104 protein-coding genes and 2 tRNA genes (2 of these 106 running past the window's edge) are annotated in these 113,099 nt (G+C 70.1%); 55 read left to right on the top strand and 51 right to left on the bottom strand.

The window, feature by feature from the left end:
- Window positions 1–168, bottom strand: partial view of a YihY/virulence factor BrkB family protein gene (locus tag KHC19_RS11460; protein ID WP_213352561.1) — the start only. Its footprint begins 666 nt before the window's first position; the window shows 168 of its 834 coding nt (coding positions 1–168); the start codon lies at window positions 166–168; its stop codon lies beyond the left edge, outside the window.
- 205 nt (window positions 169–373) lie between these two features.
- Between KHC19_RS11460 and KHC19_RS11455 the strand changes: the two genes are divergently transcribed.
- The 7 genes from KHC19_RS11455 (at window position 374) to KHC19_RS11425 (ending at window position 7,084) form a co-directional block, all read left to right on the top strand.
- A complete protein-coding gene (locus tag KHC19_RS11455) occupies window positions 374–1,702 on the top strand; it encodes a glutamate-5-semialdehyde dehydrogenase (protein ID WP_213352479.1) in 1,329 nt (442 codons plus the stop codon).
- A 62-nt stretch (window positions 1,703–1,764) separates the two neighbouring features.
- Window positions 1,765–2,364 carry a nicotinate-nucleotide adenylyltransferase gene (locus tag KHC19_RS11450; protein ID WP_246548753.1) on the top strand — a complete coding sequence of 200 codons (600 nt, stop codon included), beginning with the start codon at window positions 1,765–1,767 and terminating at the stop codon, window positions 2,362–2,364.
- 180 nt (window positions 2,365–2,544) lie between these two features.
- Window positions 2,545–2,958, top strand: a complete 414-nt coding sequence (gene rsfS / locus KHC19_RS11445) for a ribosome silencing factor (RefSeq protein ID WP_213352560.1) — start codon at window positions 2,545–2,547, stop codon at window positions 2,956–2,958.
- A gap of 4 nt (window positions 2,959–2,962) precedes the next feature.
- Entirely contained in the window at window positions 2,963–3,445 is a 483-nt protein-coding gene (gene rlmH / locus KHC19_RS11440; RefSeq protein WP_213352477.1) for a 23S rRNA (pseudouridine(1915)-N(3))-methyltransferase RlmH, read from the top strand.
- 70 nt (window positions 3,446–3,515) lie between these two features.
- The gene (locus KHC19_RS11435; protein WP_246548706.1) at window positions 3,516–5,075 is read left to right on the top strand and encodes a murein hydrolase activator EnvC family protein; all 1,560 of its coding nucleotides are present in this window, start codon (window positions 3,516–3,518) and stop codon (window positions 5,073–5,075) included.
- On the top strand, window positions 5,072–6,421 hold the full coding sequence (locus KHC19_RS11430) for a S41 family peptidase (RefSeq protein ID WP_213352476.1): 1,350 nt from the start codon (window positions 5,072–5,074) through the stop codon (window positions 6,419–6,421). Before KHC19_RS11435 ends, KHC19_RS11430 begins: the two co-directional genes overlap by 4 nt.
- 261 nt (window positions 6,422–6,682) lie before the next feature.
- Complete coding sequence (locus KHC19_RS11425) at window positions 6,683–7,084, top strand: hypothetical protein (protein WP_213352475.1); 402 nt, start codon at window positions 6,683–6,685, stop codon at window positions 7,082–7,084.
- An 18-nt stretch (window positions 7,085–7,102) separates the two neighbouring features.
- Here the strand turns inward: KHC19_RS11425 and KHC19_RS11420 are convergent, their stop codons facing one another.
- Window positions 7,103–8,107: an alpha/beta hydrolase family protein gene (locus KHC19_RS11420; RefSeq protein ID WP_343207696.1), complete on the bottom strand. Its 1,005-nt coding sequence runs from the start codon at window positions 8,105–8,107 to the stop codon at window positions 7,103–7,105.
- Window positions 8,108–8,363: 256 nt separating this feature from the next.
- Between KHC19_RS11420 and KHC19_RS11415 the strand changes: the two genes are divergently transcribed.
- The 4 genes from KHC19_RS11415 to KHC19_RS11400 all read left to right on the top strand — a co-directional run bounded on the left by KHC19_RS11415 (window position 8,364) and on the right by KHC19_RS11400 (window position 14,133).
- A complete protein-coding gene (locus KHC19_RS11415; protein ID WP_213352473.1) occupies window positions 8,364–8,879 on the top strand; it encodes an RNA pyrophosphohydrolase in 516 nt (171 codons plus the stop codon).
- A gap of 156 nt (window positions 8,880–9,035) precedes the next feature.
- Entirely contained in the window at window positions 9,036–9,710 is a 675-nt protein-coding gene (locus tag KHC19_RS11410) for a TetR/AcrR family transcriptional regulator (RefSeq protein ID WP_213352472.1), read from the top strand.
- On the top strand, window positions 9,707–10,978 hold the full coding sequence (locus KHC19_RS11405; RefSeq protein WP_213352471.1) for an efflux RND transporter periplasmic adaptor subunit: 1,272 nt from the start codon (window positions 9,707–9,709) through the stop codon (window positions 10,976–10,978). Before KHC19_RS11410 ends, KHC19_RS11405 begins: the two co-directional genes overlap by 4 nt.
- Window positions 10,978–14,133 (top strand): efflux RND transporter permease subunit, encoded by a 3,156-nt coding sequence (locus KHC19_RS11400; RefSeq protein WP_213352470.1) that lies wholly within the window; start codon window positions 10,978–10,980, stop codon window positions 14,131–14,133. Before KHC19_RS11405 ends, KHC19_RS11400 begins: the two co-directional genes overlap by 1 nt.
- A gap of 423 nt (window positions 14,134–14,556) precedes the next feature.
- Here KHC19_RS11400 and KHC19_RS11395 read toward each other — a convergent pair whose 3' ends face one another.
- The 3 genes from KHC19_RS11395 to KHC19_RS11385 all read right to left on the bottom strand — a co-directional run bounded on the left by KHC19_RS11395 (window position 14,557) and on the right by KHC19_RS11385 (window position 16,834).
- Window positions 14,557–15,228, bottom strand: a complete 672-nt coding sequence (locus KHC19_RS11395; RefSeq protein ID WP_213352469.1) for an LON peptidase substrate-binding domain-containing protein — start codon at window positions 15,226–15,228, stop codon at window positions 14,557–14,559.
- A 65-nt stretch (window positions 15,229–15,293) separates the two neighbouring features.
- Entirely contained in the window at window positions 15,294–16,217 is a 924-nt protein-coding gene (trxA, locus tag KHC19_RS11390) for a thioredoxin (RefSeq protein ID WP_213352468.1), read from the bottom strand.
- 71 nt (window positions 16,218–16,288) lie between these two features.
- Window positions 16,289–16,834 carry a prolyl-tRNA synthetase associated domain-containing protein gene (locus KHC19_RS11385; protein ID WP_213352467.1) on the bottom strand — a complete coding sequence of 182 codons (546 nt, stop codon included), beginning with the start codon at window positions 16,832–16,834 and terminating at the stop codon, window positions 16,289–16,291.
- A gap of 105 nt (window positions 16,835–16,939) precedes the next feature.
- Between KHC19_RS11385 and KHC19_RS11380 the strand changes: the two genes are divergently transcribed.
- Both KHC19_RS11380 and KHC19_RS11375 read left to right on the top strand, forming a co-directional pair.
- Window positions 16,940–17,407: a DUF1801 domain-containing protein gene (locus tag KHC19_RS11380; protein WP_213352466.1), complete on the top strand. Its 468-nt coding sequence runs from the start codon at window positions 16,940–16,942 to the stop codon at window positions 17,405–17,407.
- 114 nt (window positions 17,408–17,521) lie between these two features.
- A complete protein-coding gene (locus KHC19_RS11375) occupies window positions 17,522–18,322 on the top strand; it encodes a gamma-glutamyl-gamma-aminobutyrate hydrolase family protein (protein ID WP_213352465.1) in 801 nt (266 codons plus the stop codon).
- Window positions 18,323–18,331: 9 nt separating this feature from the next.
- Here the strand turns inward: KHC19_RS11375 and KHC19_RS11370 are convergent, their stop codons facing one another.
- Entirely contained in the window at window positions 18,332–19,006 is a 675-nt protein-coding gene (locus tag KHC19_RS11370; protein WP_213352464.1) for a GntR family transcriptional regulator, read from the bottom strand.
- Between the two features lie 192 nt (window positions 19,007–19,198).
- Here KHC19_RS11370 and KHC19_RS11365 point away from each other — a divergent pair, with 192 nt between their 5' ends.
- Complete coding sequence (locus tag KHC19_RS11365) at window positions 19,199–19,417, top strand: Trm112 family protein (RefSeq protein WP_213352463.1); 219 nt, start codon at window positions 19,199–19,201, stop codon at window positions 19,415–19,417.
- 42 nt (window positions 19,418–19,459) lie between these two features.
- On the opposite strand, the gene KHC19_RS11360 is transcribed toward KHC19_RS11365, so the two are convergent.
- Window positions 19,460–20,704 (bottom strand): ubiquinone biosynthesis hydroxylase, encoded by a 1,245-nt coding sequence (locus KHC19_RS11360; protein ID WP_213352462.1) that lies wholly within the window; start codon window positions 20,702–20,704, stop codon window positions 19,460–19,462.
- Between the two features lie 83 nt (window positions 20,705–20,787).
- On the opposite strand from KHC19_RS11360, the gene KHC19_RS11355 reads away from it, so the two are divergent.
- From KHC19_RS11355 to KHC19_RS11310, 10 genes are all read left to right on the top strand, one after another.
- On the top strand, window positions 20,788–21,681 hold the full coding sequence (locus KHC19_RS11355; RefSeq protein WP_213352461.1) for an acyl-CoA thioesterase: 894 nt from the start codon (window positions 20,788–20,790) through the stop codon (window positions 21,679–21,681).
- 305 nt (window positions 21,682–21,986) lie between these two features.
- Window positions 21,987–22,325, top strand: a complete 339-nt coding sequence (locus KHC19_RS11350) for a P-II family nitrogen regulator (protein WP_213352460.1) — start codon at window positions 21,987–21,989, stop codon at window positions 22,323–22,325.
- Between the two features lie 52 nt (window positions 22,326–22,377).
- Window positions 22,378–23,730: an ammonium transporter gene (locus KHC19_RS11345; RefSeq protein WP_213352459.1), complete on the top strand. Its 1,353-nt coding sequence runs from the start codon at window positions 22,378–22,380 to the stop codon at window positions 23,728–23,730.
- 327 nt (window positions 23,731–24,057) lie between these two features.
- Window positions 24,058–25,329, top strand: coding sequence for an aminotransferase class I/II-fold pyridoxal phosphate-dependent enzyme (locus tag KHC19_RS11340; protein ID WP_343207695.1), 1,272 nt, complete (start codon window positions 24,058–24,060; stop codon window positions 25,327–25,329).
- Window positions 25,330–25,368: 39 nt separating this feature from the next.
- Entirely contained in the window at window positions 25,369–27,996 is a 2,628-nt protein-coding gene (locus KHC19_RS11335; protein WP_213352458.1) for an FtsK/SpoIIIE family DNA translocase, read from the top strand.
- A 107-nt stretch (window positions 27,997–28,103) separates the two neighbouring features.
- Complete coding sequence (locus KHC19_RS11330; RefSeq protein WP_213352457.1) at window positions 28,104–28,802, top strand: LolA family protein; 699 nt, start codon at window positions 28,104–28,106, stop codon at window positions 28,800–28,802.
- A gap of 78 nt (window positions 28,803–28,880) precedes the next feature.
- Window positions 28,881–29,699: an exodeoxyribonuclease III gene (locus KHC19_RS11325; protein ID WP_213352456.1), complete on the top strand. Its 819-nt coding sequence runs from the start codon at window positions 28,881–28,883 to the stop codon at window positions 29,697–29,699.
- Between the two features lie 95 nt (window positions 29,700–29,794).
- A complete protein-coding gene (lptM, locus tag KHC19_RS11320) occupies window positions 29,795–30,013 on the top strand; it encodes an LPS translocon maturation chaperone LptM (protein ID WP_343207694.1) in 219 nt (72 codons plus the stop codon).
- Window positions 30,014–30,060: 47 nt separating this feature from the next.
- A complete protein-coding gene (lysA, locus tag KHC19_RS11315) occupies window positions 30,061–31,329 on the top strand; it encodes a diaminopimelate decarboxylase (RefSeq protein ID WP_213352455.1) in 1,269 nt (422 codons plus the stop codon).
- A gap of 278 nt (window positions 31,330–31,607) precedes the next feature.
- Complete coding sequence (locus tag KHC19_RS11310) at window positions 31,608–34,367, top strand: TIGR02302 family protein (protein ID WP_213352556.1); 2,760 nt, start codon at window positions 31,608–31,610, stop codon at window positions 34,365–34,367.
- Window positions 34,368–34,444: 77 nt separating this feature from the next.
- Here the strand turns inward: KHC19_RS11310 and KHC19_RS11305 are convergent, their stop codons facing one another.
- The 4 genes from KHC19_RS11305 to KHC19_RS11290 form a co-directional block, all read right to left on the bottom strand.
- Window positions 34,445–35,482, bottom strand: coding sequence for a trans-3-hydroxy-L-proline dehydratase (locus KHC19_RS11305; RefSeq protein ID WP_213352454.1), 1,038 nt, complete (start codon window positions 35,480–35,482; stop codon window positions 34,445–34,447).
- 19 nt (window positions 35,483–35,501) lie between these two features.
- A complete protein-coding gene (locus KHC19_RS11300; RefSeq protein WP_213352453.1) occupies window positions 35,502–36,503 on the bottom strand; it encodes a 4-hydroxyproline epimerase in 1,002 nt (333 codons plus the stop codon).
- A 19-nt stretch (window positions 36,504–36,522) separates the two neighbouring features.
- Complete coding sequence (locus KHC19_RS11295; protein ID WP_246548705.1) at window positions 36,523–37,779, bottom strand: NAD(P)/FAD-dependent oxidoreductase; 1,257 nt, start codon at window positions 37,777–37,779, stop codon at window positions 36,523–36,525.
- Between the two features lie 271 nt (window positions 37,780–38,050).
- Window positions 38,051–38,947, bottom strand: coding sequence for a dihydrodipicolinate synthase family protein (locus KHC19_RS11290; RefSeq protein WP_213352452.1), 897 nt, complete (start codon window positions 38,945–38,947; stop codon window positions 38,051–38,053).
- Window positions 38,948–39,126: 179 nt separating this feature from the next.
- Here KHC19_RS11290 and KHC19_RS11285 point away from each other — a divergent pair, with 179 nt between their 5' ends.
- A complete protein-coding gene (locus tag KHC19_RS11285) occupies window positions 39,127–39,804 on the top strand; it encodes a GntR family transcriptional regulator (protein ID WP_213352451.1) in 678 nt (225 codons plus the stop codon).
- 14 nt (window positions 39,805–39,818) lie between these two features.
- Window positions 39,819–40,832: an aldose epimerase family protein gene (locus KHC19_RS11280; protein ID WP_213352450.1), complete on the top strand. Its 1,014-nt coding sequence runs from the start codon at window positions 39,819–39,821 to the stop codon at window positions 40,830–40,832.
- Here KHC19_RS11280 and KHC19_RS11275 read toward each other — a convergent pair.
- Window positions 40,825–41,763: a LysR family transcriptional regulator gene (locus KHC19_RS11275; protein WP_213352449.1), complete on the bottom strand. Its 939-nt coding sequence runs from the start codon at window positions 41,761–41,763 to the stop codon at window positions 40,825–40,827. The two genes, KHC19_RS11280 and KHC19_RS11275, sit on opposite strands and share 8 nt — an antisense overlap.
- 280 nt (window positions 41,764–42,043) lie before the next feature.
- On the opposite strand from KHC19_RS11275, the gene KHC19_RS11270 reads away from it, so the two are divergent.
- Window positions 42,044–43,537 carry a CoA-acylating methylmalonate-semialdehyde dehydrogenase gene (locus KHC19_RS11270; protein ID WP_213352448.1) on the top strand — a complete coding sequence of 498 codons (1,494 nt, stop codon included), beginning with the start codon at window positions 42,044–42,046 and terminating at the stop codon, window positions 43,535–43,537.
- A 345-nt stretch (window positions 43,538–43,882) separates the two neighbouring features.
- Here KHC19_RS11270 and KHC19_RS11265 read toward each other — a convergent pair whose 3' ends face one another.
- Window positions 43,883–44,026 carry a hypothetical protein gene (locus KHC19_RS11265; protein WP_213352447.1) on the bottom strand — a complete coding sequence of 48 codons (144 nt, stop codon included), beginning with the start codon at window positions 44,024–44,026 and terminating at the stop codon, window positions 43,883–43,885.
- A gap of 113 nt (window positions 44,027–44,139) precedes the next feature.
- On the bottom strand, window positions 44,140–44,538 hold the full coding sequence (locus KHC19_RS11260; RefSeq protein WP_213352446.1) for a hypothetical protein: 399 nt from the start codon (window positions 44,536–44,538) through the stop codon (window positions 44,140–44,142).
- A 92-nt stretch (window positions 44,539–44,630) separates the two neighbouring features.
- On the opposite strand from KHC19_RS11260, the gene KHC19_RS11255 reads away from it, so the two are divergent.
- Window positions 44,631–45,383, top strand: coding sequence for a helix-turn-helix transcriptional regulator (locus tag KHC19_RS11255; RefSeq protein WP_213352445.1), 753 nt, complete (start codon window positions 44,631–44,633; stop codon window positions 45,381–45,383).
- A gap of 74 nt (window positions 45,384–45,457) precedes the next feature.
- Entirely contained in the window at window positions 45,458–45,880 is a 423-nt protein-coding gene (locus KHC19_RS11250) for a VOC family protein (RefSeq protein ID WP_213352444.1), read from the top strand.
- A 192-nt stretch (window positions 45,881–46,072) separates the two neighbouring features.
- Here the strand turns inward: KHC19_RS11250 and KHC19_RS11245 are convergent, their stop codons facing one another.
- From KHC19_RS11245 to KHC19_RS11235, 3 genes are all read right to left on the bottom strand, one after another.
- Complete coding sequence (locus tag KHC19_RS11245) at window positions 46,073–47,008, bottom strand: prephenate/arogenate dehydrogenase family protein (RefSeq protein ID WP_213352443.1); 936 nt, start codon at window positions 47,006–47,008, stop codon at window positions 46,073–46,075.
- The gene (hisC, locus tag KHC19_RS11240) at window positions 46,998–48,134 is read right to left on the bottom strand and encodes a histidinol-phosphate transaminase (RefSeq protein ID WP_213352442.1); all 1,137 of its coding nucleotides are present in this window, start codon (window positions 48,132–48,134) and stop codon (window positions 46,998–47,000) included. The genes KHC19_RS11245 and hisC overlap by 11 nt, the downstream gene beginning before the upstream one ends.
- Window positions 48,135–48,371: 237 nt before the next feature.
- The gene (locus tag KHC19_RS11235) at window positions 48,372–49,286 is read right to left on the bottom strand and encodes a chorismate mutase (protein ID WP_213352441.1); all 915 of its coding nucleotides are present in this window, start codon (window positions 49,284–49,286) and stop codon (window positions 48,372–48,374) included.
- Window positions 49,287–49,624: 338 nt separating this feature from the next.
- Between KHC19_RS11235 and metX the strand changes: the two genes are divergently transcribed.
- Window positions 49,625–50,773 carry a homoserine O-acetyltransferase MetX gene (metX, locus tag KHC19_RS11230; protein WP_246548741.1) on the top strand — a complete coding sequence of 383 codons (1,149 nt, stop codon included), beginning with the start codon at window positions 49,625–49,627 and terminating at the stop codon, window positions 50,771–50,773.
- 32 nt (window positions 50,774–50,805) lie between these two features.
- A complete protein-coding gene (gene metW / locus KHC19_RS11225) occupies window positions 50,806–51,438 on the top strand; it encodes a methionine biosynthesis protein MetW (RefSeq protein ID WP_246548740.1) in 633 nt (210 codons plus the stop codon).
- 44 nt (window positions 51,439–51,482) lie between these two features.
- On the opposite strand, the gene KHC19_RS11220 is transcribed toward metW, so the two are convergent.
- Window positions 51,483–52,328, bottom strand: a complete 846-nt coding sequence (locus KHC19_RS11220; protein WP_246548703.1) for a nucleotidyltransferase domain-containing protein — start codon at window positions 52,326–52,328, stop codon at window positions 51,483–51,485.
- Window positions 52,329–52,344: 16 nt separating this feature from the next.
- Window positions 52,345–53,073 carry a class I SAM-dependent methyltransferase gene (locus KHC19_RS11215; RefSeq protein WP_213352438.1) on the bottom strand — a complete coding sequence of 243 codons (729 nt, stop codon included), beginning with the start codon at window positions 53,071–53,073 and terminating at the stop codon, window positions 52,345–52,347.
- 325 nt (window positions 53,074–53,398) lie between these two features.
- On the opposite strand from KHC19_RS11215, the gene KHC19_RS11210 reads away from it, so the two are divergent.
- Window positions 53,399–54,982, top strand: coding sequence for a DEAD/DEAH box helicase (locus KHC19_RS11210; protein WP_213352437.1), 1,584 nt, complete (start codon window positions 53,399–53,401; stop codon window positions 54,980–54,982).
- 179 nt (window positions 54,983–55,161) lie between these two features.
- A complete protein-coding gene (infA, locus tag KHC19_RS11205) occupies window positions 55,162–55,443 on the top strand; it encodes a translation initiation factor IF-1 (protein ID WP_144341050.1) in 282 nt (93 codons plus the stop codon).
- Window positions 55,444–55,615: 172 nt separating this feature from the next.
- On the opposite strand, the gene KHC19_RS11200 is transcribed toward infA, so the two are convergent.
- The 9 genes from KHC19_RS11200 to ccmA form a co-directional block, all read right to left on the bottom strand.
- Window positions 55,616–56,371 (bottom strand): GntR family transcriptional regulator, encoded by a 756-nt coding sequence (locus KHC19_RS11200; RefSeq protein WP_213352436.1) that lies wholly within the window; start codon window positions 56,369–56,371, stop codon window positions 55,616–55,618.
- A 105-nt stretch (window positions 56,372–56,476) separates the two neighbouring features.
- Entirely contained in the window at window positions 56,477–57,163 is a 687-nt protein-coding gene (gene tenA / locus KHC19_RS11195; RefSeq protein ID WP_213352435.1) for a thiaminase II, read from the bottom strand.
- 84 nt (window positions 57,164–57,247) lie between these two features.
- A complete protein-coding gene (locus KHC19_RS11190) occupies window positions 57,248–57,664 on the bottom strand; it encodes a F0F1 ATP synthase subunit epsilon (protein WP_213352434.1) in 417 nt (138 codons plus the stop codon).
- 124 nt (window positions 57,665–57,788) lie between these two features.
- Window positions 57,789–59,222, bottom strand: coding sequence for a F0F1 ATP synthase subunit beta (atpD, locus tag KHC19_RS11185; protein ID WP_213352433.1), 1,434 nt, complete (start codon window positions 59,220–59,222; stop codon window positions 57,789–57,791).
- A 26-nt stretch (window positions 59,223–59,248) separates the two neighbouring features.
- Window positions 59,249–60,127 carry a F0F1 ATP synthase subunit gamma gene (locus tag KHC19_RS11180; RefSeq protein ID WP_213352432.1) on the bottom strand — a complete coding sequence of 293 codons (879 nt, stop codon included), beginning with the start codon at window positions 60,125–60,127 and terminating at the stop codon, window positions 59,249–59,251.
- A gap of 39 nt (window positions 60,128–60,166) precedes the next feature.
- Window positions 60,167–61,696: a F0F1 ATP synthase subunit alpha gene (gene atpA, locus KHC19_RS11175; protein WP_213352431.1), complete on the bottom strand. Its 1,530-nt coding sequence runs from the start codon at window positions 61,694–61,696 to the stop codon at window positions 60,167–60,169.
- A gap of 1 nt (window position 61,697) precedes the next feature.
- Window positions 61,698–62,252, bottom strand: a complete 555-nt coding sequence (locus tag KHC19_RS11170; protein WP_213352430.1) for a F0F1 ATP synthase subunit delta — start codon at window positions 62,250–62,252, stop codon at window positions 61,698–61,700.
- Window positions 62,253–62,580: 328 nt separating this feature from the next.
- Window positions 62,581–63,252, bottom strand: a complete 672-nt coding sequence (ccmB, locus tag KHC19_RS11165) for a heme exporter protein CcmB (RefSeq protein WP_246548701.1) — start codon at window positions 63,250–63,252, stop codon at window positions 62,581–62,583.
- Window positions 63,249–63,902: a heme ABC exporter ATP-binding protein CcmA gene (gene ccmA / locus KHC19_RS11160; protein ID WP_213352429.1), complete on the bottom strand. Its 654-nt coding sequence runs from the start codon at window positions 63,900–63,902 to the stop codon at window positions 63,249–63,251. Before ccmA ends, ccmB begins: the two co-directional genes overlap by 4 nt.
- 221 nt (window positions 63,903–64,123) lie before the next feature.
- Here ccmA and acnA point away from each other — a divergent pair, with 221 nt between their 5' ends.
- The 6 genes from acnA to KHC19_RS11130 all read left to right on the top strand — a co-directional run bounded on the left by acnA (window position 64,124) and on the right by KHC19_RS11130 (window position 71,541).
- Window positions 64,124–66,808 carry an aconitate hydratase AcnA gene (acnA, locus tag KHC19_RS11155; protein ID WP_213352428.1) on the top strand — a complete coding sequence of 895 codons (2,685 nt, stop codon included), beginning with the start codon at window positions 64,124–64,126 and terminating at the stop codon, window positions 66,806–66,808.
- A 263-nt stretch (window positions 66,809–67,071) separates the two neighbouring features.
- Window positions 67,072–67,917 carry a DUF1223 domain-containing protein gene (locus tag KHC19_RS11150; protein WP_246548698.1) on the top strand — a complete coding sequence of 282 codons (846 nt, stop codon included), beginning with the start codon at window positions 67,072–67,074 and terminating at the stop codon, window positions 67,915–67,917.
- Between the two features lie 462 nt (window positions 67,918–68,379).
- The gene (locus KHC19_RS11145; protein WP_378295760.1) at window positions 68,380–68,745 is read left to right on the top strand and encodes a DUF2794 domain-containing protein; all 366 of its coding nucleotides are present in this window, start codon (window positions 68,380–68,382) and stop codon (window positions 68,743–68,745) included.
- A 37-nt stretch (window positions 68,746–68,782) separates the two neighbouring features.
- Window positions 68,783–69,673, top strand: coding sequence for an N-carbamoylputrescine amidase (aguB, locus tag KHC19_RS11140; protein ID WP_213352426.1), 891 nt, complete (start codon window positions 68,783–68,785; stop codon window positions 69,671–69,673).
- A 61-nt stretch (window positions 69,674–69,734) separates the two neighbouring features.
- Complete coding sequence (gene aguA / locus KHC19_RS11135; protein ID WP_213352425.1) at window positions 69,735–70,823, top strand: agmatine deiminase; 1,089 nt, start codon at window positions 69,735–69,737, stop codon at window positions 70,821–70,823.
- A 64-nt stretch (window positions 70,824–70,887) separates the two neighbouring features.
- Window positions 70,888–71,541, top strand: coding sequence for a hypothetical protein (locus tag KHC19_RS11130; RefSeq protein WP_213352424.1), 654 nt, complete (start codon window positions 70,888–70,890; stop codon window positions 71,539–71,541).
- A 53-nt stretch (window positions 71,542–71,594) separates the two neighbouring features.
- Here the strand turns inward: KHC19_RS11130 and KHC19_RS11125 are convergent, their stop codons facing one another.
- From KHC19_RS11125 to KHC19_RS11105, 5 genes are all read right to left on the bottom strand, one after another.
- Window positions 71,595–72,623 carry an ABC transporter substrate-binding protein gene (locus tag KHC19_RS11125; protein ID WP_213352423.1) on the bottom strand — a complete coding sequence of 343 codons (1,029 nt, stop codon included), beginning with the start codon at window positions 72,621–72,623 and terminating at the stop codon, window positions 71,595–71,597.
- Window positions 72,624–72,681: 58 nt separating this feature from the next.
- Complete coding sequence (locus KHC19_RS11120; protein ID WP_213352422.1) at window positions 72,682–73,608, bottom strand: alpha/beta hydrolase; 927 nt, start codon at window positions 73,606–73,608, stop codon at window positions 72,682–72,684.
- Window positions 73,609–73,632: 24 nt separating this feature from the next.
- On the bottom strand, window positions 73,633–74,724 hold the full coding sequence (locus KHC19_RS11115; protein WP_213352421.1) for an ABC transporter ATP-binding protein: 1,092 nt from the start codon (window positions 74,722–74,724) through the stop codon (window positions 73,633–73,635).
- 14 nt (window positions 74,725–74,738) lie between these two features.
- Window positions 74,739–76,448 carry an ABC transporter permease gene (locus tag KHC19_RS11110; protein ID WP_213352420.1) on the bottom strand — a complete coding sequence of 570 codons (1,710 nt, stop codon included), beginning with the start codon at window positions 76,446–76,448 and terminating at the stop codon, window positions 74,739–74,741.
- Window positions 76,449–76,547: 99 nt separating this feature from the next.
- The gene (locus tag KHC19_RS11105; protein ID WP_213352419.1) at window positions 76,548–77,408 is read right to left on the bottom strand and encodes a fumarylacetoacetate hydrolase family protein; all 861 of its coding nucleotides are present in this window, start codon (window positions 77,406–77,408) and stop codon (window positions 76,548–76,550) included.
- 171 nt (window positions 77,409–77,579) lie between these two features.
- Between KHC19_RS11105 and KHC19_RS11100 the strand changes: the two genes are divergently transcribed.
- A complete protein-coding gene (locus tag KHC19_RS11100) occupies window positions 77,580–78,257 on the top strand; it encodes a FadR/GntR family transcriptional regulator (RefSeq protein WP_213352418.1) in 678 nt (225 codons plus the stop codon).
- Between the two features lie 15 nt (window positions 78,258–78,272).
- On the opposite strand, the gene KHC19_RS11095 is transcribed toward KHC19_RS11100, so the two are convergent.
- The gene (locus tag KHC19_RS11095) at window positions 78,273–79,469 is read right to left on the bottom strand and encodes a CaiB/BaiF CoA transferase family protein (protein ID WP_213352417.1); all 1,197 of its coding nucleotides are present in this window, start codon (window positions 79,467–79,469) and stop codon (window positions 78,273–78,275) included.
- 183 nt (window positions 79,470–79,652) lie between these two features.
- On the opposite strand from KHC19_RS11095, the gene KHC19_RS11090 reads away from it, so the two are divergent.
- On the top strand, window positions 79,653–80,435 hold the full coding sequence (locus tag KHC19_RS11090) for a glutamine amidotransferase-related protein (RefSeq protein WP_213352416.1): 783 nt from the start codon (window positions 79,653–79,655) through the stop codon (window positions 80,433–80,435).
- Between the two features lie 112 nt (window positions 80,436–80,547).
- Window positions 80,548–80,634: transfer RNA gene (locus tag KHC19_RS11085), tRNA-Leu, on the top strand.
- A 2-nt stretch (window positions 80,635–80,636) separates the two neighbouring features.
- On the opposite strand, the gene KHC19_RS11080 is transcribed toward KHC19_RS11085, so the two are convergent.
- Complete coding sequence (locus KHC19_RS11080; protein ID WP_343207692.1) at window positions 80,637–81,470, bottom strand: IclR family transcriptional regulator; 834 nt, start codon at window positions 81,468–81,470, stop codon at window positions 80,637–80,639.
- A 360-nt stretch (window positions 81,471–81,830) separates the two neighbouring features.
- Between KHC19_RS11080 and KHC19_RS11075 the strand changes: the two genes are divergently transcribed.
- The 4 genes from KHC19_RS11075 (at window position 81,831) to KHC19_RS11060 (ending at window position 85,856) form a co-directional block, all read left to right on the top strand.
- Entirely contained in the window at window positions 81,831–82,685 is an 855-nt protein-coding gene (locus KHC19_RS11075) for a 2,4-didehydro-3-deoxy-L-rhamnonate hydrolase (RefSeq protein WP_213352414.1), read from the top strand.
- An 11-nt stretch (window positions 82,686–82,696) separates the two neighbouring features.
- On the top strand, window positions 82,697–83,443 hold the full coding sequence (locus KHC19_RS11070; RefSeq protein ID WP_213352413.1) for an SDR family oxidoreductase: 747 nt from the start codon (window positions 82,697–82,699) through the stop codon (window positions 83,441–83,443).
- Window positions 83,444–83,541: 98 nt separating this feature from the next.
- On the top strand, window positions 83,542–84,867 hold the full coding sequence (locus KHC19_RS11065; protein WP_213352412.1) for an MFS transporter: 1,326 nt from the start codon (window positions 83,542–83,544) through the stop codon (window positions 84,865–84,867).
- A gap of 149 nt (window positions 84,868–85,016) precedes the next feature.
- On the top strand, window positions 85,017–85,856 hold the full coding sequence (locus KHC19_RS11060; RefSeq protein WP_213352411.1) for a PfkB family carbohydrate kinase: 840 nt from the start codon (window positions 85,017–85,019) through the stop codon (window positions 85,854–85,856).
- 19 nt (window positions 85,857–85,875) lie between these two features.
- On the opposite strand, the gene KHC19_RS11055 is transcribed toward KHC19_RS11060, so the two are convergent.
- Window positions 85,876–86,538 (bottom strand): phosphoribosyltransferase, encoded by a 663-nt coding sequence (locus KHC19_RS11055; RefSeq protein ID WP_213352410.1) that lies wholly within the window; start codon window positions 86,536–86,538, stop codon window positions 85,876–85,878.
- A 223-nt stretch (window positions 86,539–86,761) separates the two neighbouring features.
- On the opposite strand from KHC19_RS11055, the gene KHC19_RS11050 reads away from it, so the two are divergent.
- Complete coding sequence (locus KHC19_RS11050) at window positions 86,762–88,954, top strand: transglycosylase SLT domain-containing protein (RefSeq protein WP_213352409.1); 2,193 nt, start codon at window positions 86,762–86,764, stop codon at window positions 88,952–88,954.
- 298 nt (window positions 88,955–89,252) lie between these two features.
- Window positions 89,253–89,591, top strand: a complete 339-nt coding sequence (locus KHC19_RS11045) for a hypothetical protein (RefSeq protein WP_213352408.1) — start codon at window positions 89,253–89,255, stop codon at window positions 89,589–89,591.
- Between the two features lie 197 nt (window positions 89,592–89,788).
- Here the strand turns inward: KHC19_RS11045 and KHC19_RS11040 are convergent.
- Both KHC19_RS11040 and htpX read right to left on the bottom strand, forming a co-directional pair.
- Window positions 89,789–89,864, bottom strand: a tRNA-Thr gene (locus tag KHC19_RS11040).
- Between the two features lie 175 nt (window positions 89,865–90,039).
- Window positions 90,040–91,029: a zinc metalloprotease HtpX gene (gene htpX, locus KHC19_RS11035; RefSeq protein WP_213352407.1), complete on the bottom strand. Its 990-nt coding sequence runs from the start codon at window positions 91,027–91,029 to the stop codon at window positions 90,040–90,042.
- Window positions 91,030–91,195: 166 nt separating this feature from the next.
- Here htpX and KHC19_RS11030 point away from each other — a divergent pair, with 166 nt between their 5' ends.
- On the top strand, window positions 91,196–91,408 hold the full coding sequence (locus KHC19_RS11030; RefSeq protein WP_213352406.1) for a DUF1674 domain-containing protein: 213 nt from the start codon (window positions 91,196–91,198) through the stop codon (window positions 91,406–91,408).
- A 226-nt stretch (window positions 91,409–91,634) separates the two neighbouring features.
- On the opposite strand, the gene arfB is transcribed toward KHC19_RS11030, so the two are convergent.
- The 3 genes from arfB to KHC19_RS11015 all read right to left on the bottom strand — a co-directional run bounded on the left by arfB (window position 91,635) and on the right by KHC19_RS11015 (window position 93,352).
- Window positions 91,635–92,066: an alternative ribosome rescue aminoacyl-tRNA hydrolase ArfB gene (arfB, locus tag KHC19_RS11025; RefSeq protein ID WP_213352405.1), complete on the bottom strand. Its 432-nt coding sequence runs from the start codon at window positions 92,064–92,066 to the stop codon at window positions 91,635–91,637.
- A gap of 28 nt (window positions 92,067–92,094) precedes the next feature.
- Window positions 92,095–92,583: a cyclic nucleotide-binding domain-containing protein gene (locus KHC19_RS11020; RefSeq protein ID WP_213352404.1), complete on the bottom strand. Its 489-nt coding sequence runs from the start codon at window positions 92,581–92,583 to the stop codon at window positions 92,095–92,097.
- A gap of 82 nt (window positions 92,584–92,665) precedes the next feature.
- Window positions 92,666–93,352, bottom strand: a complete 687-nt coding sequence (locus KHC19_RS11015; protein ID WP_213352403.1) for a response regulator transcription factor — start codon at window positions 93,350–93,352, stop codon at window positions 92,666–92,668.
- 182 nt (window positions 93,353–93,534) lie between these two features.
- On the opposite strand from KHC19_RS11015, the gene KHC19_RS11010 reads away from it, so the two are divergent.
- Window positions 93,535–94,089, top strand: a complete 555-nt coding sequence (locus KHC19_RS11010; protein ID WP_343207691.1) for a L,D-transpeptidase family protein — start codon at window positions 93,535–93,537, stop codon at window positions 94,087–94,089.
- On the opposite strand, the gene KHC19_RS11005 is transcribed toward KHC19_RS11010, so the two are convergent.
- Window positions 94,086–94,802 carry a YggS family pyridoxal phosphate-dependent enzyme gene (locus KHC19_RS11005; RefSeq protein WP_213352401.1) on the bottom strand — a complete coding sequence of 239 codons (717 nt, stop codon included), beginning with the start codon at window positions 94,800–94,802 and terminating at the stop codon, window positions 94,086–94,088. The two genes, KHC19_RS11010 and KHC19_RS11005, sit on opposite strands and share 4 nt — an antisense overlap.
- A gap of 158 nt (window positions 94,803–94,960) precedes the next feature.
- On the opposite strand from KHC19_RS11005, the gene KHC19_RS26345 reads away from it, so the two are divergent.
- The 4 genes from KHC19_RS26345 to holA all read left to right on the top strand — a co-directional run bounded on the left by KHC19_RS26345 (window position 94,961) and on the right by holA (window position 101,131).
- Window positions 94,961–96,697, top strand: a complete 1,737-nt coding sequence (locus KHC19_RS26345) for a sensor domain-containing diguanylate cyclase (protein WP_213352400.1) — start codon at window positions 94,961–94,963, stop codon at window positions 96,695–96,697.
- A 126-nt stretch (window positions 96,698–96,823) separates the two neighbouring features.
- A complete protein-coding gene (gene leuS / locus KHC19_RS10995) occupies window positions 96,824–99,463 on the top strand; it encodes a leucine--tRNA ligase (protein ID WP_213352399.1) in 2,640 nt (879 codons plus the stop codon).
- Window positions 99,450–100,100 (top strand): hypothetical protein, encoded by a 651-nt coding sequence (locus KHC19_RS10990; protein WP_213352398.1) that lies wholly within the window; start codon window positions 99,450–99,452, stop codon window positions 100,098–100,100. Before leuS ends, KHC19_RS10990 begins: the two co-directional genes overlap by 14 nt.
- A 5-nt stretch (window positions 100,101–100,105) precedes the next feature.
- Window positions 100,106–101,131 (top strand): DNA polymerase III subunit delta, encoded by a 1,026-nt coding sequence (gene holA / locus KHC19_RS10985; RefSeq protein WP_213352397.1) that lies wholly within the window; start codon window positions 100,106–100,108, stop codon window positions 101,129–101,131.
- A 61-nt stretch (window positions 101,132–101,192) separates the two neighbouring features.
- On the opposite strand, the gene KHC19_RS10980 is transcribed toward holA, so the two are convergent.
- The 5 genes from KHC19_RS10980 to mnmE form a co-directional block, all read right to left on the bottom strand.
- Window positions 101,193–102,104 (bottom strand): ParB/RepB/Spo0J family partition protein, encoded by a 912-nt coding sequence (locus KHC19_RS10980; protein WP_213352396.1) that lies wholly within the window; start codon window positions 102,102–102,104, stop codon window positions 101,193–101,195.
- A gap of 10 nt (window positions 102,105–102,114) precedes the next feature.
- Window positions 102,115–103,002, bottom strand: coding sequence for a ParA family protein (locus tag KHC19_RS10975; protein WP_213352395.1), 888 nt, complete (start codon window positions 103,000–103,002; stop codon window positions 102,115–102,117).
- A gap of 67 nt (window positions 103,003–103,069) precedes the next feature.
- Window positions 103,070–103,744: a 16S rRNA (guanine(527)-N(7))-methyltransferase RsmG gene (rsmG, locus tag KHC19_RS10970; protein ID WP_213352394.1), complete on the bottom strand. Its 675-nt coding sequence runs from the start codon at window positions 103,742–103,744 to the stop codon at window positions 103,070–103,072.
- Window positions 103,745–103,838: 94 nt separating this feature from the next.
- Window positions 103,839–105,689: a tRNA uridine-5-carboxymethylaminomethyl(34) synthesis enzyme MnmG gene (mnmG, locus tag KHC19_RS10965; RefSeq protein WP_213352393.1), complete on the bottom strand. Its 1,851-nt coding sequence runs from the start codon at window positions 105,687–105,689 to the stop codon at window positions 103,839–103,841.
- 226 nt (window positions 105,690–105,915) lie between these two features.
- Window positions 105,916–107,283: a tRNA uridine-5-carboxymethylaminomethyl(34) synthesis GTPase MnmE gene (gene mnmE, locus KHC19_RS10960; RefSeq protein ID WP_213352551.1), complete on the bottom strand. Its 1,368-nt coding sequence runs from the start codon at window positions 107,281–107,283 to the stop codon at window positions 105,916–105,918.
- A gap of 102 nt (window positions 107,284–107,385) precedes the next feature.
- Here mnmE and KHC19_RS10955 point away from each other — a divergent pair, with 102 nt between their 5' ends.
- Window positions 107,386–109,416 carry a thioredoxin domain-containing protein gene (locus KHC19_RS10955; protein ID WP_213352392.1) on the top strand — a complete coding sequence of 677 codons (2,031 nt, stop codon included), beginning with the start codon at window positions 107,386–107,388 and terminating at the stop codon, window positions 109,414–109,416.
- A 312-nt stretch (window positions 109,417–109,728) separates the two neighbouring features.
- Here the strand turns inward: KHC19_RS10955 and KHC19_RS10950 are convergent, their stop codons facing one another.
- The 4 genes from KHC19_RS10950 to hemE all read right to left on the bottom strand — a co-directional run.
- Window positions 109,729–110,121, bottom strand: coding sequence for a hypothetical protein (locus KHC19_RS10950; RefSeq protein WP_246548692.1), 393 nt, complete (start codon window positions 110,119–110,121; stop codon window positions 109,729–109,731).
- A 39-nt stretch (window positions 110,122–110,160) separates the two neighbouring features.
- Window positions 110,161–111,426 (bottom strand): transcription termination factor Rho, encoded by a 1,266-nt coding sequence (rho, locus tag KHC19_RS10945; protein WP_213352391.1) that lies wholly within the window; start codon window positions 111,424–111,426, stop codon window positions 110,161–110,163.
- A 236-nt stretch (window positions 111,427–111,662) separates the two neighbouring features.
- Complete coding sequence (hemJ, locus tag KHC19_RS10940) at window positions 111,663–112,088, bottom strand: protoporphyrinogen oxidase HemJ (RefSeq protein ID WP_213352390.1); 426 nt, start codon at window positions 112,086–112,088, stop codon at window positions 111,663–111,665.
- Between the two features lies 1 nt (window position 112,089).
- Window positions 112,090–113,099: the 3' portion of a uroporphyrinogen decarboxylase gene (gene hemE, locus KHC19_RS10935; RefSeq protein WP_213352389.1), read on the bottom strand. 46 nt of this gene lie beyond the right edge of the window; 1,010 of the gene's 1,056 nt are visible here — the last part of the coding sequence; its start codon lies off the right edge, out of view; the stop codon is at window positions 112,090–112,092.

The raw sequence follows: 113,099 nt of genomic DNA, 5'->3' as shown, positions 1-113,099 counted from the left end.
GCTGGCGAGGTCCTTGAAATCGAAGAAGGCGGCCAGCGCGGTGACGAAGATGAGGAAGGGGAACAGCGACATCAGCGCCGACAGCGCGATGTGGCTGGCGATCGCCCAGCCGTCATCCTCGACGAAGCGCCAGAACGCATCCCAGGCGATATCGTAGGCACGCAGGATAATGCTCGTGTCTCCCGGTATGGCGCGGCGGGTGGCAACGACATCGGATGCCCGGACGCAAATGGCAAGCCTCGGCGCGCCGATTCGCCGCCACAGGGTTAAGCGACGCCAGAATGCGGGAGAGATTTGGCATGCCGGCGACGGAATGTGATAGAAGAGCCGCCCTGTTTCCCCCGCCACCCCTTCGGCTCCGACGAGTAACGCCATGTCCGCCGCCCTCTCCCCTCTTCCCGCCGCCACCGCCGACGACACGTCCCGCGGCGCGCCGGCCCCGGCGGAGGTGGCGGCGCTGATGCGCGAGATCGGCCAGCGCGCCCGCGCCGGCGCCCGCAGGCTCGCCCTCGCCCCGGCGGCGACCAAGGAAGCGGCGCTGAAGGCGGCGGCCGAGACGATCCGCGCCGATGCGGCGGCCATTCTCGCCGCCAACGCCGAGGATGTCGCGCGCGCCCGCACCGCCGGGCTCACGGAAGCGCTGATCGACCGGCTGACCCTGACCCCGGCGCGGCTGGAGGCCACCGCCGCCGGCGTTGCCGAGATCGCCACCCTGCCCGATCCGGTCGGCAAGGTGACGGAAAGCTGGGAGCGGCCGAACGGGCTGCGCCTCGAGCGCGTGCGCACGCCGCTCGGCGTGGTCGGCGTCATCTATGAGAGCCGGCCCAACGTCACCGCCGATGCCGGCAGCCTGTGCCTGAAGGCCGGCAATGCGGTGATCCTGCGCGGCGGCTCCGACAGCTTCCATTCCAGCCGCGCCATCCATGCGGCGATGGTGAAGGGCCTCGTCTCGGCCGGCCTGCCCGCCGACGCCATCCAGCTGGTGCCCACCCGCGACCGCGCGGCGGTGGGCGAGATGCTGGCCGGGCTCGACGGCAATATCGACGTCATCGTGCCGCGCGGCGGCAAGAGCCTGGTCGCCCGCGTGCAGAGCGAGGCGCGGGTGCCGGTGTTCGCGCATCTGGAAGGCATCGTGCACGTCTATGTCGACAAGGCCGCCGATCTCGACAAGGCGCTCACCGTGGTGCGGAACGCCAAGCTGCGGCGCACCAGCGTCTGCGGCGCCGCCGAGACGCTGCTGGTGGACCGCGCCGGAGCCGAGCGTTTCCTGGCCCCGCTCGTCACCATGCTGCTGGATGCCGGCTGCGAGGTGCGCGGCGACGAGGCCACCCGGAAGGTGGATACGCGGGTGAAGCCGGCCGCCGAGGCGGACTGGGACACCGAGTATCTCGACGCGGTGATCTCGGTCAGGGTGGTGGACGGGCTCGACGCCGCCATCGACCATATCGAGACGCATGGCTCGCACCACACCGACGCCATCCTTACCGAGGACGCGGCGGCGGCCGAGCGCTTCCTCGCCGAGGTGGATTCGGCGATCGTGGTGCACAATGCCTCCACCCAGTTCGCCGATGGCGGCGAATTCGGCTTCGGCGGCGAGATCGGCATCGCCACCGGGCGCATGCATGCACGGGGCCCCGTGGGGGCGGAGCAGCTGACCTCCTTCAAGTACCGGGTGCGCGGCACCGGCCAGACCAGGCCGTGACGCCGGCCGTGACGCCGGGCCTTCCACCCGCCGAGCTCCGCATCCCGCCCTCGGCGCCGGGCATGCGGATCGGCCTCTATGGCGGCTCGTTCAACCCGCCGCATGCCGCCCATCGCGCCGCCAGCCTGCTGGCACTGAAGAAGCTCGGCCTCGACCGGGTCTGGTGGCTGGTGACGCCCGGCAACCCGCTGAAGGACAATAACGGCCTGCCGCCGCTCGCCGAGCGGCTGGCCCTCGCCCGCCGGGTCGCCGACCATCCGGCGCTGGTGCCGACCGGGCTGGAGGCCGGGCTCGGCACCCGCTACAGCCACGACACCGTGGCCGAGCTGGTCCGCCGCCGCCCCGGCGTGCGCTTCGTCTGGCTGATGGGCGCCGACAACCTCGCCAGCTTCCACCGCTGGCAGCGCTGGCGCGACATCGCCGCCCTCGTGCCCATCGCGGTGATCGACCGGCCGGGCCTGAGCCTCAACGCCACCGCCGCCCCGGCGGCGCGGGCGCTGGAGCGCTGGCGGCTCGACGAGCGGTGGGCGGGCCGGCTGGCCGGGCTGCCGCCGCCGGCCTGGGTGTTCCTGCACGGGCTGAAATCGCCGCTGTCCTCCACCGCCCTGCGCTCGCGCGCCGCGCCGCCGGAAACCCGCCCGGGCGCCGCGGCGGAGGCCTGACCCACCCCCTCGGGCGGCGCGGCGTGAGGCTCCGGCTGCGCAGCTTTGCGGCGCCGCGTGGCGAAAAGAGCGGCAAAGCTTGAAAAGACGGGTGGTTTCACGATATCCTAGGCACGCATTGACGGTGGGAAAATTCCCCCCGCGACGTGCAACATGAGAGGATCCGGCCCCCTGTCCAGCATGGCGCTTTCCGCAGCCGCCCCCACCAGCCCGGCCGCTGCTCCGGTCTCCGAAGCGCGTTACGACGCCGACGAGATCCTGGCCCTCGTTCTCGCCCGTCTCGACGACGACAAGGCGGAGGACGTCACCTCCATCGACCTGCGCGGCAAGACCACCATCGCCGACCACATGGTGGTGGCGTCCGGCCGTTCGCAGCGCCACGTCGGCGCGATCGCCGAGCACCTCGTCGAGGCGCTCAAGGCGTTCGGCGTGAAAGGCATCCGCATCGAAGGCCTGCCGGCCGCCGACTGGGTGCTGATCGATGCGAGCGACGTGATCGTCCACCTCTTCCAACCCGAGGTGAGGTCCTTCTACAACATCGAGAAGATGTGGTCGGGCGGACGCCCGGACGCCACCAAAGCCCCGCGCGGCTGAGCGGGTGCGCCTTCTGATCGTCGCGGTGGGCCGGCTGAAGACCGGGCCCGAGCGGGAACTTTGCGCCCGCTACGTCGACCGCACCCTCAAGGGCGCGCGGGCGCTGGGCCTCTCCGGCCCCGACATCGTCGAGATCGGCGAGAGCGCCGCGCGCCGGCCGGACGACCGCATGGCGGAGGAGGGCGCCGCCCTGCTCGCCGCCTTGCCCGAGGGGGCGCAGATGATCGCCCTCGACCCGCGCGGCACGCAGCTTTCCAGCGAGGAACTGGCGGACGACATGGCCGCCCGCCGCGACCGCGGCACCCGCACGCTCGCCCTGCTGATCGGCGGGGCCGACGGGCTGAGCCCGCCGGTGCGGGCCCGCGCCGAGAAGCTGATCGCCTATGGCCGTGCCACCTTTCCGCATCAGCTGGTTCGTGTGATGCTGGCCGAACAGCTCTACCGGGCGACCACCATCCTCGCCGGCCATCCCTATCACAAGGGATGAACGGGGATTGGGGGGAGAGGGTCGCCCCCGGTTAAGCGCGCGTTAACCAGCTTGCCGCTCTGCTCGTCCGATGCCTGCACCCGTCCACGCCCGCTCCCCGCGCCTGCGCGCCCGTCCCTCCGTGGCGGCGGCGCTGGCGCTTGCGCTCGCCGCCGGCACACCGCCCGGGCCGGCATGGGCGGAGGGACAGGGCCTCGACGGCCAGATGCGCTCCTTCGCTCCCGTCGAGACGGCGCAGGATGCCGAGACTTCGCAGGAAGCGCCGACGCCGACCGGCGCCGGCCAGCCGGACCGGGACTCCCCGCCGGCGCCCGCCGCCTCGGAGCCCGCCGCCTCCGAGCCTGCCCCGGCCGCCGGCCCGCCCGCCCGGACACCGGCGGCAGCCGCACCGCCCGCGGCCTCTCCGCCCGCCGGCGATCCTGCCGCCCGGGCGCAGGCGCAGAAGCAGCGCATGCAGCAGATCGAGACCGACATGAAGGGCAGCGCCGCCGAGCAGGCGCGGCTCGCCGACGAGATCGAGGCGATCAAGGGCGACCGCGCCAAGCTGAACGCCGCGCTGATCGACACCGCCACAAGGGTGCGCGCGGTGGAGGACAAGCTCGACGCCAGCGAGCAGCGGCTGGTTTCGCTGGAGCGCGAGGAGGCGGACATCCGCGAATCGCTCGATTCGCGCCGGGACGAGATGGCCGAGGTGCTGGGCGGCCTCGCCCGGCTCGGCAGCCACCCGCCGCCGGCGCTGCTGGTGCGCCCGGACGACGCGCTGCAATCGGTGCGCTCGGCGATGCTGCTCGGCGCGGTGCTGCCGGAGCTCAAGGCGGAGACCGAGCTGCTCGCCAGCGAGCTCGCCGCCCAGGAGCGGGTGCGCAAGGATGTGGCCGCCGAACGCGACGCTCTCGCAGAATTGAAAGCGACGCTGGGCGAGCAGCGCCGCCGCACGAGCGCGCTGATCGAGGAGCGCCAGCGCTCGCAGGAGGCCGGCGAGACCGCGCTGGCCGCCGAGCGCGAGCGCGCCGCCGCCTTCGCCGCCGAGGCGAGCAATGTGCGCGATCTCCTCAAGCGCATGGAGACCGAGATCGCCGCCGCCCGCAAGGCGGCGGAAGCGGCCAAGGCCTTGGCGAACAAGCCGGATCAGACATCGGCGCAGCGGCTGGCGGCGCTCTCCAACCCCGGGCGGATGACGCCGGGCGTGGCGTTTTCCGAGGCGAAGGGCCTGCTGCCGCTGCCGGTGAGCGGCAGCGTGCTGAAGAATTTCGGGACCGAGGACGGCTATGGCGGCGCCGAGAAGGGCATGTCCTTCGGCACCCGCCGGCAGGCGCAGGTGGCGGCGCCGAGCGACGGCTGGGTGGTCTATGCCGGCCCGTTCCGCTCCTATGGACAACTATTGATCATCAATGCCGGCGGCGGATACCATATTCTTCTGGCCGGTATGGATAAGATAACGGTCGAGTTGGGACAGTTCGTATTGTCCGGCGAACCGGTCGGGGTGATGGGCGACGGCCCCCAGCTGGTCTCTTCGGTCGGCCTTGGAACCGCCCAACCCATTCTCTATGTCGAGTTCCGCAAGGACGGAACGTCGATTGACCCGACCCCCTGGTGGGTGACGAGCGAGAGCGAGAAGGCACGCGGATGATGCGTAGGACGTCTGTATTTCTGATGGGCGCGGCGGTCGGCGCCATCGTCGCCGTGGGCGCTTCGCAGCCGCGCCTGCTGCTCGAACCGGCCGCGGCGATGGCGGCGGCCTCCGACACCTACCGCCAGCTGAACCTGTTCGGCGACGTGTTCGAGCGCGTGCGCGCCGATTATGTCGAGAAGCCCGACGACGCCAAGCTGGTCGAGGCGGCGATCAACGGCATGCTCGCCTCGCTCGACCCGCACTCGACCTACATGGACGCCAAGGACTTCCGCGACATGCAGGTGCAGACCCGCGGCCAGTTCGGCGGGCTCGGCATCGAGGTAACGATGGAAGACGGCCTGGTGAAGGTGGTCGCGCCCATCGACGACACCCCCGCCGCCAAGGCCGGCGTGCAGGCCGGCGATCTGATCGCCAAGCTGGACGACGAAGACGTCAAGGGCATGACGCTCAGCCAGGCGGTCGAGAAGATGCGCGGCGCGGTCGCCACCCCGATCAAGCTGACCATCATCCGCAAGGGCCAGGACAAGCCGCTCGAGCTGACGCTGACCCGCGACATCATCAACATCAAGTCGGTGCGGTCGCGCGTCGAGGGCGACGACATCGCCTATATCCGCGTCACCTCCTTCAGCGAGAACACCGCCGAGGGCCTGAAGAAGGCGATGGAGGATCTGACCAAGCAGATCGGCGAGGACAAGCTCAAGGGCTTCATCATCGACCTGCGCAACAACCCGGGCGGTCTGCTCGACCAGGCGATCGAGGTGTCCGACACCTTCCTCGACCGCGGCGAGATCGTCTCCACCCGCGGCCGCAACGCCGACGAGATCGAGCGCCGCAACGCGCGGCCCGGCGACCTCGCCAAGAACAAGCCGGTGATCGTGCTGGTGAACGGCGGCTCGGCCTCGGCCTCGGAGATCGTCGCCGGCGCGCTGCAGGACCACAAGCGCGCCACCATCCTCGGCTCGCTGTCCTTCGGCAAGGGCTCGGTGCAGACGGTGATCCCGGTCTCCGGCAACGCCGCGATCAAGCTGACCACCGCGCGCTACTACACGCCGTCCGGCCGCTCGATCCAGGCCAAGGGCATCTCGCCCGACATCGAGCTCGTCCAGGACGTGCCGCAGGAAGTGAAGGAAAAGGCCGAAGCGGCCGGGGTGGAGACCACCCGCGGCGAAGCTTCGCTGAAGGGCCACCTGAAGAACGGCGACGATGAGAAGACCGGCTCGCCGGCCTATGTGCCGCCGGATCCGAAGGACGACACCCAGCTGAAGCTGGCGGTCGACCTGATGCACGGCGTGCAGAAGAACGCCGCCTATCCGGCCGATCCCAAGGCGGCGGTGCCGAACTGAGCCTTCTACCGCAGGAGGTCCTGCGAGCCTCTGGTCCTGCGACAGGACTGAACGTCACGACCGGACCCCGCCGCGAGGCGGGGTTCCGATTCGGGGTACCCGGTTTCGCAGGGCCGCCGCGTCCACGCCGGGAAAGGCCGGCGGGGGACAGCGCGACTTCTGTGCAACAGGTGTGAAACATCGCATCGGGCAGCGTTTTTTCCGCTTGGCGGCGATCGGGCTGCCGCGATGCTGCCTTGGTCCGGTTCGACAAGAATCCGCATGACGACGCTTCGCCAGCCGCCGGCCGCCGCGCCGGCCTTTTCCCCGAAGACCCTGACCGAGGTCGAGGAGCCGCTCGGCCGCGACCTCGGCCGCGACAGCGACCTCAATCGTGCCGCGGTGACGATCTTCGGCCTGGCGGGGCTGGGCATCCTCGCCGTCACCTCCGCCTGGCTGATGCTGCGCGGCGAGGCGCCAGCGACGGTGCGGGTCGATGGGCCGCTGCTGAGCGGCGGCATCGAGCCGGGCAATGCCGCCGGCGACATGCCGACGCTCCGCCAGAGCTGGCCGGCCGATGACGGCCCCGGCCCCGGCGCCTTCACCCTGATGGACGCGGCGACCGGCCTGCGCGAGGTGGTGGAAGTGCTGCCGCCCGGCGGCGCGCCGACCGTGGCGCGCTGAACGGCCCGGCCCTCTCCGTCAATCGCCTGCCTCTGCGAACAGATCGAGCGCCAGCGCCGCCATGGCGGCATGGACGCCCGCGCGGTCGACGCCGGGCGCATCGCGACAAATGTCCGGCTCGGCGCGACGGGCCTGCGGCGTGCATTCGCCGAGAAACACGTAATGGCCGGCATCGGCGCCGAGCGACACCAGCCGGCTCGCCGGCAGCACCTCGTGCAGCCAGCCGGCGCACTCCGCGGCCGGCGCCTCCCGATCCGCGCCGCCGACGGCGAGGACCACCGGGAGGCGGATGGCGGCGAGGCTTTCCGGCGTGAAGGCGCGCACGGTCGGCGCCGGCGCCATCAGCAGCGCCGTGCGCAGGCGCGCATCGCGATAGTCCCGCGACTGGCGCTCCCAGGACTCCCGAAAGACCGCACTTTCCGCCAGAAGCGGCGCGATGCGACCGCCGAGATCGGGAAATTCGCGCGGGCCGCGTTCGAAAGGCCCGCCCGCCGCCCAGGCGAGGAAGCGCGGCACCTCGGTGATCGCTCCGAGCAACGCCAGCACGGCATGGCCGCCGAGCGAGAAGCCGGCGGCGTGAAGCCGGGCCGGGTCGATGCGGCCCGCAAAGCGCGGGGCGGCCAGAAGATGGTCGGCCAGCCGCGAGAGGTCGCCGGCACGCTCCCACCAGCACAGGAAACCTTCCGGCCGATAGGCCTCGCGGGCGGTGTTGCCGTGATGATCGACCCCGGCGACGAGGAAGCCCCGCGCCGCCAGCCGATGCGCCAGCCATTCGAGACCGGCGACCGTGCCGCCGGTGCCGTGGGAGAGCAGCACCAGCGGAAGCGGGGCCGCGCCCGCCGCCAGCGGGGCATCGCGATAGCGCGGCGACCGGCGAAAGCCGGAGGACGCCGGGCCGTCATCGGCGGCCGCCACCCGGCCGGCGTCGGCCGGATACCAGGCGGACCAGCGGACCGGCCGGGAACCCTCGCCGGACCAGTGAGGGCGGGAAGGATCGGTGAACATCCCCTCCGCGAATCCCACGGGAAAATCCCCACTGAGCGCCGCAGCCATTGCCCGTCTCCGCTCCTGCCCACCCGGCAGGGAAGGCGGACGACCGGCGGCTGTCAATGCCGGCGGCGCGATGCCCGGCGCGGGCGGCACGGAGGCCGGCGGGGGCGGCGGGGCGTTCCGGCCCGGTAAGCATAAATCCATCCGCTCCTACGTTCCGTCATCGCCCCGGCCTATGATGGGCGGGCGGCGAGGGTGCCGCGCCCGTTTCTCCGACCCGGCTTCAGCGATGACCCCGTTCGAACAGCTTCCCTACCGCCCCTGCGTCGGCGTCGTGCTCGTCAATCGCGACGGGCTGGTGTTCATCGGCCGCCGCGCCGAGGACCGCAACGAACCGGTCGACGCCACCCATGCCTGGCAGATGCCGCAGGGCGGCATCGACGAGGGCGAGAGCCCGGAAGAGGCGGCGCTGCGCGAGCTCTACGAGGAGACCAATGTCCGCTCGGTGGAGCCGCTGGCCGTCGCGCCCGACTGGTTCGCCTATGACCTGCCGGAGCCGATCGCCCGCAAGGCCTGGAAGGGGCGCTATCGCGGCCAGATGCAGAAATGGGTGGCGCTGCGCTTCACCGGGCCGGACAGCGAGATCGACGTGCACCGCCCCGGCGGCGGCAAGCACAAGCCGGAATTCGGCGACTGGCGCTGGGAACGCCTCGGCCGCACGCCCGGGCTGATCATCCCCTTCAAGCGCCCGGTCTACGAGAAGGTGGTCGCGGCCTTCGAGCCGGTGCTGGCGGCGACGCGCTAGACGGCGGCGGACACGTTTCCGCCACGAATTTACGCAAGGTAATAAATGCGAACGAACGTTCGTTCTTGACTCTCTCCCGTCCTTGGGCAAGCGTGAGAACGAACGTTCGCTCTTACATCGAGGCCGACTCGTCGCCGGCCCTCCAACGGATCGCCCATGGTCGCCGTCACCGAAGCCGAACATCGCCCAGCGGCACCCAAGCCGGTCGGCCGCGCCCGCAAGCCGGATCCGCGCCGGCGGGTGCTCGACGCCGCCATCGCCTGCTTCACCCGCACCGGCTTCCATGCCGCCTCGATGCAGGAGATCTGCGCCGAGGCGGGGATGAGCCCCGGCGGGCTCTATCGCTACTTTCCCTCCAAGGAGGCGATCATCATCGCCATCGTCGAGGAGGAGCGCAGCGCCCGCATGAAGATGCTGGAAATGCTGCACGGCGCGCCGAGCTTCGCCGCCGGCCTCACCGCCATGGGGCGGGCGCTGTTCTCCGGCGAGATGCCGATGGTCTGCGCCGATCTCGGGCCGGAAATCGCCGCCGAGGCCGCGCGCAACCCCAAGCTCAAGGTCAAGTTCGACGAGGTGGACGAGGAGATGAGCCTCGCCATCCGCGACGCCTTCCTCGCCGGGCAGGCCCGTGGCGAGATCGACCCCGGCATCGATCCCGACGTCGCCATGACGCTGATCGACGCCATAGGCGACGGGCTGCTGCTGCGCCGGCGCCTGCAGCCGGAGCTGCCGCTCGCCGCCATGATGCCCGGCTTCGGCGATCTCATCGCCCGCATGCTGGCCCCCGCCCGATCCGCCCCCTTCGTTTCCGCCACGGTCGACCCGACATGACGCTCCCTCCCTCCCCCTTCCGCCGGCGCATCCTGCTTGCCGTCGCGATGACCGTCCTCGTGGTGGGGGTCGGCGGCTATGCGCTGCGCGACCGCATTCCCTTCGGCCTCCGGCTCGGCGTCGCCGAGCCGGCGCAGGCGACCACCGTTCCCGAGCCGGAAAAGGCCCGCGGCGTCACGGTGAGCGTGGTGGCGGCGGCCCCGCGCGAGGTGGTGGAGCGCCTGCCGGTGACCGGCACGCTGGCCGCCCGCGAGGAGATCATGGTCGGGCCGGAGATCGACGGCTACCGCATCACCGAGATCCTGGTCGAGGAAGGCGACCGCGTGGCCAAGGGCGCGGTGCTCGCCCGGCTGTCGCGCGACACGCTGGAGGCGCTGCTCGCCCAGAACACCGCCAACGCCGCCAAGGCGCAGGCCGCCATCGCCCAGCAGAAGGCGGCGCTGGAACAGGCCAACGCCCAGCATATCGAAGCGCAGGCCGCGGTGGAGCGCGCCCGCACCCTGATCAAGACCGGCGCCACCTCGCAGGAGGTGCTCGACCAGCGCGAGCGCGCGGTGCGGGTCGCCTCGGCGCAGGTCACCGCCGCCGAGGAGACCGTCACCGCCGCCGAGGCCGACGCCGCCCAGATCAAGGCCAATCGCGACGAGCTCGAGGTGCGGCTGGCCCGCACCGAGATCAAGGCGCCGGAAGCCGGCATCGTCTCGGCGCGCGCCGCGCGCATCGGCGCCATCGTGCTCTCCGCCAATACCGAGCCGCTGTTCCGCATCGTCAAGGACGGCGCCATCGACCTCGACGCCGAGGTGCCGGAATCCGCCCTGCCGCGCATGAAGCCCGGCCTGCCCGTCGCGGTGACGCCGGCCGGCTTCACCGCGCCGCTCGCCGCGACGGTGCGGCTCGTCGGCGCCAATGTCGACCCGGCCACCCGCCTCGCCCGCGTCGCCGTGGCGCTGCCGGACGACCCGCGGCTGCGCCCCGGCGCCTATGCGCGCGGCGACATCGAGCTCGCCCGCCACACCGGCCTCGCCTTGCCGCTCTCCGCGGTGCAGTTCGACAAGGACGGCGCCTTCGTGCTGGCGGTCGACGGCGACACGGTGCGCCGGCGCGAGGTGAAGACCGGGCTGATGGGCGAGGGCTACGTCGAGATCGCCGAGGGCGTGAAGGAGGGCGACAGCGTGGTCGCCCGCGCCGCCGGCTTCCTGCGCGACGGCGACCGGGTGAGCCCGGTGCCGCTGCAAGGGAACCCCAACGCCGCCAAGGGTGGTGTCTGATGGCGCTCAACGTCTCCGCCTGGTCGATCCGCACGCCGATCCCCTCGATCGTGCTGTTCGTGGTGCTGACCGCGCTCGGCCTCTACACCTTCGACCGGCTGCCGGTGACGCGCATGCCGAACATCGACGTGCCGATCGTCACCGTCACCGTCACCCAGCCGGGCGCCGCGCCGAGCGAGCTCGAAACCCAGGTGACCAAGCGCGTCGAGACCGCCATCGCCGGCACCCAGGGGGTGAAGCACATCACCTCCTCCATCACCGAGGGCACCTCGGTGACGACGGTGGAGTTCCAGCTGGAGACCCAGGTCGACCGCGCGGTGAACGACGTGCGCGACGCGGTGACCGGCATCCGCTCCGAGCTGCCGCAGGACATCGAGGAGCCGCTGATCCGCCGGGTCGACGTCGAGGGCATGGCGATCGTCACCTATGCCGCCTCGGCGCCGCAGATGACGCCGGACGAGCTGTCCTGGTTCGTCGACGACACGGTGATCCGCGCCTTGCAGGGCGTGCGCGGCGTGGCTCAGGTGAAGCGCGAGGGTGGCGTCGACCGCGAGATCCGCATCTCGATGAATCCCGACCGGCTGGCCGCGCTCGGCGTGACCGCCGCCGACGTCAACCGCCAGCTGGTCGCCACCAATGTCGACCTCGCCGGCGGCCGCGGCGAGATCGGCACGCAGGAGCAGTCCGTCCGCACGCTGGGCGGCGCGCTGACCGTCGCCGACCTCGCCGAGACCCGCATTGCGCTTCCGGGCGGCCGGCAGGTCCGGCTCGCCGACCTCGCCACCGTCACCGACGGCGCCGCCGAGCCGCGCATCTTCGCCCAGCTCGACGGCAAGCCGGTGGTCGCCTTCGGCATCTACCGCGCCAAGGGCTTCTCGGATGTCGACGTCGCCGACCGGGTGGAGGAGGCGCTGCGCCAGCTGGAGGCGGCACATCCCGAGGCGCGGATCACCCTCATCGATTCGATGGTGCGCTACACCCAGGCCGACTACGAATCGGCGATGCACACGCTGATCGAGGGTGCGGTGCTCGCCATCATCGTGGTGCTGCTGTTCCTGCGCGACTGGCGGGCAACCATCATCTCCGCCACCGCCATCCCGCTCTCCATCCTGCCCACCTTCTGGGTGATGGACATGCTGGGCTTCTCGCTCAACGGCGTGAGCCTGCTGGCGGTGACGCTGGTGACCGGCATCCTGGTCGACGACGCCATCGTCGAGATCGAGAACATCGTGCGCCACATGCGCATGGGCAAATCCGCCTACCGCGCCGCCATCGACGCCGCCGACGAGATCGGCCTCGCCGTGGTGGCGACCACGCTGACCATCGTCGCGGTGTTCGCGCCGGTGAGCTTCATGGGCGGCATCGCCGGGCAGTATTTCCGCCAGTTCGGCATCACCGTCGCGGTGGCGGTGCTGTTCTCGCTGCTGGTGGCCCGCCTGCTCACCCCGATGCTGGCCGCCTATTTCCTGAAGGACCACGGCCATCGCGAGACGCCCGACAGCGCGCTGATGCGGGGCTATGTGCACCTGCTGCGCGCCAGCGTGCGCCACCGCTTCGTCACCGTGGCGGCCGGCATCCTCCTGTTCATCGGCTCGATGTGGCTCTCGACGCTGCTGCCCTCCGGCTTCATTCCCAATGCCGACGTCTCGCGCTCGGTGCTGGCGCTGGAGCTGCCGCCGGGATCGACGCTGGATTCCACCCGCCGGGTGGTGAACGAGGTGACCGCGCTGCTCGAGAAGCAGCCGGAAGTGGCGAGCGTGTTCGCCACCGGCGGCGGCGGCGTGGCGGTCGGCCCGGTGAGCGCCGCCGGCGAGGTGCGCAAGGCGACGATGATCGTCAACCTCAAGCCCCGCGCCGAGCGGAGCGACACCCAGAAGCAGTTCGAGGCGCGGATGCAGCGGGAGATCGCCCGCATTCCCGACCTGCGCTTCAATTTCGGTGCCTCCGGCGGCGCCGGCCCCGGCGGGCGCGAATTCACCATCATCCTCTCCGGCTCCGACGGGGCGGTGGTGGAGAAGGCGGCGCTGGAGCTGGAGCGCGAGATCCGCGCCGACGTGAAGGGCCTGACCAACGTCGTCACCTCGGCGGCGCTGGAGCGGCCGGAGCTGCGGGTGATGCCGCGCCTCGCGGAGGCGGCGCAGCTCGGCGTCTCCGTCGCCGACATCGCCCAGACGGTGCGCATCGCCACCATCGGCGACATCTCGCAGAACCTCGCCAAGTTCTCCGCCGGCGACCGGCAGGTGCCGATCCGCGTGCAGCTCGACCAGAACGCCCGCGCCGACCTTGCCACCTTCCGCACGCTGAAGGTGCGGACCGCCGCCGGCGCCGCGGTGCCGCTCGACGCGGTGGCCGACATCTCCTTCGCCACCGGCCCCACCAGCCTCGACCGCTACGACCGCGCCCGGCGCGTCGCCATCGAGGCCGACCTCTCCACCGGCACCGAGCTGGGCGAGGCGCTGGCCGAGGTCTACGCCCTGCCCGGCGCCAGGAACCTGCCGGCTGGCGTGACGCTGAAGGAAAGCGGCGACGCCGAGATCATGGCCGAGGTGTTCGGCGGCTTCGCCACCGCCATGTCCGCCGGCGTCATGATGGTGCTGGCGGTGCTGGTGCTGCTGTTCGCCAACCTCCTGCAGCCCATCACCATCCTGGTGGCGCTGCCGCTGTCGGTGGGCGGCGCCTTCGTGGCGCTCCTGCTCACCAACAACGCCATGACGCTGCCGGTGGTGATCGGCTTCCTGATGCTGATGGGCATCGTCACCAAGAACGCCATCCTGCTGGTCGACTTCGCCATCGATTCCGTCAAGGCCGGGCATGACCGCACCACCGCGCTGGTGGAGGCCGGGCGCAAGCGCGCGCAGCCGATCATCATGACCACCATCGCCATGGCGGCGGGCATGGTGCCCTCGGCCATGGGCCTCGGCGAGGGCTCGGATTTCCGCGCGCCGATGGCGATCGCGGTGATCGGCGGGCTGCTGGCCTCGACGCTGCTGTCGCTGGTCTTCGTGCCGGCGGTGTTCACGGTGATGGACGATCTCGGGCGCCTGCTCGCCCGCATCTTCGGCCGCTTTGTCGGCGAGCGCGACGAGCCGGAGGAACCGGGCGCCCCGGCCGCGACGCTGCACACCATGCCGAAACCGCCTCTGGCGGCGGAGTGACGGCGGGTGCGGGAACGCCCGCTCCCGGACGGCTCTCCGCTCCCCGAGAACGACGTCATGGCCGGGTTTGTCCCGGCCATCCACGCCGTCTCACAAATGCACCGGGCCGAAGACGTGGATGCCCGGGACGAGCCCGGGCAAGACGATGTGGGGGTTGGCGGCGTCCGCTCGGCCGTAGCTCTATCGGTCGTGCATAGACGCAGGAACGGTTGACGCAGGAACACCCGGCTTCCCTTTCGGGGAGAAGGCTCTTCTTCGCTTCCCGATGCCGTCTCCCTCACCGACCCGCTGCGCGGGCCGCCGCCTCTCCGTCGAAACCGGATGTTTCCGGTTTCGACCTTGCCGGAACCAAACTCGGCCGCAGCCGAGTTCGGGCGGGGAGAGGGAAAGAAGCCGATTGCAGGGGAGACCGGGGAGCCCCGCCTATTGCAGCGGCGTCTCGTTGTCGCCGTCCGGCCCGCGGACCAGCGCCATCTCGGTGACGGCGATCAGCATCTCCGCCCGGGTGGCGAGATCCGAGGCCTCAAGCAGCGCCTGCTTCTCCCGCGCGCCGAAGGGCGACATCATGGCGAGCGCATTGACCAGCGCCTCGTTCGGCGCGTCCTTGATGCTTTCCCAATCGGCTTCCAGCCGGTTGGCATCGAGATAGGCGGCCAGCGTCTTCAGCAGCCGCCCGCGATCCACCGCCTCGGCGCCGATATTGGGGGTGAAATCGTCCTCGAAGCCGGCAAAGCCGATCCGCGCCTGCCGATAGGGCGTGGTCGCCGCGACTTCCTCGACCAGCCGGAAACGGGCGACCCCGGTCAGGGTGACGAGATAGCGCCCGTCGCCGCTCTCGGCGAATTCGGTGATGCGCCCGAGGCAGCCCACGCCCTGCAGGGCGGGATTGGCGGTGGTGACCAGCGCCGGCACCGGCTGGACGATGCCGATGATCCGCTCGTCCCGCAGCACCTCGTCGACCATGGTGAGGTAGCGCGGCTCGAACACGTTGAGCGGCAGCTGGCAGCGCGGCAGCAGCAGCGCGCCTTCCAGCGGGAACAGCGGCACCGTGGAGGGAAGCTCCGCGGGCCCGGCATAGGGGCGGTTGATCGCCATTCACCCTCCGAAAGGCCGATCCGGCGGATCGGCCGTCACTCGCACCGGCAGGCAGGGCCGCGCGATCACGCGAACAGGATCGAGGACAGGCGGCGGCGGCCGAGCACCGTCATCTCGTCGGTCGGGCCCCAGGCCTCGAAGAACTGCACCAGCTGCTTGCGGGCGCCGTCGTCGTTCCAGTTGCGGTCCTTGCGCACGATGGCGAGCAGCTCGTCGATCGCCTCCTCGCGCTTGCCGCGGGCGTTGAGCGCCAGGGCGAGGTCGAACCGGGCCTGGTGGTCCGACGGGTTGGCCTCGACCTTCGCCGCCAGCTCCTTCACGTCGCCCAGCGCGCTGGCGGCCTCTTCCAGCTCGATGGCCGCGCGGACCGCCGCGACGGCGGCGTCGCCGGCGCCGGCCTCCGGCACCAGGTCGAGCGTCGCCTTGGCCTGGGCGAGGTCGCCGGCCGCGAGATGCGCGCGGGCGATGCCGGCGAGCGCCTTCGCGTTCTGCGGCTCCTCGGCCAATACATGCGCATAGAGTTCGGTGGCGCCGGCGGCGTCGCCCTCGGCGAGGGCGGCATCGGCGCTGGCGAGGATCTCGGCGAGGTCCGGCCCGCCGCCGCCGGCGGCGACGAGGCGGTCGACCAGCGCCTGCACCTGCGATTCCGGCTGCGCGCCCATGAAGCCGTCGACCGGCTGGCCGTTGACGAAGGCGTAGACGGTGGGCAGCGACTGGATGCCGAGCTGCTGGGCGACGGCGGGATGCTCGTCGGTGTTCATCTTGGCGAGCCGCACCTTGCCCTTGGCGCCGCGCACCACCTTCTCGATCACCGGGGTGAGCTGCTTGCAGGGGCCGCACCAGGGCGCCCAGAAATCGACCAGCACCGGCCGGCGCTTCGATTCCTCCACCACATCCTTCATGAAGCTGCGGGTGGTGGTGTCGATGACGACGTCGTCGCCGGCCTGAGCGCCGTTATCGGCCGGGGCGGCAGACTGGTTGAGCAGCATGGGGTGTCCTCGAGCGGGATCGGTAGTCGGTCGGTGTGTAAGATGGTCCGTCGGGCGGCGATTGCAACCGCTCAGGCGACGCCGGACGCCGCATCGGCATCGGCCGGCGCCTCCCGGCGGCGCGGCACCGCGAGGACCTGCGGCTCGTGGCCGGTCGCCCGCAGGAAGCGGACGAGATCGTCGCGGGCGATGCTGGTGGTCGCGGTGTTGACCAGCGGGTGGCAGTTGATGAGCGCGTGATCCATCAGCTCGGCATCGATGATCACCCTAACCCGGCCGGCGGTGTCGTTCACCGGCGCGAAGGCGGTGACCGAGCCGGGCTTCACGCCCAGCACCTCTTCCAGGAGCTCGGCGCTGCCGAAGGACAGGCGGCTGGCGGCACCCAGCGGGCCGTGCAGGCTCTTGAGATCGACCGGCGCGTCCTGCCCGATGACGACCAGGAAGAGGTTGCCCTTCTTGTCCTTCAGGAACAGGTTCTTGGTGTGGCCGCCGGGCAGCGCCTCGATCACCGCCTGCGATTCCGCGACGGTGAATACCGGCGGGTGCTCGACGGTGCGGGTCTCGATGCCGAGATCGGCGAGGCGGGCGAACAGTTCGGCGGGGGTCAGAGCGGGCATGGGCACATCCTGGGCAGCCCGCCGGGCCAGCGCGGCGGGGAAGGAGCGGGCAGCGTGTCGTATCAAAAGCCGACCACGACCGGCAAGCGACCGGCGAAAACGCGCATGAAGGCCACCCCCGCGACGGGCACCGGCCAAGAGGCGGAAGCGCAAGACAAGGCGAAGGCGCCCGTCCTGCTCTCCGGCGGCAATCCGCAGATCGCCAAGGCCGAGGGCGACGCCCCGGTGCAGCACTACATCGCCGCGATGCCGGGCTGGAAACGCGCCATCGGCGAGCGCCTCGACGCACTCATCGTCGCCACCGTTCCCGGCGTCGCCAAGGCGGTGAAATGGAACTCGCCGCTCTACGGCGTCACGGGGCAGGGCTGGTTCCTGTCGGTCCACGTCTTCACCCGCGCGGTCAAGGTGACGTTCTTCCGCGGCACGGAGCTGAAGCCGCTTCCCCCCGGCGGCACGCCGCGCAGCGGGGAGACGCGCTGGATCGACATCGGCGAGGGGGGCTTCGACGAGGCGCAGATGGCGGACTGGGTGAGGCAGGCCGCCGCCCGGCCCGGCTGGGTTCCCGGCAAGTGAGCCGAGCGTGGCGAGGCGCGAGCGTGTCGAGACAAGAACGTGTCGAAGCCTGCCCGTTGACAGGAGCGGGGCGGCGATCCCACATCTGGGCAACCAACCGGGAAAGTGATCACAATGCGTCCTGTCATCGGCGTCATCTGCGACGTGAAGGCTTCCGGCGGGCATGTCGTGCACGGCGTGACCGAGAAATACATCTATGCGGTGGCGAACGGCGCGGAGGCGCTGCCGGTGCTGCTGCCCGGCACCGTCTCGGCGGTGGATGCCGCGATGAAGCCGGAACGGCTGGTGCTCGACGAGATCTTCGAGCTGGTCGACGGCATCTTCCTGCCGGGCAGCCCCTCCAACGTGGCGCCGCATCTCTATGGCGACGCGCCCTATGAGCCGCCGCTGCCCTCCGACCCGCATCGCGACGACCTGTCGATCCCGCTGATCCGCGGCGCCATCGAGCGCGGCGTGCCGCTGTTCGGCGTCTGCCGCGGCTTCCAGGAGATGAACGTCGCGCTGGGCGGCTCGCTGTTCCAGAAAGTGTACGAGCAGCCCGGCCATTTCGATCATCGCGAGGATGCGAGCCTCGACATCGCCGGGCAATACGCGCCGGTGCACGACGTGGCGCTGGAGCCGGGCGGGCTGCTCGAGGGCCTCGCCGGCGCGCCGCGCTGGAAGGTGAACTCGCTGCACGGCCAGGGCATCAACCAGCTGGCGCCGGGACTCACCGTGGAAGCCCGCGCGGAGGACGGCCTCGTCGAGGCGTTCCGGGTGACGGAGGCGCCGGGCTTCACCCTCGCCATCCAGTGGCACCCGGAATGGCGCTTCTGGGACGACAGGCTGTCGAGCGCGGTGTTCGCCGCCTTCGGCGCCGCGGCCCGCCTCAGGGCCGAGCGGCGTGGCGGCCGGGCGCTGAAGGCGGCGCAATAGCCGTATTCCTCAGCCGAGTTGCGCCCTCAAATGGCCGATGCCGTCATGGATATCGGCCTCGATCGCCCGGCGCAGCGCCGCCTCGTCGCCGGCGGCCAGCGCGTCGAGCGCCTCGCGGTGGCGGTCGACCCGGTAATGCTCCTCGAGATCGGTCAGGGCGAGCCGCATGAACGGCCCGATCTGCAGCCACACCGATTCGATCAGCGGCATCAGCACCGAATCGGCGCGGGTGGAATAGAGCGCGGTATGGAAGGCGAGATTGGTCTCGATCATCGCCTCGATGTCGCCCTGCCGCCACGCCGCGTCCGACAGCCGGTCGAGCGCGGCGAGCCGCTCGCAAAAAGCCGGATCGGCGAAGGGCAGGGCCCGCGCCGCCGCCTCGACTTCCAGCAGCGTGCGGGCGGCGAACAGCTCGTCGAAGCGCTGCGCCGTCATCTCCGGCACCCGGACGCGGCGATTGTCGAGCAGCACCAATGCCCGCTCGGCGACCAGGCGGCGCAGCGCCTCGCGCACCGGCATGGCGGAGACGCCGAGCGCCTCGGCGAGGCCGCGTATCGTCACGGCCTGGCCGGGCGGGAAGCGTCCGCTCATCACCGCGCGCCGCAACCGGCGGAACACCCATTGCTGCACGGTCTCCCCGGTCAGGCGGGGCTCATCGGCAAGGGAAAGCGGGGCGGTATCCATAGGCGCGGGGCAGATCCCGAAGTCGGAGAGGGGAGCAGACGAGGCATCGGGACAACGCCTGGTCGACGCATGGGGCGGCCACATTCTTCTGACATGCTGACGCGCGATTGTCAGGATCGCCTTCTATGGTATCGCGTTGCATCGGTTATAAGCAGGCGACGCATACGCCTCCACCCGACATGGAATCGACACATGCCCGAGACCGCCCACCGCACCGGCTATGAGCTCGACCCCAAGCTCCTGGAGATCCTGGTCTGCCCCGTCACCAAGGGGCCGCTGGACTATGACCGGCAGGCGCATGAGCTGGTCTCGCGCGCGGCGCGCCTCGCCTATCCGATCCGCGACGGCATCCCGATCATGCTGGCCGACGAAGCGCGCCCGCTGACCGAGGAAGAGGTCGCCAAAGGCTGACCGCGCCACCCCGGCATTTCCGGGACAGCGCGACGGGCGCCGTCAGAGCGCCTCGCCCCGCAGCAGCCGCGGCGGCTGACCGCCCAGGCCGGCGGCGCCGCGGATGAGGTGGCCTTTCAGTCCCGGCAGGCGGTCGACGAGGCCCATGCCGATGTCGCGCATCAGCCGCAAGGCGTCCGAGCGCTGGCCGAACAGCCGGTTCAGCCCGTCGGTCGCCACCCCCATCGACACGGTGTCGAAGCGACGCCAGCGCTGGTAGCGCTCCAGCACGTCCGGCCCGCCGATGTCGAGGCCGAGGCGGGCGGCGTCGGTGACGGCCTCCGCCAGCGCCGCAACATCGCGCAGGCCCATATTTATGCCCTGGCCGGCGATGGGGTGGATGGTGTGGGCGGCGTCCCCGACCAGGGCCAACCGGTCGGCGACGAAACGCCGCGCCATCTGGAAGCCCAGCGGGAAGGCCTTCGGCGTGTCGAGAACCTCCAGCGCCCCCAGCTCGAGGCCGAATCGCTGCTCCAGCTCGTCGAGCAGCAGCACCCGCGGCAGCGCGAGCAGCCGCTCCGCCGCACCGCTCTCCTCGGTCCAGACGATGGAGGAGCGGTTGCCGGCGAGCGGCAGCCGCGCGAAGGGGCCGGCCGGCAGGAAATGCTCCACCGCCTTGCCCTCGTGCGGGCGCTCATGGCCGACCGTCATCACGATCGCCGACTGCCGGTAGGACCAGCCGACGGTGGCGATGCCGGCAAGGCTGCGCAGCCGCGAACGCCCGCCGTCGCAGGCGGCGAGCAGCGCCGCGCGCAGGCGCGTGCCGTCCTTCAGCCGCGCCGAGACCCCGGCCGCGTCGACCGAATACGCATCGACGCCCGCCGGCAGCAGGACGAGGCCGGCCTCCCCGGCCGCCGCGAGCAGCGCGTCCTGCATGAGCGCGTTGGGCACCATATCGGCGAAGGGCTCGCCCGGCTCCACCTCGCCGTCGAACTGCAGGAACACCGGCCGGGCGGCGTCGCCGAGCCGGCTGTCGGTGATCTCCATCGCCAGCATCGGCTGGGCCTCGCCGGCGACGCGCGCCCACACGCCCACGGTATCGAGCAGCCGGCGGGCGCCGGCGGCGAAGGCGGAGGCACGCAGGTCGTCGTTTCGCCGCGCCGGCGCGGCGAAGGCCGGATCGGCGATGGCGAGCCGCGCGCCATCCCCCAGCCCGTGGCGCAGCGCCAGCGCGAGCGAGAGGCCGGCAAGACCGCCGCCGGCGATGACCACGTCGAAGACGGCGGCGTCTTCGGCTTGCTGCGGCATGACGACCCTTCCCTGATGGCACTGTACCGGGGGCATCTTATGCCTTAGCTACCGATCAAAGAACACCGTGCGGGAATGCGGACATGTCGACCATCGCCGAACTCGTCCAGCTGCTCGACCTCGACATTCTCGAGGTCAACCTGTTCCGCGGCCACAACCCGCCGGAATCCTGGCCGTTCCGCACCCGGGTTTTCGGCGGGCAGGTGCTGGCGCAGGCGCTGGTGGCCGCGCAGCGCACGGTGGAGACCGCCACCGCGCATTCCATGCACGCCTATTTCATCCTCGCCGGCGATCCGCAGATCCCCATCGTCTACCAGGTGGAGCGGGTGCGCGACGGGCGCAGCTTCGCCACCCGCCGGGTGGTGGCGGTGCAGCACGGCCGGCCGATCTTCATCATGTCGGTGTCCTTCCACATCGCCGAGGAGGGGCTCGATCACCAGATGGCGATGCCCGACGGCGTGCCGCCGCCGGAGGAGGTGCCCTCCGCGCGCGACCTGCCGGCCGAGCTGCTCGACGCGCTCGCCCCCTCGGTGCGCAATTACTGGACCCGGCCGCGGCCGGTGGAGCTCCGCCCGGTGGGCCTCATGCAGCGGCTGGTCGCCGGCAATGACGCGCCCCCCGCCGAGCCGGTGCAGCGCGTGTGGTTCCGCGCCGACGGCGCCCTGCCGGACGACCCCGCCATCCACCGGGCGGTGCTGGCCTACGCCTCCGACATGACGCTTCTGGAGACCACCACGGTGGTGCACGGCACCAGCGTGCTCGGCGACCGCATCCAGGCCGCCAGCCTCGACCACGCGCTGTGGCTGCATCGCCCGCTCAAGGCCGACGACTGGCTGCTCTACGTGCAGGACAGCCCCAGCGCCCATGGCGCGCGCGGCCTCGCCCGCGGGCTGATCTACGACCGGGCCGGGCGGCTCGTCGCCTCGGTGGCGCAGGAAGGGCTCATCCGCCCGGTTTCGCCTACTGCGGCATCGTAGAGATCATTTTTTAGGCAATATTTGCCCAGGATTCGACGGCGCCGAAACTGCTTCGGCACCGAAGATCAAGAATTAAGCAGCACAACCCTGTCACGCGCCCGGCGTTTTTCGCGCGGGTGGCGATCATGTGCGCCTTTCCGCGCCGCCCGAGGCGCCGCAAACCCCCATCGTTGCACGGTTGGCACGCGACTTGATTCTGTGTGCGCCGGCTTGTCCGTGGGGTTGGGAAACCCGTTTGGCCGAGTCCGACATGAAACGCCCGGGATTCGCCTGTTGCGATCCGGGGCCAAGCGGGGACAGGAACCATGAAGATCGTCATGGCTATCATCAAGCCTTTCAAGCTTGAGGAAGTCCGGGATGCGCTCACCGGCATCGGGGTGCACGGACTGACCGTTACGGAAGTCAAGGGATACGGCCGGCAGAAGGGCCACACCGAGATTTACCGCGGCGCCGAATATGCGGTGAGCTTCCTGCCGAAGCTCAAGATCGAGGTCGCGGTGGCCAGCGACCAGGTCACGAAGGTGATCGACGCCATCTCCACCTCGGCAAAGACCGGCCAGATCGGCGACGGCAAGATCTTCGTCTACGCGATCGACCAGGCCGTGCGCATCCGCACCGGCGAGACCGACGCCGACGCCCTCTGAAGCCCGCGCCATTGATCCCGACATCTCACGTTTCCGACGGAGCACTCAACCCATGACGATCAAGACTTGGATGCGCGCGGGACTTCCCGCGCTGGCGACGACGGCGCTGTTCGCCGTTGCCGCCCTGGCGCAGGAGGCCGCAGCCCCGGCGACCGACGCGGTGGCCGACGCCGTGACTGTGGACAAGGGCGACATCACCTGGATGATGATCTCCTCCATCCTCGTGCTGTTCATGACCGTGCCCGGCCTGGCGCTGTTCTATGGCGGCCTGGTGCGCGCCAAGAACATGCTGTCCGTGCTCATGCAGGTCACGGTCATCGCCGCGGTGATGATGCTGCTGTGGGTGTTCTACGGCTACTCGCTCGCCTTCACCTCGGGCAACGCCTTCATCGGCGGCTTCGAGAAGGCGTTCCTGGCCGGCGTCACCACCGAAAGCCTCGCCGACACCTTCTCCAAGGGCGTGAAGATTCCCGAATACGTCTTCATGGCGTTCCAGATGACCTTCTCGGCCATCACCCCGGCCCTCATCATCGGCGCCTTCGCCGAGCGCATGAAGTTCTCGGCCATCCTGCTGTTCTGCATCCTCTGGGTGACGCTGGTCTACTACCCGATCGCCCACATGGTGTGGTTCTCGGAAGGCTACCTGTTCGGCATGGGCGCGCTCGACTTCGCCGGCGGCACCGTGGTGCACATCAATGCCGGCATCGCCGGCCTGGTCGGCTGCCTGCTGGTCGGCAAGCGCACCGGCTTCGGCAAGGAGCTGATGCCTCCCCACTCGCTGCCCTACGCCATGGTCGGCGCCAGCGTCCTGTGGGTCGGCTGGTTCGGCTTCAACGCCGGCTCCAACCTCGAAGCCAATGCCGGCACCACGCTGGCGCTGGTGAACACCTTCGTCGCCACCGCCGGCGCCATCGTCGGCTGGACGCTGATCGAGTGGCTGGCCAAGGGCAAGCCCTCCATGCTCGGCGCCATCTCCGGCATGGTCGCCGGCCTCGTCGCCATCACCCCGGCCGCCGGCCTCTCCGGCCCGATCGGCGCCATCGTGCTCGGCTTCGTCGCCGCCATCATCTGCTTCTTCTTCTGCACCACGGTGAAGAACGCGCTCGGCTATGACGACAGCCTCGACGTGTTCGGCGTCCACGGCATCGGCGGCATCGTCGGCGCCATCGGCACCGGCGTGGTCGTCGCCCCCGCCCTCGGCGGCCCCGGCATCGCCGACTACGCGATGGGCCACCAGGTGTGGGTGCAGATCACCGCGGTCGCCGTCACCATCGTGTGGGGCGGCGTGATCTCGGCGATCCTCTACAAGATCGTCGACGTCATCGTCGGCCTGCGTCCGTCGGTGGAGAAGGAGCGCGAGGGTCTCGACATCGTCGAGCACGGCGAGCGCGCCTATCACAGCTGACCGGCCTTTCCGGTCCGGCGCGGGCTCGCCTGCCCGCGCCGCGTCCCCAGCCCCCGCGCTGCCCAAACCCCGGCTTCGGCCGGGGTTTTCCATTTCCGGGCCGGCTCCTCCGCGCCGGTGTCCGCCCGGCGGCTCCCGGCGTGATTCCGTGGCATTCGGCGTGGAGCCGGCCTTGCCGCCCGTGCGGATCCGCTGCGCCGCAAAGGCAAAATCGTGCGCCGGAGACGGGCCGGCCCGATCTGCCGGAGCTTGCCCTCCTGTCGTCATGGTTAAGGGCGCCTTTACCGCCCGGCGCTATTTTGAATCGCTAACCACGATGGACGAGACGTGACCTCCGTGCCCGCAACGTCGCCAGAAGCCTCCGCCAACCGCCCGCCGGCCACGCCGGATCCGGGCCCGGCGGCGCGTTCGCCCTTCATCCGCCTCGGCGAGCTGCTCGCCGGCATCGAGCCGGGCAAGCCGCCGCTGAGCCTCGCCGTCGGCGAACCGCGCCATGCCATCCCTGCCTTCGTCGGCGCGGTGCTGGCGGCCCATCTCGACGGCTTCGGCCGCTACCCCGCCGGCAAGGGGCTGCCGGAATTCCGCGCCGCCGCCGCCGATTGGTGCGGGCGCCGCTACCGCCTGCCGCGTCCGCTCGACGCCGAGCGCGAGGTGCTGGTGCTGAACGGCTCACGCGAAGGGCTGTTCCTCGCCGCCCTCCTCGCCCGCCGGCTGGTCTCGCCGGCCAAGGCGAAGGCGATCGCCGAAAGCCGGCAATCTTCTTCCGGGCCGGCCATCCTGCTGCCCAATCCGTTCTATGCCGCCTATGGCGCCGGCGCCGACGCGGCGGGCTGCGAGAGCGTGCCGTTGCCGCTTCCCGCGTCCGGCGGCTGGCTGCCCGACCTCGACGCGCTCGATCCGGCGCTGCTCGCCCGCACGGTGGCCCTTTATTTCGCCTCGCCGGCCAACCCGCAGGGCACCATCGCGCCATCAGCCTATCTCGAGAAGCTGGTGGCCATCGCCCGCGCGCACGAGATCCTGGTGTTCGCCGACGAGTGCTATTCGGAGATCTGGCTCGGCGCGGCACCGCCGACCGGCATATTGGAAGTCGCCGGCCCCGACTATGCCGGGGTGGTGACGTTCAATTCGCTGTCGAAGCGCTCCAGCCTGCCGGGCCTGCGCTGCGGCTTCTGCGCCGGCGATGCCGGCTTCATGACCGCCTTCGCCGAATTGCGCAACGTGGCGGCGCCGCAGGTGCCCGAGCCGTTGCAGCAGGTCGGCATCGCCGCGCTGGCCGACGAGGCGCATGTCGAGGAAAGCCGCGCGCTCTATCGCGCCAAGTTCGACATCGCCGACCGGCTGTTCGCCGGCCGCTTCGGCTATGAGCGGCCGGATGGCGGCTTCTTCCTGTGGCTCGACGTCTCCGGCATCGGCGGCGGCGAGGAGGCAGCGAAACGACTCTGGCAGCGCGAGGGCCTGCGGACCGTGCCGGGCGGCTATCTGTGCCGCACGGAGGCGGACGGGCGCAATCCGGGTGCGGATTACCTCCGCCTCGCGCTGGTGCAGGACCTCGCCACCACGCAAGCGGCGCTGCCGCGCGTGGTGGCCGGATTGAGCTGAGCCGAACCGTTGGGTGGCAAGCGGAATCGAGGCGGGATGATGGGCGGGCAGACACAGTCGACGGGCCGGACGCCGCGAACGCGGCAGGCACAGCCTCGCATCGCCGACGCCGCGCCACCGCGCCAGGCCCAGCGGGCGAAGGCCGGCGTCTCCGCGCGCGGCCGCGGTGCCCGGCGGCGCCTGCTGCCGGAAGAAGTGCGCAACGTGCTGCACCGGCGCGTCGCCGAGATCGCCGGCCTCGCGCTGCTCGGCCTCTGCGCCCTGATCCTGGTGGCGCTGGCCACCTGGTCCGCCAACGATCCCAGCCTGTCGCGCTCCAGCGCCGCCGCGCCGCACAACCTGCTCGGCCTGCCCGGCGCCGTGGTCGCCGACCTGCTGATGCAGCTGTTCGGCGTCGCCTGCCTCGCGGTGGTGCTGACGGTCGGCGTGTGGGGGTGGCGGCTGATGACGCATCGCCCGCCGCACCGCATGCGGGCGCGCATGGTCGCCCTCGCCGCCGGCACCGCCTTCGCGGCCGGCTTCGCCGCCTGCCTGCCGCGCTTCGGCACCTGGCCGCTGCCGAGCGGGCTGGGCGGGGTGCTCGGCGAGGCGATGCTGATCCTGCCCTCGCTGATCCGCTCCGGCTGGCTGACCACCTTCGACTACACGGTCGCCGGCGCCCTGTGCCTGTTCGGCACGGTGATGACGCTGCCGCTGGCCGTCGGCGTGGGCCTGAAGCGCCGCGACGAACCGCAGGAGGAGGAGGACGCCGGCACTTTCGAGGACGACGAGCCGGCGCGCTTCGGCCTGCTGTCGATCGGCGCGCTCGTCCACTGGTGGCTGACGCTGAAAGCCTGGCTGATGCCGGGCCGCAATCCCTATCCGCGCCGCCGCCGCGGCCTGATGGCCCGCCTCGGCGCGCTGTTCGGCAGCGAGGACGAGGACGCGCTGCTGCCGCGCGGCTCGCGCCGCGAGCCCAATTTCCGTGGCGAGGAGCCGGATGCCGGCGACTGGGACGACGACGAGCGCGACGAAGCGGGCTTTCTCGACGAGCCGGACGACCTGCCGCCGCCGCACCCGGTGCCGGAGACGACCCGCACCGGCCGCCGGCCGCCCTTGCGCTCGATCCGCGGCGGACGCACGGCGCGCGAGGAAGAGCGGCTGCGCTATGCCAATCCCGGCCTCGACCTGCTGACCCCGCCGCCGGCGCGCACCGGCCCGGCGCTCGACGACGAGGCGCTGGAGCAGAACGCCCGCGACCTCGAAAGCGTGCTCGACGATTTCGGCGTGCGCGGCGCCATCGTCAATGCCCGACCCGGCCCGGTGGTGACGCTCTACGAGCTGGAGCCGGCGCCCGGCATCAAATCGAGCCGCGTCATCGGCCTCGCCGACGACATCGCCCGATCGATGAGCGCGGTGTCGGCCCGCGTGGCGGTGATCCCCGGCAAGAACGCCATCGGCATCGAGCTGCCCAACCCCAAGCGCGAGAAGGTGCTGCTGCGCGAGATCATCGCCGCCAAGGATTTCGGCGAGGCGGCGCACAAGCTGGCCCTGGCGCTCGGCAAGACCATCGGCGGCGAGCCGGTGATCGTCGACCTCGCCCGCATGCCGCATCTGCTGGTCGCCGGCACCACCGGCTCCGGCAAGTCGGTCGCCATCAACACCATGATCATGTCGCTGCTCTACCGGCACCGGCCCGATCAGTGCCGCCTCATCCTCATCGACCCGAAGATGCTGGAACTCTCCGTCTATGACGGCATCCCGCACCTGCTCTCCCCTGTCGTCACCGACCCGAAGAAGGCGGTGGTGGCGCTGAAATGGGCGGTGCGCGAGATGGAGGAACGCTACCGCAAGATGTCGAAGGTCGGCGTGCGCAACATCGACGGCTTCAACGCCCGCATCGCCGAGGCGATGGCCAAGGGCGAGCAGATCGTGCGCACCGTGCAGACCGGCTTCGACCGCGAGACCGGCGAGGCGATCTACGAGCGCGAGGAGATGGACCTCACGCCGCTGCCCTATATCGTGATCGTGGTCGACGAGATGGCCGACCTGATGATGGTCGCCGGCAAGGACATCGAGGGCGCCATCCAGCGCCTCGCCCAGATGGCCCGCGCCGCCGGCATCCACCTGATCATGGCGACCCAGCGCCCGAGCGTCGACGTCATCACCGGCACCATCAAGGCCAATTTCCCCACCCGCATCTCCTTCCAGGTGACGAGCAAGATCGACAGTCGGACCATCCTCGGCGAGATGGGCGCCGAGCAGCTGCTCGGCCAGGGCGACATGCTCTACATGGCCGGCGGCGGGCGCATCTCGCGCGTGCACGGCCCGTTCGTCTCCGACCAGGAGGTCGAGCGCGTCGTCGAGCATCTGAAGACGCAGGGCCAGCCCGACTATCTCGACGCCGTCACCACCGACGAGGACGAGGAGGAAGGCGGCGAGGACGGCGCGGTGTTCGACAAGGGCGGCTTCGGCGGCGAAGGCGGCGGCCTCTACGAGCAGGCCGTCGCCGTGGTGATGCGCGACCGCAAGGCCTCCACCAGCTACATCCAGCGCCGGCTGCAGATCGGCTACAACCGCGCCGCCTCGCTGATGGAGCGTATGGAGAACGAGGGCCTCGTCTCGCCCGCCAACCATGCCGGCAAGCGCGAGATCCTGGTGGAACCGCGCGACGCGGAAGCGGGTTGACGCAGCGCCGCCCGGCCCGTGCCAGCCTTATCCTCGCCACAGCGACCGCTTACCGCCTACAGGACGATCCGACGCCCCCGCGCCGCCCGCGCCGACGAGAGTGCCCAATGCGCCCGATCCTGCCGACGACCCTTTGCGCCGCCTTCGCCCTGCTGGCGGCCCCGGCCTTCATCTCGGCGCCGGCGCTCGCCCAGCCCGCGAACGGCGTGCCGCTGCCGCCCTCGGTGCAGGCGGCGGTCGACGGCAAGCCGGTGGTGCAGATGGCCGCCGCCACCGGCCAGAAAGCGGCGCAGCAGACCATCCAGCGCATCAATACCTATTTCAACAGCTTCAAGAACATGACCGGCAACTTCGTGCAGGTCGACCCCGACGGCACCCGCCGGCAGGGGCAGTTCTACCTCCTGAAGCCCGGCCGCGTGCTGTTCGAATACGACCCGCCGAGCCGGGTCGAGCTGGTGGCCGATGGCCGCTCGGTGGCGGTGCGCGACAAGAAGCTGAAGACGCAGGACATCACCCCGCTCTCGGCGACGCCGCTGCGCTTCCTGCTGTCGGAGAATTTCGACCTCGCCCGCAACGCCAACGTCACCGGCGTCTACCAGGACGACGTCTTCGCCACCGTGGTGCTGGAGGAGAAGCAGCCCATGGTCGGCACCTACCGGCTGATGATCATGTTCGACGCCAAGACCATGCAGCTGAAGCAGTGGACGGTGACGGACCCGCAGGGCTTCGACACCACGGTGGCGGTGTCCAACCTCGACACCTCCGAGCGGCCGGACCCGATGCTGTTCGTGATCAACCGGAATTGAGTGCCGCCCAAGGCATTCAAATCCCGGCAGGATTGCTCTAGGGTCCCGCACCTTACCGATCCCGAGGTGCCCTTTCCCGTGCCGCTTTCCATCGCCACCTGGAACATCAATTCGGTGCGGCTGCGCATCGAACTCGTCGCCCGCCTCGCCGCCGAACTGCAGCCGGACGTCATCTGCCTGCAGGAGACCAAGACGCCGGATGACCGCTTCCCGCTGAAGGACGCGGCGAAGTTCGGCTATCCGCACGCGGCGATCCACGGCCAGAAGGGCTATCACGGCGTCGCCATCCTCTCGAAGCGCCCCTTCGAGAGCGTCAGCCGGCAGGGCTTCTGCGACATGGGCGATGCCCGCCACATCTCGGTGGTGCTGGGCAAGGAAGCCGGGCTCGACGCGCCGGTGACGGTGCACAATTTCTACATTCCGGCCGGCGGCGACATTCCCGACCCCGAGCTCAACCCGAAATTCAAGCACAAGCTCGCCTTCCTCGACGAGGCGACCCAATGGGAGACGCTGCACCCCACCGCGCCCGACGCCCGCTCGGTGCTGGTCGGCGACCTCAACATCGCCCCGCTGGAGGCCGATGTGTGGAGCCACAAGCAGCTGCTCGACGTGGTCAGCCACACGCCCGTCGAGGTGGAACGGCTTGGCAAATTGCAGGCGGCCGGCAATTGGGTCGACGTGATGCGCAACTTCGTGCCGCCGCAGGAAAAGCTCTACACATGGTGGAGCTACCGCGCCGCCGACTGGGCCGCCTCCAATCGCGGCCGGCGGCTCGACCATGTGTGGGCGAGTCCGGCCCTGGCGCCGACCGCGCAGGCCATGACCGTGCTGCGCGACGCACGCAGCTGGGAGCGCCCGTCCGACCACATACCGGTGATGGTAACGTTCGACGTGTGAGGTGGAGCGGGCCTGCGCGCTGCGAGGTCCGGCTCGCCTTTCGCCGATTCGCCGCTATAGTGCCCTCGCCTGTCCTGCCCGCCCGAGGATTATCCGTGTCCCGCCCGAACCGTATGCCCGCCGCCGCGCTTCGCCTTCTCCCCGCCATGCTCGCGCTCGGCGGCGCGCTCGCCCTTGCCGGCTGCGGCGTGAAGGGCCCGCTGGAGCCGCCGCCGGGCACCGCACTCGGCACGCCCGGGCCGGACGGCAAGATGCCGAAGGACACCGGCCCGGTGAAACCGGACAAGCCCTTCATCCTCGACGGGCTGCTCTGACGTCCCGCCTTCCCTGACCTTCGGCTTCACCAACCTCCGGGCTCGCCATGCACCATTTCACCTACCGCGACGGCGTCCTCCATGCCGAGGACGTCAGCCTCGCCGATATCGCCCGCGAGGTCGGAACCCCGGCCTATGTCTATTCGACCGCGACGCTGGAGCGGCACTACAACGTCTTCGCCCAGGCCTTCGCCGATACGAAGGCGACGGTGTGCTACGCGCTGAAGGCCAATTCCAACCAGGCGGTGATCGCCACCCTCGCCCGGCTCGGCGCCGGCGCCGACATCGTCTCCGGCGGCGAACTGAAGCGGGCGCTGGCGGCCGGTATCGCCACGCACAAGATCGTGTTCTCCGGCGTCGGCAAGACCCGCGAGGAGATGGCCGCCGCGCTCGACGCCGACATCATGTGCTTCAATGTGGAGAGCGAGCCGGAGCTGCTCACCCTCTCCGAGGTGGCGGTGAGCCACGGCGTGGCCGCCCCGGTGTCGATCCGCGTCAACCCGGACGTCGACGCCAAGACCCACGCCAAGATCTCCACCGGCAAGTCGGAGAACAAGTTCGGCATCCCGGTGTCGCGCGCCCGCGACGTCTACCGCCACGCCGCCGCGCTGCCGGGAATCCGCGTCACCGGCGTCGACATGCATATCGGCAGCCAGATCACCGATCTCGAGCCCTTCGACAATGCCGCCGCCGTGCTGGCCGAGCTGGCGCGCGACCTGCTGGCCGAAGGCTTCCCGCTGACCCATCTCGACCTCGGCGGCGGGCTCGGCGTGCCCTATGTCGCCGGCGAGCCGGATCCGCCGCTGCCGTCCGCCTATGCGGCGCTGATCAAGCGGCACACCCACAATCTCGGCCTCGGCCTCGTCTTCGAGGTGGGGCGGCTGATCGTCGCCAATGCCGGGGTGCTGCTGGCGCGCGTGCTCTATGTGAAGGAAGGCGAGGGCAAGACCTTCGTCATCGTCGATGCGGCGATGAACGACCTGATCCGCCCGACGCTCTACGACGCGCATCACGAAATCCTGCCCGTGCGGGACGCGGCCGCCGGTGCCGCCGGCATGACCGCCGACGTGGTGGGGCCGGTGTGCGAATCCGGCGATTTCCTGGCCTTGGGACGACATCTGCCGGGGCTGAAGGCCGGCGATCTCATCGCGGTGATGACCGCCGGCGCCTATGGCGCGGTGCAGGCCAACACCTACAATACCCGCCCGCTGGTGCCCGAGGTGCTGGTGCGCGGGGCCGATCATGCGGTGGTGCGGCCGCGCCTCGACGCCGAGGCGATCATCGCGCTCGACAAGGTGCCCGGCTGGCTCGGCTGAGCGGCCGCCGCCTCCTTCCGCCACATTCCCCCGGCCGTATTCCCCGGCCACATGGCCCGATCGCGCCGATCACGCAGCGATGAACGCATGGGCATGCCCGTTTTTGCAGCGGGGGTAGCGCCCGGGCTCATAGCTGCTAAGGTGACCTTGGGGATTGGCGGGACGACGACGACGACCGAGATATTTCGCCGACGGGGCTGGTGTGTCGGAGGCTTGAGCGCGTGACGGCGACACCGGAAGATCATTCGCAACCCACCGGCCGGACCGGCCGTGCCGCGATGGTGGAACGCGCGGAAACGCGTCTGGCGACCGCCTTGCGTCGTGCCGGCGCGGCGCTGATGTGGGAACGCATCTGGCCGGCGCTCGCCACCGTGCTCGGCGTCCTCGGTCTCTTCCTCGTCGCGTCCTGGCTCGGCCTGTGGCTGGTGCTGCCCGGCTGGGGCCGCATTGCCGGGCTGCTGCTGTTCGCGCTGCTCCTCGCCGCGGCGCTGCTGCCCGCCCTGCGGATCCGCCGGCCCTCGGAGGACGAGGCGCTGGCACGGCTCGACCGCACCAGCGGCATGGCGCACCGGCCGGCAACCGCCCTGGCGGACCATCTCGCCACCCGTCCCGACGACCCGGTGGCGGCGGCGCTGTGGCGCGCGCATCTCGGCCGCGTCGCCGGCCAGCTCGGCGCCCTGAAGGCCGGCCTGCCGTCGCCCCGCCTCGCCGCCCGCGACCCGCGCGCCTTCCGCGCGCTGGTGCTGCTCGGCGTCATCGCCAGCTTCTTCATCGCCACCGGCGACCATATGCGGCGCCTCGGCGCCGCCTTCGACTGGGCGGCGGCGATCCAGCCCAGCCCCTATCGCATCGATGCCTGGGTGAACCCGCCGGCCTATACCGGCCGGCCGCCGGTGATCCTGCCCGGCCTGCGCTCGGAGGAGGCCCGCGACAGCGCCGCCGCCGCGACGGTCGACACCCCGGCCCATGCCGCCGCCGCGATGAGCGTGCCGGCCGGCAGCGAACTGGTGGTGCGGGTGACCGGCCTTTCCGGCTCCCCTCTCTCCCTCGCCGGCGGCATCGCCCCGCCGCCGCCGAAGGAAGGGGAAGCGGACGCCGCGGCCGGAAAGGACAATGCCGGCCACCGGCAGGAAGCCGGCGCCGGGGATGCCCAAGCCAAGCGCCCTGAGGCCAAGCTCCCTGAGGCCAAGCTCCCCGAGGCCAAGCGCCCCGAGGCCGGCGAGCAGCGCTTCGTCATCGCCGGGGACGGGTCCGCCCGCATCGCCGGGCCGGACGGGCGCAGCCTGACCTGGCAATTCACCGTGGTGCCGGACAAGCCGCCCACCATCGCCTTCGCCAAGGAGCCGGGCGCCTCCGGCCGCACCGGCCTCGTGCTCGCCTACAAGGTGGAGGACGACTACGGCGTCACCGGCGCCGAGGCCCGCTTTGCCGCCGTGCCGCCGCCGGCGCCGCTCTTCGCGCTGAAGAACGCGCCCGCGAAGCCGGCCCCGCACCCGCTGGTGGAGGCGCCGAACTTCCCGCTGCCGCTGCCCGGCGGCCGGCCGAAATCCGGCACCGGCCAGACCACCAAGGACCTGACCGAAAGCCCGTGGGCCGGCACACGGGTGACGCTCACGCTCGTCGCCAAGGACGATGCCGGCAATCTCGGCTCCACCGCGCCCAAGACCCTCACCCTTCCGGCGCGCGCCTTCAACAATCCGCTGGCCCGGGCGCTGGTGGAGGAGCGGCGGGTGCTCGCCTTCGACGCCAATCAGCGCCCGCGCGTCGCCGCGGCGCTGGAGGCGCTGGCGATCGCCCCGGAGCGCTTCACCCCCGATCCCGCGCATTATCTCGGCCTGCGCACCGCCTATTGGCGGCTGGAGGCCGCGCGCAACGACGACGAGCTGCGCGGCGTGGTCGATTATCTCTGGGAAGTCGCGGTCCGCATCGAGGACGGCGACATGTCGGACGTCGAGAAGAAGCTGCGTGACGCCCAGCAGGCGCTGCAGGACGCGCTGGAGAACGGCGCCAGCGACCAGGAGATCCAGAAGCTGGCGCAGGAACTGCGCAAGGCGATGGAGGACTTCATGAAGGCGCTCGCCCAGGAGGCGCAGCGCAATGGCGACATGGCGGACGCTCCGCCCGATCCCAATGTCCGCACGGTCCGCCCGCAGGACCTGCAGAAGATGCTCGACGACATCGAGAACATGGCGCGCAACGGCGCCCGCGATGCCGCGCGGCAGATGCTGAGCGAATTGCAGAACATGCTCAATGGCCTGCAGGCCGGCCGCCAGCAGCAGCGCCGGCCGGGCCAGAACCAGATGTCGCAGGCCATGGACCAGCTCGGCGACATGATCCGCCGCCAGCAGCGCCTGCGCGACCAGACCTTCCGCCAGGGCCAGAACGGGCAGCAAGGCCAGCAGGGGCAACAGGGACAGCAGGGACAGCAGGGACAGCAGGGCGAAGGCGGCGAGGATTTCAGCCAGCTGCAGCAGAACCAGCAGCAGCTGCGCGACCAGCTTCGGCAGCTGCGCGAGAAGATGCAGCAGGCGATGCGCAATCGCGGGCAGCAGGGTCAGCAAGGCCAACAGGGCCAGCAGGGCGAGGGCGAGCAGGGTCAGCAACAAGGCCAGCAGGGGCAGGGCCAGCAAGGGCAGGGCATGCCCGGCGAAGGCGGCCTCGCCGAGGCCGAGCAGGCGATGCGCGAGGCCGAGCAGGCCCTCGGCAATGGCGACGGCACCGGCGCGGTGGACGCCCAGAACGAGGCGCTGCAATCGCTGCGCCGCGGCGCCCAGCAGATGGCCGAGGCCATGCAGCAGCAACAGGGACCCGATGGCGGCCCCGGTTCGCCCTCCGGCCAGCAGGCGGAACGCACCGACCCGCTCGGCCGGCCGCTGCGCTCGCGCGACTATGGCGACGACACCACCGTGAAGGTGCCGGACCAGATGGATGTGCAGCGGGCTCGCCGGGTGCTCGAGGAGCTGCGCCGCCGCTTCGGCGATCCGCAGCGCCCGCAGCTGGAGCTCGACTATCTCGAAAGGCTGCTCAGGGACTTCTGAACCGGCGCGCAGCTTGGGCGAGGGTCGCCGCACGCACCCGCCCGCATGCAATCCCCGGAGGCGGCGCCGATGCGCCGCTATTCCTGCCGCCAGAGCGGCCAGGTGTCGGTGAGGCGATAGCCGGTCGGCCAGGGATCGTCCGGGTCCAGCATCAGCTGGGCGGTATGGGTGACGAAGCCACGCCCCATGATCGAGGGCCGGATCGCCGGGCGGCCTCCCACCCTCGTCTCCTCCTCGATGCGGCAGTCGAAGCGGGAATTGATGATGGAGCGGCCGATGAACGGGTCGCCGAGCTTCAGCACGCCCCTCGCGTGCAGCACCGCAAGCCGGGCCGAGCAGCCGGTACCGGTCGGCGAGCGGTCGATCTTGCCGGGCCGGATCGCCACCGCGCTGGCACCGCAGGCGACGCCGTTCTCATAGGTCAGCGGCGCGGCGAACTGGCAGAAGGAAATATGGTCCCACCCGGTATTTTCCGGGTGGCGGAAGCCGAGCTGCGCATTGGCCGCCTTCACGATCCTCATGCCGGTCTCGGCAAGCTCCCGGGCTTCGTCCGGGCGGATCGAGAAGCCCAGCGCATGGGCGTCGACGATCACGAAGCTGTCGCCGCCATAGGCGGTGTCGACCGTGAGGGTGCCGAGGCCTTCCACCTCGAGGCTCGCGCCGAGCCGGTCGGCGAAGGAAGGGTGGTTCACCACCTTGATCTTCCGCGCCTTGCCGTCCCGGCAAAAAGCGGTGGCCTCGATCAGCCCGCCCGGCGCCTCCAGCACCATGCGGGTCTCGTCGCCGGTGATCGGCACGATGCCGGTATCGACCAGCACCGTCGCGACGCAGATCGCATTGGAACCGGACATTGGCGGGGTGTCTTCCGGCTCCATGATGATGAAGCCGGCCACGGCGCGCGGATCCTTGGGCGGCACCAGCAGGTTCACATGGCGGAACACCCCTCCTCGGGGCTCCTGCAGCACGAAGTTGCGCAGGGCGTTGTCGGACGCGATGAAGCGCGATTGCGCCCACAGCGTCTCGCCGGGCGGCGGGGCGACGCCGCCGACGATGACGTCGCCAACCTCCCCCTCGGCATGGCAGCCGACGATGTGCACGATCCGGCTCGAACGCATCGGAAGCTCCCCGGAGCGATCAGGTGACGACGAAGCCGTGCGCGAAGGGGTCGCGGTCGTCGATGAAGATCGTGTTGTAACCGGTCATCCGCGCCCAGCCGCCGATGGAGGGCACGATGCCGTCATAATTGCCGACCTGGGCCCGCGCCTCGACCCGGCCCTTGAACAGCGAGCCGATGATGCTCTCATGCACGAAATCGTCGCCGACCTTTAGTTGCCCCTTGCCGGCGAGCTGGGCCATGCGCGCCGAGGTGCCGGTGCCGCAGGGCGAGCGGTCGATGGCCTTGTCGCCATAGAACACCGCGTTGCGGGCATGCGCTTCGGGATCCCGCGCGGCGCCGGTCCACAAGATGTGGGAGAGGCCGCGGATCTCCGGCTTTTCCGGGTGCACGAACTCGTATTTGGCGTTGAGCGCGGCGCGCAGGCCGGGGCTCATGCGCACGAGGTCGCCGGCGGTGAAGTCCGCCATGTCGCGATAGCCCGCCTGCGGCTCGACGATGGCGTAGAAATTGCCGCCATAAGCGACGTCGACGGTGATCTCGCCGAGGCCGGGGCATTCGGCGGTGAGGCCCGTCGAATGCAGGAAGCCGGGCACGTTGGTGAGGCGGACCTCCTCGACATATTGCCCCTCCTGCCGGTATTCGGCGACGACGAGGCCGGCCGGGGTGTCGAGGCGCAGCACGCCGGGCGTCTTCGGGGTGACGAGGCCGTGCTCGATCGCCATGGTCACCGTGCCGATGGTGCCGTGGCCGCACATGGCGAGGCAGCCGGAGGTCTCGATGAACAGGATGGCGACGTCGCAATCCGGCCGCGTCGGCGGATAGAGGATCGAGCCGGACATCATGTCGTGGCCGCGCGGCTCGAACATCAGGCCCTTGCGGATCCAGTCATATTCGGCGAGGAAATGCGCCCGCTTCTCGATCATGCTGGCGCCGACGAGGTTCGGCCCGCCGCCGGCCACCAGTCGTACCGGGTTGCCGCAGGTGTGGCCGTCTATGCAGAAGAAGCTGTGTCGCGCCATGATCGTGCACTCGTGAGGGTTAGAAGCGGTCCGCCCGAAGCGGGGCGAGGTCGAGCGGCGGCCGGCGCCCCATGATGAGATCGGCAACGATCCGCCCGGTGCCGGCGCTCTGGGTCAGGCCGAGATGGCCGTGGCCGAAGGCGTAGACGATGCGCTCGCTCGCCTTCGAGGCGCCGATCACCGGCAGCGAATCCGGTAGCGAGGGGCGGAAACCCATCCATTGCGTGCCGCCGCCGGTCCGAAGACCGGGCAGGAAGGCCGCCGCCTTCGCCAGCATCGCCTCGGAGCGCTTGAAATTGGGCGGCCGCTTCAGCCCGCCGAGCTCGACCGCGCCGCCGACGCGAATGCCGGTCACCAGCGGCGTCACCACGAAGCCATGACCGCCGAAAGTGAGCTGGCGCCTGAGGTCGAAGGCGCCGGGGGGCAAAGTGGTGTTGTAGCCACGCTCGGTCTCCAAAGGGATGGCGTCGCCGAGCCCGGCGGCCAGCGGGCGCGACCAGGCGCCGCCGGCGATGACCGCCTGCCCGGCATCGAGCCGGGTGCCGTCGCGAAGGCTCACCCGCACCCCGGTCTCGGTCGGCACGAGCGCGGCAACCTCGCCATGGGTGATCGCGCCGCCGCGGGCCATCACCGCCTCGAACAGGGCGAGCGCGAAATGATAGGGATCGTCGACCGTCTTCCAGTGCGGGGTGAAGGTGCCGGCGACGAAGCGCGGCGCGAGGCCGGGCTGGAGCTCGGCGAGCCGGGCGCCGCGCACATGCTCGAAGACGATGCCGGCGCGGGCGCGCTGATCCCAGCCGTGCTGCGCGGCGGCCAGCTCGGCCTCGCTCTCATAGAGCTGGAGATTGCCGTCGGCGCGGACCCGATGCGACAGCCCCGCCCCCCGCACCATCGCTTCCATCGCGGCGGCGGCGACGCGCATCAATTCGCCCTGCACCACGAGGCTGCCGCGGTAGCGGTCCGGCCGGCTCGCCCGCCAGAAACGGAGGAGCCACGGCACGATGCTGGGCAGATAGGCGGGCGGGATGGCGAGCGGTCCCAGGGGATCGAGCAGCCATTTCGGTGCCTTGCGCAGGATGCCCGGCGAGGCGAGCGGCAGGATGTCGGTGAAGGCGAAGGCGCCGGCATTGCCGCGGCTGGCCCCCTCCGCCACCCCGCCGCGCTCGATCAGGCGCACCCGGCGCCCCTCGCCCTGCAGATGGAAGGCGATGGCGAGGCCGACGATGCCGGCCCCGACGATCACCACCTCGTCGCTCATGATGCCCTGTGTTCTCATGGTTTCGCGCGTCCGGCGTCGGATTTGCCGACATCGGCAGGAGATGGCCTTGCCTCTTTCTTATCCTCTCCCCGTTGGGGAGAGGTGGCCCGCGCAGCGGGTCGGTGAGGGGCTCTGGCGATCGGGGAGCGAAGAAGACCCCTCACCCCATCCCTCTCCGTCAAAATCGGATGTCTCCGATTTTGACCTTATGGAATGCCGAACCCGGCAGCAGCCGAGTTCGGTGCGGGGAGAGGGAGCTTTGTCGCTCGGCTTCAGTAGCCGCCAGCCCTCACGCCGCCTTGGCGAGCAGCGGGCGCCGGGCGAGCGCCTCGGCGACCAGCTTCTCCACATGGGCGCGCTGCGCGCCTTCCAGCGGCTGCCGCGGCGCGCGCACCCGCTCGGTGGTGCCGGTGACCAGCGCCTCGACCAGCTTCAGATTCTGCACCAGATAGGTCGAGACATCGAGATCGAGCAGCGGGCGGAACCAGCGGTAGATGGCGAGCGCCTCCTCGTAGCGCTTGGCCTTCATCAGCTGGTAGATGGCGACCGTCTCCTCCGGGAAGGCGACCACGAGACCGGCGACCCAGCCCACCGCGCCGGCGGCCAGCGCCTCGAAGGCGAGGTTGTCGACGCCGGTGAACACGTCGTAGCGATCCCCGAAGCGATTGATGATCTCGGTGGTGCGGCGGATGTCGTCGGAGGATTCCTTGATCGCCACGAAGCGCTTGTCGGCGGCGAGCGCCTCCATGATCTCCAGCGTCACGTCGACCCGGTAGGCGACGCGGTTGGAATAGATCATCACCGGCAGGTCGGCGGCGGCGGCGACGGTGGAGAGGGTGGCCACCGTTTCCTTCGGATTGGTGTGGTAGACGAGGCTCGGCACCACCATCACGCCGGTGGCGCCCGCCTTGGCGGCGCGCTCGGCGAGGCTGGCGCAGTCGCGGGTGGCGGCATCGGCGATGGTCATCAGCACCGGGCGGCCGCCGGCGACGCTCTTGGCCACATGCAGCACGTCGAGCCGCTCGTCATGGGAGAGCATCGGGCCCTCGCCGAGCGAGCCGTTGACGATGAGTCCGTCGACGCCGGACGCGATCTGCCAGGCGAAGCTCTTCTCCATCTCCTTGATGTCGAGCGTGTCGTCGGCGGTGAACTTGGCAGTGACGGCGGGCAGGATGCCAGACCACATGGGCGGAACTCCGGTCGGAAATAGGGTGACGGCGAGCTTCCAATTTTTGGATCCAATATGCAATATGCTTTTTGTGACCACTCTGCGGGGATATTGGGCAGGCCGGCCAGAAGTCACCGGATTGCCGGCCGGCCGGCGGACGGGTAGAGCGGTGACAGGAGCGCGGGAGGCGGCGACAGGTGAAAGTGAAGGCTACCGACATCGCCCAGATGCCGTCGCCCGCCGACGTGATCTTCGACGCCCTGCGCGAGGCGATCGCCAAGGGCGACATCTCCGAAGGCCAGGTGCTGCGCCAGGATCATATCGCCCGCATGTTCAACGTCAGCCGCATCCCGGTGCGGGAAGCCCTCACGCGCCTGGAAGAACAGGGCCTCGTCTCCACCCAGCGCTACCGGGGCGCGGTGGTGACGACGCTGTCCATCGAGGAAATCCGCGAGGTGTTCGAATTCCGGGCCCTCCTGGAATCGGAGATCCTGCGTCATTCCATTGCGCGCATGTCCCCGGAAGCCCTTGATCGCGCCAAGCAATTCGCCCACGGCTTCGCTACCGAGCCGGATTCCTCGCGCTGGGGCGATCTCAACCGGCGTTTCCATTACAGCCTCTACGAGCCGGCCGGCCGGCCCTATTACCTGCAGACCATCTCGACCGCGCTCGACCGCGTCGACCGCTATTTGCGGGCGCAGCTGGTGCTCACCGACGGCATGGCGCGGGCGCGGCGCGAGCATCAGGCCATTCTCGACGCCTGCATCGCCGGCGATGCCGAGGCGGCGGCACAGCTCACCTGCGAGCACATTCTGGGCGCCGCCGATTCGCTGGTCGCCTTTCTCAACCGCACCCGCGCACCGGAAAACGTCTAGAGGAATCCCGAGCCATGCATTTTCCCGACAATGTCGCCGGCATCGGCCAGTTCGAGGGCGAGGAACTCCATGAAGTCACGCTCGCCGCGGCCTCCGGCGCGCGCGCCCGCGTGCTGAGCTGGGGCGCGACGCTGCGCGACCTGATCGTGCCGGGGCCGGATGGCGGCCTGCATCGCGGGGCGCTCGGCTTCACCGATCTCGACAGTTACCTCGCCAACCCTTCCTATCTCGGCGCCACCTGCGGGCGGGTGGCGAACCGCATCGGCGGCGGGCGCTTCACGTTGGAGGGGAAGACCTACGAACTGGCGCGCAACGAGCGCGGCGTCACCCATCTGCACGGCGGCGCGCGCGGCTTCTCGCACCGGCCGTGGAAGATCGCGGCGGTGGAAGCGGACAGCGTCACCTTCACGCGCACCGCGGCGGACGGCGAGGAAGGCTATCCGGGAAAGCTCGATCTTTCATCGACTTACCGGCTGCTGTCCCCCGGCGTGCTGCGGGTGGAGATGGAGGCACGCACCGATGCGACGACACCGGTGAACCTCGCGCACCATTCCTATTTCACCCTCGATCCCGGCCACTCCTCGCATGAATGGACGGCGGAGATCGCCGCCAGCGGCTACACGCCGCTCGACGCGCTGAAGGTGCCGACCGGGGAAATCGCCGCGGTCGAGGGGACGGGATATGATCTGCGCCGCCCCCGCCGCCTTGGCGACAGCGGCATCACCTACGACATTAATTTCGTTCTGGATCAACCACTTGGCGAGTTGCGCTTCGCCGCGCGCGTGGCCTGCCCCCGCAACGGGCGGACGCTCGAGGTCTGGACCACCGAGCCGGGGCTGCAGCTCTACGACGCCTCGATGCTGGCGGAGACCGACAAGGGGCTGGATGGGCTAACCCACGGCAAGCACGCGGGAATTTGCCTCGAAGCACAGAATTTCCCCGATGCGGTGAACCACCCCGGCTTCCCCTCGCCCTGGCTGCGGCCGGGCGAGCTGTACCGGCAGGTGACGGAATATCGCTTCAGCTAGAAGGGCTTGAGCCGGAAGAACTCGAACTGGAAGAGCTTGCCGCCGTCTCGGCGACGAAGCCGGCCCGGGCGCCGCGTACCGCCTCGACGATGAAGCTCTCCACCTCGCGGATGCGGCGCAACTCATGCACATCGGCATGGGTCACCAGCCAGTAGGAACGGCGAAAGCTGTGCTCCGGCAATAGCTTGACCAGATCCGGGTGCCGCTGCGCCGCATAATCGTGGAGGATGCCGACCCCGGCGCCGGCGCGCACCGCCTCCAGCTGGCCGACCACGCTGGCGCATTCGATGCGCCGCGCCTCGATGCCGCGGAAGGTCTCGAAATAATCGAGCGCCGGCGAGTAGACGAGGTCCTCGACATAGGTGACGAGAGCGCGGCCGGCGAGACCGGTGAGGTGGACGATGGGGCCAGTGCGGGCGAGATAGTCCGACGAGGCGTAGATGCCGAGGCTGTAATCGGTGAGCTTGCGCGCGACCAGCCGCCCCTCATGCGGTCTCTGGAGCGTCACCGCGATGTCGACCTCGCGCTTGGGCAGCGAGAAGCTCCTCGGCAGCGGGGCGAGCTGGATGGTGAGCCCGGGATAGCGCTCGGCGAGCTCACCCAGCCGGGGGGCGAGGAAATAGACGCCGAACCCGTCCGGCGCGCCGATGCGGACCGTGCCGGAGAGCGCCAGATTGGCGTTGCCGAGCGCCGACTGCGCCTGCAGCAGCTCCGTCTCGATCCGCTCGGCATGTTCAAGCAGCCGCTCGCCGGCGGGGGTGAGGGCGCTGCCGGTGGTGCGCCGCTCGATCAGCTTCGCCCCCAGCCCGGCCTCCAGCGCGCCGATGCGCCGGCCGACGGTGGCGTGGTCGAGCCCGAGCTGGCGCGCCGCCGCCAGCATCTGCCCGGCGCGCGCCACGGCGAGGAAGACCCGCAGATGATCCCAATCCATGGTTCCCGCCCGGCTTATGGAAATTTCGCACAACGGATGCGGAAGCATGGTCGTTGAGTTGATCTGATTTCGCAAGCACAACAGGCGGCGACACGATATCTGGGCGGCTATCCCGCGAAGGCCTTCTTCCCTCATCCCCCCGGGCTTGACCCGGGGATCCACCCGCCAGCGAGCACCCGGCCGAAGGCGTGGATGGCCGGGTCGGGCCCGGCCGTGACGGCAGGCAGGCGGGATTCGCCCAGCAACTGAATTTTCGCGGCAAGCTCCCAAGGAGGACCCCATGGCGGTGATCGGGCATTATATCGGCGGCAAGCAGGTGAACACGGCGGGGCGCACCGCCTCGGTATTCAACCCGGCGACCGGCGCGCAGTCGGGCGAGGTGCTGCTGGCCTCCGCCGCCACGGTGGGCGAGGCGGTGGCCGCCGCCAAGGCCGCCTTCCCGGCCTGGGCCGACACGCCGACGCTGACCCGCGCCCGCATCATGTTCAAGTTCAAGAACCTGCTGGACCGCGACATCGACAAGCTGGCCGAGGCGATCACCCTCGAGCACGGCAAGACCTTCGAGGACGCCAAGGGCGAAGTGACCCGCGGCATCGAGGTGGTGGAATTCGCCTGCGGCATCCCGCATCTGCTGCGCGGCGACTTCACCGAGCAGGTGGCGCGCGGCGTCGACGTGTTCTCGGCCCGCCACCCGCTCGGCGTGGTCGCCGGCATCACCCCGTTCAACTTCCCGGTCATGGTGCCGATGTGGATGTTCCCGGTGGCGCTGGCCTGCGGCAACAGCTTCGTGCTGAAGCCCTCCGAGAAGGACCCGACCCCCTCGCTGATGCTGGCCGAGCTGCTGGCCGAGGCCGGCCTGCCCAAGGGCGTGTTCAACGTGGTGCAGGGCGACAAGGAAGCCGTCGACACGCTGCTGACGCACCCGGATGTCGCGGCGGTGAGCTTCGTCGGCTCCACCGCCATCGGCGAATATGTCTACAAGACCGCCTGCGCCCACGGTAAGCGCGCCCAGGCGCTGTGCGGCGCCAAGAACCACCTCGTCGTCATGCCCGACGCCGATCTCGACAAGACCGTCGACGCGCTGATGGGCGCCGGCTACGGCTCGGCCGGCGAGCGCTGCATGGCGGTCTCGGTGGCGGTGGCGGTCGGCGGCGTCGGCGACGCGCTGATGGAGAAGCTGGTGCCGAAGGTGCAGGCGCTGAAGGTCGGCCCCGGCATGGACGCGGATAGCGAGATGGGACCGCTGGTCACCAGGGAGCACCTCGCCAAGGTGCGCGGCTATGTAGATGACGGCGTCGCCGCCGGCGCCAAGCTGGTAGTCGACGGGCGCGACCTCAAGCTGCAGGGCTATGAGGACGGCTATTTCCTCGGCGGCTGCCTGTTCGACGACGTGACCACCGACATGAAGATCTACAAGGAAGAGATCTTCGGCCCGGTGCTCTCGGTGGTGCGGGTGCCGGCCTATGAGGACGCGCTCAGGCTGGTGAACGACCACGAATATGGCAATGGCGCCGCCATCTTCACCCGCGACGGCGACGCCGCCCGCGCCTTCGACCGCGATGCCAAGGCCGGCATGATCGGCATCAACGTGCCGATCCCGGTGCCGGTGGCGTTCCACTCCTTCGGCGGCTGGAAGCGCTCGGTGTTCGGCGACCGCAACGTCTACGGCATGGAAGGCGTCGGCTTCTACACCAAGATGAAGACCACCACCGCCCGCTGGCCGACCGGCATCCGCGCCGGCGCCCAGTTCGTCATGCCGACGACGGGCAGCTGAGCCGAGCCGGCGAAAAGCCCGGTCCGAATCCGGCTAACGAATGCGAATGCCCGGCGATGAGCCGGGCATTTTCGTTTGAGAGCGCCGATGGACCGGCGACCGGGGGGATGGACGACGCCCTCGGACGGAGGGGCATTCCCGGATGGAGAGGGAGGGGGCGAGGGGTCTTCTGCGCTTCCCAATCGCGTTCCCCCTCACCGACCCGCTGCGCGGGCCACCTCTCCCCAACGGGGAGAGGGCAAGAAAGAGACGCGGCAAGCGGAGCGGAAAATGGGCCGGATGGCGTCCAACCGGAACTTCCCTCTCCCGTGGGAAAGGGGAAGCGACAGCGCGTCTGCCGGAGGCTCAGCCGCCCTGCGTGGCCGGGCTTGTTTCGGCGGGGCCGGCGCTGCGGCTGGAGGAGACGGCGATGACCATGCTGCCGGCCACCGCGACCACCAGCAGCACCAGCGCGGCGATGAAAAGGGTCTTGCGAAGATGTGTCTGCACCTGATGCCTCACTGCCCGGCCGGATCCTTCGCCGGGCGTCTGCCGTCCGGTCCGGTCGCCGGTTCGGCCCGGCCCGGAATGTCCTGACGCTCGATGTCCCGGCGCACGATGTCCTAGCGCTTCATGTCCGGGCAGACATAGGGCACCTTGGCGAGGCTGTAACGATGTTCCGTCACATCCTTGCCCGCCCCGACCTTCAGCACCAGCTGCGCCGGCGACACCGACGCCACCTTCGCGGTGATCGTCGCGCCGTCCTCGTCCCAGGCGATGGCGTCCGGCGCGGTGCGGCTCCATTTGCGCAGCGCATAGGTCTCCCAGCAGGAATCCATGATGAGGGTGCCGTCCGGCAGGAACACCAGCATCGGGCCGGGCAGGCCGGACGCCGGCTTCGTCTCCACCCAGACGCGCCCGACCAGCGGGTCGGCGGCCACCGGCTGGGCGGCCGAGGCGGCGCCCGCCGCGGCGAGCGACAGGCCGAGCGCGAGAAGGGCGGCACCGGCGGGATGAGGCATGGGGGTCTCCTGTTCGGCAGGCGGAAGAAAGCGCGGTGAAGCATCGACGCTGCTGCCAGTATCCGTCAGCAGTCTCGCGGCTATAATGCGGCATGTCCCGTTCCGAGCGCCTTTTCGACCTGCTGCAGGTGCTGCGCCGCCATCGCCGGCCGGTGAGCGGGCGCGCGCTCGCCGGCGAGATCGGGGTGAGCCTGCGTACGCTCTATCGCGACATTGCCAGCCTGCAGGCGCAGGGCGCCACCATCGAGGGCGAGCCGGGCGTCGGCTATGTGCTGCGGCCGGGTTTCCTGCTGCCGCCGCTGATGTTCACCCCGGAGGAGATCGAGGCGCTGGTGCTCGGCTCGCGCTGGGTGGCCGGGCGGGCGGACGGGCGGCTGGCCGAGGCGGCGCTCGGGGCGCTCGCCCGCATCGGCGCCGTGCTGCCGCCGGACCTGCGCGAGGAGATGGAGGGCTCCTCGCTGTTCATCGCCCCCGGCGCGCCCATCCCTGCCGACGCCATCGACCCCGCCTTGCTGCGCAAGGCGATCCGCACCGAGCGCAAGCTGCGGCTCAGCTATAGCGACGCCAGCGGCGCGAGCAGCGAGCGGGTGGTGTGGCCCTTCGCGCTCGCCTTCTTCGACCAGGTGCGACTGATGATCGGCTGGTGCGAGTTGCGCAACGATTTCCGCAGTTTCCGCACCGACCGCATCGCCAGCGCCGACATGCTGGAGGCCCGCTACCCCACCCGCCGGGCCGAGCTGGTGCAGCGCTGGAAGCAGTGGAAGCACGCCCAGCCGCGCGAGGCGCCGAACGTGCCGGCGACACTGATGCCCCCCGAGGCGGAGCCGGCCGACAGCGCCGCATGATGCTGCCGGAAATTGGCAGCATGAACGTGTAGGCTCCCCGCATTCATTGCAGCACGGATTTTCGGGGGCCGATCATGATCGATGCCAGCAACCTGTTTCTCTATGTGAACGATCCCCGCGCCAGCGCCCGCTTCTATGGCGACGTGCTGGAGCGCCAGCCGGTGGAGGCGAGCGCCGGCTTCGCGCTGTTCGCGCTGGCGCCGGGCCTCGGGCTCGGCCTGTGGCGGCGCGACGGGGTGAGGCCGACGCCGCATCTGCGCTCCGGCGGCAACGAGATCGGCTTCAAGGTGGCGGATGCCGCCGCCGTCGACGCCACCTATGAGCGCTGGGCGAAGAAGGGCGTGCCGATCGCACTGCCTCCGACCGACCTCGATTTCGGCCGCAGCTTCGTGGCGCTGGACCCCGACGGCCACCGGCTGCGGGTCTATGCCAAGCTGGAGAGCGAGGCGGCGGTCCCGGAAGCGGGCGAGGCGACGAGCGAGGCCGAGGCGGCGTGAGCAACGCCGCTCTCTCCCGTCTCGACCATTGCCGGGCCGGGGTCCGGGTCCGACAGGGTCGCTGCCGGAAGCATCCGGTCGCGACGGAGACATGGCCCGCGAGGCGGTGAGGAGAAGCAACGACTGCGGGCCGGAAGCCCCCTCACCCTACCCCTCTCCCCGCCGGGGAGAGGGACATCTGCCGGACTTGGCTCAGCCGCGCTCGCGGCCGAAATCGGGGGCGGCGGTCTCCTGGCCGATCTCGATGATCGAGCAGCGGATGGCGCGGGTGCGGGTGAACAGGTCGAACAGCGCCTCCCCCTGCTCCCAGCGGATCGCCCGCTGCAGCGCGATCAGATCCTCGGTGAAGCGGCCGAGCACCTCGATCACCGCCTCGCGGTTGTTGAGGAACACGTCGCGCCACATGGTGGGATCGGAGGCGGCGATGCGGGTGAAGTCGCGGAAGCCGCCGGCCGAGTATTTGATCACCTCGGAGGAGGTGACTTTCTCCAGGTCCGCCGCCGTGCCGACGATGTTGTAGGCGATGAGATGCGGTACATGCGAGGTGATTGCCAGCACCAGGTCATGGTGCTCGGCGGTCATGGTCTCGACATTGGCGCCCATCGCCGTCCACAGCGCCGAGAGCGCCGACACCGCCCCCGCCTCCGCGCCCTCGGGCGGGGTGAGGATGCACCAGCGGTTCTTGAACAGCGTCGCGAAGCCGGCGTCGGGGCCGGAATATTCGGTGCCCGCCACCGGATGGGCGGGCACGATGTGCACGCCCGCCGGCAGGTGCGCCGACAGCGCGGAGAGCACCGCGCCCTTCACCGAGCCGACGTCGGAGACGATGGCGCCCGGCTTCAGATGCGCGGCGATGTCCTGCGCCACCGCGCCCATGGCGCCCACCGGCACGCAGAGGATGACGATGTCGGCATCCCGCACCGCCTCGGCGGGCGTGGCGGCCACCTCGTCGGCGATGCCGAGCTCGGCGACGCGGGCGCGCACCGCCGGCGTCGCGTCATAGGCGACGCCGACCTCCGCCAGCCGGCGGGCCTCCGCCACGCGCAGGATCGAGGAGCCGATCAGGCCGAGGCCGATGACGGCGAGCCGGCCGACCATCGGCCGCGGCAGCGGCGGATCAAGCACCATGGCCATGGTCCTTCGCGGAGCTTTTGCCGAGGAACTCGGCCAGCACGGCGACCAGCAGCCGGTTGGCCTCCTCGGTGCCGACGGTGAGCCGCAGCGCGCCCGGCAGGCCATAGGCGTCCATGCGGCGCAGGATCAGGCCGCGCGCGGAGAGGAAGGCATCGGCATCCGGCGCCCGCTTGCCGTCGACGTCCGGGAAATGCACCAGCACGAAATTGCCGACGCTCGGCGTCACCGTGAGGCCGAGCGCGGTGAGCTCGGCGGTCAGCCAGGCGAGCCAGGTATCGTTATGGGCGACGGCGGCCTCGACATGGGCAGTGTCGCCGATGGCGGCGGTGGCGGCGGCGATGGCGGCGGCATTGACGTTGAAGGCGCCGCGGATGCGGTTCACCGCGTCCACCACCTCGGCCGGGCCGTAGAGCCAGCCGACGCGCAGCGCCGCGAGGCCGTGGATCTTGGAGAAGGTTCTGAGCATGGCGACGTTGCGGGTGGTCGCCACCAGCTCGATGCCGGATTCATAGTCGTTGCGCCGCACATATTCGGCATAGGCGGCGTCGAGCACCAGGAGAACGTGCGGCGGCAGGCCGCGCTGCAGCCGGCGCACCTCGTCGAAGGGCAGATAGGTGCCGGTCGGGTTGTTGGGATTGGCGAGGAAGACGATGCGGGTCTTCTCGTTCACCGCCGCCAGCAGCGCGTCGACATCGGCGGTGAGGTTCCGCTCCGGCACCACCACCGGGGTGGCGCCGGCCGCCAGCGTGGCGATGCGGTACACCAGGAAGCCGTATTGCGAATAAATGACCTCGTCGCCCGGGCCGGCATAGGCGGCGGCGATCAGGGTGATCAGCTCGTCCGAGCCGGTGCCGCAGACCAGGCGCGCGGGATCGAGACCATAGGCCGCCGCGATGGCGTCGCGCAGCCTGGTCGAGGACCCGTCGGGATAGAGCTCCAGCGCGTCGGCGGCATGGAAGGCCTCGCGCGCCTTCGGGCTGGGGCCGAGCGGGTTCTCGTTGGCCGACAGCTTGTAGACCTTGGCGACGCCGCCCGCCTGCGCCTTGCCGGGCACATAGGCCTCGATCGCCAGCACGCCCGGGCGGGGAACGGGACGATCGGAAACGGGGGTGGTCGACATCACGGAAACTCCGGCAGCGGACGGGAAGGGGGAAACTATGGGCAGTTCATGCCAGCGGGACGGTCGGCAATTCCCTCTCCCCATTGGGGAGAGGTCGCCCGCTCTCGGGTCTCGCCTTTGGCGAGCCCAAGGACAGGCTCCGCGGGTCGGTGAGGGGGGACGATATGGGGAAGCGTGGAGCCCCCTCACCCCATCCCTCTCCCCCACGGGGAGAGGGAGCTTTGCCGCGGGGCGCCATCACCGGGCGGCTCCCGCGGGCGCATGCACATAGCGGCTGGCATGCGAGCCGACGAGGGCGGCGGAGCGCACCGAGGCGCCGCAGGCGCGCAGGGCGCCGAGCACGCCGTCAAGCCCGACCTCGCCCGCCAGCGGGATGGAGACCAGCAGCGCGGCGCCGTCGAGGCCGCGGTCCGGCACCGCCAGCGTCTCGGCCAGCGGGGCGAGCGCGCGCGCCGCGCCGGCGTTCCAGCCGGCGACGCGGACGCTCCACATCTCGACCTCGGTCACCGCGCCATCGGTGACCGGATGCGCGATGCAGAACACCGGCAGGCCGGCGGGATGATCGGCACGCTCGACGAAGGGCAGCCGGGCGATGATCTTCGGCGCGTTGTCGCCTTCGAGCGCCGTCCACCACGGGCCGGCCCCGGGCGGGGCGAAGGCGGGAACGAGGCCGAGATCGCCCTTCGAGCCGGCCACGGCGCTCACCACCGCCCCTGCCCCCATATGGGCGACGAAGGGCACGGTGAAGCCGAAATGGAAGCGGGAGGTGTCGCGCATCGCCGCTTCGCCGGAAGCGAGGTCGGCATGCACGGCATAGGGCGCCTGCACATAGGTGAAGGTGGAGATGATGACGCGCCAGATGCCCTCGACGGTGTCGAGCGGCAGGATGCCGCGATGCCGGTCGGCGATCATCCGCATCATCGAGGCCTCGCGCGCCGGGCGGAAGGCCGAGCCGCCCTCGGTGGCGCGCGAGCGCTTCACCTCGACCAGCCGGTCGATGATCTCGCCGCGCTCGATCAAAAGCGCGTGCATGGCGGCATCGATGCGGTCGATGTCGGCGCGCAGCCCGGTGAGCGCGGCGGCGGGATCGGCAGGGGCCGACCCGGCGGCGGCCGGCTGATTTTCGGGAGAAGGGGCGTCAGCGGATCTCATGGCCCGCTGTCCTAGAACATGTTCCGCAAAAGATGAACGATTTTCGCGAGCCCGCGCCGCTGTCGGGGCGGATCGCGCCGGCCCCGCCGCCGCCTTCCCCAAGGTCGAGGCGGCACATCCCGGCCCGGCCGCTATTGACAAGATGGCGCTGTAGGATCATCGGATCGTCCGTTATATCGAACTGTTCGTCCGGTAAGACGGTTGAGATGCCCGGGAGCGACACGGTGAACGACAGGAACGAGGCCGCGAGCCCCGCCACCGGAACCCACGCCACGGGAACGCCCGCCGCGGGGGGCGCCGACGACCGCCCGGTCGGGCCGGGGCGCGCCTATGAGGCGCTGGCGCGGGCGCAGGCGGATTTCCCGCAATCCGAACTGGCGCATTTCGGCCCCGACACGCCGCTGACCCTCGATGCCGGCGTCACGCTGACCCCGTTCCAGGTGGCCTACCAGACCTATGGCACGCTCAATGCCGACAAGTCGAACGCCATACTGATCTGCCACGCGCTGTCCGGCGACCAGCACGCCGCCAATGTCCACCCGGTGACCGGCAAGCCGGGCTGGTGGGAGACGCTGATCGGGCCGGGCAAGCCGATCGACACCGACCGCTTCTTCGTCATCGCCTCCAACGTGCTCGGCGGCTGCCTCGGCACCACCGGCCCGTCCTCGATCAACCCGAAGACCGGCTTCCCCTACGGGCTCGACCTGCCGGTGGTGACCATCCGCGACATGGTGCGGGCGCAGGCGATGCTGATCGACCGGCTCGGCATCGACAAGCTGCTCGCCGTGGTCGGCGGCTCCATGGGCGGCATGCAGGTGCTGCAATGGGCGGCGAGCTATCCCGAACGGGTGTTCGCGGCGATGCCGATGGCCGCCGCCGCCCGGCATTCGGCGCAGAACATCGCCTTCCACGAGGTCGGCCGCCAGGCGGTGATGGCCGATCCCGACTGGCGCCAGGGCCGCTATCTGCTGGAAGGCACCAGCCCGCGCCGCGGCCTCGCGGTGGCGCGGATGGCGGCGCACATCACCTATATGTCGGACGGCTCGCTGCACCGGAAGTTCGGCCGCCGCCTGCAGGACCGCGACGGGCGCACCTTCTCCTTCGACGCGGATTTCCAGGTGGAGAGCTATCTGCGCCACCAGGGCGAGGCCTTCGTCGACCGCTTCGACGCCAATTCCTATCTCTATGTCACCCGGGCGATGGATTATTTCGACCTCGCCGCCGATTATGGCGGCGTGCTCGCCAACGCCTTCAAGGGCGTGAAGACGCGCTTCTGCCTGGTCTCCTTCACCTCCGACTGGCTGTTCCCGACCTCGGATTCGCGGGCCATCGTGCACGCGCTGAACGCGGCGGGGGCGCCGGTCTCCTTCGCCGAGATCGAGAGCGACAAGGGGCACGACGCCTTCCTGCTCGACGAGCCCGAGCTCACCGCCATCACCCGCGGCTTCCTCGATTCCGCCGCCCGCGCCGTGGGGATCGCCCGATGAACGCCCGCGAAGCCCTGATCCAGGACCTCACCATGAAGGAGGCCGCCCGCGCCGCCTCCGGCGCCCGCGTCGACCTGCTGCTGATCGCCGAGCTGGTCGAGCCCGGCTCGCGGGTGCTCGATGTCGGCGCCGGCGACGGCGAATTGCTGGCGCTGCTCGCCAATACACGCGGCTGCGACGCGCGCGGCATCGAGATTTCCCGCGCCGGGGTGAATGCCGGCGTCGCCCGCGGCCTCGCCATCATCCAGGGCGACGCCGACATCGACCTCGCCGACTATCCCGACGACGCCTTCGACTATGTGATCCTGTCGCAGACGCTGCAGGCGACGCGGCGCCCGAAATGGGTGCTGGAGCAGATGCTGCGGGTGGGCCGGCGGGTGATCGTCTCCATCCCCAATTTCGGCTTCTGGCGGATGCGGCTCGACCTCTTGCTGAACGGGCGGATGCCCTCCACGGAGAACCTGCCCTATAGCTGGTACGACACGCCCAACATCCATTTCTGCACCATCCGCGATTTCGTGGCGCTGGTGGAGGAAGTGGGCGCGCGCATCGAGCACGCCACGGCGCTGAACGGCTACGGCCAGAAGGTGCGCTTCAACCTGCCCTGGGCGGTGTGGAACCTGCTGGGCGAGCAGGCGGTGTTCCTGCTGTCGCGCGGGAAGTAGGGCCGGGGGCGCCGGCGGAAAACCATGCGCGCCGCCGCGTGCGGCTACGTGCCGTCGAAACGCCGGACCGTCGCCCGGAAGAAGGCGTCCGCCTCCCGGCGGGCCGCCTCGCGCGCTGCCGGGGGTGCAACCCGGGAGGCCTCGCGCGCCCAATCGAATTCGCTGTCGAGAAGGCGGGCGATGGCGTCGGGCAGCGCCGCCCGGCCGAGTTCGCGCGTCTCTGCCTTGCGGGCAAGCAGCTCGACGATCTCGGCGCCGACATTGGCGGGCACGTCGGTCTCGGCGACCAGTGTCGGAAGGTCCATCGGGCCGTGAGCTCTCGTCGGGTTGAGGCGCAGCCAGCGCAGCATCACCGCCGGCCGAAGGGCGTAGAACAGCTTCTTCAGCGGCACGTCGGCCGGATCGGCGAGATAGGTCCGCCGGTTGCGCTCGCCGAGATGGAGATAATGCCGCATGGCGAGCGAACGCTCGGCCGCCCGGCCGGCGAGGTCCAAGAACTCCGTGCGAAAAGCCGTATCGGCGCCATAGACCAGAGGCGAGGTCAGCCACTCCACCACGACGGCATTTCCACGCAGCATGAGCCTCAGCGCCTTGGCGAGATCCCAGCCATTGACGTCGAACACCGCGTCGAGCGGCGTCTCGATCACATCGCGGTGCGGGTGGAGTGCGAGATAGTGGTCGAGCGGGCGCACATAGATGAAGCGGCAGTCATAATCGCTGTCCGGTGAAGGAAAGCCCCAGGCACGGCTGCCACTCTCGATGGCGAGGGGAATCGTCACGCCATGCTCACGGGCGACCCGCGCCAGCCGATCGTCGATCCGCGCGACGATGCCAGCCTCCATATCGGCGCCGATGTGGCGGGACGTCTCCCCCTGCGCTCGTTCCCGCATGCTTATCCGCCCACCCTCACCCGCCCGCCGGTTGCGGGGCGAGTACCGGGGCGAGCACGCGCATGCGCGCCCGCCGCTTCACCGCCACCGGCCTGTAGAGCTGCTTGGTCGCCTCCACGATGTGGACCCCGGCGAAAGGCGAGGCGATGAGGCCGCCCACCCGCTCCCAGGCCACCGCCGAGCGCAGGAACCAGGTGCGCGGCACCGGCGGCACATAGAGCGCTTCGCCCCAGCCGACCGGGGTGAACAGCGCCTCGCGCAGCAGCGCGGTGACCTGCGAGCGCGAATAGGGGCGGCCATGGCCGAACGGGTTGTTGTCCACCCGCGCCCAGACGCCGCGCCGGTTCGGCACCACGCAGAGCAGCCGCCCGCCCGGCGCCAGCACCCGCCACACCTCGCGCAGCACCTCGGTGGCGTCGGAGGCATGCTCGATGAGGTGCACCGCGACCACCCGGTCGATGGCGCCGTTCGGCAGCGGCAGCTCGCTCTCGTCGACCAGGGCGGCGAGGGTGGGCGCGCGGGACGGCCAGCGCGTCACCCCCTGCGCCGCCGGCATGAAGGCGAGCGCCCGCTCGCATTCCTCGCGGAACACGCCGAGATAGGGCGTCGCATAGCCGATGCCGAGCACGGAGAGCCCGCGCACATTGTCGAAGCGCGCGCGCACCGCCCGGCCGACCAGCCGGCGGGCCACCACGCCGAGCGGCTGGGCATAGAAGCTGCGCAGATCGACGACGTCGGGATACATGTCGCTCCTTGAACGGCCAAAGCGGCCGCGGCGAAAGCGGCCTTCTCCCCTATATAAGCGGCGATGCCTTGAAATCCCCGCCTTTTTGCGCCACATAGGCGCTGCATGCGAGACGGAGGGGCCGATGCGCTCCCTGAGCCGTGCTCGTATCGGGGCCGCGTCGCTCGATTTCCGCTTCGGCACATCTCCCGCTTCCGCGGGTGCCGCGGCAGTCTTCGGCCCCTGATCATCCGGTTTCGCCGACGTCCCAGGCCACGCGGGGTGTCCACCATCCCCGCGACGGGCGGTGCGCACCATCAGGCGCGCGCGGCCGGACGTCGCCCCCATGAAAGAACGTTACTTGACCTCCTTTTCCGAGCTCGGCCTCGTCGAGCCCATTCTGAAGGCGCTGGCGGAAGCCGGCCACGACACCCCCACCCCGATCCAGGCCCAGGCCGTGCCGCAGGTGCTCGCCGGCCACGATCTCGTCGGCATCGCCCAGACCGGCACCGGCAAGACCGCCGCCTTCGCGCTGCCGATCCTCCAGCACCTCGTCACCGTGCGCCGCCGTCCCGAGCGCCGCACCGCCCGTGCGCTGATCCTCTCGCCGACCCGCGAGCTCTCCGGCCAGATCCTCGAGAGCTTCCGCAAATACGGCAAGCATGTGCGCCCCTCCACCGCGCTCGCCATCGGCGGCGTGCCGCTCGGCCGGCAGGCCCGGGCGCTGGCGGCCGGCGTCGACATCCTCGTCGCCACACCCGGCCGCCTCGTCGATCTCGTCGAGAACGACGCGGTCCGGCTGAACGAGGTCGAGGTCTTCGTGCTCGACGAAGCCGACCAGATGCTGGACATGGGCTTCATCCACGCCATCCGCGCCATCGTCGCCAAGCTGCCGGCCAAGCGCCGCAACCTGTTCTTCTCGGCCACCATGCCGAAGGAGATCGAGAAGCTGGCCGCCGCGCTGCTCACCGATCCGGTGCGCGTCGCGGTGACGCCGGTCGCCAAGACCGCCGACAAGATCGAGCAGAAGGTGTTCTTCACCGACCGCGCCGGCAAGCCGGAGCTGCTCATCGAGGTGCTGCAGGGCGAGGGGCTCGACCGCGCCCTCGTCTTCGCCCGCACCAAGCACGGCGCCGACCGGGTGGTGAAGGGCCTCGCCGGCGCCGGCATCGCGGCCGAAGCCATCCACGGCAACAAGTCGCAGCCGCAGCGCGAACGCGCGCTGGCCGCCTTCCGCGAAGGCAAGGTGAAGGTGCTGGTCGCCACCGACATCGCCGCGCGCGGCATCGACGTGCCCGGCGTCAGCCATGTCATCAATTACGACCTGCCCAACGTACCCGAGAGCTATGTCCACCGCATCGGGCGGACGGCCCGCGCGGGCGCCGACGGCATCGCCGTCTCGCTGTGCGACGGCGAGGAGCGCGCCTATCTGCGCGACATCGAGCGGCTGATCAAGCTGACCATCCCCAGCGTCGACCGCCGCGGCGAAAGCCGCCGCGAGGGCCGACCGGTGCGCGAGGGCTTCCGCGACGAGCGGCCGCCCCGCGAGGAGCGCGGCGGCCGCGGCGGCCGCGGCGAGGGCGCCGGCCGTCGTGACGGCGAGCGCGGCCCGCGCCCGGCGGGTCGCTCCGGCCGTCCCGGCGGACGCCCGGAATATCGCGGCGGCGAGGGGCGCGGCGAAGGCCGTTCCGAAGGCCGCTCCGGCGATCTGAGCGGCGTCGGCTTCATGCAGCCGGCGCGCGGCGAGCGCCCGCGCCACGAGGGGCCGCGTCACGAAGGATCCCGCCACGAGGGCGGCCGCCATGACGGACCCCGCCACGAGGGAGCGCGCCATGAAGGCGCCCGCCCGGAGCGTCCGCGCCACGAGGGGCCCCGCCCCGAGGGCGGGCGCGGCGAGCGGCCCTGGAAGTCGCGCGGGCCGGCACGCTGAGACCGCTTCCGCAAGGGTTCACCCACCCTTGCGGAGCAGATATCCGATGACCCATGAGCACTTTCCTGTCGATCGGACGATTTGAGCCGGCAGGAAAGGGCTTTGGACGAGACAAAGCGCTGGAGTCAGGGTATTTGCCCTGACCACAGGCTCGAAAGCTTCGACAAGGAGAGCCAGGAATGGCGAAAGAGGAACTGCTCGAGTTCGACGGCACCGTCACCGAGGTGCTGCCCGACGGGAACTTCCGCGTCGTGCTCGACAACGAACATGAAATTCTCGCCTATGCGGCGGGCAAGATGAAGAAGAACCGCATCCGCACCATCGTGGGCGACCGCGTGGTGGTGGAGATGTCGCCCTACGACCTCGAGCGCGGGCGCATCAATTTCCGCCATAAGACCGGCGGCCCGACCCCGCCTGTCGGCTCCGGCCAGCGCCGCCCGCCTCCGGGCCGCCGCCGCTGAAGCCCGAGCGCGCGGCACCTGACGGCCGCGCGCCGCCGGGCCGGCTTCGCGAGCGGTCTCTCGCCGAGCGGCTCCCGGCTCTGCTTCTTCCGATCAGCTTCTGTCCCTCCGGCCGGCGCGCCGATGCGGGCTTTTTTCGTTGGCCGCCCGGCCGTCTCCCGGCCGGCCCCGCTCACTCCGCTTCGGAGCCGGATCCCGCGCCCCCGCGCGCGGACAGGCCGGGCTCCAGCCCGAGCGCCTGGGCGAGCCCCGGCGGGCGGCTCCCGTTCGGCTCCGCGAGGTCGAGTTCCTCGGCGACATGGGCGATGTGCACGCGCATGAGCCGCGCCGCCGTCTCGCCATCCCCGGCCTCGATGGCCTGCACGATGTCGGCATGCTCGTGTGGCGGACAGGCGGCGTGCTCACCGCGGGCATAGAGCAGGATGGCGAGCGAGGACAGCGCCTGCAATTCGGTGAGCAGGCGGACGAACACCGGATTTCCCGCCGCCTCGGCCAGCGCGATGTGGAATTCCCCGGTAAGACGCACCAGCGTCGCCCGCTCGCCGGCGGCGCGGGCCTCGTTCTCCATCGCCACATGGCGGCGCAGCCGCGCCACCGCCGTCGCCGGCCCGCAGCAGGCCGTGGCGGCGATCTCCGGCTCCACCACCGCGCGGGCATCGAGCACATGGCGGGCATCGGCGCGGCTCGGCGCCGCGACGAAGGCGCCGCGATTGGGCCGCTGCTCGACGATGCCGTCCTGGGCGAGGCGCGCCAGCGCCTGCCGCACCACGGTGCGGCTGACGCCGAACAGTTCGGCCACCCGCTCCTCGGTGAGCTTCTCGCCGGGATGCAGGCGCCGCTCGAAGATCGCCTGCAGGATGCGCGCGCGGATCGGCGCTTCCGAACGCCCGCGCTGCGCGACCGGGCTATCGACGACGGGACGGTCCATGTTCCTCCGCGGCGGATCGCCGGCTACCTGCCAGATTAAGCACCTTCCGGGCGCCGGCGCCATGGCCGCCCGCCTTCCGCCGCGCCGCCCGCGCGGGCCGAGCCGTCAGATCGGCCAATCCGCCTCGCGCCAGGCCGAATCCCAGAACATCCATTCGAGCTTGCTGGCATAGGCATAGGCGCGGTGCATGCGCGCGACGACGCTCGGCGAGGAGGCGTCGGCCGCCCGGTCGGTGGCGGCGATCACCGCGCGCACCGCCTCGTGGAACTCCTCGCCGGCATAGGTGTCGATCCAGGCGTCATAGGGGTTGGGACGCGCGGCGCGGCCGAGAATGTCGCGGCCGATCTCGGCATAGATCCAGAAGCAGGGCAGCAGCGCCGCCAGCACCACCGGATAGGGTTCGGCATGGGCGCTGGCGATCAGGAAGCTGGAATAATGGTGGCAGACCGGCGACATCTGCGTCGCCTCGAAGGCTGCGGGGGAAATGTCGAAGGAGCGGAAGAAATCGGTGTGCAGCGACCGCTCGACGATCACCGCCACCTTGGCCGCCTCGGCGAACTGCACCAGGCCGTCGGCATCGTCGGCCTTGGCCGCCGCCACCGCCAGCGCACGGCCGAAGGCGATGAGGTAATGCGCGTCCTGCACCATGTAGTGGCGGAAGCGGCCGAGCTCCAGCGTGCCCGCCGCCAGCGCCTCGTTGAAGGGCATGGTGCGGATCGCCTCGTAGACGGCGAGGTTGCGCTGCCAGGCCTCGCGGCTGAAGGAGGCGGCGTCGGGCGGCGTGGCGTTCATCGCGGATCTCCCGGACATGAAAAAGGCCGCCTCGGAGACGGCCTCGTTTCGTCTTGCTTCAGCGGCCCGCCGCGCGGGCCCCGATCAATGCGCGGTGCGCCCGTCGGCCTCTATGGCGGCGGCGGTGGTCTTCAGCGCGTCGAGCACGGTCTGGCGCTTGAGACGGGTGGCGTCGTCCTTGGCGTCCTCGACGTCTTCCTGCGCGTCCTTGATCATCTGCGCCAGCTTGCCCGGGCCCAGCTCGGCCAGCGGCACCGCCGTCTCGGCGAGCACGGTGAGCCCCTGCGGGCCCGCCTCGGCGAAACCGCCGCGCACGAACAGCTTCTGCACCTTGCCGTCGCCCTTGATGATCAGCACGCCGGGCTTGATCACCGAAACGAAGGGCGCATGGCCGGCGAGCACGCCGAACTCGCCTTCGGCGCCCGGAACGACCACCTCGGTCACCGAGCCCGAATAGACGAGCTTTTCCGGCGAGACGAGTTCGAACGGGAAATTGGCCATGATTCCTCCAGCGCCCCGTCGGGGCAGCCAAGCAACTAGTCGCTACGCCGCGGCACGGTGACGACCGGCCCCCGCAGGGAGGGCCGGCGCCGGATCACGCCGCCAAGCCGCACGCGGCAGAGCCTCACGCGGCTTCAGCGGCCAGCTTCTTGCCCTTCTCGATCGCCTCTTCGATGGTGCCGACCATGTAGAAGGCCTGCTCCGGGAGGTGATCATACTTGCCTTCCACCAGGCCCTTGAAGCCCTTGATGGTGTCGGCGAGGTCGACGAGCTTGCCCGGCGAACCGGTGAAGACTTCGGCGACGTGGAAGGGCTGCGACAGGAAGCGCTCGATCTTGCGCGCGCGGGCGACGGTGAGCTTGTCCTCTTCCGACAGCTCGTCCATGCCCAGGATCGCGATGATGTCCTGCAGCGACTTGTAGCGCTGCAGCGTCTGCTGCACCTGGCGCGCCACGGTGTAGTGCTCCTCGCCGATGATCAGCGGCGACAGGATGCGCGAGGTCGAATCGAGCGGGTCCACCGCCGGGTAGATGCCCTTTTCCGCGATCGAGCGCGACAGGGTGGTCGTCGCGTCCAGATGGGCGAAGGAGGTGGCCGGCGCCGGGTCGGTCAGGTCGTCGGCGGGCACGTAGATGGCCTGCACCGAGGTGATCGAGCCCTTGGTGGTGGTGGTGATGCGCTCCTGCAGGGCACCCATGTCGGTGGCCAGCGTCGGCTGGTAGCCCACCGCCGAGGGAATGCGGCCGAGCAGCGCGGAGAGCTCCGAGCCGGCCTGCGTGAAGCGGAAGATGTTGTCGACGAAGAACAGAACGTCCTGGCCCTGGTCGCGGAAGTGCTCGGCCACGGTGAGGCCGGTCAGCGCGACGCGGGCGCGGGCGCCCGGCGGCTCGTTCATCTGGCCGTAGACCAGCGCGCACTTGGAGCCGGCGGTGGAGCCGCCATTCTCGTGCGGGTCCTTGTTGACCTTGGACTCGATCATCTCGTGATAGAGATCGTTGCCCTCGCGGGTACGCTCGCCGACGCCGGCGAACACCGAGTAGCCGCCATGCGCCTTGGCGATGTTGTTGATCAGCTCCATGATCAGCACGGTCTTGCCGACGCCGGCGCCGCCGAACAGGCCGACCTTGCCGCCCTTGGAGTAGGGGGCCAGAAGATCGATGACCTTGATGCCGGTGATGAGGATCTCGGCCTCGGTCGACTGGTCGGCATAGGAAGGCGCCGGCTGGTGGATGCCGCGGGAGGTCTCGCCGACCAGCGGGCCCGCCTCGTCCACCGGCTCGCCGATGACGTTCATGATGCGGCCGAGGGTGGCGTCGCCGACCGGCACCGAGATCGGGCCGCCGGTGTCCTTCACCTCGGCGCCGCGGACCAGACCTTCGGTCGAGTCCATCGCGATGGTGCGCACGGTGTTCTCGCCGAGGTGCTGAGCCACCTCGAGCACGAGGCGCGCGCCATTGTTGGTGGTCTCGAGCGCGTTGAGAATCTCCGGCAGGTGATCCTCGAACTGCACGTCGACGACGGCGCCGATGACCTGCGTGATGCGTCCGACCTTAGCCATGTTCGGTGTCCTTCTGGTCCCTTGCCTCACAGCGCCTCGGCGCCGGAGATGATCTCGATCAGTTCCTTCGTGATCATCGCCTGGCGGGTGCGGTTGTAGGTCAGCGTCTGCTTCTTGATCATTTCACCCGCGTTGCGGGTAGCGTTGTCCATGGCGCTCATGCGGGCGCCCTGCTCGGACGCCCCGTTCTCCAGGAGCGCCGTGAAGATCTGCACCGCGAGGTTGCGCGGCAGCAGGTCGGCGAGAATCTCGTTCTCGTCCGGCTCGTATTCGTAGGTCGCGGCCGCGCCCGAGGCCGCCGCGACGCCCGTGAAGGTCGCCGGGATGATCTGCTGCGCCGTCGGCACCTGCGAGATCACCGACTGGAAGCGGCTGAAGAACATGGTGGCGACGTCGAACTCGCCGGCCTGGAACATGCCGGAGATCTTCTCGGCGATCGCCTGCGCGTCGGCGAAGGTCACGCCCTTGTTCGCGCGCAGCTCGACGAACTCGACGATCTGCTTCTCGAACTGGCGGCGCAGCGGCTCGTAGCCCTTGCGGCCGACGCAGAAGATCTTGACCGTCTTGCCCTGCGCCAGCAGCGCGGTGGCACGCTCGCGGGCGAGGCGGACGATCGAGGAGTTGAAGGCGCCGCACAGGCCGCGCTCGGCGGTGAGCACGAGCAGCAGGTGCACGTTGTCCTTGCCGGTGCCGGTGAGCAGCAGCGGCGCGTCCGGCCCGCCGGAGACCGCGCTGGCAATGTTGCCGAGCACGCTCTCCATGCGCTTGGCATAGGGGCGCGCGGCTTCGGCGGCGGTCTGGGCGCGCCGCAACTTGGCGGCGGCGACCATCTGCATCGCCTTGGTGATCTTCTGCGTCGCCTTCACCGAAGCGATGCGGTTGCGCAGATCCTTAAGGCTGGCCATCTACCCTCGGCTCCCGTGCCCCGATACCCGTCCGCCCGGTCAGGCGAAGGTCTTGGCGAAGGCGTCGAGCGCCTTGACCAGCTTGTCGGCGGTGTCCTTGGACAGTTCCTTGGACGTGCGGATCGCGTCGAGAATGTCGGCGTGCTTGGAGCGGAGGAACAGCAGCAGCCCTTCCTCGAAGGCGCGCACCTTGCTCACCGGCAGCGTGTCCAGATAGCCGTTGGTGCCGGCATAGATCACCACCACCTGCTCCTCGACCTTCAGCGGCGCGAACTGCGACTGCTTCAGGAGCTCGGTGAGGCGGGCGCCGCGGTTGAGCAGCTTCTGCGTCGAGGCGTCGAGGTCCGAGCCGAACTGGGCGAAGGCGGCCAGCTCGCGATACTGGGCAAGCTCGCCCTTGATCTTGCCCGCGACCTGCTTCATCGCCTTGATCTGCGCCGAGGAGCCGACGCGCGACACCGAGAGACCGACGTTCACCGCCGGGCGGATGCCCTGGAAGAACAGGTCGGATTCAAGGAAGATCTGGCCGTCGGTGATCGAGATCACGTTGGTCGGGATGTAGGCCGACACGTCGTTGGCCTGGGTCTCGATGACCGGCAGGGCGGTCAGCGAGCCGGCGCCGTTCTCGTCGTTCAGCTTGGCGGCGCGCTCGAGCAGGCGCGAGTGGAGATAGAACACGTCGCCCGGATAGGCTTCGCGGCCCGGCGGGCGGCGCAGCAGCAGCGACATCTGGCGGTACGCCACGGCCTGCTTGGACAGGTCGTCATGGATGATGAGCGCGTGCATGCCGTTGTCGCGGAAGAACTCGCCCATGGCGGTGCCGGCGAACGGCGCCAGGAACTGCATCGGCGCGGCGTCGGAGGCGGTGGCGGCGACGACGATGGAATATTCCAGCGCGCCCTGCTCTTCCAGCACCTTCACGAACTGGGCGACGGTCGAACGCTTCTGGCCCACCGCGACGTACACGCAGTAGAGCTTGGCCTTCTCGTCGGTGCCCTGGTTGATCGGCTTCTGGTTCAGGATGGTGTCGAGCGCGATGGCGGTCTTGCCGGTCTGGCGGTCGCCGATGATCAGCTCGCGCTGGCCGCGGCCCACCGGGATGAGGGCGTCGATCGCCTTCAGGCCGGTCTGCATCGGCTCGTGCACCGACTTGCGCGGGATGATGCCCGGCGCCTTGACGTCGACGCGGCGGCGCTCGGTGAACTCGATCGGGCCCTTGCCGTCGATCGGGTTGCCCAGGGCGTCGACGACGCGGCCGAGCAGGCCCTTGCCGACCGGCACGTCCACGATGGCGCCGGTGCGCTTGACGGTCTGGCCTTCCTTGATCTCGCGGTCGGAGCCGAAGATCACGACGCCGACATTGTCGATCTCGAGGTTCAGCGCCATGCCGCGCGTGCCGTTCTCGAACTCGACCATCTCGCCGGCCTGGACGTTGTCGAGGCCGTAGACGCGGGCGATGCCGTCACCGACGGACAGGACCTGACCCACCTCGGAGACTTCGGCTTCCTGGCCGAAATTCTTGATCTGCTCCTTGAGGATCGCGGAAATTTCAGCGGCGCGGATATCCATATCAGCGAACCTCTTTCATCGCAGTTCGGATCGAATTGAGCTTGGTCTTGAGCGAGGCGTCGACGAGACGCGAGCCGATCTTGACCTTGAGACCACCGAGCAGGGACGGATCGACCTCGACGGCGAGCTGCACGCTCTTGCCGGTCATCTGGTCGAGCGCGCCCTTGAGGGTGGCGGCGTGAGCATCGGAAAGCGGCTGGGCGACCGTGACCTCGGCCACGATCTCGCCCTTCTCGGCCGACACCAGCGCGTCGAAGGCGCGAATGATCGCCTCGATCGCGAACAGGCGCCGATTGGCCGCCACCGTCTTGAAGAAATTGCCGGCGAGACCGCCGATCCCGGCCTTGGCGAGCACCGCGGCGACCGCGCGCTCCTGATCCTCGGAGGAGAATACCGGGCTGCGCACCAGGCGCTTGAGATCATCGCTCTCGGCGATGAGGGCGCCGAACCGGTCGAGGTCGGCCTTCACAGCGTCGATGGCACCGGCCTCGCGTGCCAGCTCGAAAAGAGCCGTCGCATAGCGCCCCGCCACACCGGATACGTAGGTCTCCGCCACCGTGCCTCTCTCGGGCTTCTCGGGTTGTCCGCCTCAGCCGGGAGAGGCTGGGGACGAACCCGGTTTTACAAGGGTTTTGAACTGAAAAAGGAAGGCCGACCGAGCGGGCCCCCCAATCAGGTCGGGCGGTTCCCTAACACGCCTCTTCCCGTGCTGCAACACGGTGAAAGCATGGATTCGAACCGCCAAATGACGTAGCGCGCCATTGGCACGCGCTTCGAAGGCCTTGCCGAGGTTCCAGGCGGCGTTTCAACGGCTTGCCGCCACCTGCGGCGCATTGCAGCACCTGGTATGCCAGAGCCGCCGATTCGCGGAATGGAAATATTTTTCATTCCCGCGTGGCGCGCAGCGCGGCGGCGGCGGCCACCGGGCCGAGCACCAGCGCCCCGAGCGACAGGCCGGCGAGGATGCGGAACGGCGCGCCGAACGGCACCGTGCCGCCGATCGCCGCCCCGGTCGCCGCCACGCCGAAGATCAGCACCGGGATGGTGAGCGGCATCACCAGCACCGCCACCAAGAGCCCGCCGCGCCGGAACGCCGCCGCGAAAGCGGCCCCGACCAGCCCGAGGAAGGTGATGGCCGGCGTGCCGACCAGCAGCGTCAGGCACAGGGCGCCGATCGCCGCCGGCTCGAGATTGAGCAGCAGCGACAGCACGGGCGCCGCCACCACCAGCGGCAGGCCGGTGGCCAGCCAATGGGCGAGGCCCTTGGCCGCCGCCGCCAGCTCGACCGGCAGCTCGCTCATGAACATCAGGTCGAGCGAACCGTCCTCGGCATCGGCGGCGAACAGCCGGTCGAGCCCGATCAGCGAGGCGAGCAGCGCGCCGATCCACAGGATCGCCGGACCGATGCGGGCCAGCAGATTGAGGTCCGGCCCGATGGCGAAGGGTGTCACCACCACCACGGCGAGGAAGAACACCACACCGAGCCCGGCGCCGCCGCCGGCCTTCAGCGCCAGAGCGAGGTCGCGGCGCAGGAGCGCGAGGAAGGCGCGGATCATCGCGGCGCCCCCCCGGCGTCGGAGGCCGTGCGCGCCGCGTGGCGGCCGATCTCCAGCGATTCGCACGGCCCGAGATCGAGCGGCGCATGGGTGGCGGCGACGAGCAGGCCACCCTTTTCGACATGCGCGCGTGCGTGCGAGGCGAACAGCGCCTGCGCCCGCGCGTCGAGCGCCGTGGTCGGCTCGTCGAGGATCCAGAGCGGGCGCTCCGCCACCAGCAGCCGGGCGAGGGCGAGGCGCCGCTTCTGGCCGGCCGACAGCACCGCCACCGGCAGGGCGCCCAGCCCGGCGAGCCCGACCTCGTCCAGCGCCTCCTCGACCTCCAGCGCCGAGCCCCGGTCGACGCCGCCGAGCATGTCGCGCCAGAAGGCGAGGTTGTCGGCGGCGGAAAGGGAGAGCTTGTGGGCGTCGAGATGGCCGAGATAATGCACCTGCTCACGGTAGGCGTCCGGCTCCGGCGCCCCCTCCAGCCGCACGGATCCGGCTACCGGCGAGGCCAGCCCCGCCAAAAGTCTTAGCAGCGAGGATTTGCCGGCGCCGTTGGGGCCGGTGACGACCAGCGCCCGCCCGGCCTCGACCGTGAAAGCGAGGCCGCGGAACAGTTCGCGCGCGCCGCGCCGGCAGGTGAGTTCCCTAACGGCCAGCCGCATCGGCGCTCCCCGCGGCGACCGCGGCGCCCCCGCATTGCACAAATTTCCGCTGCACCCCGTCAGACCCCTAGGATCGTCGTTTGAAATCGCTCTATATAGAAAACCGAACGATGCGCCGTGGCCTTGAGGCCAGCCGCGCGAGCTATAGCCCGCGCCACCGCTTCCTGTCCAAGGGCTCCAACGAGCGTGTCGAGGCCACTCTCACCTAGGATGCGTCTGCCGTGACGTCGCTCGACAGCTTCAAAAGCCGCAAGACCCTCACCGTCGGAAACAACAGCTACACCTATTACAGCCTGCCGGATGCCGAGAAGAACGGCCTCGACGGGGTGTCGGCGCTGCCCTTCTCGATGAAGGTGCTGCTGGAAAACCTGCTGCGCTTCGAGGACGGGCGCTCGGTGACGAAGGACGACATCGTCGCCATCAAGGACTGGCTGGTCAACCGCGGCAAGGCCGAGCGCGAGATCGCCTATCGCCCGGCGCGCGTGCTGATGCAGGACTTCACCGGCGTGCCGGCGGTGGTCGACCTCGCCGCCATGCGCGACGCCATGGTGCATCTCGGCGGCTCGCCCACCAAGATCAACCCGCTGGTGCCGGTCGACCTCGTCATCGACCATTCGGTGATCGTCAACTTCTTCGGCGACAACGCCGCCTTCGGCAAGAACGTCGCGGAGGAGTACAAGCAGAACCAGGAGCGCTACCGCTTCCTGAAATGGGGCCAGTCGGCCTTCGACAATTTCCGCGTCGTGCCGCCGGGCACCGGCATCTGCCACCAGGTGAACCTCGAATATCTCGCCCAGGCGGTGTGGACCAAGCAGGAGGACGGTACCACCGTCGCCTATCCCGACACCTGCGTCGGCACCGATTCGCACACCACCATGGTGAACGGCCTCGGCGTGCTGGGCTGGGGCGTCGGCGGCATCGAGGCCGAGGCGGCCATGCTCGGCCAGCCGGTCTCCATGCTGATCCCCGAGGTCATCGGCTTCAAGCTGACCGGCAAGCTCAACGAGGGCATCACCGCCACCGACCTGGTGCTCACCGTCACCCAGATGCTGCGCAAGAAAGGCGTGGTCGGCAAGTTCGTCGAGTTCTTCGGCCCCGGCCTCGAGCATCTCTCGCTCGCCGACCGCGCCACCATCGGCAACATGGCCCCGGAATACGGCGCGACCTGCGGCTTCTTCCCGGTGGACGAGGAGACCATCGCCTATCTCGACGAGACCGGCCGCGACCCCGACCGCGTGGCGCTGGTCGCCGCCTATTCCAAGGCGCAGGGCATGTGGCGCCATGAAGGGACCGCGGATCCGGTGTTCACCGACATCCTCGAGCTCGACATCTCCACCGTGCTGCCCTCGCTCGCCGGCCCCAAGCGCCCGCAGGACCGCGTGCTGCTCTCCGGCACCAAGGCCGGCTTCCTCGCCGCGCTGGAAGGCGAGTTCAAGAAGCCCGGCGAGGCGGCCAAGCGCGTGGCGGTGGAAGGCGAGAGCTTCACGCTCGGCCATGGCGACGTGACCATCGCCGCCATCACCTCCTGCACCAACACCTCCAATCCGAGCGTGCTGATCGCCGCCGGCCTCGTCGCCCGCAACGCGGTCGCCAAGGGCCTGACCACCAAGCCGTGGGTGAAAACCTCGCTGGCCCCCGGCAGCCAGGTGGTGGAAGGCTATCTCAACGCCTCCGGCCTGCAGAAGGACCTCGACGCCATCGGCTTCAACCTGGTCGGCTTCGGCTGCACCACCTGCATCGGCAATTCGGGGCCCCTCCCGGAGCCGATCTCCGAGGCCATCAACCAGAACGACCTGGTGGCCGGCGCCGTCATCTCCGGCAACCGCAACTTCGAAGGCCGCGTGAACCCCGACGTGAAGGCGAACTACCTCGCCTCGCCGCCGCTGGTGGTCGCCTATGCGCTGGCCGGCTCGCTGCAGATCGACCTGACCACCGAGCCGCTCGGCACCGGCTCGGACGGCCAGCCGGTCTATCTCAAGGACATCTGGCCCTCCAACAAGGAGATCGCCCGGTTCATCCGCGAGAACGTCACCAAGACGATGTTCCTCGAGAAATATGCGGACGTCTTCAAGGGCGACGAGAACTGGCAGAAGATCGCCGTGCCGCAGGGCGAGACCTATGCCTGGGACGACCGCTCGACCTATGTGCAGAACCCGCCCTATTTCGTCGGCATGACCCGTGAGCCGGAACCCGTCACCGACATCCTCAAGGCGCGGGTGATGGGGCTGTTCCTCGATTCGATCACCACCGACCACATCTCCCCGGCCGGCTCGATCAAGGAAGCCAGCCCCGCCGGCGTCTACCTGCGCGACCACCAGGTCCGCCCCGCCGACTTCAACCAGTACGGCACGCGGCGCGGCAACCACGAGGTGATGATGCGCGGCACCTTCGCCAATATCCGCATCAAGAACCAGATGCTGGGCGGCAAGGAAGGCGGCTTCACCCGCCACTGGCCGGACGGCACGGAAATGCCGATCTACGACGCCGCCATGCTCTACAAGCAGGAAGGCGTGCCGACCGTCGTGTTCGCCGGCAAGGAATACGGCACCGGCTCCTCGCGCGACTGGGCGGCCAAGGGCACCAAGCTGCTCGGCATCCGCGCCGTCATCGCCCAGAGCTTCGAGCGCATCCACCGCTCGAACCTGGTCGGCATGGGCATCGTGCCGCTGGTGTTCCAGAACGAGGATTCCTGGCAGTCGCTCGGCCTGAAGGGCGACGAGATCGTCACCATCACCGGCATCGAGGGCGACCTGAAGCCGCGCCAGACGCTGATCGCCGAGATCGTGTTCTCGGACGGCAGCGTGAAGAACGTGCCGCTGACCTGCCGCATCGACACGCTGGACGAGCTGGACTACTTCCGCAACGGCGGCATCCTGCAATACGTGCTGCGCAACCTCGCCGCCTGAGCACGGCCTGATTCACATGAAACGGCGGCGCGAAGGGCCTGTCCCCTCGCGCCGCCGGCGTTTCGGGCCGGCGGTTGCGGCGCCCGGTGCGCCGCCAGGCCCGCGCCGGGGCCGCGCCGGCGCCGCCACCTGTCGCCCGGCGGCAACTTCACCCTTCCGTGCGCGGGCGACACTCCAATGTGACTGGCCGCGGGCGGCCGCGCGTCCTAAAGCCTAACCGGTCCCCGACTGCCACGGGACGCAGATGAGGAATTGCCGTCCCGATGTCGCTGCCCCTGTCCGGTCCTGCCGGCCGCCTCCCCCGAGCCGTCCTCCCCCGCCTGCCGGGGCTGGTGACGTGCCTCGCGGCGCTGAGGATCGCCGGGATGGGGATTGCGGGGCTGGGCTTCATCGGCATGCTCTCCGCCATGATCGCCCCGGCCCGGGCGCAGGAGGCGAATGCCGGCACGCTCCACGCCGTGACCAAGCCGCGGGCGGTGATCGAATTGTTCACCAGCCAGGGCTGCTCCGCCTGCCCGCCGGCGGACAAGCTGCTGGCCGAGGTCGCCGAGCGGCCGGACGTGATCGCGCTCACCCTCGCCGTCGACTACTGGGACTATCTCGGCTGGAAGGACACGCTGGCCAAGCACGGCCACACCTCGCGCCAGAAGGCCTATGCCAAGCTGCGCGGCGATTCCAAGATGTTCACCCCGCAGGCGGTGGTGAACGGCACCGCCATGGCGGTGGCCAATGACCGCTCGGCGCTGGAGCAGACGCTCGCCACCTCCCGTGCCCCCGACCTGCCGGTGACGCTGTCCACCCAGGGCGGCAAGCTGCATGTCGCGGTCGGGCCGGGCACCGGCAGCGGCGAGGTCTGGCTGTGCCCGGTGGCGAGCAAGGCCAAGGTGGTCATCGGCCGCGGCGAGAACGAGGGTGCCGAGATCACCTACCACAATGTGGTGCGCGGCTGGGTGAAGCTGGGCGACTGGAACGGCAGCGCCGCCAGCTTCGAGGCGCCGCTGCGCCGGCCGGGCGACCTCGATGTCGACGCGCTCGCGGTGCTCGTGCAAGCCGGCTCGGCCGGCGCCCCCGGCCCGATCCTCGGGGCGGCGCTGCAGCCGATCCCCTGAGCCGCGTCGCGCGGCGAGGGCAGGAGGGGCAACCAGCCGGGCGGCAAAAAGAAAGGCCGGCGTTGCGGCCGACCTCGATCAGTTCGTTGGGGATTGAACCTGAGTAGCGCCAGGCACGGTCCACGCGACGCCGCGGGGGGCTGGGGGGCTGGGAAACCGATGCGCTTCGCGGATCGGCCTGACGCTATGGTTAATCTTATCCACCCCGCGCTTGGCAGCCGAAAGGCCGAATCTTGGCAAGGCTGTGTCCATGGTTGACGAGGCCGTGAGGGGTGGCCGAAGCCCGCGGCCCCGCGCTTTCCGCGCCCACCGGCGCGGGGGCCGGCCCGGAGGGGGCTTGTGGCGGCCGGCCGGCGGGGCGATCATGACAGATCGATGATGCCGGGATCCGATCGCACGCTCCGATCGCAGCCCGGCGGCAGCCCGGGCGAGCCGCGCGGGCGCAGGTTCCGGGAGGTCCGCGTGGCGGATATCGAGCCCATAGGATTGGCCGCCGCGGCGCGCGGCGGCGAGAAGACCGGCCAGAAAAACGACGTCGTCACCTTCGATCGACAGGAGCTCGACCGCATCCTCGGCCTCTACGGCCGCATGGTGGCGCTGGGCGAATGGCGCGACTACGCCATCGCCTTCACCCGCGAGCGGGCGGTGTTCTCGATCTTCCGCCGCGCCACCGAGGTGCCGATCTACCGGGTGGAGAAGGACCCCCGCCTCGCCAAGCGCCAGGGCGCCTACACGGTGGTGTCGCAGACCGGGCTCATCCTGAAGCGCGGGCACGAACTTGCCCGCGTGCTCGCAGTGTTGGAAAAGCCCCTGCGGGCGGTCAACTGAACCGGCCCGAATCGGTCTCGCGCTCCCGGAGCTCCCCATGCGTGTTCTTACCCTCGCCGCCACCCAGATGCGCTGCGACTGGGATATCCCCGGCAATATCGCCCGCGCCGAGCGGCTGGTGCGCGAGGCGGCGGCCGGAGGGGCGCAGCTGATCCTGCTGCAGGAGCTGTTCGAGACCCCCTATTTCTGCCAGGACCAGCTGCACGAATTCCTCGACCTCGCCGCCCCCTTCGAGGGCAACAAGCTGATCGCGCATTTCGCCAAGCTGGCCGCCGAGCTCGGCGTGGTGCTGCCGCTCTCCTTCTTCGAGCGCGCCGGGCCGGCCGCCTATAACAGCCTCGCCATGATCGACGCCGACGGCACGGTGATGGGCGTCTACCGCAAGAGCCACATTCCCGACGGGCCGGGCTACACCGAGAAGTTCTATTTCTCGCCCGGCGATACCGGCTTCAAGGTGTGGGACACCGCCGCCGGGCGCATCGGGGTCGGCATCTGCTGGGACCAGTGGTTCCCGGAATCGGCGCGGACGATGGCGCTGATGGGCGCCGAGGTGCTGCTCTACCCGACCGCCATCGGCTCCGAGCCGCACGATCCCGGCCTCGATTCCGCCGCCCACTGGCAGCGGGTGATGCAGGGCCATGCCGGCGCCAACCTGATGCCGCTGCTCGCCTCCAACCGCATCGGCACCGAGCCGGGGCGCAACGGCACGCAGATCACCTTCTACGGCTCCTCCTTCATCGCCGGACCGACCGGCGAGAAGGTGGCGGAAGCCGACCGCACCGACGAGACGGTGCTGCTGGCGAGCTTCGACCTCGACGCCATCGCGCATCAGCGCCGCTCCTGGGGCGTGTTTCGCGACCGCCGGCCGGAGCTCTATGCGCCGATCCTCACCCTCGACGGCAAGACCACCCCTACCGTGAGCCGCTGAACGGGCCTCCCGCTCCCTCGCCCCTCCCTTCCGCCGCCCTTCCGCTTTCCATGAGCCGCGCATGACCGAGACGCTCCTCACCTCTCCCGCCGCCGACGGCTTCCGCATGCCGGCGGAATGGGAGCCGCATGCCGGCACCTGGATGATCTGGCCGGAGCGGCCGGACAATTGGCGCGAAGGCGCGGTGCCGGGGCAGGCGGCCTTCGCCGCGGTCGCCACCGCCATCGCCCGCTTCGAGCCGGTGAGCCTGCTGGTCTCCGCCGGCGAGTGGCAGAATGCCCGCGACCAGCTTCCCGCCCATATTCGCCTCGTCGAGGCGGCCAATGACGACGCCTGGTGCCGCGACAGCGGGCCGACCTTCGTCACCGACGCCAAGGGCCGGCTGCGCGGCGTCGACTGGGAGTTCAACGCCTGGGGCGGGCTCTATTCGCCCTACGACAACGACCGGCTGATCGCCGCCAAGGTGCTGGAGACCGAGCGCGCGCCGCGCTACGCCGCGCCGCTGGTGCTGGAAGGCGGCTCGATCCATGTCGACGGCGAGGGCACGCTGCTCACCACCGAGGAATGCCTGCTCAACCCCAACCGCAATCCCTCGCTCACCCGCGAGGAGATCGAGCAGCATCTGAAGGACCATCTCGGCGTCTCCAGCATCATCTGGCTCGGCGCCGGCCTCGTCGACGACGAGACCTCCGGCCATATCGACAACATCGCCTGTTTCGTGCGGCCGGGCGTGGTGGCGCTGACCTGGTGCGACGACCCGGCCGATCCGCAGCACGCCATCTCCCGCGACGCCCTCGACCGGCTGAGCCGGGCCCGCGACGCCAGGGGCCGCGCCCTCGAAGTGGTGAAGCTGCCACTACCCGGCCCGCTGCATCGCACGCCGGAGGAGGCGATCGACCTCGCCTCCGGCGGCACGATGAGCCGGCTGGTGGGCGAGCGGCTCGGCGGTTCCTATGTGAATTTCTATGTCGGCAACGGCTTCGTGCTGATGCCGCGCCTCGACCCCGCCCATGACGAGGAGGCGGCGTCGATCCTCGGCCGGCTGTTCCCCGGCCGGGAGGTGGTGGGCCTGCCGACGCGCGAGATCCTGCTCGGCGGCGGCAACATCCATTGCATCACCCAGCAGCAGCCGGCGGGAATGCCGGGCTGATCGGCAAATGCCGGCTTCCCCTCGGGCGGGCCGGCGGCTAGCGTGCGCCCGCCGAGAGAGAGCGATGAACCTGCCGAACCAATCGCCGCACGAGCATGAAGCGACCGCCGCCGTCGGGACGGAGGCGGCCGCGCCGACGCTCGGGCCGACGCTGAGCCCGGCCGAACTCGACCTGCTCATGCGCCATGCGCGGGCGGCGCGCGGCATCATCGAATATGGCTGCGGCCATTCGACCGGGGAATTCGTGCGGGCCGGCGCGGCGCGCATCCTCAGCGTCGATTCCGACCCGGCCTGGATCGCCCGGCTGCGCCTGGTGCCGGCGCTCGCCGAGGCCGAGGCCGAGGGACGCCTCGCCTTCATCCATGTCGATCTCGGCCCGGTGAAGAACTGGGGCAAGCCCAAGGACAAGAGCCTGAAGGGCCGCTGGCCCGCCTATGCGCCGGCGCCCTGGGTGCAGGCGCCGGACTTCGCGCCCGATCTCGTCTTCGTCGACGGGCGGTTCCGCGTCGCCTCGATCCTCGCCGCGCTGCTGTTCGGGCCGCCGGGCGTGACGGTGGCGGTGCATGATTTCTGGAACCGGCCGGAATATCACCCCGTGCTGCGCTTCGCCGCGGTGCTGGAGCGGGCGGAGACGCTGGCGGTCCTGCGCGCCGCGCCGCGCCTCAACCGCCGGGCGCTGGCGACGGCGCTGCGGCCGGCGCTCGCCGATCCGCGCTGAACGCGAAGCGGCGGCAGGCCCGCGCCCGCCGCCGCCGCGTCGCTTACCGCCTCTCAGCGGAAGATGGCGTTGAACTCGTCCTTCACCTCGGCCGCCTTCTTCTCCAGCGCCGCATAGTCGACGGGGATGATGACGAGGTCCGAGACTTTCGGGCTGCCGGCCGGCGGATCGACGTCGCTGCGCGCCGCATAGCCGCCGTCCGCCGGGAAGATCTTCTGCGCCGCCTCGCTGATCATGAAGGCGGCGAAGGCCTTGGCCGCCTCGGGATTCGGCCCGCCCTTCACCACCGCGGTGGGCGAGGGAATGACGAAGGTGCCGTCGGCGGGATAGACGGTGACGATGTCGTGGCCGCTGGCACGGTCTTCCGCCGCGTAGGAATCCAGCGCCCCCACCGCGATCAGCCGCTCGCCGCGCTTGAGGTTGTCGGAGACCTGCTGGTTGCCCTGCACCACCATCACGTCATTGCCGGCGAGCTGCTTGTAATAGTCCCAGCCGAGCTTCTCCGACAGCGTGCCGACCACCGACAATTGCAGCGAGGTGAAGGACGGATCGGTCATCACCAGCTTCTTGTCGAAGGTCTTGGCGGTGAGGTCGGTCCATTTCTTCGGCCGCTCGGCCTCCGGCACCTTGTCGCCGCGCATGTAGATGGTGATCAGGTTCAGCCGCTGGCCGATCCAGTTGCCGTCCTTGTCCTTCGCCGTCTCCGGGATCTTGTCGAAATCCTTCGGCTTGAACGCCACGAACAGGCCCTGCTCCGCCATCATGTTGGAGGCGGCGGGGTCGGAGGTGGTGAGCACGTCGGCGGCGATGCGCCCGGCCGAGGCTTCCTGGTTGAAGCGCCGCAGGATCGCCGAGCCGCCGGAGCGGAACAGCTCCACCTTGATGCCGCTCTGCTGCTCGAACAGCTTGGCGAGCTTGTTGGCCTGCTCGATGGGCGTCGAGGTGTACCAGACCACCTTGCCCTCGGCCTTGGCCTTGGCCATGTCCGCCTCGTCTGCGTGGCCCGCCGCCGGCAGCGCCGCGGCGCCGGCGAGAAGGCCGAGCGCGAGGGTGAACCCGCGCCGGTCGATGAGCGTCCTCATATGTTCCTCCTGATGTATTATTTGTTGTTGTTGGCGTTTTCGTCGGTACTCCGCGTTTCTATCCGCCGCGGTAGATCGGCTCCGGCTGCGTGAAGAAGCCGTGCAGTATGTGGTAGACCAGCATGTAGTTCTTCTGCTGGAACGACGCGTGCGAGATGCCGGGCATCACCGCGAACTGCTTGTCGGAATTGGGCAGCTTCCTGAAGAACGCGATCAGGTCGTCCATGCCGGCGATGCCGTCATATTCGCCGCGCATCACGATGGTCGGCACGGTGATCTTCGCCGGATCGATCACCGGCAGATGGGTGCACATGTCGATATAGGTGCCGTTGGGCATGGAATCGTCGAGCGCGGTGATGGCGTCGGCGAAGGCCTCGATCACCTTGTCCTCGGCGGTGCCGGGATGGTCGCGGTTGAAGATCGAATAGACGAAGGCCTTGTCGATCGGCCGGCGCCCGCCGCGCGGGAAGTCCGGCAGCTTCTTGCGGCGGTTCTCCAGCGTGTGGCTGCCCTCGCCGGTCCATACGAAGGCGTCGAGCGCCAGCCGCTTCACCCGCTCGGGATGGCGCTCGGCGAAGGTGGCGGCGCGCAGCGCCCCCGAGGAGATGCCGTAGACGTGGAAGGCCGGCACGCCGGTCTCGGCGATGATGTAGTCGGTGGCCGCAGCGAGGTCCTCCGCTCCCTGCGCGATGGTCGCCTCGGTGCCCGGGCGCTTGTCGGAACGGCCATAGCCGCGCAGATCGACGGTCCAGGTCTCGAAGCCCTTGTCGACGAAATAGTCCATCGCGGAGGAGAAGGGCCGGCCGGGCACCTCAAGGTCGAAGGTCGGCTGCGAGGCCATGGAGGAGCCGTGCACGAACAGCACGGTGCCGGCTTTCGCCCCGGCTTCCGGGGCCTTGCGCCACAGGAACAGCTCGGCGTCGCCGTTCCTGGTCCAGTGCTCTTCCCCGCGCGGCGCGGGCTTCAGGGCGGCGGTGGTGGACATGTCTTGCGTCTCCTTGTCGGGATGTCAGTGCGCGGCGCCGGCGCGCGGGAACACGCTGCAATCGGCGGCGTCGATGGAGAGGTTCACCCGGTCGCCGACCGAGAAGCGCTCCAGCGGGTGCGTCTGCGCCCGCAGCGCCGTGCCGGATTCGAGCTGCAGCCAGTATTCGACGAGATTGCCGAGATAGGTCATGTCGGTGACGGTGGCGGCGAGCCGCCCGGTCCCGGCCTCTCCGACGGCGAGGCGCACGCTCTCCGGCCGCACGGCGAGATCGACCGGCTGGCCGGCGGCGAGCGTGCCATGCACCGGCGCCGGCACCGCCACCCCGTCCACCGCCACGGCGAGGCCGTTCGGCCCCGCCTCCACCGTGCCGGGCAGGAAGTTCACGATGCCCATGAAATCGGCGACGATCTTGTTGGCCGGGCGGCGATAGACATCGTCCGGCGAACCGTATTGCTGGAGCTCGCCGCCATGCATCACCGCGATCTGGTCGGAGAGCGCCAGCGCCTCGGCCTGGTCGTGCGTCACATAGACGAAGGTGATGCCGGTGCGGCGCTGCAGCTGCTTGAGCTCGGTGCGCATCTTCTCGCGCAGTTTGGCGTCGAGATTGGACAAGGGCTCGTCGAGCAGCAGGATGCCCGGCTCGACCACCAGCGAACGGGCCAGCGCCACGCGCTGCTGCTGGCCGCCGGACAGCTCGCTCGGCAGCCGGTCCTCGAGCCCGGCGAGGTTCACCATCGCCAGCATGTCCAGCACCTTGCGCCGCGCCGCCTCGGCCGGCACCTTGCGCAGCCTGAGGCCGAAGACGACGTTCTCGAACACCGTCTTGTGCGGCCACACCGCATAGTTCTGGAACACCATGCCCATGCCCCGCCTGTCCGGCGGGGCCACCCCGTCGGCCGACGAGACCACGCGGTCGCCGACGCGGATGGTGCCGGCATCCGGCGTGATGTAGCCGGCTATCAATCTGAGCGTCGTGGTCTTGCCGCAGCCGGAAGGGCCGAGCAGGGTGACGAACTGGTTGTCGCGGATATCGAGGTTGAGGCCGCTGACCGCCGCCCCGCCTTCCTTGCTGCCGTAGAACTTCGACAGGTTGTTGATCTGGATCGTGGCCATGTTGTTCTCTTGCCTCAACCGCCGGTCTTCAGGCCGATGCGGCTGCCGCCGAAATGGCGGGCGATGCCGATGGCGACCGCGATGATGATCATGTTGACGATGGCGAGAGCGGCGACGGGCTCGGTGTAGCCGGTCTCGTAGAGGTTGTAGACCGCCACCGCGAGGGTGATGGATTCGGAGGAGAACAGGAGGATCGAGGCCGAAAGCTCCTGGATCACCGGCACGAACACCAGGAGCCAGCCGGCGAACAGGCCGGGCCGGATCAGCGGCAGGGTGATCTCCTTCATCCGCGTGCCCCAGGAGGCACCGAGGATCTGCGCCGCCTCCTCCAGCGAGGGGTCGATCTGGCGCAGCGAGGAGTTGGCGGCGCGCACCCCGAGCGGCACGTAGCGCCCGACATAGGCCAGCAGCAGGATGGCGAAAGTGCCGTAGAGGGCGACCGGCATCTTCAGCCAGAACTGCAGCAGCGCCACCGCCATCACGATGCCCGGCAGGCCGAGCGGGATCAGCGCGGCATAGTCGAGCAGCTTGCGGCCGGGGAGCCTGGTGCGGATGTCGATCCAGGAGATGATCGCCCCGAGGAAGACGCAGAAGGTCGCCGCGATGGTGGCGAGCATCAGGCTGTTGAGGATCGCCCGGCGGGTGACGTCGTAGTCGATGAGGATGAAGCGGTAGTTCTCCAGCGTCAGGTTCTGCCAGAAGGCGAGGCCCCAGCTCTTGGAGAAGGACACCGCGATCAGCGTGCCATAGGGCAGCAGGATGGCGACCACGAAGGCCACGACGCACAGCGCGAACAGCGCCCAGCGCCAGCCGCCGAGGTCCATCAGCTGCGGGCGTGCGCCCTTGCCGGCGAGCGTCACATAGGAGCGGCGGGCGAGGAAGGCGCGCTGCAGATAGAGCGCGATCACCGTGATGGCGATGAACAACAGCGACAGCGCCGAGGCGACGCCATATTGCGGCGGGTAGTCGAACAGCGCGTAGATGCGGGTCGGCAGCGTCACCACCCGGCCGGGCAGGCCGATGATCGCCTGCGAGCCGAACAGCGCGATGGCGTTGACGAAGGCGAGCAGGGTTCCCGACAGCACCGCCGGCGCCACCAGCGGCAGGGTGATGCTCAGCGCCGTGCGCAGCTTCGACGCGCCGAGGATCTGCGCCGCCTCCTCATAGGAGGCGTCCACCGATTGCAGCGCCGAGGAGGCGAGCAGGTAGACGAAGGGAAAGGTGTGCAGCACGGTCACGAAGACCAGGCCGCTCATGGTGAAGATGTTGAAGGTGACGTCGAGGCCCACCACCTCGCGCAGGAACACGTTGGCCACCCCGGCATTGGGGCTGAACAGGTTCACGAAGGCGATGGCGGTGAGGAAGGGCGGCGACAGGTAGGACAGCGTCGCGGTGAGCTGGATCAGCCCCTTGGCCGGCACGTTGGTGCGGCTGACCGCCCAGGCCAGCGGCACGCCGATGACGATGGAGATCAGCCCGGTCCAGGCGCCGAGGATCAGCGAATTGCCGAGCGCCCGCAGATTGGCGGTGCTGCCCAGCGCGGTGGCGAAGAAGGAGCCGGTCAGCCCCTTGTCCCAGACGCTCGCCGCCACCAGCGACAGCACGGGCAGGACGACGAGCACGACGAGCGCGGCGATGGCGCCGCCGATGACCAGGCCTTCGAGGCCGAGCCAGCGCGGCAGGGCGGCCGCCCGCGAGGGGGACGCGAGGGTAAGCAGAGCCATTTTTCCTCCCGGAGCCGGCGCCTTGTTTCTGCGCTTCGGCTTTTGGCTGGCGGGCCTTTCGCCCGCCCGATCTAGGCGTGTGATCTCATGCGCAGGTCGTCAGGCGAACGGGTTGCTCAGCGTGCCGATGCCGCTGATGGTCATGGTGACGTTGTCGCCGGCCTTGAGGAATTTCGGCGGGTTGAAGCCGAGCCCGACCCCGGCCGGCGTCCCGGTGGCGATGAGGTCGCCCGGCTCCAGCGTGGTGCCGGCGGAAATGGTCTCGATGAGGCCGGGTATGTCGAAGATCAGGTCGCTAGTATTGGCGTCCTGGCGCAGCTCGCCATTGACCCAGGTGCGGACCTGCAGGTTCTCTGCATCCACCTCGTCGGCGGTGGCGATCCACGGCCCCATCGGGCAGAAAGTGTCGAGCGCCTTGCCGAGGAACCACTGGCGGTGGTTCTTCTGCCGGTCGCGGGCGGTGACGTCGTTGATGATGGTGTAGCCGAAGATGTGCCGGTGCGCCTCGGTGCGGGAAATGTCGCGCCCGCCCTTGCCGATGACGATGGTGAGCTCGACCTCGTAGTCGACGGCGCTGGTGACGCGCGGATGGGTGTCGACGGTGTCGCCCGGCCCGATCACGCAGGTGCCCGGCTTGGTGAACACCGCCGGATAGTCGTCGATCTCCGCCCCCTTCACCGCCCCGGCCTCATAGCCGGAATTGGCGAACTCCTTCGCGTGGTCACGATAGTTCTTGCCGACGCAGAAGATGTTGCGCCGCGGGCGCGGGACCGGGGCGAGCAGCTTGACCTCGGAAAGCTCGGCGCCGTTGCCGTTCCGGCGGATCGACGGGGCGATCTCGTCATAACGGGCGATCAGCTCGACCATGTCGGCGACATCCACGCGGTAGACGCGCCCGGCTTCGGCATCGACCAGCCCGACGCTTTCCTTCCCCTGATGGACATAGGTGGCGAATTTCATCTCCGGTCCTTTATTGGTTGACCAATTGCCACCTATCAGGCCATATTGGTTTGCCAAATGTCAACCAGCGGCTCCAGACTTTCGGCGATATCGCCTTGAAATGCGCCTCACATTGTTGTTTGCGGCGGAATCTATTGGTATACCAAATGCAAGAAACGGGACGGAGACGTCATGGATAGCGTGCTGGTCGACCGCAAGCCGGCGAGCCTGGTGCAGGACTTCCTCGACCGGGCCATCGGCTCCGGCACCTATGGGCCGGGCGCCAAGCTGCCGACCGAGCGGGCGCTGGCGGAGAAGCTCGGCGTGCCCCGCTCGGCGGTGCGCGACGTGCTGTCGGTGCTGGAAGCGCAGAAGAAGGTGGTGCGCATCATCGGCTCCGGCACCTATGTGGCGAAGACGCCGCCGGCCGGCGAGCCCGCCCGCAGCCGCGACGCCAGCCCCACCGAGATCATGGCCGCCCGCCTCATCGTGGAGCCGCGCCTGGCGCAACTGGTGGTGATGAACGCCACCGCCGCCGATTTCGAGCGCATGGAGGCCTGCAACCGCGAGGCGGAGGCGGCTGACGACTTCGAGGAATTCGAGACATGGGACGCGGCGCTGCACCAAGCCATCGCCGAGGCGACGCATAACCGGCTGATGGTGGCGATCTACGCCACCATCACCGCCGCCCGCGACCATGCCGACTGGGGCGAGCTCAAGCGCCGCTCCATCACCGCCGAGCGCCGCGACCTCTACCGGCAGGAGCATCGCGAGATCGTCGCCGCGCTGCGCGCCCGCGACGGCCGCGCGGCCGAGGCCGCGATGACCCGGCATCTCGTGCGGGTGAAGGCCAACCTGCTGGGGGAATGACGAACCCCGCCGGCCTCAGCCGACGATGCCGGCCGCGCGCAAGGCGGCGATCCGCTCCGGCGCATAGCCGAGCACCTCGCCCAGCACGGCATCGGTGTGCTCGCCGAGCCCCGGCGGCACGCGGCGCACAGTAGGCGGCGCCTCGGCCAGCCGCAGCGGGCTGCGCACCGAGCGGAAGCTGCCGATGGCCGGGTGCGGCGTCTCCACCACGCTGCCGCGCAGCTGCGCCGTCTCGCTGGCGAAGGCCTCCGACACCGTGTGCACCTTGCCGGCCGGGATGCCGAAGCGGTGCAGCCGGTCGAGAATGTCGGCGAGCCCGAAGCCGGCGATCTTCGTCGACAGCGGCGGCAGCAGCGCGGCGCGGCTTTCCGCCCGCCCGCGATTGGTGACGAAACGCGGATCCTGCGCCAGTTCCGGCGCCTCCAGCACGTTCACGCACAGCCGGCGATACTGCTCGTCATTGCCCACCGCCAGCGCCAGCCGCCCGTCGCGGCAGGCGAAGATCTGGTAGGGCACGATGGAAGGATGCGCATTGCCGAAGCGCTTCGCCTCATTGCCGGTGTTCAGATGCGCCGAGGCGACATTGGCCAGCAGGAACAGCGCCCCGTCCATCAGCGCGATGTCGATCGCCTGCCCCTGCCCGGTACGCTCGCGCATGTAGAGCGCCGCGAGGATCGCCTGCACCGCGTTCATGCCGGAGACGAGATCGACGAAGGCGACGCCGAGCTTCATCGGCTCGCCCTCCGCCTCGCCGGTGATCGCCATGAACCCGCTTTCGGCCTGGATGACGAAATCATAGCCGGGCCGGTCCTCCTGCGCGTTGTCGCGGCCATAGCCGGAGATCGAGCAGTAGATCAGCCGCGGATTGATCGCCTTCAGGTCCTCATAGGTGAGGCGGAACTTGCGCAGGCTCGCCGGGCGGAAATTCTCGATGACGATGTCCGCCTGCGCCGCCAGCCCGGCGATGATCTCCCGCCCTTCCGGGGTGGTGAGATCGACGGCGAGGCTCTTCTTGTTGCGGTTGGCGGCGAGGTAATAGGTGGCGATGCCGCCGGCGGCGGGCGGCGCCCAGGTGCGGGTGTCGTCGCCGGAGCCGGGATTCTCCACCTTCCACACCTCGGCGCCGAGGTCGCCCAGCGTCATCGTCGCCCAGGGCCCCGCGAGGACCCGCGACAGGTCGAGTACCTTGATGCCGTCGAGCGCGCCGGGCATGAGACCGCCTCCGTTTCGGGAAGACGGCACATAGCGGGTTCCGGGCGTGCGGAGCAAGCGGCCGCGGACGCCGGCGGGCGTCCCCCTTCCAAAGGCGCGCCGCAGCAGGCGCGAACGGGCTTGCTTCCCGTGGCCCATCCATCGTTATATTCACATGGACATAACGACGGATGGATGATGCAGATGCGCGGCAGGCGTAGGGCGGACCGGCGGCGTTCCGCCGTGGCGATCCGCCATGTGGCCTTCGAGGACCTCGGCGGCTTCGCCCGCACGCTCGATGCGCGCGGCTGGTCGGTCTCCTATTGCGAAGCGAGCACCGACCAGCTCTCGCACTATTCCATTCGCGACGCCGACCTCGTCATCGTGCTCGACGGGCCGATCGGCGTCGGCGACCAGCGCGCCTTCCGCTTCCTCGCCAGCGAGATGCATCTCATCGAACGCCGCCTGTCGCGCGGCCAGCCGACGCTCGGCATCGGCCTCGGCGCCCAGCTGATGGCGGCCGCGCTGGGCGGGCGGGTGGAGGCCGCCACGACGGCGCCGATCGGCTGGGGCGAGGTGTCGCTGACGCCGGAAGGCCGGCGCTCGGCCCTGGCGCCGCTCGGACGGCCCGGCGCCAAGGTGCTGCACTGGCGCGGCGACGGCATCGAGCTGCCGCCCGGTGCCCGCCGGCTCGCCTTCGACGCCCATCGCGAGAACCAGGCCTTCGCCTGCGGCGGCGAGGCCGGGCTGGCGCTGCAGTTCCACCTCGAGGCCGATCCGCGCGGGCTGGAGGAATGGTATGTCGGCCATGCGGTGGCGCTCGCCGCCGCCGGCATCGACGTGCGTCAGCTGCGCCGGCAGGGCCGGATCTGCGCCGAACAGGCCCGCGATGTCGCCGAGGCGGCGTTCGGCTGCTGGGTCGATGCGCGTTTCCCGGAATCGGCGCAGCAGGGACGGGGGACGCCGCTCGATCGCCTGTCGGCATGACCCGCCCGGCGACCCGCCCGGCGCGCCGGCGGATGCGGCGGCAAAACGGGGGATGTCCGCGCGGCGATCCCGGCTTGGCGAGCCGCGTCATCCGTTATAGATAGCTCCCCGCGCGGGCGTGGCGGAATTGGTAGACGCAGCGGACTCAAAATCCGCCGTCCTCACGGATATGTCGGTTCGAGTCCGACCGCCCGCACCAGATCACGGTACCTGCCAGCCCAGCGCCTCGCTGATCGCCTCCGCCGTGCGGCGCACTTCGGCCGACAGCGCGTCCATCCGCTCCGGCTGCATATATTGCGCGATGCTTGAGACGCTCAGCGCCGCGACGATGGCCCCGCTGGCGTCGCGGATCGGCGCCGCCACGCAGCGCAGCTGCGATTCGGTCTCTTCCATGTCGAAGGCGATGCCGTTGGCGGCATAGGCCCGCATCCGCCCCAGCCAGGCCTCCCGCGTCAGCGCCGCCGGTGCACCGGGGCGCGGCCCGCCGGCGCCGTAGAAGCCGTTCCACCGCGCCTCGTCCATGTCGAGTACCAGCGCCTTGCCGAGGCCGGTCGACCAGACCGGGTGCCGGTCGCCGATGGTCGAGCGGATCTCGAACAGCCGCTGTCCCGGCACCTTGTCGAGATAGAGAACCGCGTCGCCGTCGAGTATGCCCAGCTGCACCGTGTCCTGGGTCTTTTCCGCCAGTTGCCGGAGATGGGCGTGCGCCGCCTGGCGCAGCGGCATGTCGCGCTGGGCGCGGAAGCCGAGCTCCATCAGCTTCGGGCCGAGGCTGTAGCCCTGGCGTGGCACGAAATTCAGGTAGCGGCGCTCCACCAGCGCCGCGGCGAGCCGATGCACCGTGGTGCGCGTCATGCCGAGCTCGCGCGAAAGGCTCGCCAGATCGCCCCGGCCGGCCGCCACCGCTTCCAGCACGTCGAGCCCCCGCAGCAGCGTCTGCGCACCCGAGGGCGCGGCCCCCTCCGGCTTCCCGGAGGCGGAAGGGCGGGCGCCGTCCGGCGGCACGGCGGGTGAATCCACGGCAGGTGAATCCACGGCGGGCGTTTCCTTGGCCATCATGTCTCCCTGGAGATCGGTGCGGCGACCCTAGCGGCCGCAGGCAGGACCGACAACGCCGCCGCGACGGGGCGGGCGCAGCGCGTCCGAGCGCCCGCCACGCCTTGACACCGTGCCATCTTCTGCGCTTTTATTCCACATATGAAACATAAATCCCATTATATGGGATTTCAACAACAAGAAACCACCTTGGGAGATGAAGCTGCAGCGATCGCTGCGCCGGGCCTTGCCCTTCCCGACTGAGTTCGCCTCGCCGCCTCGCGGACGTCACCGCCGGGAACCGCCGGACGGGACCGGCTCGAGGCAGTCCGTCCCGCCCTCCTTCAGGAATCCTCCGCCGTGAAACTGTTGCGCTATGGCCCGTCGGGCCAGGAAAAGCCCGGCCTCCTCGATGCCGAGGGCCGCATCCGCGATCTGTCCGCCCGGCTCGCCGACATCGATTCCCGGGCGCTGGCCCCCGCCGCGCTGGCCGGGCTCGCCGCCGTCGATCCGGCCACGCTGCCGCTCGTCGAGGGCGCCCCGCGCCTCGGCGTGCCGCTTGCCAATGTCGGCAAGTTCATCGCCATCGGCCTGAACTATGTCGACCATGCCGAGGAATCGAACCTGCCCATCCCCACCGAGCCGGTGGTCTTCACCAAGGCGACCTCCTCGCTGTCCGGCCCGGACGACACGGTGATGCTGCCGAAGGATTCGGTGAAGGGCGATTGGGAAGTCGAGCTCGGCATCGTCATCGGTACCCGCGCCTCCTATGTCGAGGAGGCGGACGCGCTCAATCATGTTGCCGGCTATTGTCTCGTCAACGACGTGTCGGAGCGCGAGTTCCAGATCGAGCGCGGCGGCACCTGGGACAAGGGCAAGGGCTGCGACACCTTCGGCCCGGTCGGCCCGTGGCTGGTGACATCCGACGAGGTCGGCGACCCGCAGGCGCTCGACATGTGGCTGGACGTCAACGGCGTGCGCATGCAGACCGGCAACACCCGCACCATGATCTTCTCCTGCGCCACCATCGTCGCCTATGTCAGCCGCTTCATGACGCTGCTGCCCGGCGACATCATCACCACCGGCACGCCGCCCGGCGTCGGCATGGGCAAGAAGCCGGCCCCCGTCTATCTCAAGCCCGGCGACGTGATGACGCTCGGCATCGAGAAGCTCGGCACCCAGCGCCAGGCCGTCGTCGCCTGGTCGCGCGGCTGAGGAGAACGGACATGCTGTTCCCCGATCGTTTCGCCAACCGCGCCGCCGTCGTCACCGGCGGCGCGTCCGGCATCGGCCTCGACGTGGCCAGGCGCCTCGTCGCCGAGGGCGCCAAGGTCAGCCTGTGGGACCTGCAGGCCGACGCGCTCGCCGCGGCCAGGCAGGCCACCGGCGCCCATGACGTGCAGGCGCTCGACATCTGCGACGACACGGCCGTGGCCGAGGCGATGGCGGCGAGCACCGCCGCGCTCGGCGGCCTCGACATCCTCGTCGCCAGCGCCGGCATCACCGGCCCCAACACCACGGTGCGCGACTATCCGGCCGAGGCCTGGCGGCGAGTGATCGACGTCAACCTCAACGGCCTGTTCTACTGCAACCAGGCGGCGATCCGCGCGATGGAGACGAAGGCCTATGGCCGCATCGTCAACATCGCCTCCATCGCCGGCAAGGAAGGCAACCCCAACGCCTCGGCCTACAGCGCCTCCAAGGCCGGGGTGATCGGCTTCACCAAGTCGCTCGCCAAGGAAGTCGCCACCACCGACATCCGGGTCAACTGCATCACCCCGGCGGCGGTGAAGACGCCGATCTTCGACCAGATGACCCAGGCGCATATCGACTTCATGCTGTCGAAGATCCCGGTGAAGCGCTTCGGCGCCATCGAGGAGATCTCCGCGCTGGTGTGCTGGCTCGCCAGCGAGGAGGCCTCGTTCTCCACCGGCGCCGTCTTCGACGTGTCGGGCGGGCGCGCCACCTACTGAAGCCCCGTCGGGCCAAAGCCGTCGAGCCTCGCGCGGCGGTCGCCGCACCGCCGGGCGCGGCTCCAACCACCAATCGATCCCGCCAAGGAGGAGACGCGATGTCGGTCGCGACGGGAGTGCCATCGGTCGAAAGTGACGACGCCATCCGCAGGAGCGTGCTCGGCAAGCTGCGCTGGCGGATCGTGTTCTATTGCTTCGTCCTGTTCATCATCAACTATCTCGACCGCGTGAATGTCGGCTTCGCCGCGCTTCACATGAACAAGGACATCGGCCTGTCGCAGACGGCCTATGGCCTTGGCGCCGGCATCTTCTTCATCGGCTACATCGCCTTCGAGATCCCCAGCAACATGATCATGCGGAAGGTGGGGCCGAAGCTCTGGATCGCCCGCATCATGATCACCTGGGGCCTGATCTCCGGCGGCATGGCCTTCGTGGGCGGCGAGTACAGCTATTACGCGATGCGCTTCCTGCTCGGCCTCGCCGAGGCCGGCTTCGTGCCGGGCATCCTGCTCTACCTCACCTACTGGTTCCCGCAGCGCGACCGCGCCAAGGCCACCGCCGGCTTCATGACCGCCACCGTGCTGTCCACCGTGATCGGCGCGCCGATCTCCGGCTGGATCCTCTCCGCCAACCCGACCTGGCTCGGCCTCGTCGCCTGGCAGTGGCTGTTCATCCTCGAAGCCGTGCCGGCGGTGATCTTCGGCATCATCACCCTGTTCTACCTGGTCGACCGGCCGGAGCAGGACACGCGCTGGCTCACCGCGCCCGAGCGCAAATGGCTGATCGCCGAGCTGGAGCGCGAGCATGAGGAAGTGAAGGCGGTGGGCGCACACGATTTCGGCGCCATCTTCCGCGATTACCGCGTCTGGCTGCTCACCGTCATCTACATGTTCAACGCCATGGCGGTGTATGGCGTGGTGCTGTGGCTGCCGCAGATCGTCAAGTCGATCGGCGGGCTCACCGATTTCCAGACCGGCCTCGTCACCGCCATCCCGTTCATCTTCGCCGCCATCGGCCTCGTCGCCGTGGCGCGCAGCTCGGACCGCACCGGCGAGCGCAAATGGCACACCGCCTTCTCGGCCCTGCTGGGCGGCGTGTTCCTGGGCGCGAGCGCCTTCGCCTCCGATCCGACGATGGGTCTGGTGCTGATCTGCATCGCCGCCTTCGGCGTCTGGGCGGTACTCGGCGTGTTCTGGAGCCTGCCGACGCAGTTCCTCACCGGCGCCGCCGCCGCCGGCGGCCTCGCCTTCATCAACGGCTTCGCGCAGATCGGCGGCTTCGCCGGCCCCTATCTCGTCGGCTGGATCCGCGACGCCACCCAGAGCTTCACCCCGGCGCTGCTCACGCTGGCGACCGGGCCCATCCTCGCCGCGCTGCTGTGCTTCACCATCAAGGTGAAGCCGACCAGACGCCGGCCGAACTAGGCGCCGGCCGATACCATCCCCGCGCGGGCGCCCTCACGGGCGCCCGTTTCGTTTCAGCGACGCCCCGCCGCGGGGCTTTCCACACGCCGCCGAACCTGCGAGGACATCGCGGCGGGCCGCAAGGTGCGCCCGCCGAAGGGCAGCCGAAGATGGGCCACATCCTTGTCGCGGGCAGCGTCAATGTCGACCGCATCTGGCGACTGGACGCGCCGCTGCGCGGCGGCGCCCGCCTGACCTATGAGGGCCACGCCCTGCGATGCGGCGGTGGCGGCTTCAACACCGGCGCGGCGCTGCTGGCGCTCGGCCATGCGGTCACTCTCGTCGCGACGCTGGCCGAGGACGATCTCGGCCAGGCCTGCCTCGACCGGCTGGTGGCGCTCGGCTTCGATATCGGCGCGATCGGGAGATCCGGCCGCCGCACAGTGCCGCTCGACATCTTCGTCGACCCGGCCGGCGAACGCACCATCCTGGCGCCGCGCACGACCGAGGCGCGCCGCCTCCACGCAGTGCCGCCGCGGGCCGCCGACATCGCCTATGTGAATGTCCGGCGCATGCAGCCCGATGTCCTGGCCGGCCTCGCGCGCGAAACCATCGTGGTGGCGCAGGTGCCGCTGGAAGCGGGGGAACGGCGCCCGGCGCAGGTGCTGATCGGCGCGGCGCCCGATGGCGGCATCCCCCTCGGGCCGGACAGTTTCGAGCAGGCGCGGCGGATCGCCGGCCCGTCGCTCTCCACCCTGGTGCTCACCGACGGGCCGCGGCCGGTGCATCTCGTCGAGGCGACCGGCCAGACCGCCCTGCCGGTCGCGGCCGTCGCGGGCGCCGGGGACACCACCGGGGCCGGCGACGTGTTCGCCGCCGGCTACATCGACGCGCTGCTGCGCGGCAGGACCGCCCCCGAGGCGGTGCGCCACGCCAGCGCGATCGCGGCCCGCTTCCTCGCCGACCGCCGGCACTTCTGGAACGACGCGCCGCTGCTCACCACCGACTGACGCGCCGCGCGAGGCTGGTTCAGGTTTCCGGCGGCCGGGCCTCGGCCGGGAACTGCGCGAGGATCGCGATCACCTCCGCATCGCTGAGCTGGCCGAAATCCTCATAGAAGCGACCAATGGCACCGAACGGCTCCGGCGTGGCGAGGCAGACCAGCGCATCGACCTCCCGCCGCAGCGCCGCCACCGCCTCGGCCGGCGCGACCGGCACCGCCAGCACCAGCTCCGCCGGCTCGCGGCGCCGCAGCGCCCGCAGCGCCGCCTTCACCGTCGCGCCGGTGGCGATGCCGTCATCGACGACGATCGCCACCCGTCCCGCCACCGGCACCGGCGTGCGCCCGCCGAGATAGCGGGTCCGGCGGCGCTCGATCTCCGCCAGTTCGTCGCGGCACACATGCTGGAAGGCCTCCTCGCCGACATGGGCGCTGCGGATCAACGCCTCGTTGCGCACGATGAGCGGCGCCGCCCCGTCCACCACCGCGCCGATGGCCAGCTCGGAATGGCCCGGCAGGCCGATCTTGCGCACCAGCAGCAGGTCCAGCGGCGCCGCGAGGCTTCGCGCGATCTCCGCCGCCACCGGCACGCCGCCGCGGGGCAGGGCCAGCACCACCGGGCGGCGGGACCGGTAGGCGGCCAGCGTCGCCGCCAGCCGGCGCCCGGCATCGATCCGATCCTCGAAGAGCATGGCCCTCTCCCGCCGGTTCGCCGGCACCGCCCGGGCACGTTCCGGCGCGCGTGCCGGAACAGGGCACATAGGGCGCCGGCGCCCGGCGGCAATGGCGATGACGCGGCGGGCGGACAGCGCGGCGGCGCCGGCTGGCCTGTCCCGCGCCCCGGGGTTGTGCTACCGTTGGGTCACAGTGCAGCAGACATCCGATTGGCGTGACATGAACAGGCTGGGGGGCCTCATGAATCCGCTGATTTTGCTTGCCGGTAATCTTCTTCCCAGCCTGCTCGACTTCCTTGTCGGCAAGCGCGGCGACAAGGTCGCCGACGCCGTGGTCGAGGCGGTGGCCCGCACCACCGGCTCGCTCGACGCCACCACCGCCCAGGAAAAGGTCGACCAGGACCCGGCGGCCGCGGCCGAGCTGCGGCTGTCCCTTGCCCGCATCGTCGCCGAGGAGAAGCGGCTGGAGCTGGAGGCCGAGGCGCAGCGCCGGCGTGACGAGATCGCGCAGGAGGCGCAGGTCCGCAAGGATGCGCTCGACCGCGACCTCGCCGCCCACAAGGCCCGGCTCGACGAGATCGTCGCCGGCGAGAAGGCGGCGCTGGAGCAGCGCCAGCAGGACCTTGCCGACACCACCGGCGCCCGGCAGCTGCTGAGCACGCTGCTCGACAAGGACACCATCGTCGCCCGCACGCCGATGGTGCTGTCCTACATCGTCACCATCGGCTTCTTCCTGGTGCTGGCGATGTTCCTCCTGCTGAAGAACCGGCTGGAAGTGCCGCAGCCGCCCGAGCTCCCCGAGGAGCTCGCCGACATCATCGGCACGCTGCAGCCCGCGCAGATCGCCGCTCTGGTGCAGCCGCGCTCCGATTTCGTCATCCAGATCATCAATATCTGCGTCGGCGCCCTCGCCGCCGCCTTCGCCACGGTGATGAGCTTCTGGCTCGGTTCCTCGCAGAGCTCGCGCAACAAGGACGTGCTCGCCGCCGGCCTGCAGCAGCGCACCGCCGAGAGCCAGGAGCGGCAGGCGAAGGAAAACATGCGCACCGTCGAGGAAGTGGCGAAGACGGTGTCGCAGGCCAAGTCGCCGCCGGCGGGCACCATCGTCGTCGCCGAGGACGGGTCGATCGCCACCGTCTCGCCGTCCCCGGGCGTCGTCGTCGCCCCGGCGGCCGAGGAACCGGCGCCCGAGCCGGCCAAGCCGATGAGCCCCAGCGTGCTCACCGAGCTGATGCCGAAGCTCACCCACCCGCACCGCCATTTTCCCGACGGGGTGAGCTGGGCGCTGACCCCGGCCGGCATCGCCATAGACGGCGCCCGCGCCGAGGGCACGCCGGGCGAGCCCACGACCGTCAGCGGCATCTGGGACCGGTTCGGCCCGCTCTGCGCCGCCTCGGCGAAGAAATACGGCGTGCCGGTGGAGCTGGTGGTCGCCACCATCGCCACCGAGAGCTCCGGCAATCCCGGTGCCCGCCGTGCCGAGCCGCAGATCGGCGACGAGAGCGTCGGATTGATGCAGACGCTGGTGAAGACCGCCCGCTTCGCCACCGGGCGCGAGAGCCTGAAGGCCGACGACCTGCTCGATCCGGCCACCTCGATCGACGCCGGCACCGCCTACATCGCCAAGCAGCGCAGCTCCACCCAGCTCGACCCGCCGCGGGTGGCCGCGGCCTACAATGCCGGCTCGCTCAAGCGCGACGAGGCGGGCGCCAATCGCTGGAAGCTGCACTGCTTCCCGCGCGGCACCGGCCAGCACATCGACCGGTTCGTCGCCTGGTTCAACGACGCCATGCGGGTGTCCGACGACGAGGATTGGGGCCGGGTGCGGGAGTGCCCGAGTTTCGCCCAGGAACTGGTCGGCATCGCCCCGCCGCCGGCGGCGCTGGACCTCTCCTCGCCCGACTTCCCCCCGCGCCCCGGCTTCCGCCCGCTGCTGTCGCTGGAGGACCGCCAGAAGCTGTTCGGCGCCTTCCAGTTCGTGCACGCCCCCGTCGCCGGCAATCCCGAGAACATCCGCATCCTCGGCGATTGGGAGACGCGCAACATCGTCAAGGTCGAGATCCCGCTCAAGAGCTTCCTCGGCAAGCCGGGACCGCTCGCCATCCGCTTCCACGTCAAGGCGAAGGACCAGCTGGTGGCGCTGTGGCTGGAATGGGAGAAGGCCGGGCTGCTCGACCGCATCCTCACCTATGACGGCGCCTTCGTGGCGCGCTTCCAGCGCAAGAGCACCACCAAGCTGTCCAACCACGCCTTCGGCACCGCCTTCGACATCAACGCCGCCTGGAATCCGCTCGGCGTCGAGCCCGCGGCGATGGGCGAGAAGGGATGCCTGCGCGAGCTGGTGCCGATCGCCAACCGGCACGGCTTCTATTGGGGCGGCCACTTCAACACCCGGCCGGACGGCATGCATTTCGAGGTCGCCCAGCTGCTATAGGCCGAGACCGGCAGGGCACTTCCGCCCGCCGCGCAGCCCCGCCCGCCGATCCGCAGGGCACGTCGCTTCTGCGTCCACGCAGGATCGCGGCGCCCGCCGGCGCGGCATTTCCGGCGATCCGCTCCCGACTTCTCCCCGCGGAAGGCATGCTTCGGCCCCGTTTCCGCCCGGGTGCTGACGCGAAGCGGCGGGATGCTGCCGGCTGGGTCGGCGAAACCCACGTTCCGGTTCCGGCGTTGCAGCGGCAGATGGGCCGCCTCCGCGCCGAAGCGGGACGTCCCCTTGCGGGAGAACAGACGTGGACAGACGTGGATTTCTTCTCGGCCTCGCCGGCGCCATCGGCGCCGGGGCGACGGCCGGCCTCGCCTTCGCCGCCCCGGCCGAGGCGACGCCGCTCGATCAGCTGAAGGGCCTCGCCCCGCCCGACCCCGCGGCTGCCGCCACCCCGGACGGCACCGCCATCGAGGACGCACAATATTGGGGTCCGCCCCGCCACGGCTGGGGGCCGCCTCCCGGCCCGCCCCCGGGCTATTGGCGCCGCCGCCGTCGCTGGCGCGGCCGTCGCCGCCGGGTCTGCGGCTGGCGCCGCGACCGCTGGGGCCGGCCGTTCCGCAACTGCTGGTATGTCTGGCGCTGACGGGAAGCCGATCGGCAGGGACGGCGCGAACCCTCGCGCCGTCGCTCTCCCGGTGCCGGGTCCTTGACCGCCTCCCGATGGCGCGCCCCGGCTGGCGCCCAGCGGCAAGCCGCGAGCGCGCGGCAAGCATCGCGGCCGGGCTCGCACGTAGCCATCAATGTGAAGAAGCGGACCGTTCGGCCCCGCTCGGGGGGTAATGGTGCCGCGGAAGGGATTCGAACCCCCGACCCACGCATTACGAATGCGTTGCTCTACCAGCTGAGCTACCGCGGCACGGACACCCGTCGACGGCGCCTCTGATAGCCGCGAAGCCGCGGTTTTTCAAGCGTGCCGCCGGCATTGCGTGGAATATGGCTCCTCGCGTCCCTCGGCGTCGCCCGCCAGGCTCGCGTCAGGGCCTTATCGGGTCCGCGCCGGGCCACCCCTCGAGCCGGCCGCGATACGCGGCTCAGCCCCAGGGGCCACGGCGCCCGCCCTCCTGGCCGCCCTTCTGGCCGCCGCCTCGCCCCCACGGATCCGACGAGGGTCGCGCCGTCGCGCCGGCACCGCCCTGCGGCTGCCCACCCCAGCCGGAGCCGGCCGGGGCCGCGCCGCCCATTTCCCGCGCCAGCGCCTCGAGCGCGGCGATGCGGTTCTCCGTCGCCGGGTGGGTGGAGAACAGATTGTCCATCCGCTCGCCCGACAGCGGGTTGATGATGAACATGTGCGCGGTGGCCGGGTTGCGCTCGGCCTCCATGTTCGGCACCTGATGCGCGTAGTTCGAGATCTTCGCCAATGCCGAGGCGAGCCACATCGGCTGGCCGCAGATCAGCGCGCCCTCGCGGTCGGCGACATATTCGCGCGAGCGCGACACCGCCATCTGCACCACCATGGCGGCGAGCGGGGCGAGGATCATCATCAGGATGGTGCCGATCACGCCGAAGGGATTGTTGTTCTCGCGGTTGTGCCCGAAGAACATCGCGAAATTCGCCAGCATCGAGATCGCGCCGGCCAGCGTCGCGGTGACGGTCATGGTCAGCGTGTCGTAATGCTTGATATGCGCCAGCTCGTGCGCCATCACGCCGGCCACTTCCTCACGCGAGAGCGCGTTGAGCAGGCCGGTGGAGGCCGCCACCGCGGCATGGCTGGGGTTGCGGCCGGTGGCGAAGGCATTGGGCTGCGGGCTGTCGATGATGTAGACGCGCGGCATGGGCAGGTCAGCGCGGGCCGCGAGCTGTTCCACCATGCCGACGAATTCCGGCGCGCTGGCGCGATCCACCTCGCGGGCGCCGTACATGGACAGCACCATGCGGTCGGAATTCCAGTAGCTGAAGACGTTCATGCCGGCGGCGACCACCAGCGCGATCATCATGCCGCCGGACCCGCCGATCATGTAGCCCACGGCCATGAACAGCGCCGTCATCCCCGCCAGCAGGATCGCCGTGCGAAAATAGTTCATCGATGCCCTCTTCCGGCGCCGGTTCCGCGGCGCCTCGTCGGGAATAGGATGGGAAGCGGCACCGGCTGACGCAAGGGAGCCGCGCGGCGACGGACCAAAGCCCCCCGCCATGGCGGCTGTCGGTCATGCCTTGACGCGCCGGCCCGAGCGGTGGTTCCAATGGGCCATGGACGAGAACGACACCAACTCTCCCGCGCCCCCGCCGGCCCCGCCGCGCGAGCTGCCGCCCGCCGCCCGCCGCGCCCTGGAAGAGGCCGCCGCCCGCCGCGCGGCCCAGGGCGCGCCCGCGCCGCTGCCGAAGGAGATCGACGGGCGCGGCGGCCCCGAGCCGGTGCGCTATGGCGACTGGGAAGTGAAGGGCATCGCCTCGGATTTCTGAGGCCATCCAGACAACGACGACACGCCTCCTGAACATCACGCCAGGTCGTGGACGCCGGAGCGCGTCAAAAAGTCGGGCGCGCCTGCCACTGAAAACATCCCGATACGGATGATCGGTCTCACATCAGATCGCACCGACGTTTCCGTCCGGGCGACAGCTTTGGAAGCCACCATACCGCCGAAGCCCACCCATCGACGTCGCTACGGCACCGCAAGGAAAGAGCCGGCTATTCCTCGCCCCCGCCGCCCGGCTTGTCGCGCCGCAGCGCCTTGACGCCGGAACGCCGCGCCTTGCCTTCCAGCCGGCGCATCTTCGAGCCCAGCGTCGGCCGGGTGGGGCGGCGCGTCACCGGCACCACCGCCGCCTCGCGGATCATCTCGACAAGGCGGGCGAGGGCGTCCTCGCGGTTGCGCTCCTGGGTGCGGAAGCGCTGGGCGGAAATGACGATCACCCCGTCATTGGTCAGCCGCTTGCCGGCTATCTTTTCCAGCCGCTCCTTCACCGCCTCGGGCAGGTTCGGCGAGGCGCGCACGTCGAAACGCAGCTGCACCGCGCTCGACACCTTGTTGACGTTCTGGCCGCCGGGCCCGGAGGCGCGCACGAACGCCTCGACGATCTCCTCCTCGGCGAGGCTGATGCGGTTGGTGACGGGGATCATGGCGCGACATCCGCTCCGGCGGCGCGCCTCAGCGCCCGCCCGCCGGCGTGCCGATGGCGTCGAGCCGGCGGCGCACGCCTTCGAGTTCGCCCAGCGTGGCGCTCACCCGCGCGCTCAGCGTCTCGGCGAGGCGCACCGCCGATTCGGGATAGCTCTCCACCGTGCGCATGAAGATGACGCGCGGAATGCGCAGCACCGCGGAGGGCTCCAGCGCGATGGCGGTGGCCGGCCGCTTGGTATCGGTGATCAGCGCCACCTCGCCGAGCAGCGTGCCCGGCCCCACTTCCTCATTGTGACCGGGCTTGGCGCTGCGCTCGGGATTCTCGTGGGAGACGCGCAGCCGGCCGCTCACCACCACATAGGCGGCATCGGCGAACTGGCCCTCGCGGAACAGCACCTCGCCCTCGTTGAGGCTGCGCGTATCGGCGCTGATGGCGATCACCCGCAGCCCCTCGCGGCCGAGCAGCTGCAGGAGCGGCACGCCTTCGAGCAGCGCTATGTCGTCCTCGATGGCCATCGCCCGGCCCACCTCCAGCGCGCGGGGGCGAATCGCCCACGCGAATCAGCAGTCGCGCGCGAGTGAATCACCTGCCGCGCGGTCAGGGTACCAGTTTGTAGCCGCCGGCCTCGGTGGCCAGCAGATTGGGATGCGAGGGATCCTTCTCGATCTTCTGGCGCAGCCGGTAGATATGCGTCTCCAGCGTATGGGTGGTGACGCCGGAATTGTAGCCCCACACCTCCTGCAGCAGGATCTCGCGCGCCACCGGCTTCTTCCCCGCCCGGTAGAGATAGCGCAGGATCGCCGTCTCCTTCTCGGTGAGGCGGATCTTGGAATTGCGCTCGGTCACCAGCATCTTGGCGCCGGGGCGGAAGGTATACGGCCCGATGGTGAACACCGCGTCCTCGCTCGCCTCGTGCGAGCGCATCTGGGCGCGGATGCGGGCGAGCAGCACCGCGAAGCGGAAGGGCTTGGCGACATAGTCGTTGGCGCCGGCTTCCAGCCCCATGATGGTGTCGCTGTCGGTGTCGTGGCCGGTCAGCATGATCACCGGCGCCTTGAAGCCCTTCTGCCGCATGGCGCGCACCGCCTCGCGGCCGTCGCCGTCCGGCAGGCCGACATCCATCAGCACCAGGTCGATGCGGCCGGCGTCGACGGCCTCCTGCGCGGCGCGGCCGCTGTCGGCGGCCACCACCTCGAACTCGTCATAGAGGGCGAGCTGCTCCACCAGCGCCTCGCGCAGTTCCCTGTCGTCGTCGACCACCAGAACTCTTTGAGCATTCGCCATCTGTCAGCTTCCGATCGCTTGAGTTGCCCTGCCCGTGCCGTCGTTCGAAACGCAGGCGTGATATCAGCTTCGACGTCGATCACGTTTCCCGACTAGGCAGGCTCGGCCCCTTCGGCAAGAGTGGCCGCGTCGCCAAACGGCGATACAGCCGGCCCCGTGACGTGATCGTGAACGGAAAACGCGTGAAGAAGAAGAGGTTTCACAAAGAAAAGCCGGGGACGATCTCCCGGCTGCGCGTCGTCGCCCGGCCCGGATGCCCCACCAGAGGCGTGGTCATCGGCCCCGGATTCGCGGCGCCGGTGGCGCTCGGGCGTAGCGGGATACGGCACGACAAGCGCGAGGGCGACGGCGCCACCCCGGCCGGCAGGTGGCATCCGCTGCAGCTGCGCTGGCGCGCCGATCATGGCCGCCGGCCGGCGAGCCGCCTTCCCCTGCATCGCACCCGCCCGGAGGATCTGTGGTGCGACGCGCCGGAGCACGGACGCTACAACCGGCCGGCGCGCGCGCCGCTCGGGGCCTCGCATGAGGAGATGTGGCGGCCGGACGATCTGTACGACCTGGTGGTGGTGCTCGACCACAACCAGCGCCCGCGCCGCGCCCGGCGCGGCTCGGCGGTGTTCCTCCATCTGGCGCGCCCCGGCTTCGAGCCCACGGCCGGCTGCATCGCCTTCCGCCGTCCCGACCTGCTGCGGCTCCTGGCGCGTATCGGGCCCCGCACCGCCCTCGTCGTCGGCTAGCCCGCCGGGATCGGCGGACGCCCGCCGAAAATGGCGCTGCCGACCCGCACATGGGTGGCGCCCAGCGCCACCGCGGTCTCGTAGTCGCCGCTCATGCCCATGGACAGCGTCGCCAGCCCGTTGCGGCGGGCGATGGTGGAGAGCAGTGCGAAATGCGGCGCCGCCGGCTCCTCCGCGGGCGGGATGCACATCAGCCCTTCCACCGGCAGGCCGTAGTCCTCGCGGCACATCCTGATGAACGCATCGGCCTCCAGCGGCGCCACCCCGGCCTTTTGCGGTTCCTCGCCGGTGTTCACCTGCACCATCAGCCGCGGCGCCTTGCCGTCCGCCCGGGCGATCTCCTTGGCGAGCTCCTTCGCCAGCGAGGGCCGGTCGAGCGTATGGATGACGTCGAACAGCGCCAGCGCCTCGCGCACCTTGTTGGTCTGCAGCGGCCCGATGAGGTGCAGCTCGGCATCGGGGTATTCCGCCTTCAGCTCCGGCCATTTCGCCTTGGCTTCCTGCACCCGGTTCTCGCCGAAGCGGCGGTGGCCGGCGGCGAGCGCCGGACGGATCGCCTCGGCATCGAAGGTCTTGGACACGGCGATCAGCTTCACCGCCTCGGCCGGCCGGCCGGCATCGCGGCAGGCGCGGGCGATGGCGGCCTCGACCTCGGCGAGCCGAAGCGCGACGGGGGAGGGGGCGGAAGAAGCGGCGGGAGGGGCGGCGCTCATGCGGGCATCCTTCGGACGGCGACGGACAGATGCTCCATATGCCAAGCAATGACGCGATTTGACAGACGGCAGGCGCGATTTCGCCCGTCCGTCCTTGCCGCGTGCCAGGACACGGGTTAGCGTCGCTTCCCGTAGGTCAGAGCACATACGACGCATCGGTGACGAACGATCGGGGTGCCGACGGCACCTCCTCTCCCCGCGCTTCCTGGTTGCAGCTTCCCCGCACGGTCCGTTCGCGAACGCGAACCGTCAGCCTCCGGGCGCGCCTCGCGACCTTCGTGGTCTGCGTCATGACGCTGGTGATCGGCGAGCGCAGCGTCAGCATCTTCAGCCTCCACGCGGAGGCGGTCGAGCAATCCCGCCTGCGGGCCATGGAGTTGGTGCAGCAGGGCATCAGCCGATACGCCGAGGAATTCGCCGCCGCCAACGCCGTCCTGACCACGCTGGCCACCGACATGGCGCTGGCGGCCAAGGCCGACCCGTCGGACGAGCCGCCGCCCCAATGCACGCGCCTGTACACCGTGCTCGATGCCGCCCCCAGCATCGAGAGCCTGGGCCTCGCCGACACCGACGGCCATGTGGTCTGCACCACGACCCCCGAGGCGGAGGGCCTCGACATCGGCGAGCGCGAATATTTCCGCATCGCCATGCACGGCATACGCAACTTCAGCACGGTGAAGCAGAGCTTCGTCACGCAGTCCCCCGCCATATACATGGCGGCGCCGGCGGTGGAGGAGGACGGCCAGGTCCGCGCGGTGGTGGTGGCGCGGCTGGGGATCTCCGGCCTGTTCCCGGATTCCTACACCACCGACCTCGACCTGCGCTCGCAGGTGCTGCTGATCGATCCCACCGGAACCGTGATCCGCGCCACGCCCGACGACGGCACGCTGGCGGGGCAGGACCTGCGCCATAGCCCCGTCGTCGAGCAGGCCCTGGCACGCACCCTCGGCACGCTGATCGCCGAGGGTGCGGACGGGGTGCCGCGCCTCTACGGCTATAGCCGCCTGCCCCGCAGCAACATGCACCTCATCGTCGGCCTCGACATGAGCGCGGTGACGCGCGAGGTCGAGCGGGCGACCTGGCGGGCGGCGATGACGCTCCTGGTCGCCACCCTCGTCATGCTGCTCGGGCTGTGGCTGGTCGGCGAGACGCTCATCGTCGCGCCCGTGCTGGCGCTGTCGCAGCGCCTCACCCGCTTCGGCCAGGGCAAGCGGGAGGACGACGGCGCCGGCGGCAGGGTGGTGATCGCCGAGCTGGCGCCGCTGGCTTCCGCCTTCGAGGCGATGGCGGAGGAGCTGACGCGCCGCGAGGACGCGCTGCGCAGCGCCAACCGCCGGCTGAGCTCGCTGGCCAGCCTCGATCCGCTCACCGGCATCGCCAACCGGCGCAGCTTCGACGCCGTCTTCGCGGTTCAATGGAGCACGGCCCGGCGGCTCGGCCTGCTGATGATCGATATCGACGATTTCAAGCCCTACAACGACCATTTCGGCCATTTGGAGGGCGATCGCTGCCTGAATCGCGTCGCCCAGGCGCTCGCCTCCGCCGTCCAGGGCAACGATGTCGTCGCCCGCATCGGCGGGGAGGAGTTCGCGGTGCTGATGCCGGATGCGACGCCGGCCGCCGCCACCGAGCTTGCCGAGCGGCTGCGCGCCACCGTGCGAGAGCTCGGCATCGCCCATACCCCGTCGGTCGGCGGCCCCGTCACCATCAGCGTCGGCGGCGCCGCCTGCACGCCGGCGCCGGAGTTGCGGGGCAGCGACCTGATGATGGCGGCCGACCGGGCGCTCTATGCCGCCAAGGAGGCCGGCCGCAACCGCGTCCGCATCGCCGGCCACGTCTACCCGGCCGGCGGAGAGGCCGGCACCGCGCCGGCACCGGGCGCCGCCGGAGGTTGACCGGAGCGCCGACTTCGTGCCCTAGTCCGGCGCCGCCGTTCCGCGCGTGCGATTTTCCCGCGCGCGACCGCCCGGCTCGCCACATCCCGCCCGCCTTTCACGACTGCGACGACAAGACCGGCTTCCATGACATCGCCTTCGCCCCAGACATCGACCACCACCGAGCGCTACAATGCCCGCGAGGCCGAGCCCCGCTGGCAGAAGATCTGGGACGAGCGCGGCATCTACCGCACCGCCAACGGCGATCCGCGGCCGAAATACTACGTGCTGGAGATGTTCCCCTATCCGTCGGGACGCATCCATATCGGCCACGGCCGCAACTACGTCATGGGCGACGTGGTGGCGCGCTTCAAGCGGATGAAGGGCTTCAACGTCCTGCACCCGATGGGCTGGGACGCCTTCGGCCTGCCGGCCGAGAACGCCGCCATCGAGCGCAACACCCATCCGGGCAAGTGGACCTACGAGAACATCGCCACCATGCGCGAGCAGCTCAAGCTGCTCGGCCTGTCGCTGGACTGGTCGCGCGAGATCGCCACCTGCGATCCCTCCTATTATGGCGAGCAGCAGCGCATCTTCATCGAGTTCCTGAAGGCCGGCTTCGTCTATCGCCGCGAGAGCGAGGTGAACTGGGACCCGGTCGACAACACCGTGCTCGCCAACGAGCAGGTGATCGACGGCCGCGGCTGGCGCTCCGGCGCCCTCGTCGAGCGCCGCAAGCTCGCCCAGTGGTTCTTCCGCATCTCCGACGCCTCCGAGGAACTGCTCGCCGGCCTCGACACGCTGGAACGCTGGCCGGACAAGGTGCGCCTCATGCAGCGCAACTGGATCGGCCGCTCCGAAGGCCTGCATGTCCGTTTCGCGCTGGAGAACGCTGCCGCGGAGCTGCCGCAGGAAATCAAGGTCTACACCACCCGCCCGGACACGCTGTTCGGCGCCTCCTTCCTGGCGCTGTCGCCCGGCCACCCGCTGACCGAGGCGCTGGCAGCGGGTGATCCGGCGTTGAAGGCCTTCGTCGAGGAATGCCGGCGCGGCGGCACCTCCACCGCCGAGATCGAGACCCAGGAGAAGATGGGCTATGACACCGGCCTGAAGGTGGCCCATCCGCTCGGCGGGCCGTCGGTGCCGGTCTATGTCGCCAATTTCGTGCTGATGGATTACGGCACCGGCGCCATTTTCGGCTGCCCGGCGCATGACCAGCGCGACTTCGACTTCGCCACCAAGTACCGCCTGCCGATCGTCCCGGTCGTGCTGCCGACCGGCGCCGATCCGGCACAGTTCTCGGTGGCGGACGGCCCCTATGACGGCGACGGCACGCTGTTCAACTCGCAGTTCCTCGACGGCAAGAGCGTGCCCCACGCCAAGGAAGCCGTGGCGCTGCGCCTCGAGAACGAGATCCGCGGCAACGAGCCGGTCGGCGAGCGGGCGGTGAATTACCGCCTGCGCGACTGGGGCATTTCGCGCCAGCGCTACTGGGGCTGCCCGATCCCGGTGATCCATTGCGAGAGCTGCGGCCCTGTCCCGGTTCCCGAGGACCAGCTGCCGGTGCGCCTGCCCGAGGACGTCACCTTCGACCAGCCCGGCAACCCGCTCGACCGGCATCCGACATGGAAACATGTCGCCTGCCCGCAATGCGGCGCCCCGGCCCGGCGCGAGACCGACACCATGGACACCTTCGTGGATTCGTCCTGGTACTTCGCCCGCTTCGCTTCCGAGCCCGGCACCGCGCCCTTGCAGAAGGACGCCGCCGACGCCTGGCTGGCGGTCGACCAGTATATCGGCGGCATCGAGCACGCGATCCTGCACCTGCTCTATTCGCGCTTCTTCATCCGCACGCTGCAGAAGATCGGCCGCGTCTCGGTGAAGGAGCCGTTCGCCGGCCTGTTCACCCAAGGCATGATCGTCCACGAGACCTACAAGGACCAGGCCGGCAAGTGGCTGTTCCCGGAGGAGGTCGAGAAGCGCCCGGACGGCACCGCCGTGCGGGTCGGCACCGATGAGCCCGTCACCGTCGGCGCACCGGAGAAGATGTCGAAGTCGAAGCGCAACGTCGTGCCGCCGGAAGTGGTGGCCGACACCTATGGCGTCGACTGCGCCCGCTGGTTCATGCTCTCCGACACCCCGCCGGAGCGCGACAGCGAATGGACTAGCGCCGGCATCGAGGGCGCCTGGCGCTTCGTGCAGCGCATCTGGCGGCTGGTCGGCGACACCGTGGCGCTAGCCCCGGCGGCCACCGCCGCGCCCGCTGATTTCGGTGCCGAATCGACCGCCCTGCGCCGCGCCTCCCACCGTCTGGCCGCCAATGTCGCCGACGATGTCGAGCGGCTGCGCTTCAACGTCGCCGTCGCCCGCGTGCACGGCTTCGCCAACGAGTTCGGCGACGCCCTCTCGGCCGCCCGCAAGGCGAAAACCGTGGCGCCCGACCTCGCCTTCGCCCTGCGCGAGGCCGCGTCGATCCTGGTGTCCGTCATCGCGCCGATGGTGCCGCATCTCGCCGAGGAATGCTGGACGGTGCTCGGCGGCGCCGGCCTCGCCGCCACCGCTCATTGGCCGGCGAGCGATCCCGCCTTGCTCGTCGACGACAGCGTGACGCTGCCGATCCAGATCAACGGCAAGAAGCGCGGCGAGATCACCGTGCCCAAGGCGGCGAGCCCTGCCGAGGTGGAGCAGGCGGTGCTGGCGCTCGATCTCATCGCCGAAGCCCTCGACGGGCGCGCACCGAAGCGTATCATCGTGGTTCCGCAGAGGATCGTGAATGTCGTCGCCTGAGCTGTCGCGCCGCCCCGCGCCCACCCGCCGCCGCCTCTTCGCCCTCGCCGGCGTCGTGCTGCTGTCCGGCCTCACCGCCGGCTGCTTCCGGCCGATGTACGCCAACAGCACCAACGAGGCCGGCACCGGCCTCCAGGACCAGCTCGGCGACGTCGAGGTGGTGTTCGCTCCCGGCCGCGTCGGCAACGAGGTGCGCAACGACCTGATCTTCGCCCTCACCGGCGGCGCCGGAAATCCGGTCGGCGCGCCGTACCGGCTGGTGCTGAACGTCACCGACAACACCACCGCGGCCATCATCGACCCGATCTCCGGCCTGCCGGAAGTCGAGATGATCACCGTCGATTCGAAGTGGCAGCTCTTCGAGGCCGGCAACGACAAGAAGCCGGTCATGGCCTCCAATGCCTATGGCAAGGCCTCCATCGATTCGGGCTATCAGCGCTTCGCCCGCGCCCGCGCCATCCGCGACGCGCAGAACCGCGCCTCCACCGTGGTCGCGCAGACCATCCGCACCCAGCTCGCCGTCTATTTCTCCACCAAGGGCGGGGCGACCGTCAGCCCGAATTCCGCCTCGACCCTCGTCACCGATCCCACGACGCCGGTCATCGGTACCCCGACCTCCGCCCGCCCGCGGAACTGAGCGTCATGGTCGCCGTCCGGCCCGCGGATGTCGAGGCCACGCTGTCGCGCATCGATCCGCTGCGGCCGGTGCTGCTGCTGTTCGGCCCGGATACCGGGCTGGTGCGCGAGCGCGCCCGCAGCTTCCTCGCCAAGGCCGGCGAGGGCTCCACCGATCCCTTCGGCCTGGTGCGGCTCGACGGCGACGAGATCGCCGGCGATCCCGGCCGGCTGGTCGACGAGGCCGGGACGGTGGCGCTGTTCGGCGGGCGCCGGGTGATCTCGCTGCGGGCCGGCGCCAAGAACGTCGTCCCAGCCGTTGAGGCGCTGCTCGCCATGCCCGCGCTCGAGGCCGTGGTGGTGATCGAGGCCGGCGACCTGAAGAAGAACGCCCCGCTCCGTTCCGCCTGCGAATCCTCGCCGCGCGCGCTGGCCGTCGCCTGCTATGCCGACAGCGAGCGCGACCTCGCCCGGCTGATCGACACCATGACCGCCGGCGCCGGAATCGCCATCGACCGCGACGCCCGCGAGGAACTGATGGGCCTGCTCGGCGGCGACCGCCTCGCCTCGCGCGGCGAGATCGAGAAATTGCTGCTCTACGCCGCCGGCGAGCCGCGCATCACCGCCCGGCACGTACGCGACATCGTCGGCGACGCCTCGGCGCTGGCCCTCGACGAGGTGGTGGATTCCGCGCTCGCCGGCCTGTCGGCGGAGGCGGCGGAGGCCTATCGCAAGGCGCTCGGCGAAGGCATGCGCGGTGACGTCATCCTCGGCTCGGTCGCCCGCGCCGCGCAGGGGCTGCATCTGATGCGGCTTGCCATCGAGGCCGGCGGCAGCGTCGAGCGCGCCCTCGACGGCGCCCGCCCGGCGATCCATTTCCGCCGCAAGCCGTTGGTGGAGAAGGCGTTGCGCAGCTGGACCGCCGCCCGGCTGGAACGGGCGCTGCTGACGCTCGACGACGCCCTGCTCGCCGCCCGGCGCAACGCCGCCCTCGGTCCGGCGCTGGCGGAGCGGGCGCTGCTGCAACTGGCCGCCACCGCCCGGCGGGGATGAGGCGGATCGTTCCGTTCTCGAATCGAAGCTTTCGCCGCAACGGGCGCCCGGTTGAGGCGCCTCAGCCGGCCGACAGCCGCCGGCACACCTCGTCCAGCTGCTCCAGCGAGGCGTAGCGGATGCGGATTTCGCCGGACTGGCCGTCATGGCGCAGGCTCACCGCCAGGCCGAGCACGTCGGAAAGCTGCTTCTCCAGCGCCCTTGTGTCGGCGTCGACCTCGCGCGGGGTGCGCGGCTTGCGCGCCGGCTTGCCCTCGGCGCGGGCCTTGGCTTCGTTGAGCTCCTGCGCCAGCGCCTCGACGGCGCGCACGTTCAGCCCCTGCTCGACGATGGCGCGGGCGATGGTCTCCGGGTCGTCCTGCGTCAGCAGCGCGCGGGCATGGCCGGCCGAGAGCCGCCCGTCGGCGAGATAGGCCTTCACGCCGTCCGGCAGCTTGAGCAGCCGCATGGTGTTGGCGACATGCGAGCGGCTCTTGCCGATCACCCGCGCCAGATCGTTCTGCGAATAGCTGAACTGTTCGGCGAGCTGCTGATAGCCCGCCGCTTCCTCCAGCGGGTTGAGATCGGCGCGCTGGACGTTCTCGACGATGGCGATCTCGAGTGCCTCGCGATCCGAGACGTCGACCACCACGATCGGCACCTCGTGCACGCCGGCCCGCTGCGAGGCCCGCCAGCGTCGCTCGCCGGCGACGATCTCGTAGGCGTCGCGCTGGCCGGCCAGCTGCCGCACCACGATGGGCTGGATGATGCCGCGCTCGCGGATCGAATTGGCGAGATCCTCCAGATCGGCCTCGACGAAGGTCCGCCGCGGATTGGCCGGGTTCGGCCGCAGGAAGGCGAGCGGCACTCGCCGGGCACCGCCCGCCGGGGTCGCGCGCTCCGACGCCCCCGGGGCATCGTCGCCGAAATCGCCGATCAGCGCCGCCAGGCCGCGCCCCAGACGCGAACGTCCGCCGTCTTCCGCCATCGCCATGAACGCCTCCTCAGAGTGCCGTCGCCGCGCGCAGATTGCGCTCGCGCTGTATTATTTCGGATGCGAGACGAAGATAGGCCTGCGACCCGACGCATTTGAGATCGTAGAGCAGCACCGGCTTGCCGTAGGACGGCGCCTCCGACACCCGCACATTGCGCGGGATGATGGTCTCGTAGACCTTCTCGCCCATGAACTGCCGCACATCCTCCACCACCTGGTTGGAGAGATTGTTGCGCGCATCGAACATGGTGAGCACCACGCCGTGGATCGACAGGCCGGGATTCAGCGTCTGCCGCACCTGCTCCACCGTCTTCAGCAGCTGCGACAGGCCCTCCAGGGCGAAGAACTCGCATTGCAGCGGCACCAGGATCGCATTCGCCGCCGCCATGGCATTGACAGTGATCAGGTTCAGCGAGGGCGGGCAGTCGATCAGCACATAGGTGAATTCGAGGGATTCGTTTCGTGCCAGAGACGAATCCCCGTTCAGCCGGCGCACCGCGTCCCGCAGCCGATAGGCGCGGTCGCGCGCGGTGGCCAGCTCCAGTTCCAGCCCGGACAGATCCATGGTGGACGGCGCGATATGCAGCCGCGGCACCGCCGTTGGCAGCGCCGCCTGCCGCAGCGAGACCTCGCCGCACATCACGTCATAGGTCGACATGCGGCGGTCCCGCCGCTCGATGCCGAGTCCGGTCGAGGCGTTGCCCTGCGGGTCGAGGTCGATGATCAGCACCGTCTCGCCGATGGCGGCCAGGGCGGTGCCGAGATTGATGGCGGTGGTGGTCTTGCCGACCCCGCCCTTCTGGTTGGCCAGCGCCAGCACCCGCGGCACCGCCGCCGGCGCACGCGGCGCGAGCGAGGCCGCCTCGCCGGATGCCGCCTGGTCGTCGATCTCGCTCATGGTCCGTTTCCGCCTTCCGCGAACCGCCGCTGCGGTTCAATCCCTTGCCAGGAGCATGCGCATGCGCTCATCCGCCGGCCTGCGATCCGCCCGGATCGCGATCGAGCGGCATGGCGTGATCCACCACCAGGATACGTCCGCCGGGATCCGTCACGCTCTCCGAAATTCGAGCCTCGATTCTCCAAGATTTAGAGGACTCGGTCAATTCGTTATCAACATCTTGTCCCTTCAGAAACAGGCCGCGGGCACCCTGCGCGAGGAAGGGAAAGCTCAGTTCCAGTAGTTTCGGCAGCGGGGCCAGCGCGCGGGCCGAGACGATTTCCACCCCGGCGGCGATCTGCGGCGCCACCTGTTCGATGCGCGCCGGCAGCACGGTGGCCGGCAGTTCCGCGATGCGGGCCGCCTCCCGCAGGAACGCCGCCTTGCGGCTGTCGCTCTCCACCAGCGTCACGTCCGCGCCCGGCCGCTCGGCCAGCGCCGCCGCCACCACCAGCCCCGGAAAGCCGCCGCCCGAGCCCAGGTCGACCCAGCGCGTCACCTCGCCGGCCAACGGCACCAGCTGCAGCGAATCGGCGATATGGCGGGTCCAGAGCTTGGGAAGCGTGCCCGGCGCCACCAGATTGATGGTGCGCTGCCACTTTTCCAACAGCGCCGCGATGGCGACGAGGCGATCCTCCGTTTCACGTGAAACAGGGGTCAGCGCCAAGGCGCGGCGGCGGTCATCCGAATCGGCGGTCATCATGCCTCCAGCATAGCGCCGCCGGCCTGCGGTAAAAATCCCGCAGGCGGCAAATGCCGGCGCTTATCCCTTGCCCACGCTGTCTCGAAACCCGCGCTCAGCGGGCCCGTCGCGCATGCGCCGCCAGCAGCGCCAGCGCCGCCGGAGTCATGCCGTCGATCCGTCCCGCCTGGCCAATGGTACGGGGCCGAATCGATTCCAGCTTGGCCTTGATCTCGTTGGAGATCCCCGCCAGCCCGCGATAGTCGAGCTCCGGCAGCTCGGCACTTTCCTCGCGGCGGAACGAGGCGATGTCGGCCTCCTGCCGATGCAGATAGACGGCATATTTGGCGTCGATCTCCACCTGTTCGCCGATGCCGGCATCCTCCGCCGCCACCTCCGGCCAGATGCGGCAGATGTCGGCCCAGCCCACATGCGGATAGGAGAGCAGGTCGAAGGCGGTGCGCCGCTGGCCGTCGCGGTTGAGCGTCAGCCCGTGGCGGTCGCCCTCCGCCGGGGTCAGCGACACCGAGCGTGCCCAGCCGCGCACCCGTTCGAGCGCCGCCAGCCTGCCGGCGAAGAGCCGCTCCCGCTGCGGCCCGATCAGGCCCAGCTCGGTACCGCGCGCGGTCAGCCGCTGGTCGGCATTGTCGGCGCGCAGCGACAGGCGGTACTCGGCCCGCGAGGTGAACATGCGGTAGGGCTCGCTCACCCCGCGGGTGACGAGATCGTCGATCATCACCCCGATATAGGCGGCGCTGCGGTCGAAGGTGACGCCGTCCATGCCGGCGGCGCGGCGCGCGGCGTTGAGCCCGGCGACCAGCCCCTGCGCCGCCGCCTCCTCATAGCCGGTGGTGCCGTTGATCTGCCCGGCGAGAAACAGGCCGGCCGCCTTCTTCGCTTCCAGCGTCGGCGCGAGCTCGCGCGGGTCGACATGGTCGTATTCGATGGCGTAGCCCGGCCGCAGCATCACCACCTTCTCCAGGCCGGGGATGGTGGCGAGCAGCGCCCTCTGCGCGTCTTCCGGCAGCGAGGTGGAAATGCCGTTCGGGTACACGGTCGGGTCGTCCAGCCCCTCCGGCTCGAGGAAGATCTGGTGCCCCTCGCGCTCGCCGAAGCGGACGATCTTGTCCTCGATGGACGGGCAATAACGCGGCCCGATGCTCTTGATGTTCCCGGAATACATCGCCGAGCGGGCGATGTTGGCGCGGATCACCTCATGGGTGGCAGACGTGGTGCGGGTGATGCCGCAGCTCACCTGCGGGTTGGGCAGGCGTTCGGTGAGCGCCGAGAACGGCTCCGGCGGCTCGTCGCCCGGCTGCATCTCCAGCGACGCCCAGTCGATGGTCCGCCCGTCCAGCCGCGGCGGCGTGCCGGTCTTCAGCCGGCCGAGCGTCAGCCCCAGCCGCGCCAGCGTGCCGGACAGGCCCAGCGCCGGCGCCTCGCCCATGCGGCCGGCCGGGGTCTGGCGGTCGCCGATATGGATGAGGCCATCGAGAAAGGTGCCGGTGGTCAGCACCACCGCGCCGGCGGCGAGTTCCCGCCCGTCGCGCAGCACCGCGCCGGCGACGACGCCGTCCGCCAGCCGGAGATCATGCGCCTCGCCCTCGATGACGGTCAGATTCGGCTGCGCCGCGATCGCCGCCTGCATGGCGCGGGCATAGAGCTTGCGGTCCGCCTGCGCGCGCGGCCCGCGCACGGCGGGACCCTTGCGGCGGTTGAGCAGGCGGAACTGGATGCCGCCCTGGTCGGCGACCCGGCCCATCAGCCCGTCCAGCGCGTCGATCTCACGCACCAGATGCCCCTTGCCGAGCCCGCCGATCGCCGGGTTGCAAGACATGGCGCCGATCGTGTCGCGCCGGTGGGTGATCAGCGCCGTGCGGGCGCCAAGCCGCGCCGCCGCTGCGGCCGCCTCGGTACCAGCATGGCCGCCGCCGATCACCAGCACGTCGAAACGCGTGTCGCTCATTCCGTTCGATCCTTCGGGCATGTCGGCGGTGTTGAAGCGCCAATTCACCGGCGCCGTCAAGCAGACGCTGGCCATCGCGGCCTTCGGCACCGGGTGCCGGCCGCCGGTTAAGGAAGCGTTCACCGTGATTCACGTGAAACAGTACGGCGGCGAATCGATGCCGGTCGCCGGCCGGTTTCACGTGAATCCATCCGCGGCCGGGAAAACCCGTGCCGGGGATATCGCCTCACTTGCCGATGCAGAACTCGCGGAACACCACGTCGAGCAGGTCCTCGACATCGATGGCGCCCGTCACCCGGCCGAGCGCGCGGGCGGCGAGCCGCAATTCCTCGGCGACCAGCTCGTCGCTCAGGGCTTCCCAGCCGGCGAGCGCCCGGCGCAGATGATCCGCCGCCTCGCCCACCGCCCCGCGCTGGCGCTCGCGAATCAACGCCGGATGCTCCGCACCGCCGGCACGCGCGGCGACGAAGGCGGCCAGCGCCCCGGTGAGCGCACCGAGCCCGGCGCCAGTACGGGCGGAGACGGCGAGAATCCGCGCCGCACCCGGCGTCGTGGTCGGCGCGGCGGCAAGGTCGCTCTTGTTCGCCACCACCCAGATCTCCGCGCCCGGCGGGGTGGCGATGTCCGGCACGATCTCGCCGGCGATGCCGGCATCGTGCACCCACAGCACCAGATCCGCGGCGTCGATGCGCGCGCGCGCCCGGCGGATGCCCTCCGCCTCCACCGCCCCACTCGCCTCGCGCAGCCCGGCGGTATCGATGAGCGTCGCCTTGTGGCCGTCAAGATCGAGCGCCACCTCCAGCACGTCGCGGGTGGTGCCCGGCTCGTCGGAGACGATGGCGACGTCGCGCGCGGCCAGTGCGTTCATCAGCGACGACTTGCCGGCATTGGGCCGGCCGGCGATGGCGATCGCCGCGCCCTCGCGCACCATGGCGCCGCGACGGTCGGCGAGCGCGGCGTCGAGCTCGGCGAGCAGCGCCTCCAGTCCCGGCCTGGCAAGCGCGCGGGCCTGCGCCGGCACGTCGTCCTCTTCGGCGAAGTCGATACCGGCCTCGACCAGCGCCATGCCGCGCACCAATGCCCCGCGCCAGGCCTCCACCCGGTCGGCGAGATGGCCGAAGGCGTGCGCCAGCGCCTGCCGGCGCTGTTGCGCCGTCTCGGCCGCGATCAGGTCGGCCAGGCCTTCCGCCTCGGCCAGGCTCATCCGGCCATTGAGGAAGGCGCGGCGGGAGAATTCGCCCCGCTCGGCTGGCCGCACCCCGGGCTGCGCGAACAGCGCCGCCAGCACCGCGGCGACCACCGCCCGGCCGCCATGCACCTGCAGCTCCGCCATGTCCTCGCCGGTGGCGCTGGCCGGGCCGGGGAACCACAGGACCAGCGCCGAATCCAGCCCCTCCCCGGTGCGCGAATCGGCAAGGCGCGCGAGGCTCGCCCGGCGCGGCGGCGGCAGCCGTCCGGCCAGCGCGCGCACCGCCTCCCCCACGCGCGGACCGGAGAGGCGGATCACCGCCACCGCCGCCGCGCCGGTACCGCTCGACACCGCCGCGATGGTATCGGTGGCGAGGGTCCGCGCCGCGACGCCGGCGTGAGCGATGGCCTCGGCGATTGTGCTTTCTTCCTGTCCGTTCACCGGCTACGCCCTAGTTTGAAGAGTCGCCATCCGCGCCAGAAACCCTCGTCCGACGGGAGAGACGCCGTGCCGAACCGCCTCGCCGACGCCGCCAGCCCCTACCTCATCCAGCACGCCGACAATCCGGTCGACTGGTGGGAATGGACGCCGGACGCCTTTGCCGAGGCCAGGCGCTCGGGCCGCCCGGTGCTGCTGTCGGTCGGCTATGCCGCCTGCCACTGGTGCCACGTCATGGCGCATGAGAGCTTCGAGGACGACGCCACGAGCGCCGTGATGAACGAGCTTTTCGTGAACATCAAGGTCGACCGCGAGGAACGGCCCGACATCGACCAGATCTACATGGCGGCATTGCAGCAGCTCGGCGTGCCCGGCGGCTGGCCGATGACGCTGTTCCTCGATGCCGAGGGCGCGCCGTTCTGGGGCGGCACCTATTTCCCGAAGGAGGCCCGCTACGGCCAGCCGGCCTTCACCGATGTGCTGAAGACCATGGCCAACGCCTATGCCTCCGGCGACCCGCGCATCGCCACCAATCGCGAGGCGCTGCTGCACCGGCTGCGCGAACGCGCGCGCCCCGAAGGCCGGGTGGTGATCGGCGCCAACGAGCTCGACGACGTCGCGACCCGCATTCTCGGCATCATGGATCCCGAGCATGGCGGGCTGAAGGGGGCGCCGAAATTCCCCAACACGCCCTTCCTCGAGCTGCTCTGGCGCGCCTATGAGCGCACCGGCCGCGAGCGCTTCCGCAACGAGGCGCTGCACGCGCTCGACGCCATGAGCGAGGGCGGCATCTACGATCACATCGGCGGCGGCTATTCGCGCTATTCGGTCGATGACCGCTGGCTGGTGCCGCATTTCGAGAAGATGCTCTACGACAATGCGCAGCTGCTCGACCTGCTCTCGCTCGCCTTCGTCGAGACGCATGAGCCGCTGTTCCGCGTCCGCGCCGAGGAGACGGTCGCCTGGCTGCAGCGCGAGATGCTGGTGGAGGACGGCGCCACCGCCGGTTTCGCCGCCAGTCTCGACGCCGATTCCGAAGGCCATGAGGGCCGCTATTATGTCTGGACGCTGAAGCAGCTTCTGGAAGCGCTGGGTGCCGCGGACGCCGAGTTCTTCGCCCGGCACTACGACATCACCCCGTTCGGCAATTGGGAAGGCGTTTCGATCCCGAATCGGTTGAAGGAGGTGGAACGCTCCGGCGCCGACGAGATCCGCCTCGCCATGCTGCGCGACAAGCTCCTGGCGGCGCGGTCGAAGCGGGTGCCGCCCGGCCGCGACGACAAGGTGCTGGCCGATTGGAACGGGCTGATGATCGCCGCGCTCACCCGCGCCGGCGGCCGGCTCGACCGGCCGGAATGGCTGGGACTGGCGAAGCGCGCCTTCGCCTTCGTGGTCGAGCATATGAGCCGCGGCGACCGGCTCGGCCACAGCTACCGGCAGGGCAAGCTGGTCCTGCCCGGCCTTTCCTCCGATTATGCCGCCATGGCCGGGGCGGCGCTGGCCCTGCACGAAGCCACCGGCGAGGAGGCCTATCTCGCCCGCGCCATCGCCTGGATGCAGGCGCTCGAGGCCCATCATGCCGGCCCGGACGGCGGTTATTATCTCACCGCCGACGATGCAGGCGAACTCATCCTGCGCCCCGACGCCACCCAGGACGATGCCGTCACCAATCCCAATGCGCTGGCGGCGCGCGTTCTCTCGCATCTCGCCGCCCTCACCGGCGACGCGCATTGGCGTGCCCGGCTCGACCGGCTGTTCGACGGCTTGCTGCCGCGCGCGGCGCCGCAGCTCTACAGCCATGCCGGCCTCCTCAACGCGCTGGATACGCGGTTGCGGTCGCCGGAAATCGTGGTGATCGGTGCGGCGGGCGATCCCGCCGCCGAAGCTCTCTGGGAAGCGGCGCGCCGGCTGCCGCTGATCGACGCGGTGCTGCAGCGGATCGAGAGCGCCGCCGGGCTTCCCGCCGATCACCCCGCGGCAGCGAAGGTGCTGGCGGCCGCGCAACCCTCGGCCTTCCTCTGCATCGATGCCGCCTGCTCGCTTCCCGTCACCGAGGCCAGTCAGCTGGCGGCGCTGCTGCGGACCTCACCGGCCGGGTGACGGGCTCGGCGTGCAAAGGAGCCCCTCTCCGCGTTCCTGTGGGCAAGCCTGTGGATAAGTCGGGGACAAAAATCCCCGATGCCCGTGAAAACCCCGCAGATCGCCCAGGACGGCGAAACCGGGTTTCATGACCCATCCATCGGATCGAACCCGAAACGGCCGTCCTGAGTCAACTGTGGAGGGCATCATTTCGGTAGCGAATCTATCATGCGACTCGCAAAAGTTGTCCGCCGCGCCATCGGGATAGCCCGCCCCTTTCGAGGCTGCAGCAGCGGGGCGGTGGAAAACACCCGCGCGCGGTGCTCCGGCGCCTCAGCGCGAAAAGGGGCGCTTCTTCCGGTCGTCATGGCGACCGAACCGCATATTGGCGAACATCAGCGGCACGGTGATCGCCAGCGCCGCGCACAGATCCGCCTGCAGCACATAGAAGCCGCCGAGCTCGTCGCGGATCGCCGCGCCGATCACCGGATCGGCGAGCTCGGCAATGATGACGGAGACCGCGAACGCCACCGGCACCCACAGCATCAGCGGCAGCCACCAGCGGCGGCAGGCCATGACGAGGCTGAGCCCGGCAATGGTGAACAGCGCGAACCACAGCACGGTGGCCGGCGGCTCGCGCGCCGCCATGCCGCCGGCGCCGAGAGCCGGGGCGACGGCCAGCGCCGAGCCCGCCAGACCGAGGAGGGTTCCGCGCATCGCCGCCATATGCCCGTCTCCGCTATGCGGCGGCCGGCCGGGCCACCGTCAGGTGTTCATGGAGTCGAAGAAGTCGCCATTGGTCTTGGTCTGGCGCAATTTGTCCAGCAGGAACTCGATGGCGTCGACCGTGCCCATCGGATTGAGGATGCGCCGCAGCACATACATCTTCTTGAGCACGTCGTTCGGCACCAGCAGCTCTTCCTTGCGGGTACCCGAGCGGGTGATGTCGATGGCCGGGAACACCCGCTTGTCGGAGACCTTGCGGTCGAGGATGACTTCGGAGTTACCCGTGCCCTTGAACTCCTCGAAGATCACCTCGTCCATGCGCGAGCCGGTCTCGATCAGCGCGGTGGCGATGATGGTCAGCGAGCCGCCTTCCTCGATATTGCGCGCCGCGCCGAAGAAGCGCTTGGGACGCTGCAGCGCGTTGGCGTCGACACCGCCAGTCAGCACCTTGCCGGAGGACGGCACCACGGTGTTGTAGGCGCGGCCGAGGCGGGTGATGGAGTCCAGGAGGATCACCACGTCGCGCTTGTGCTCGACCAGGCGCTTGGCCTTCTCGATCACCATTTCGGCGACCTGCACATGGCGCTGCGCCGGCTCGTCGAAGGTGGAGGACACCACCTCGCCCTTCACCGAGCGCTGCATGTCGGTCACTTCCTCCGGCCGCTCGTCGATGAGCAGCACGATGAGGTAGCACTCGGGGTGGTTGGTGGTGATCGACTGGGCGATGTTCTGCAGGAGAACGGTCTTGCCCGTGCGCGGCGGCGCCACGATCAGGCCGCGCTGGCCCTTGCCGATCGGCGCCACGATGTCGATGATCCGCGGCGAGAAGTCCTTGCGGGTCGGATCCTCGATCTCGAGCTTCAGCCGCTCGTCGGGATAGAGCGGGGTGAGGTTGTCGAAATTGATCTTGTGGCGGATCTTCTCCGGGTCCTCGAAATTGATCGTGTTGACCTTGAGCAGCGCGAAATAGCGCTCGCCTTCCTTGGGCGAGCGGATCTGCCCCTCGACGGTGTCGCCGGTGCGCAGGCCGAAGCGGCGGATCTGCGAGGGCGAGACATAGATGTCGTCGGGACCGGGCAGGTAGTTGGCGTCCGGCGAGCGCAGGAAGCCGAAGCCGTCGGAGAGGATCTCGACGACGCCTTCGCCGATGATGTCGGTCTCGCGGGCGGCCAGTTGTTTCAGGATGGCGAACATCAGCTCCTGCTTGCGCAGCGTGCTGGCGTTCTCGACCTCAAGTTCCTCGGCGGTGACGAGCAGCTCGGCCGGGGTCTTGGACTTGAGGTCCTGGAGCTTCATTTCCCCCATGGGAAAGGGCCTCGGTGTTTGGATGTTTCCGGGAGGATCGGAATCCGGCCCGGACAATCGGGGAGTAAGGGAAGCGCTGGTCTGCGGACCGGGCCGGCAAGAAGCCCGCCTCCTGTCCGACCCATCGGCCGGCACCCGGGGAAGGTGCCGATGAAAGCGATGCGTCAGCCAGCTTCGTGGAAGAGTGCGCACCATAGGCAAGCGCGCGATTCCGCGCAAGCCCGCCGGAGCGACGATCAGAAAGGTTTCACCGCGACGAGGATCACGATCCCGATCATCAGCAGCGTCGGCACCTCGTTGGCGATGCGATAGAACCGGGCGGAGCGGGTGTTGCGGTCCTGCGCGAAGTCCCTGACCCGCGCGGACAGGAAGCCGTGGAAGCCGCTCATCGCCAGCACCAGCGCGAATTTGGCATGGAACCAGGGCGCCACCCACCAGCCGCCCTGCCACACCAGCCACAGGCCGGCGAGCCAGGTCACCGCCATGGCCGGGTCGATGATGCCCTTGAGCAGCCGCCGCTCCATGACCTTGAAGGTCTCCGATTGCGGCGAGCCGGCCGGCGCGTCGCAATGATAGACCATCAGGCGCGGCAGATAGAGCATGCCCGCCATCCAGGAGATGACGGCGAGGATGTGCAGCGCCTTGATCCAGTCGTAGAGCATCTCAGAAACCTCTGATCCGCTTCAGCATCTGCTCGACATGGGCGATCGGCGTCTCCGGCCGGATGCCGTGGCCGAGATTGAAGATATGCGCCGCGCCGCGCAGATCCGCCAGCAGCGCGTCGATCGCCGCGTCGAGCGGGGCGCCGCCGGCGATCAGCGCCAGCGGGTCGAGATTGCCCTGCAGCGCCACCTTGCCGCCGATCCCGAGCCGCACCGCCTTGCGGTCGACCGTCCAGTCGAGCCCCACCGCATCCACCCCCGCCTCCTCGACGAGGCGGGTCAGCCCGGCGAGGGTCGCCCCCTTCGGGAAGGCGATGATGCGGGCATCCGGCCTTTTCGCCCGGACCAGCCCGACCAGCCGCGCAATCGGCCGGATCGTACACCTGACGAAACTCTCGGGATCGAGCACGCCGGACCATGAATCGAAGATCTGCACCGCGTCGGCGCCGGCCTCCAGCTGCCCGAGGAGATACTCCGCGGAGACCTCCACCAGCCGGTCGACGAGGGTGTCGAAGAAGGCGGGATCGGTGAGGGAAGCCAGCCGCGCCGGGGCCTGGTCGGGCGTGCCGCGCCCGGCGATCATGTAGGTCGCCACCGTCCAGGGCGCGCCGCAGAAGCCGAGCAGGGCGGTCTCGGCCGGCAGGCTGGCGCGGATCTTTGCCACCGCCTCGAAGACCGGTCCGGTACGGACGGGATCCAGCGTCTCGCGCAAGCCCTTGAGATCGCCGAGATTCTTCACCGGGTCGAGCCGTGGTCCCTCGCCTGTCTCGAAGGCAAGGCCGACGCCCAGCGCATGCGGCACGACGAGAATGTCGGAGAACAGGATTGCCGCATCGAAACCGAACCGGCGGATCGGCTGGAGCGTGACCTCGGTGGCATAGGCGGGCGTGTAGCAGAGCGAGAGGAAGTCACCCGCCTTGGCGCGCAGCTCGCGATATTCCGGCAGGTAGCGCCCCGCCTGGCGCATCAGCCAGACCGGCGTGCGATCCGGGACATGGCCGGCGAGAGCCT

The organism is Ancylobacter oerskovii (genome assembly GCF_018390555.1).
Classification (GTDB): Bacteria; Pseudomonadota; Alphaproteobacteria; order Rhizobiales; family Xanthobacteraceae; genus Ancylobacter; species Ancylobacter oerskovii.
Note: the sequence above shows the minus strand (reverse complement) of the source record. Positions and strands in the feature narration are given on the sequence as shown.

Bases quoted from the DNA above. Each gene is read 5' to 3' on its own strand.
- KHC19_RS11425 (WP_213352475.1), top strand. From the start codon at position 6,683: ATGACGACGCTTCGCCAGCCGCCGGCCGCCGCGCCGGCCTTTTCCCCG.
- KHC19_RS11355 (WP_213352461.1), top strand. From the start codon at position 20,788: ATGTCGACCATCGCCGAACTCGTCCAGCTGCTCGACCTCGACATTCTC.
- KHC19_RS11115 (WP_213352421.1), bottom strand. From the start codon at position 74,724: ATGGCCACGATCCAGATCAACAACCTGTCGAAGTTCTACGGCAGCAAG.
- lysA (WP_213352455.1), top strand. From the start codon at position 30,061: ATGCACCATTTCACCTACCGCGACGGCGTCCTCCATGCCGAGGACGTC.
- rho (WP_213352391.1), bottom strand. From the start codon at position 111,426: ATGGGGGAAATGAAGCTCCAGGACCTCAAGTCCAAGACCCCGGCCGAG.
- KHC19_RS11435 (WP_246548706.1), top strand. From the start codon at position 3,516: ATGCCTGCACCCGTCCACGCCCGCTCCCCGCGCCTGCGCGCCCGTCCC.
- atpD (WP_213352433.1), bottom strand. From the start codon at position 59,222: ATGGCTAAGGTCGGACGCATCACGCAGGTCATCGGCGCCGTCGTCGAC.
- KHC19_RS11275 (WP_213352449.1), bottom strand. From the start codon at position 41,763: ATGGATTGGGATCATCTGCGGGTCTTCCTCGCCGTGGCGCGCGCCGGG.
- KHC19_RS11130 (WP_213352424.1), top strand. From the start codon at position 70,888: ATGAACCTGCCGAACCAATCGCCGCACGAGCATGAAGCGACCGCCGCC.
- mnmG (WP_213352393.1), bottom strand. From the start codon at position 105,689: ATGAGCGACACGCGTTTCGACGTGCTGGTGATCGGCGGCGGCCATGCT.
- KHC19_RS11345 (WP_213352459.1), top strand. From the start codon at position 22,378: ATGACGATCAAGACTTGGATGCGCGCGGGACTTCCCGCGCTGGCGACG.
- KHC19_RS11200 (WP_213352436.1), bottom strand. From the start codon at position 56,371: ATGGACCGTCCCGTCGTCGATAGCCCGGTCGCGCAGCGCGGGCGTTCG.
- ccmA (WP_213352429.1), bottom strand. From the start codon at position 63,902: ATGCGGCTGGCCGTTAGGGAACTCACCTGCCGGCGCGGCGCGCGCGAA.
- hemJ (WP_213352390.1), bottom strand. From the start codon at position 112,088: ATGCTCTACGACTGGATCAAGGCGCTGCACATCCTCGCCGTCATCTCC.
- KHC19_RS11450 (WP_246548753.1), top strand. From the start codon at position 1,765: ATGCGGATCGGCCTCTATGGCGGCTCGTTCAACCCGCCGCATGCCGCC.
- rsfS (WP_213352560.1), top strand. From the start codon at position 2,545: ATGGCGCTTTCCGCAGCCGCCCCCACCAGCCCGGCCGCTGCTCCGGTC.
- KHC19_RS11235 (WP_213352441.1), bottom strand. From the start codon at position 49,286: ATGAGATCCGCTGACGCCCCTTCTCCCGAAAATCAGCCGGCCGCCGCC.
- KHC19_RS11005 (WP_213352401.1), bottom strand. From the start codon at position 94,802: ATGAGCGCCGCCCCTCCCGCCGCTTCTTCCGCCCCCTCCCCCGTCGCG.
- KHC19_RS11095 (WP_213352417.1), bottom strand. From the start codon at position 79,469: ATGCCCGGCGCGCTCGACGGCATCAAGGTACTCGACCTGTCGCGGGTC.
- KHC19_RS11305 (WP_213352454.1), bottom strand. From the start codon at position 35,482: ATGCGTTCGAGCCGGATCGTGCACATCGTCGGCTGCCATGCCGAGGGG.
- KHC19_RS11105 (WP_213352419.1), bottom strand. From the start codon at position 77,408: ATGAAATTCGCCACCTATGTCCATCAGGGGAAGGAAAGCGTCGGGCTG.
- KHC19_RS11070 (WP_213352413.1), top strand. From the start codon at position 82,697: ATGCTGTTCCCCGATCGTTTCGCCAACCGCGCCGCCGTCGTCACCGGC.
- metW (WP_246548740.1), top strand. From the start codon at position 50,806: ATGAAGGAGGCCGCCCGCGCCGCCTCCGGCGCCCGCGTCGACCTGCTG.
- KHC19_RS11055 (WP_213352410.1), bottom strand. From the start codon at position 86,538: ATGCTCTTCGAGGATCGGATCGATGCCGGGCGCCGGCTGGCGGCGACG.
- tenA (WP_213352435.1), bottom strand. From the start codon at position 57,163: ATGAACGCCACGCCGCCCGACGCCGCCTCCTTCAGCCGCGAGGCCTGG.
- KHC19_RS11335 (WP_213352458.1), top strand. From the start codon at position 25,369: ATGGGCGGGCAGACACAGTCGACGGGCCGGACGCCGCGAACGCGGCAG.
- holA (WP_213352397.1), top strand. From the start codon at position 100,106: ATGGTCGCCGTCCGGCCCGCGGATGTCGAGGCCACGCTGTCGCGCATC.
- KHC19_RS11030 (WP_213352406.1), top strand. From the start codon at position 91,196: ATGGACGAGAACGACACCAACTCTCCCGCGCCCCCGCCGGCCCCGCCG.
- KHC19_RS11110 (WP_213352420.1), bottom strand. From the start codon at position 76,448: ATGGCTCTGCTTACCCTCGCGTCCCCCTCGCGGGCGGCCGCCCTGCCG.
- KHC19_RS11065 (WP_213352412.1), top strand. From the start codon at position 83,542: ATGTCGGTCGCGACGGGAGTGCCATCGGTCGAAAGTGACGACGCCATC.
- KHC19_RS11250 (WP_213352444.1), top strand. From the start codon at position 45,458: ATGATCGATGCCAGCAACCTGTTTCTCTATGTGAACGATCCCCGCGCC.
- KHC19_RS11415 (WP_213352473.1), top strand. From the start codon at position 8,364: ATGACCCCGTTCGAACAGCTTCCCTACCGCCCCTGCGTCGGCGTCGTG.
- KHC19_RS11090 (WP_213352416.1), top strand. From the start codon at position 79,653: ATGCGCGGCAGGCGTAGGGCGGACCGGCGGCGTTCCGCCGTGGCGATC.
- KHC19_RS11210 (WP_213352437.1), top strand. From the start codon at position 53,399: ATGAAAGAACGTTACTTGACCTCCTTTTCCGAGCTCGGCCTCGTCGAG.
- rsmG (WP_213352394.1), bottom strand. From the start codon at position 103,744: ATGATGACCGCCGATTCGGATGACCGCCGCCGCGCCTTGGCGCTGACC.
- atpA (WP_213352431.1), bottom strand. From the start codon at position 61,696: ATGGATATCCGCGCCGCTGAAATTTCCGCGATCCTCAAGGAGCAGATC.
- KHC19_RS11400 (WP_213352470.1), top strand. From the start codon at position 10,978: ATGGCGCTCAACGTCTCCGCCTGGTCGATCCGCACGCCGATCCCCTCG.
- KHC19_RS11100 (WP_213352418.1), top strand. From the start codon at position 77,580: ATGGATAGCGTGCTGGTCGACCGCAAGCCGGCGAGCCTGGTGCAGGAC.
- KHC19_RS11150 (WP_246548698.1), top strand. From the start codon at position 67,072: ATGTCGCTGCCCCTGTCCGGTCCTGCCGGCCGCCTCCCCCGAGCCGTC.
- KHC19_RS11455 (WP_213352479.1), top strand. From the start codon at position 374: ATGTCCGCCGCCCTCTCCCCTCTTCCCGCCGCCACCGCCGACGACACG.
- aguB (WP_213352426.1), top strand. From the start codon at position 68,783: ATGCGTGTTCTTACCCTCGCCGCCACCCAGATGCGCTGCGACTGGGAT.
- KHC19_RS11280 (WP_213352450.1), top strand. From the start codon at position 39,819: ATGCATTTTCCCGACAATGTCGCCGGCATCGGCCAGTTCGAGGGCGAG.
- KHC19_RS11120 (WP_213352422.1), bottom strand. From the start codon at position 73,608: ATGTCCACCACCGCCGCCCTGAAGCCCGCGCCGCGCGGGGAAGAGCAC.
- aguA (WP_213352425.1), top strand. From the start codon at position 69,735: ATGACCGAGACGCTCCTCACCTCTCCCGCCGCCGACGGCTTCCGCATG.
- KHC19_RS11190 (WP_213352434.1), bottom strand. From the start codon at position 57,664: ATGGCCAATTTCCCGTTCGAACTCGTCTCGCCGGAAAAGCTCGTCTAT.
- KHC19_RS11220 (WP_246548703.1), bottom strand. From the start codon at position 52,328: ATGCGGGAACGAGCGCAGGGGGAGACGTCCCGCCACATCGGCGCCGAT.
- KHC19_RS11430 (WP_213352476.1), top strand. From the start codon at position 5,072: ATGATGCGTAGGACGTCTGTATTTCTGATGGGCGCGGCGGTCGGCGCC.
- leuS (WP_213352399.1), top strand. From the start codon at position 96,824: ATGACATCGCCTTCGCCCCAGACATCGACCACCACCGAGCGCTACAAT.
- KHC19_RS11020 (WP_213352404.1), bottom strand. From the start codon at position 92,583: ATGGCCATCGAGGACGACATAGCGCTGCTCGAAGGCGTGCCGCTCCTG.
- KHC19_RS10950 (WP_246548692.1), bottom strand. From the start codon at position 110,121: ATGGCGGCGATGCGCGGAACCCTCCTCGGTCTGGCGGGCTCGGCGCTG.
- KHC19_RS11060 (WP_213352411.1), top strand. From the start codon at position 85,017: ATGGGCCACATCCTTGTCGCGGGCAGCGTCAATGTCGACCGCATCTGG.
- trxA (WP_213352468.1), bottom strand. From the start codon at position 16,217: ATGCTGCTCAACCAGTCTGCCGCCCCGGCCGATAACGGCGCTCAGGCC.
- KHC19_RS11295 (WP_246548705.1), bottom strand. From the start codon at position 37,779: ATGAGAACACAGGGCATCATGAGCGACGAGGTGGTGATCGTCGGGGCC.
- arfB (WP_213352405.1), bottom strand. From the start codon at position 92,066: ATGATCCCCGTCACCAACCGCATCAGCCTCGCCGAGGAGGAGATCGTC.
- KHC19_RS11015 (WP_213352403.1), bottom strand. From the start codon at position 93,352: ATGGCGAATGCTCAAAGAGTTCTGGTGGTCGACGACGACAGGGAACTG.
- KHC19_RS11215 (WP_213352438.1), bottom strand. From the start codon at position 53,073: ATGTATCCCGACGTCGTCGATCTGCGCAGCTTCTATGCCCAGCCGCTC.
- KHC19_RS11310 (WP_213352556.1), top strand. From the start codon at position 31,608: ATGGTGGAACGCGCGGAAACGCGTCTGGCGACCGCCTTGCGTCGTGCC.
- KHC19_RS11385 (WP_213352467.1), bottom strand. From the start codon at position 16,834: ATGCCCGCTCTGACCCCCGCCGAACTGTTCGCCCGCCTCGCCGATCTC.
- KHC19_RS10990 (WP_213352398.1), top strand. From the start codon at position 99,450: ATGTCGTCGCCTGAGCTGTCGCGCCGCCCCGCGCCCACCCGCCGCCGC.
- KHC19_RS11245 (WP_213352443.1), bottom strand. From the start codon at position 47,008: ATGGTGCTTGATCCGCCGCTGCCGCGGCCGATGGTCGGCCGGCTCGCC.
- KHC19_RS11330 (WP_213352457.1), top strand. From the start codon at position 28,104: ATGCGCCCGATCCTGCCGACGACCCTTTGCGCCGCCTTCGCCCTGCTG.
- KHC19_RS11395 (WP_213352469.1), bottom strand. From the start codon at position 15,228: ATGGCGATCAACCGCCCCTATGCCGGGCCCGCGGAGCTTCCCTCCACG.
- KHC19_RS11360 (WP_213352462.1), bottom strand. From the start codon at position 20,704: ATGCCGCAGCAAGCCGAAGACGCCGCCGTCTTCGACGTGGTCATCGCC.
- KHC19_RS11405 (WP_213352471.1), top strand. From the start codon at position 9,707: ATGACGCTCCCTCCCTCCCCCTTCCGCCGGCGCATCCTGCTTGCCGTC.
- KHC19_RS11365 (WP_213352463.1), top strand. From the start codon at position 19,199: ATGCCCGAGACCGCCCACCGCACCGGCTATGAGCTCGACCCCAAGCTC.
- KHC19_RS11350 (WP_213352460.1), top strand. From the start codon at position 21,987: ATGAAGATCGTCATGGCTATCATCAAGCCTTTCAAGCTTGAGGAAGTC.
- KHC19_RS10980 (WP_213352396.1), bottom strand. From the start codon at position 102,104: ATGGCGATGGCGGAAGACGGCGGACGTTCGCGTCTGGGGCGCGGCCTG.
- KHC19_RS11125 (WP_213352423.1), bottom strand. From the start codon at position 72,623: ATGAGGACGCTCATCGACCGGCGCGGGTTCACCCTCGCGCTCGGCCTT.
- KHC19_RS10975 (WP_213352395.1), bottom strand. From the start codon at position 103,002: ATGAGCGAGATCGACGACCAGGCGGCATCCGGCGAGGCGGCCTCGCTC.
- KHC19_RS11180 (WP_213352432.1), bottom strand. From the start codon at position 60,127: ATGGCCAGCCTTAAGGATCTGCGCAACCGCATCGCTTCGGTGAAGGCG.
- KHC19_RS11370 (WP_213352464.1), bottom strand. From the start codon at position 19,006: ATGGATACCGCCCCGCTTTCCCTTGCCGATGAGCCCCGCCTGACCGGG.
- ccmB (WP_246548701.1), bottom strand. From the start codon at position 63,252: ATGATCCGCGCCTTCCTCGCGCTCCTGCGCCGCGACCTCGCTCTGGCG.
- htpX (WP_213352407.1), bottom strand. From the start codon at position 91,029: ATGAACTATTTTCGCACGGCGATCCTGCTGGCGGGGATGACGGCGCTG.
- KHC19_RS11375 (WP_213352465.1), top strand. From the start codon at position 17,522: ATGCGTCCTGTCATCGGCGTCATCTGCGACGTGAAGGCTTCCGGCGGG.
- KHC19_RS11050 (WP_213352409.1), top strand. From the start codon at position 86,762: ATGAATCCGCTGATTTTGCTTGCCGGTAATCTTCTTCCCAGCCTGCTC.
- hisC (WP_213352442.1), bottom strand. From the start codon at position 48,134: ATGTCGACCACCCCCGTTTCCGATCGTCCCGTTCCCCGCCCGGGCGTG.
- KHC19_RS11300 (WP_213352453.1), bottom strand. From the start codon at position 36,503: ATGGCGCGACACAGCTTCTTCTGCATAGACGGCCACACCTGCGGCAAC.
- KHC19_RS11410 (WP_213352472.1), top strand. From the start codon at position 9,036: ATGGTCGCCGTCACCGAAGCCGAACATCGCCCAGCGGCACCCAAGCCG.
- KHC19_RS11380 (WP_213352466.1), top strand. From the start codon at position 16,940: ATGAAGGCCACCCCCGCGACGGGCACCGGCCAAGAGGCGGAAGCGCAA.
- KHC19_RS11290 (WP_213352452.1), bottom strand. From the start codon at position 38,947: ATGTGGTCTGGCATCCTGCCCGCCGTCACTGCCAAGTTCACCGCCGAC.
- KHC19_RS11255 (WP_213352445.1), top strand. From the start codon at position 44,631: ATGTCCCGTTCCGAGCGCCTTTTCGACCTGCTGCAGGTGCTGCGCCGC.
- KHC19_RS11260 (WP_213352446.1), bottom strand. From the start codon at position 44,538: ATGCCTCATCCCGCCGGTGCCGCCCTTCTCGCGCTCGGCCTGTCGCTC.
- KHC19_RS11270 (WP_213352448.1), top strand. From the start codon at position 42,044: ATGGCGGTGATCGGGCATTATATCGGCGGCAAGCAGGTGAACACGGCG.
- infA (WP_144341050.1), top strand. From the start codon at position 55,162: ATGGCGAAAGAGGAACTGCTCGAGTTCGACGGCACCGTCACCGAGGTG.